Here is a 115,343-nt window from a genome sequence, read left to right as displayed (position 1 = left end):
GTTGGATCGCTGCGGCGTCCCGTCTCCCGGTATGCCTCGACGCGCCTGCCGGTTGTCTGCCGTGTCGGTGGCGTGGAAGCAGCGGAGCGGGCCGCCTGCCTGGGCCGCCCGCTCCGGGAGGCGGTGGTTCAGCTGGTCACTCGGGCATGCAAGGCGTGAGAGCTCGGACGGCCTGGGCGATCGTGTCGAGCCCGGCCGGGGCCGGAGCGGTCACTCCCCAGGCGCCGAGGTCTGCGAGTGCCTCGCCCGCCAGCGCTGCCAGGGAGACAGCGTCGTCGGGTGCTGCCTGCTCCACGGCGGCGATGTACAGGGCGATGATCAGGAGACCGGCGATCTCTCGCGGGCGGCCGAGGGAGCACAGGTGCTTGATGGCCTGCTTTCGTTCCGGCCCGGCAGCACTGCCGGTGTTGGCGTGGGGGCTCGCGAAGGCGTGGAGTAGCAGCTGGCGCCCCAGGTTCCAGCCGTGATGGACAACGCCGGGGTGGAGGTCGGGATGACTGTGCGGGGGGAAGAGTTCCTGGGATGACGGGATATACAGAAGGGGCGTGTCGGTCATGGTGGTCCTCGTCGTCGGAGATGTTCCGGGCCTCATGGCCGGTCGGACGGTCGTGGACGGTATGAGGACCGGGACTTAGCTCAGCAAGGGTTCGTCGGCCTCGGGTCGCGACTCCTGTCGCGCTGGCGGGAGGCGGTCCCCGCAGGCGCACGTCGTTCCGGGCTGGCCTGGGGCTGTGGCTGCGCGGGTCAGGCCTGCCGCTCGTTCCGCCAGGCGGTCCGGCCGGGGTGTCGACCGTTTCAGCAGCTGGCACGTTGGTGCCACGGACAGGCTGCCTGTAGCCGGCTTGCGGCAGGGTGGTGTCGCTTTCCCCGCGCGCGAACTACAGATCGGATCCCTGGATGCTGCTGGACAAGTGCCGCTCTTTTAGCGCGGCGGACGATGCGCGGGCGCTCGGCCTCTACCCGTACTATCCAGGATCCCAGGGGCCGTCGGGGCGCGGCCAGGTGGTCCTGGACGGCGCCGAGGTGTGCATGCTCGGCAGTAACGACTACCGCGCCCTGAGCTCCAACCCTCAGATCATCGGTGCTGCTCAGGACGCGCTCGCGTTGTACGGCACCTCGGCGACCGGGCCGCGGCACAGAAGCGGCAACCTTGACCTGCACGAAGAACTCGAGGCGGACCTGGCCGACTTCTTCGGCTTTGAGGCCGCGCTCGTCTTCTCCACCGGGTACATGGCGAACTTCGGAGTTGTCTCCTGCCTCGCCGGTCGGGACGACATGGTGTTGGTTGACGAGAGGGCGCATGCCTCACTGGTCGACGGCGCTCGTCTGGCCGGCGCAAACGGAGCGCGGGTGCTGTCCTACCGGCACCGGAGTCCTGAAGACCTGGCCGATCATCTGGCAGCGGCCCCGGAGCGCCCGAGCCTTGTCGTCACCGAAGGACTCTTCGCTGATTCGGGCCGTGCTGCCCCCGTGGCCCAGATTGTGGAAGTCTGCGAGCGCTACGGTGCGACGCTTCTCGTCGACGAGTCCCATGGTGTCGGCCTGCTCGGCCGCGGGCGCGGTGTGATCCACGAGTCCGGCATGGCGGGCCGGGCGCCGTTGGTGACGCTCTCGTTCGGGACGTCGCTGGCCTCGCAGGGAGGTGCCGTGCTCGCGGATGCGCGCACGGTGGACTACCTGCGGCACCACTGCCGCCCGCAGTTGTTCGCTGCGGGCCTCAGCCCTGCTGAGACCGCCGCTGCCCACGCGTCGCTGCGGGAGATCATGCGCCAGGCTGACCGGATCCCCGACGCTGTGACGGCCGCGGAACATCTGCGGGCGGCGCTGGAAGCGCTCGGGTTCGACGTGGAGCCCAGCATCGGCCCGATCATTCCGGTGCGCTTCCCCGACGAGCAGGGGATGCTGTCGGCGCAGCGCCTGCTTCTTGACCACGGGATCTATGCGAACGCCGTACTGGCGGCGGCCGGTGCAGGGCACCGGCTGAGAGTCGTGTGCACGGACGCCCACACGCCGGAGGCCCTGGACGCGGTGATCGGCGTCTTCGGACAGTTGCGGGAAAAGCTGATCCCCCAGCGCCGCCAGCCTGACTAGCCGGGACCCCAGATCCGTACACGGCCTCAGGGCCTGGAAGTCCTGGAACGCGCCGGTGCCCTTCCCAGCCGGTGGTCAGGTGGCCGGGAGCTTGCTCACGGCCTTGTCGATGTGACGGTCAACGAGGCCGGGAGCACCGACCAGGATCACGGCCACGTTCCCCTTCCGGACGGCGAGGGTCTTCATGATCTGTGGGCCGGAGGGCAGATTCAGGGTGGTGGCGTAGGCGAACTGCTCGTCCCCCAGCTTGGGCGTGGCGGACTTGGACACCTGCACTTCGATCGGGGTGGTCCCGGAGGTCATGGTGTACGTGGGGCACGCCAGGTAGGCGTCGAACTGCTTGCGGAGCTTGGAGGAGAGCACCGAGGGACGGTCGCTGTGCAGCTCCTCCCCCAGGGTGCTGGTGTCGTACGTGAAACTCACGTCCACCTTGGAGGCGAAGTTGAGGTCGCTGTCGCCCTTCCCCAGCTGCTCCAGGGCTGCACATCCCTGAATGGACACGTCATCGTGCCCGCCCTGTTGCTCGGGGGCCGTGGCCGGGTTCTGGATGTACCCGTACCCGAGGTCGGTGGAGCTGAGCAGCAGTGGGTCCAGCTCACCCACCGCGAGCGGCTTCGGTTCCTGCTTCAACGGTTCTGGTGCTTCGCCGGCCCCGCCGACTGCTCCCCCGCCGGTGCCGCCGCCGCTGCTGCAGCCCGCGACCAGGGCGCAGCATACGGCCGCGGTGGCCGCCCAGCGCCGAGTCTTGAGTGCCGTCGTACGCATCGGTACCTCAACTCCTCCCCGAATACAGGTACATGACACTACTGCCTTCGGATGGGTGACCTCGCACGGGCACCTCTGGAGGTCATGGCCGGGCTGGCCGGAGCTGGTTCCCGCAGTGGCTCGGGCCTGGGCGCGAACCGGGCGTACCCCGGTCTCGAGCCGCTACAGGCCGCGCATCACGGCGACGACCTTGCCCAGGATGGATGCCTGGTTGCCGAGGATCGGCTGGTAGTCGGTGTTGTCCGGGTCCAGCCACACGTCGAAGCCCTCCCGCCGGAGCCTCTTGACCGTGGCTTCGCCATCGAGCATGGCGGCGACGATGGAACCCGGCTCGGCTGTGGGCTGCCGCCGGACGATGACCACGTCGCCGTCGAGAATGTGGCCGTCTCCGGCCATCGAATGTCCGGTCACGGTGAGGGCGAACAGCTCTCCGTGGCCCACCACCTGTCGGGGCAGGGGCAGGATGTCGTCGACCTGCTCGTCGGCGGTGATGGGTGTGCCTGCGGCAATTCGGCCGACGAGCGGCACTTCGGCCAGCGGCGCCGTGGATGTCGCGTGGTGAGTCGGTGCAGCATCTGGGCCGTCGCCAGGCGCCGGGAGTGCGGCGCCGCGGACTGGGGCGTAGGTACGGGGGCGGTGAGCGTCCTTGCTCACGAAGCCCTTGCGCTCGAGCACAAGGAGCTGGTGGGAGACAGACGAGGTGCTCGTCAGGCCCACGGCCTGGCCGATCTCGCGCATCGACGGAGGGTAGCCGCGGTGCGGACGGACTCGGTGATACAGGCCAGGACCTTGCGCTGGCGGTCGGTGAGACCGTCTGCGCCCGTGCGCCCGCCGCCGGGCGGCCGACCCGCGCGTGGCCGGATTGCGCTGGCTTCCATGTGAACCCCCTCCGTAACGTGCTGGGGCCAACGGTAACCCGGCCGACTGACCGAACGCCTGCAAAATTCGAGGTCAGCGCGCTAGGCGGTCTGCAGTTGCGAGCGGCCTCCTCCGCCTTCTGCCTGGCGTGCGCGTGCGTCCTTGACCAGATCCCGCAGTACGTTCGCGACGAGGTCGGGCCGCTCCCCCGGAAGGCTGTGGCCGGCCCCTTCGGCTACGTGGATGCGGGCGTGGGGAAGCTCGGCGGCCAGGCGGCAGGTGTGAACCGGCGGGATGAGCCGGTCCTGAGTGCCCGTGATCAGGTGCACCGGGGTGTTCGTCAGCGCGTCCAGGAGGCCCGCCACGTCGTAGTCGAGGATCGCTCGGTACCACGCGGCCGCGATCTCCAGGGGAGGCCGGGGCTCGGCGGAGGGGCGGAGCGTGTTGCGGAGGTACTGGACGGGGCGGGGGGCGGTTGCGCAGGCGCTCGCTATGGCGCTGCGGGCATTTCCGAGGACCCGGGTGAGTGCCGGTTGGTCGTGCCGTCGCAGGTCCAGGCGGCCGGTGCTGGTACTGGCGAGGAGGACGCCGGCGGTCTGGGTGAGGGCAGTAGGACCAGCCTGCAGCGAGTACATCAGCACGGACATGGCGCCCATCGAGTGTCCGGCGAGGACAACAGGCAGGTCACCAGCGTGTGCGGTGAGCAATGCTGCCAGGTCACGGGCGAGAACGCTGATGTCTGCTGGGGCTCGGCCGTGGGTGGAGGCGCCGTGGCCCCGCTGGTCGTAGGTGATTACGCGGAGGCGGCTGTCGAGTGTGGTCCTCATCAGGACGTCGTTCCAGACCCGGGCGGAAGCCTGCCATCCATGGGCGAGGACGAGGGCGACGTCTGGTTCGTCGATCGGCTCGCGCTGGTAGACGGCCAGGTCTGCGCCGTCTGGTCGGATCAGCCGCTGGGGCTGTGATTGGAGGTGTTGCACCGGCTCACGCCACCGCGAGGGAGAAGTCGATGGTCGGTCCGGTCGCCTGGGCCGGCGCGGCTCCGAGGCCACGCAGGATCTTGAGCATCCGGACGTTGTCCGCGCCCGTCATGACCACCAGGAAGGAGCAGCCCAGGGTGCGGGCTGCTACGCGGGCCTGGGCCGTCAGTGCTGTTCCGAGGCCGCGGCCCTGCCAGCCGTCTTCGATCAGCAGGCCGAGTTCGGCCGCGTGGCTGTCGGTGTCGCGGACCAGATTCATCGTGGCGATGATGTTCTGGGGGCTGTGCTGGGGGTGGGAGACCCAGGAGATGCCTCGGTCGGGGTTGGTGAGGTGGTTCCACTCGGCCTGACGGAGGTTGCGGCGGGCGCTCTGGTACCGGGCAAAGCGAGACGCCAGGGAGCTGCGGTCGTGCAGCTGGTTCACCGCCTCGAAGTCGGCGGGCGTGGCGGGTCTGGTGATGGTCGCGGTCGGTGGGTGCTCGTAGCTCCAGGGCTCGTCTGAGGCTGTGTCTGTGGCGAGCGCGGAGGCGTAGGGGGCGCGGGTGGGCACGGTTGTCCTCGGCTTGTGTGTCGGGGTCAGGGCGGTGGCGCTGAGCACACGTTGCCGGACTGGAGTACCAGCTTCGTGGTGTGCGCAGGGCTACTGACCGGGGTCCGGCACACGGACTTGCCCGTGCGTGCCTCGTGACGGGACGCCGACGCGGGAGCTGCCGTTCACGCCGTGGTCGGCCTCTGGTGCCCCGTACGGTGCCGCGAGCTGCGGCCGCGCTCCGTGGGGGCGGGACATTGGTGCGGGTGGGCCGGATGCGGAGTTTCGCGGCTCCGGCAGATCAAGGGCAGGGATACGCCGTCCCGGCCGCGACCGGCGTCGCGCCGCGCGCAGATGACAGAGCTGCGGCCTCGCCGAGTCTTCGGCGAGGTCGCATAGGAGCTGGATTGCTGTGGCTGGCTTCTGCTACCGCGCGACCCAGCCGCCGAGGTTGTTCGGGCCGGTGGCGGCCGCCCGGGCCAGGGCGTCCGGGGAGCCCAGCAGGGCCTGGGGCAGGTAGTCGGAGTGGACGCCGAGGTGCCACCCGTGTACCTGGACGGCGAGCGCGGCGACGGCGAGGGGGCCGGTGGGCAGCAGCGTCCTGGGGGCGGGGTCGTCTCCGGCGCTGTCTCGGTGCTCGCTCAAGCGAGCCACCAAGGCCTGCTCGAAGACTGGCTGGTCGTCGTCGAGGAGGCAGCGGAGCAGTCGCTGGTCGGGGGTGAGGGGGCCGGCGACGTCCAGCCGACGGGCGGCCTCGGCGCGCTCCGCTGGACCAGGCTTGTTCAGGGTGATCGTCGGCCATCCGCTGGGCAGATGCCCAGCGGACGGCGTCAGGTATTCGGCCAGGGCGTCCATCTGGGCACGGTCTGCAGGGGGCGACACCGAGTCGAACTTCGAGTAGGGCACCCCGCTACGGACTGCGGGCGCGTAGTCGTCCTGCAGCAAGCCGCCGATGACGCGCCGCCACTCCCAGATGAGTCCGCTGATCAGGCACAGCTCGAAGGTCTCAATCCACTGGGTAGCCGTGGGCGCCTCGTTGACGATGTCACGGAAGGCCTTGTCCTCGCTGCTGAGCTGCTCGCCGACGAGCGGGAGGAGAATCTCCTGGTCACCGTCGGGGAAGCACCCCACGCTGAGCAGACCGAGCGAGCACTCCGCGGCCGTGTGCAGGACGTTGCGCAGGGGTGTGTCGAGTGAAGGGTCACTCGCGATGCGGGCCGCAGCGTGGTCCAGGAGCTCGTCGCGCATCTCCGCCAGGTCGCGCAGCTGCATACCGCCGTACTGCATGGAGTGCCAGCGCCCGAACGCACGCCCGCGTATGTCCTCGAGCGCGTGGGCCATCTGCTGGCCGTCGATGACGTGGGGAGTCACTGCCTGCACTGATGCTGTCCTCTCATGATCAATCCGGTTGGACGCGGCACGCTACCAGCGTGGCCTGACACGGCCGTTTTCCACGCGTGCGGCAAGTTGCGGCTCGGGCGTTCCAGCGGCTTGGGAGTCGCCGGACGCACGGCCAGCCCCGGAGCGCTGGCGTCGGCCTGGGAACAGCTCCGTCGCTCGCCGGGAGGTGCCTGTCAGCTCGGGTGGTCGGGCAGCTCGGCGGTGAAGAAGGCCCTTGAGCACATCGCGGATTACGTCCCATTAGGTGGTGGCGGGCATGGTGTGCATCTCGGCTATGGCGTTGCGTAGCCGGGTGACGCACTGGGGGAAGTCGGTGCCGGAGACGAGCAGGTGGCCGCGCCGGAGGAGCGGTCCCGCGCGAGTGTCGGAGCCGTAGCGTTCGAGGCGCGCGTAGGGCGTGATGCCGGACTGCCCGGCCGGGCGGGCGTGGAGTCGGTCGGCTGCGGTTCCCTGGAGGTAGCGGATGGCCGCGGCGCCCAGGGGGGTCTCTTCCGTCTCAGCCGGGAGGCCTCGTGCGTGGATTCCGGTAACCGCGATGAGGTCGATGCCGGTGACCTGCTCGATGAGTTCGGCAACGAGGGGGTCGGTCAGATGGGTGGCGAGGCTGATGACGCGCGCGCCGGTGGAGGTGATCCGAAGCCGGGTCTGTGCGACGCCGGTCTGGTGGCCGGTTGACTCGAGCGCTCGGGTGACGGTGCCCTCGATGGCGGCGGCGCAGACGTCGTCGGCGTCGACGACCACTTCGAGGGGCAGCAGGCTGGGCTCGGCCTCGGGGTCGAAGGTGGCGTGCGAGATCGCCACCAGGCGGCTGTCCAGGGTGTAGGCGGTGGCTTCGATGCCGTCGAGCCATGGCTCGACGATGGTGCCGGTTCCGGACCACGAGGCCGCGGTGGCAGCCGAGAATGCCTCGGCGAGCTGTTCAAGGCTCTCGACGACGCGAGCGGCGTATCGCCGGCGGGGCGCGGCGGGCTTGCAGACCAACGGGAAGCCGAAGGTGTGCGCTCCTTCCAGGGCCTGGTCGAAAGTGTCCGCGTGGATGCCGCCGCTGCTGGGGATCCCCTTGCGGTTCAGGAGTTTGAGCGTGCGGTTTCGCAGGGTGGTGACTGCCAGGGTCTCAGCGGTCGGACCGGGAAGGTCGAATGTTGCCCGGATCGCTGCGGCCGCTCGTACGTGTGTGGGATGGAAGTGCAGGACCCCTGTGATGGGGTGCTCGATGGAGAGCCAGCGTGCGGCCTGCTCTACGATTTCAGGCCTGGCTGTGTTGGCGACCCGTGCTGCGGACACGTACTGCCGCTGCCAGGAGGCGGGATCGTCGTCGATGAGCACCAGGGGTCCGCCCTCGGCCAGGCGCTTCATGGCGTGCTCCCATTCCGCCCGGGGTCCGCTGCCGAGGACGAGGAGGTGCCCTGGCGTTCGAGGGTCCTCGCGGCGGGCCGTGTCGGTGTTCACGGGGGCGCTCCAGTGTGTTCGGCAACGAGTGCAGTCGGCGGTGCGGCCGGGTATTGATCACTCTCCCGATGTGAGCGTGGAGCGGCAACGGGCACGACCTCGTGGTCCCTGGACGTGGTCGCCTTCGTGGGCGCGGTGTCACGTAGCGGGACAGAAGTTGAATTGGTGGTGGCCGCTGGCGGGAAGCGGTCCATGCCATGGGAAGGGTTGGCGTTTTAGCAGGTCAGCGGGCTGTCGGGATGTCGGCCCGCGGGACGGCCCTGTTGCAGTCCCCTGCTGCGCCGGTGGGGGGTCCCTGGGGCGTGTCAGGCGCATCTGTTCGCCTTGAAACGCTGTGACCTGCATTTTTGCAGCTAGGCGGCGTGAACTCCATCTCTGTGCGGCACGGTTGGTGTGCGACAGGAAGAGGTGCTTCCAGGAAAGGGCGGTTCCTCCACAAACTCGGTCTTGACCGGTAGAGATGTGCCTGTCGGGGCCCGTGAGACGGGAAGAAGTCCCGGCAACGTCTACGGGGAGGAACGTCAGTGATCGACTCCGGCTTTCTCGACGCAGCCGACGTCGCCGACAGCGCGGACGACGGGATGACGGCTCACGGGCGGGTGTTCCACGTCCTGCAGACGCTGAACAGCATGGGGCCCGGGCTGCACCCGCTGCGGCGGATCATCGACGAGTCGGGCGTCACGAAGAGCACCGTGCACCGGATCCTGCGCGCCGGCGTGGCGGCGAAGCACCTGATCTACAGGTCGCCCGGCCGGTACGGTGTCGCAACCGACGTCGCCAATCACCGCCCCGACGCCAGCGTGCACCTCAACCTTGCGCACGACAGCGCCCTGGACCGTGAGACCACGGCGCTGCAGCGCCAGACCGCGCAGGTTGCGATGGCCTTCAGCGCTGTGATGATCGACGACACACCCGGCCGGCTGATGGTGGAGCACACCTACGGGCGTCGCAGCGACTTCCAGGCCGCCTTCAACCATGCCGACGTCGATGCCAAGGTGGCCCTGCGGCACGCGCCGCTGACTGCCGACGCTGCGGGCCTGGCGATCCTCTCTCACCTGGACGGGGCCCCGCAGAGCCACCTCATGCGGGAGATCCGGTCCGAGGGCTACGTCATGACGCAGTCTCCCCTGCCGGACTGGAAGATGATCGGCGTGCCCTTGTGGCGCGGGTCCACGGTCTATGGCTCCCTGGCCGTGATGGGGCTGCGCCCGCAGATGGAGCGCAACCGGCGGGAGTACGCCGCGGCGGCTCTGGCCTGCGCTGCGCGTCTGAGTGCCCGCTGCGAACTGGCCAGCGGAGCCATGCGGATGAGTGCCTGACCGCACCACACGGCACTTCAGAATCGGCCGTGGTGCGGCTCGGAGCGTGGAGTGTTCGAACCGACCGGGGCCTCGATTTGAGACGGTCTCTCGTCACCTGGTCAGAGCCGTCGTACGAGGTATAGGCGGCCCGGACCGTCCTGGCCGGATGCCATGGTCAACTGACGGCGCGCAGGTGCCCAGCCTGGCCCTTGGGGGCCATGCCGGGTGCAGGTCATCGCGGCTCTACACGCTGCAGGAGGCTGCCCCGGCGCAGAGCGATTCGACTGTGGTCTCCTCCCCCAGCTCGGTGAGCACCAGGGTGATCCTCGCCAGGCCACGCGCCTGCAGAGGGCGCGGCGTTTCCTCGACGAGGCGGCAGCTCCGCAGGCCGATGAGCGGGTCGGGGTGCCGTATGATCCGGGCCTTGCCGTCGTGGTGGACGAGGTCGGCGCCGGCGCCGAGGACCCATGTCTGCATGTCGTCGAGGTAGGTGTTTCGCAGGGTGGGGCGCAGGTAGACCTCGCGCCGCAGCATGTGGAGTTCGGTGTCCTGGTCGTTGCGTTCCAGGCTGGTGGCGAGCTGGGCCAGCATCGACAGCTGCCAGTCCTGGAAGTCCACGAGGATGGCGGATGCTTCCGGGTGAAGGAGCCCGAAACGCAGGAAGTTGTCCGTGGGCATCGCAGTCGGGTGATGGCGCAGGCCGCGGAAGAGATTGCGATAGGCCCGGTTGGCCATCCTGACTTCCCATCGCTGATCGATGAGGAAGGTGGGCAGTGAAAGGGCTTCCATCATGGCCGCGTAGTCGTAGAGGAACGCATCCATGGATGGGTCCCCATCGTGTTCGCGCCCGCTTACGGGCCGCGTGTCCGCCGGTGGAAGCCGGTCGACAGCGATGAGGAACAGCCGGGCAACCTGGGATTCGGTCATCTCCAGGGCGTCGGCGAGGTGGAAGAGCTTCTCGTCCGTCCACTCCTTGACGACCCCGCGCTCCCAGTTGCCGTAATTCCGGGCGCTCATGTCGAGCCGCTCGGCCACCTCCTCCTGCCTCAGGTTGAGGTATTCACGCCTGCCCTGGATCAACTGCTGAAGACGCTTGGCGCGCATCTCAGCGGCAAGATCGTCGTCCACTGCGTGTGCCCCGATCTTCGTCCCGGCGTTCAACGCGCCTCCCCCTCGGCGTAACGGCTCATTCGGACAACTCCCCACACCGGTGCGGTAGTCCGCTCCTTCCGTGGCGGCAGCATGGGAGCCTCACTATGTCCACCTGCATTACAAAAATGCAAGTAGGTATTCCTTTTCCCGATCTGCTAGGAAAGTTCCGGATTGAACTTTCTTGATTGTGTGATTGGGGAAGCTCTGCCGAGGAAGGGAAGCCAACGACCCGGCCCGATCCTCGACAGGCTGGTTACCGAATCTGCGTGGCGGTTGCCCATTCCCCGGCTGTCCGCCGATGACCGTGGACGTGCAGCCTCCTGGCCGCCGCTGGGGGCGGCGCGCGAGAGGCGGCTGGCACCCGACCCGGCGGACGACCGCCGCGCCGGGTGCCGTGCGCGTCAGCGCGGGGAGATCACCCCCAGTCGGAGTCCCGCGGCTGAATCACCGGGGGGGCAGGAGGCACGGAGGCCTGCGGCTGCACCTCCCCTGTGGCTGCCACGCCCCAGTTGGTGTCGGCCGGCTCAGTGGCCGCGATACCGCTCAGGGCCGCGACCGCGAGAATCGCGAGCAGCACAGCGGTACCCGTTGACCGGATGTTGATGGAAATCAAGGTGATGCTTCCTTCCTCAGCCGGCCCCACCCCCGCAGACGCGGCGGGCAGCGGAGCCCATATCTGCGCCACGGGCCCTGTGGCACACGATCCAGGTTCTATCGAGTGGTTGCCGTGATCAAGCTTCGGGATACTGCGTGCACCTGCAGTTCAGGAAGAGGAAGTCAGGTTTCATGGCAGAACACGAAATATCGAACACCCCGAACACGTCGCGCTTGACCGAGTCGGAGCTTCAGACATACCGCAAGGCTCTGCAGGGCGAGATGCTGCCCGCAGAAGAGCCCGGCCTCGCCTCGCTCGTCGAGCGCGGCATCCTGCTTGCGAACACCCATGAACAGGGAAGGTACGTACCAGCGCCTTCCGGGTACCTGCAGCGCCACCTCACCGCGGCCGTCCTCAAAGTGCTCACCGGAGCCACTGAGGCTCTGGCCGGCATTCCGGCGCACGTGCGCGAACTCGAATCCGAGCAGCAGGTGTACAACCACAGCCCAAGTCCGGTCGGCACGATGCTGCTCGTCACGGTGCCGGAGGTCAACGCAGAGACGATCCGCACCATTCAGGGAGCCGAGTTCGAGATCCTCACTGCGCAGCCGGGCTACCGCAAACCGAAGGTGCTCAAGGGGGCGCTCCCCCGGGACCTGCAGGCAGCCCAGCGCGGGGTGTCCGTACGGACGATCTACCGGACGAGCGGCCGCTCCAACCCCACGCAGCAGGACTGGGTGGCCATGATGACGCGTGCCGGCGCTCAGGTCCGCACCCTCGGTGAAGACTTCCTGCGGCTGGTCATCGTGGACCGCAAGCACGCCTTCTTCGAGGTCTTCGGGGAAGACGGCGCCGTCCAGGAGGCTGCCGCCTGGTACACACAGGACCGCGGCGTGTGCGCGGCCTTCGCGGCTCACTTCCATCACCAGTGGGAGCGAGCCGATCCGTGGGTGCCCGAGGAGGGTGAGGGCGGGGCCAGCCCGGAGGACGGCACTCTGACCACGAAGATGCAGAGGAGCATCCTGCGGGGCATCGTGGCAGGCAAGAGCTACGAAATCATCGGGCATGGCCTTGGGTTCAGTTCCCGTACCGTTACCGCGCAAGTCTCGGCGCTGCGCGACAAGCTGGGCATGAACACCGTGGCGCAGCTCACCCATTGGTGGGCGACGTCTCCCGAACGACTGCTGCCATAGGAAGAACGGCCACGCCGCTGCGAGGCGCTGGGGCGTCCCCCCGCTGCCTCACCAGCCCTGGTGAGGCCTCCCGGGAGAGCCATTCGGGCCGCCCGTGGTCTGAGACGTCCGAATGCCCGGCCCCCCGTACGGGGAGTGCCCAGCAGGCTGCGACTGGACCGGCCCCGGGTATCCGTACGCAGGTGCTGAGCGTCGGTTGGCGAATCCGTCGGCGACGAGCGCGGCGAGCTCGAAGTAGGCCTCGCGGACCTTGGGCCGCATCATGTCCAGGTCTACTTCGCTTCCGGTCGCGAGGTGTTCGTCGAACGGTACGGAGATCACCCCGCGGCAGCGGGCGCTGAAGTGGGCGACGATGTCCTCGACGTTGATCATCTTGCCCTTCTCCCGGACTCCGGAGACCACCGTGAGGCCGTGGCGGACCAGCTCCCCATAGCCGTGGGCGCTGAGCCAGTCGAGGGTCGTGCTCGCGCTGGAGGCGCCGTCAACGGAGGGGGTGGCCACCACGATGAGCTGGTCGGCCAGGTCGAGTACACCCCGCATCGCACTGTAGAGAAGGCCGGTGCCCGAGTCCGTGAGGATGATCGGATATTGCTGGCCGAGGACGTCGATGACGCGGCGGTAGTCCTCGTCGTTGAACGTCGTGGAGACCGCTGGATCGACGTCGTTGGCGATGATCTCCAGTCCCGATGGGGTCTGGGATGTGAAGGGCCGGATGTCCATGTAGGTCCGGAGGGTGGGGATGGCCTGAACCAGGTCTCTGATCGTGGCCTGTGTCTCCCGGCGCACCCGTCGACCGAGCGTGCCGGCGTCGGGGTTCGCGTCGATGGCAAGCACCTTGTCCCTGCGCTCGCTCGCCAGCGTCGATCCCAGAGCGGTGGTCACGGTCGTCTTGCCCACACCGCCCTTGAGGCTGATCACCGCGATCCGGTAGCAGGTGTGGACGGGCGTCTGGATGGCCGCCAGCTTGCGCTGCAGGCCGGTGTCCTCCCGCACCCCGCCGAGGCGGAATCGCGCGCGGGTCCCGGGTCGGGCGCTGCGCGGCTTGGTCCCGGGACCCGGGCGCAGGAGCCGCTCAGACGACAACTCGGTGGCTGCGGAGTACCCCAGCTGCTGGGGAGCTGCGGGGGCGGCGGCCTGGGGTGCGGGAGGCTGGGGCTGGTGTTGTGCGTAGGGGGCCTGCGGGGGTCCCGCGCTCGTGTGTGCAGCGGAGTAGGCCGCAACGCCGTGCTGGGACGGCTGCGGTCCAGGGACGGCCTGGCCGTACTGCGGCGGTGACAGGGGTCCGGCAGAGGTGATGGGTGGAGCTACCGCTGGGGCCAGGTACTGAGGTGCCTGCTGCAGGGGTGGCAGCGGCACGCCGGTGGGTGCCTGCTGGACGGGAGCATGGGCGGAGGGCGGCTCCGCTGCCACACCGTGTACGGGGTGCTCCGGGGCCTCGCCGCGGAGGCTGGAAGCGTCACGACTCGCCACTGGTGGCGGTGTGGGGCCGCTAGACGCTTCGGGGACGGTGTACCACTCGGGTGGTGTGTAGGTCAGCTGGAACGGGCCGGCTTCCGGCGCGTCCTCGTCGAAGTTGTGGAGAGTCAGGGGCGCCGCCAGGCCCGATCCCTCACTTACTGGAGCGCTAAGCATGCTTCCTGACCTCTCTCTTCACCCACGGGCCCGACTTGGCGCGGCTGCCGCGGATCGGGCATCGACGGCTTGTGATCCGGTACCCCCGCCTCGCGCAGGACGGGAAGCCGACCGCTACTCGATCTCCGTCACCTAGCCTTCTCTGTAGCGGCGGTGGGGGGATCCACCCTGCCTGACGTAAGGCTCGAATAGTCGGGGTTCTGTACGGAGATCCCGCTCCAAGGGACAGCAGCTGCCCCCTCGTCCCGCCCCACGCTCCAGCGGTCCGCATCACGGCCGTGAGCGGGCCGGCCCACCCCTCTTGGTCTTCTGAGCCAGCTGGGGGCCGGGGTGGGCTACGGATCGAGGCCGAAGATGAGCGAGACCAGGTCGCGCGCTCAGGGACTGTACGTCAGGGCTCCGACGAGGAAGCCGAGCCCGACGACAGCGAACACCGCGCCCAGTGCAAGGAACAGCCACCAGAAGGCCTGGCCTTCGGCTGGAAGCGTCCAGCGCGTCGGGTCGGCGGCGTCGTAGCGGACCTCCACACGGGCGCCGACAGGAAGGGTCCTGGACATGGGGCGGGCGATGTCCGTCCTGGTCTCCATGGCTCGGCCGTCACCCGAGGTCCAAGCAATGACCGGGTAGTACACGGTGGTCCCTGAGCTGCGGCTGGTGCCTGTAGTTTCCGCGCCCGGAGCGATCCGGGTCAGTTCGAGGCGCTTCACGACCCCCTGAGCACTCATGCCATGGCGAAGCAGGCGCCGAGCCTGGCGGACCTTGAGGAAGGCCACGGCACCGACGACAGACCCGGCGGAGGTGAACAGCAAGGCGAAGAGGCAGAAGGCCTGAGAAGGGGACATGGATCCTCTCGTTCTTGGAGCAGAACCCCACGAGCAAGGTGGCTGCGGTTCCGAGCCTGGCGAAGGGAGCTGCCCGCGACGACGCTCGCGGCCGCGGAGTCCTTCCACCCGCCCGCGTACACAGAGTCAGCAGGACTGGCGCACGGTCGGACATGCTCATACCGCTGCACGGGCTCACACCGTAGCCGTCCCGCGCCCAGTGACGGTGATCATTTCCGGCACACGCCAGTCCAGCAGCCCCGCTGGCCGGTACGGCTCGTGAGTCCGGCCGATCGCCCGAGCCGGCCAGAGCGAGGCGACCTGCTGGCTCAGGCCGCCCCTGGCGGCACCCCGTATGTCAGAAGTATCCGTTCCGCACCTTCCGTTGGGTGCGCTGCGCGAGAGTCCAGGTGCCGCCGTTCACGACGATCTATCGACAATCGCCAAAATCGGGGCGTGAAGGTTTTGCGTCCGAGACGCTACGGAATGCAGTGACATTTGATCGAATTCCACGCGTTTAGTCCCATGCCACGCACCTGTGATTACGAACCGTGACAGGAAGAGCCTCTTCCAGGAAGGGGGTTTTCCTGGCCAACGCCTGATGCGCCAGGTAGAGATCATGCGATAGACCACCAGCACCAACTGCCCCGGCTGACGTGCTGATTCGGCACTACCCGGGAGGACCAGTGGACACTCGTATCGACACGACCGGCGCCCGCGCCAACCGGGACCGCACGTTCGCGGTCCTCAACGCGCTCCTGAACCTGGGCCCCGGCATCCACAAGTTCCGAACGATCGCCGCGCGCACCGGACTGGGCGATGCGGCGGTCCACCGGCGCCTGGACCAGCTCGTCGACGCCGGCCTTGCCACGCGGTCGCGGCGTGGCTACTACGAACTCCGCGAGACGACGACCGCCATCTCCAGGGCCTCGGGGCTGCTGCACCCGAGCGCGACGCCCTTGCTGGACGCCCAGCAACTCCTGGACGCACTGCACCACCGCACCGACCAGGTGGTGCTTCTTCACACCTACTCCCCCGTGACAGGCGAACGCCTGTGCATCGGAGCCGCCGGCGCGACGAGCCTTCCCTTCCGCCGCGAGCTCGCAATGGCCTCCGGCGCGGTGGACGAACTGCGCCAGGCGCCTCTCGACCTGGACGCCCCGGGGCTGGTCATGCTGGCCAACCTCGTGGCCAGCGACGCGCCGGTGCGGGAGGACCTGCGCCGAATCCGGGCGATGCAGATGGCGCACTCGTCCTCGTCGATTCCCGGCTGGTCCCTGGTATCGGTGGCCCTGAGGCGGCTTCCGGGTGCTCCTGCCATTCCCGGCGCCGAGCCTGGCGTTGTCGCATCCGTGAGCGTCCTGGCCCCGGAGCACTCGCACGGTGCTCACCTCGTGGCCTACGGCCGGCTCATGCACAACATCGTCCGCGCGGCGACCGATTCCTCGGTCGTCATCTCGCGGCACGCTGCTGTACCTGTTCGCGCCGCATGAGGACGCGCCCTCACCACGACTCAACGGGCGGGAGACAGCATGCCGGTGGACAGGCCTGCAGCCGCGGCCTCCACCGGACTCATGTGCCGCACGAATCAGCCGCACGGAGCCTCTGGCCAGGCTCTCCTCGGGAGGAGATGCCCATGACCTAGCACTCCCCCGCTCGGCCGCTGGCGACCCACGCCACTGCGGCCCGGCCCTGGGCCTGATGCGGTGTGCCACCACCGCATCAGCAGGCCTCTCGTCATCGCTCGACCTGCCAGTCGAACGAGTCCCGGCCCCTCGCAGAAGAGGGTCCGGGCGAAATCACTCCAACCTCGGAGCACGAGCCCCCGCCAAGGGGCTTCGACGTTCCATCATCACGGGGAACGGATCGCCTTCATGATGCAGCAGCGCGCTGCCGCTTGTCACTCGCCTCTGCCCAATTGTCCAGACTTGGCCCCCGTCCGTCGGGCTGTCGCGCGCACGGGCCAGTTCGGCACATCGACCCAGCAGCGCCACAGCGGACCCCGCCGGTCGTTCCGCCCGGTTGCCGAGGTCACTGGGAGCGCGGCATGACCACGAATGCCAGCGCCACGAGGCAGCGCCGCAGCCCTTCGATCGCACCGCAGCCCAGGCACGAGCAGAACACGTATAGGGACGTACGCAGCGACCTGGACGCGCCACAGCCACGCCTCCGTCTCACCCGTGCCCTTCCCTCGTCCCAGGAACGCACCGGACTGCTTGCCGCTCTCCCGCCCCTCTCTCCTCGCATGCACAAGCTCCTGGTCCACGGCGACCAGGACTCGGCCTACTCCCCCAACAATCGCCAGCGCGGCGGCAAGAACACCGCGTCCTCCGACCACGCCTGGGCCATGACCCGCGCACTGGCCGCTGACGCCGTACGCGTCGGTTGGGACCGCGCCAGCTTCGTCCAGGTCCTCGTCGACGGCCCGTACAAGGCCGGCCACCACGCCCGGAGCATCCAACACCGCCGCGGCTACGACAGGGCCGCCGAGTGGGTCCGGAGGGCCTGGGAAGGCGCTCGCGAGCACGTACAGTCCACCGACCGTATCTGCTCCCGGCAGAGCTTCCACGCCGCCCTCGCCGCCTTCCGCGGCCGCGTGGAACGAACCCCGTGGAAGGGCATCGCCGGCAAGACCGACCTCCGTAACCTCATCGCCCGCATGGAGATCTGCACACGATCCGGCGGCTGGGACCACACGGTCTCAGAACGCGAGCTCGCCGAGCGGATGGGATGCAGCCGAACCACCGCCCGCAACAGCAATCAGCGGCTCCTGGACGCACGGCTGCTGCGTCAGCTCGACCACGGCTCCGCAACCGAGGGTGCACGGTGGATGCTGATCTCACACGTTGCTGCTTCGTCTCACGCCTGGACCACCCCTCAGGGGCCGAAGGCTGGGGGGGTCATGAGTGGTCCAACGGTGATACCCGAAGCGACTGCGGCGGACATCAACTCGCACGCTGCGGCCAAACTCATGCACCTCGACGCCTTCGCCCACTACGGACTGGGAGGAAGTGGACTTGCCGTCATCGCTGCCCTCGCCGAGAAGGAAGGGCAGACCGTCCAAGACCTGCAGGGCACTGCCTCCGTCTCCCGACCCACTGCCTACCGCCAACTCAACAAGCTCACCGAGCTGGGGCTCGTCCTCCGGGAGGGCGAGGTCTACACCCTGTCCCCGGACGCTATCGAAGGCATCGGTACCCCCTCTCCTGTTGCACCAGGGCCTGTGGGCAGTTGGGCGGAGGTGGCGGCCCGCCTGGGCACGGCCGGCACATCCGAGCGCCGGCGCCAAGGGCACGAGGTGCAGCGAATGAGCTGGGCCCGCGAGCAGCAGCGCCTCGCTGAGCTACGACGTACGTCCCGCCGAGGACACCCGCATCCCGCTGAAGCACAGCCCGAGTACCTCCGTGCTGATGGTGTCGTCGTCGACCCTTCGACTGGCGAGGTAATGGACGGCCTGTACGTGGCATCGGACGGGAGGTGGGTTCTCCATCATGCGTAGCCGTTCATGTGTCCGTGGGTGACGATGTAGCGGTCGCGGCCAGGTGGACCCGTCAGTTGGGGCACGTGATGAGTTGTAGAACCAGCGTCGGGACGGTCGAGCGGCCTGGCGTCTCGCATTGACGGCATGCGGAACCGGCGCCGGAGCAACCTGAGCACCGCGTAAGGACCCTGTGGCACGTGATTCCCTTACGTAGGTGCCACTCCAGCTGCTGACGACCCCACGGAAACGCCTGAGCAGCCGTCTAAGCGCCTAACTCCGCAAGAAGATCCGATCACACCAGCCTCCAGGCGCTAGCCCCTCTCGCGGGAGATTCCGCAAAACCGCAGGTCAGCGGCTTGCGATGGCTTCCGTTATGCCCCGTTTGCCTCGTTCGTGCGTGCCGCTTGTGCTCTGCTGGGTCGCACGCAGAAGTTCACACACGGTGCCAGTACGCCCAGTTGAGTGACCGCCAGGCGAGTACGCCTCCGGTCACAAGGGCCTGGCGCATAGGGATCAGGCACACCCCACAGCGAGGCAACCGAGGCACCGGGGAGCCAGCCTTGCCGCCGGCGGGACGGCTTGTTGCCGCCTGGTGGAAGCTCATCGGGCTCCTGAATCCCACTGCCTCTCAACTGCGCAGTCCGTCAGACTTCGAGTGGAAGCAGTCCGAGCTCTCCGGTCGGCCTTGCGCGTGACATGGCCGGACACCGAGGGCACTGACCGAATCAAGGGGGACAGTGAATCTCTGGTGCGACTGCGCGTTGGCGCCGGCTAGACCTGGCGCTGCAGGAAGCCGATGGAAAGGGCCAGCGAGTTCACTCCGGTTGGTCTGGTCAATGGAGACGGGGGAGAGGCTGCCGTGAGCCCTTGACGGGCAGAGGGCAAGCGGGTTCGCAGGATGCAACCCAAATGCAACGAGCTGGCCAGCTTGCCGCCGAGGCATCGAGAGTCGCGGAGACTTGCTCCATCACGAGTGAACGCATCAGTCGACCCGTCCGCGGAGGCCAGACCGATCATTGCTCTGAAGCACAGGTAGGGTCGGAGGCGGGGCTGCCCTCCGCGTCTTGGAGCAAAGAATCGAACGCAATGCGCCTTGTGATCACGCTCTCCGGGCCCTCTTACGCCGGACGTCACCGGCCGGAGCCAGCATCCCATGGGCTGCCAGTTTCGCACTTCAACTGGAGGGCGCACTCACCTGCCTACTTCGGCCACGCGATGCCGGTGCGCGCTGGGGAGCCGCGCACTACTGTGCGGTTGGACCCTCCCTAGGAAGACCCCTCGGCTCGCTGGGCGGCTCGGTCTACACGTTTGACCAGCCTGCCGACTGACGAATCCACGCCGGGTATGCCACGGTCGGACTGGGTACTCCCAACGCATGCTCTGGCTTTCTCGCAGCAGTGTCCGCGAAGGCGTCCATGGAGCAGCAGCGGTTCCGCTAGACCGTAGACACTCTTCATCCAGACGCGCCAGCGGCCCTGCCAGTTGGCACATTTCGTCTGAGTGACACTGCTACAAGGGCTCTCCACTCGCCATCCCGGCTTACGGCCCGCCCGGCAGTAGCGGATCCACCAGCCTGCTCAAGCAGCCCCAATTCGGGATCTGGTTCACCTGCATCGGCCATCCACAGGTGATCAACTTGGTCATCGCGCCTCAGGTCGAAGCCGAGGTGAGAGCCTTCGATCGCCGCTCACCAGGCGACTGTAGATCGCGCTCACCTAGCCTTCTTTCGCTCCAATTGACATCAAGATGTCACCGGCCGGTTCGACGCGAGATGCGCAGGCGATGCTACTGTTATTGCAGGTCAGAGGCACCTTTTGAACTTCAGAGCGAGTAAAAGACTAGTCAAGCACTAGGCTATCTAACGTCTAGTGCGCTAGACCCCGTGCACTACGGTTCGCTAGGGCCGATGGCTGACTTCCACGGCTGTCGTGTCGTTTCCGAGCGGGATCTCAGGCTCGATTCGCCTGCCCCCGAGACGTGACACGCGGTGCGACCTTCCACCTCCTACCGCGTGCAGCTTGACGCAACGTGTACTCTCCTCCCTTGTGGTTGACCCTGCGTCTGCTCGCGCCTGCAGCTCGGCGATCAGGTGTCTCATGCGGCGTGCACAATAGATCCTCGCGTGATCTGGTGCGGGCCGTTGATAACACGTCACGTCTCATGAGAAGAGGAGGATTCGGAGATGGCAACGACGACACTTGAGATCGCGGACATTGGTCCGGCCTGGAACGCCTTGCAGCGTCGGCTCGCTGCTGGGCCGTCAACTGCACGCCCTCGCAAGCGTTTGGTCATCATTAACGGCAAGGGGGGTGTGGGGAAGTCGAGTCTGGCTGCCGCTCTCGCCGTCACTTGCGCGGCTATCGGGCGTAAGGTTGCCCTCGTCGAGCTGGATCCGCAGGGGAACAACGCGGAGGATCTCGGTTTCCTTGGCACCGACTTCTTCGACAACGGCCAGGCGCAGGTTGACGCGATCCTCAACGGCAAGCGCCTGGTACCGACCGGCGAGGTGCGCGAGAACCTGTACGTGATTCCCGGCGGCGATCTTCTGGAAGAGATCGTCGAGGAGCTGTACATCCAGAAGCGGGCCTACCGCGACAACGAGGACCCCCTCGCCAGGGACGCATGGATGGGCATGTACGCAGCTGCCCTCGAAGACCTCGACGACGAGTTCGATCTGGTCATCCTGGACGTCGCCCCCGGGTATGAGACTCTCCAGCTACAGGCGCTCACTGCGGGGGACATGGTGATAATCCCCGCCAAGAGTGACCCCAGCTCTCGCAAGGGCCTTAGGACCGTGGCCCGGCGTATGCTGCGGGCGAGGGTACATAACCCCTCCATCACTCTCCTTGGCGTTGCACTCTTCGGCGTCAACTCCAGCGCGAAGAAGGTCCTCGGGAACATTCGCGAGTTCTTCGAAGGTGATCTTCGGGGCATCGCAGAGGTATTCTCAACTGCGATTCGGCACGTAGAAGCGGCTGCGGTTGCTTGCCGGACTAACGGGCTGGTTCCGCAAGAACTGGCCACGCGGACAGACCGCGGCGTCGACCCTTCCGTCATGCAATCCGTGACCAACCTGGCGAAGGACTACCGCTCGCTCGCCATGGAGGTTCTGTCGGCGATGACCAAGGCGAATAACACCGGAGGTGCGCAGCAGTGACTGCACAGCAGGAGAGCAACAAGCGGGGAGGGCTCCCGGAGGACGACGCTGACCTCGCTGCCCTCGCTTCGAGTGCATTGGGTGCGTCGCGTAGCGGGACTGCAGCGGCTACCGCTGGGCCTCCGGCGCCGGCCGGTGCCGCACCCCCGCCCCCTGCTGCTCGACCCGCTCCCACACCGGCTGCGGCACCCCCGCAGCCGCGCACGGCCGAACCTGCGCCGACACCCACAGCACGCGCCGAGGCAGCGACCACGGATCCGACAGCGGCCGACGATCGTTTCACGCAGGTGACCTCAGTCGTCGAAGTGAGCGTTGTGGAACGCTTCCACGCGTACCAGCTGGACCAGAAGGTCAGGACTGGGTCCGAGCCGTCCAACACTGTGGTCGTCTTCCAGGCCATCAACGCGGCCGTCCGGACCAACCGGCTGGCGGAGCTCAATGAGGCCCCGGCGGACGACCCTGAGGACTTCCTCGCGATCCACGCCCCTGGTCGGCGCACCTCGCGAGAGCGCCGCAAGACGGACCAGCTCTCGTGGCGACCGACCTTCGGGCAGCTCGAAAAGCTCGATGGCGTGTGGCCGGCCTACTTCAAGGATCGGTCCCAATTCGTCAACGCGGTCCTCGATGACTTCCTGCCTGCAGCCAAGCGGGCAAGACGACCCAAGAGCTAGGCAGCCCGGTCTCGGCTTGCCGAACTGCTCGCGGATCAACGGCGCAGTCCAGCGCCGCTGCACTCCACGGCTAGCGACGGCAACAGCGGCCCGAGGCTGGGATCCCCCAATGGACGTGAGCTCGCAGGGATGTCCCCCTCCCCGATCGTTCGGGAGGGGGACATCGCTGCCTACGAGCTCACGCGGAGCACCCAGGCGGGTAGAGCTCCGTCTCTCGACCCGGCAACGAGGAGAGTGCTGTAGCGGCTCGCTCGGTAGTTGGCGGGGGACGGACTGGGGCACAGCGTGCGCTGGGCAGACCTGGGTGCGCGCCGTATACTGGAGCTCACGTTGTTACTCAAGCGCGAACGCCCCGCCGGTTGCCGGCGGGGCGTTCTTTGTTCTGGTCTAGGCGACCCGCAGATCGGGGCTGCCCTCAGCCGGGGGGACCGTCTGGTACTCGGGCAGGTTGAGGCCGACGAGCCGGCCGGCCTTCATGTCCAGAAGGGCCTGCCGCCAACCAGCCTCCATGGCCTCCGAGCTCTCATACTTGGCTGCGAGGGGATGGAGACAGTAGGTGTTGCCCTTCTTACCAACCCCGCCAGGTGCGCGCAGGACGATGTTCAGCTCGACGAGCTGCTCCAACATGGTGCTCACCGTCGACGGGACGACCTTGTACTCGATGGCCATCTGTTTCTGAGGAACAGGTAGGGCGCCCCCGAACTCGCTCCGGTAGACCAGGTAGTGGAGGAACTTGACCGCGGCGGCGCCGATGGGAAGGGCCCAGATCCGTTCGCTCACGAGCGGGGAGAGGACGGGGATTGCCATCAGTCGGTATCTCCTCGATCACGTCGTAGTTCTCTTCGGTTGGGTATCACCCGGCAACGTCTCGTTTCGTCGGGCGGGTGTCGAGGTCTGGGAAGTCGAAGGTCTCCTGGTGCGAAAGGTTGCCAGGGCCGATCCGGTACGGGAAGCCGTCGGGGTCGTTGTCGTGATCTGCGGCGATCTGCTCCAGAACATCCCGTTGGGCGTCGCTATTACCCGAGAACCAGAGGCGCACGTTGAGCTGGATGCGTCCATATCCTGCGGTCTCCAGCCAGCCATATTCGCACAGCGACTTGACTGCTCGGTTGACGGTTGGGCGGGTGATCGGCTTGCCACCAGGTTGCTTGCTGACCTCCTCGTTGAGAGCGTCGGTGATCTCCTGCTGAGTGAAGGAGGCTACGCCCGTTCCGCGCTTCTGGCCGCTGGCAACGTACAGGAACACGGCAACTTGGGACCTGGTGATGCGGTTGGCGATGATCAGCTGGGCGAGCTTCGAGGTGAACCAGTTGCTTGCGAGGCTGTAGCCGTCGCCGCCCGCCATGTCGTGGGTGGTGGTGGGCTGGTCCTCGTAGTCGATACGGATCTGCTTCACCTTGCGTGGCGACCGACTGCTGGCCCTCCTGGGTGCCGGCGTCGCGATGCTCGAGACCTGGCCCATCTTGATGGCCAGCGTCGCCATGACGTCCTCAAGGAGAAAGTCATCGCTACTCGACGGCTCGGTGGGGGTGTCCACGGGCCGACGCGGTCGACGCGTCGGCGGTTCAGGCGTCACTTGTACCTCCTTGTTACTCAAGCGCGCCTGAGCTTAGCTCAGGACTTCGGCTCAGCCGAAGTTTTGGGGCCGGTTCGCGTGTTGATTTTCGCTCGTCCAAAACTTCGGTTGAGCCGAAGTCCTGGACAGGTCGAGCTGGTCCGGCACCGCCGTCTGAGCACTCCGGCTCGATGACTTCGACTCATCAAAATTCTGCGAGGATCTCGAGGCCGTAACTTCGAATGAGCCGAAGTTTCTGTAGCGCCAGAGCGCACACACTGCGTCAAGCTGTCTGCGTCTACCGGGATGCTGGCGGTGAGGGTGCGCACGTTTGACCTGCAGGTTCCCGATCCGTGTGATGGGCGTTCAAAACTTGTCCTCAGCCGAAGTCTTGCGCGAAGTGTGCTGAGCGCGTTAACACTTCGGACCCCCAAGTGTGTCGGCCAGGCCATGCGCGACCTCGGAAAACCGCAGGTCAGAGGGCTGCGGCGGTTCGCGTCTCTTATAAAAGAGGCGCGCGGAATCGAGGGCCTGGGGCCCTCACCCCCTTGGGGCCGTGCAGTCTTCCTCACCAAACCTGAGCTTCCAGCCCCGAAAACAGGGCGTCTCTGCACACGAGGTGAGTCGCCTGGCGAGGTGGCGCCCTACTTCCCGCGGACCCTGCCCAATTCGCTGCTGTCAGTGGCCGGGGAGGCACGGACACGCTAAGTGCAGAAGCTGGGCCCCACGAACCCCCTTCTCTCGTGCAATAGCTATACAACCCTCAAGTGCCTCGGCGTGCTGTGCCGTCTCGGCGCATTGATGCACCCAGCAGGCACCCACCGGATCACTCCACGACTGTGCAGCCGGCGTCCTCGTACAGGGCGGGGAGGCCGCGTCCACGCTTCATGGCCATCATGCCCACTGAGGGCGCCCTGCGCCCGAGGGGTGCGCGTCCGACCGTTAGGGAGGTAAGCGCAGGGCGTGATGGGGGGCGGGTCCAGGGCGCCAAAGCGCCTGGCGCTGGGGGTCTGGGGGGCGAGTAGGCCCCCGGTAGGGGGTGTAGGGGGCGACGCCCCCTACCGGGGTCGGGGGCTGGCCCCCGGGGTGCGGGTCCAGGGGCCGCTTGCCCCTGGCGGGGTCCAGGGGCAGCGCCCCTGGGATATCCACGACCTTGAGCTGGCCGACTGCCAAGACCAAGGTGGAGACAGACGTCTGCATTGACCTGCCCGTCTTCGACGCGAGTCCTGACTCTCGCTATGACAGGCAACGACCTCATCGCTTTCCCGCAGCGGGGGACCACTTCCAACTTTGCCAGCCTTCCGCTCCCGCTCCGCGGAACGGATTTGCTCAAGTCCGTTCTGGACCCTCGGCACCTCAAACCATCGGCTCTGGTAGCGCAGAAAGGATTACGCACGACCTCTGATCGTCCTGCGCTGCCCATGGAATGTGGGGAGCGGTGGAGTGAATCAGTACGGACGGATCGCGGAGCAGCACTGGCGGGAGCACCGGCCTCAGAGTGTTGCCGGTCTCGCCGATCCTGAGGAGTTCTTCACCGAGCTCGGTGTGGACGTCCAGCTCGAGGTACAGGCTCGCTGGTCAGGCGAGCGTGTGGCGGTGCCGCCGGCGTCGCTGAGGGAGTCCTACCTGGAGCGGGTGGGGCGACTCCAGCAGTCGCGACTGGAGGTGGAGGGGGAGGTCCTTCGCGAGCTCGTGCTCCTGCCGGCCGAGGACGACGAGGACCTGGGCGACGACCCGTTCCTGTCTCCCGAGGAGGCGGCTGAGGAGCAGTGGCGCGAGTTCCACCTGCTGGAGCTGATCGGTGGCCGGAGCCGGGCTGCAGACTTCACCGCTGAGGAGCGTCAGCGGCTTCGGGCGGGGGCGGTGCCTCGCCTCTTGCAGTTGGCAGGCCTGTCGGATGAGGTTCTGCGCGCCGAGGGGCTGCTGTAGTGGCGGCCGACCAGGGCGCGTTCCGCCCCGAGAGCCAGAACGACCTTGCTCCCGCTGCGCCGATGGCCCGCCTGGAGGCGAACCTTGTTGCCCTGCGGGTCCTGCGGGTGCTCCAGGCCGAGGACCGGGCGGCGACCGAGGATGAGCGCCGCACGCTCGCGCGGTGGTCGTCGTGGGGGGCGCTGCCCAACGTCTTCGACCCGTCCAAGGAGCGCACCAAGAGCCGCCGTGCCCAGTACGAGGCGGCTCAGGCTGAGCTGCTGGAGCTCCTGAGCGAGGCGGAGTACGCCCAGGCCAGGCGGACGACTCTGAACGCCCACTACACCGACGCGGCGTTCGTGCAGATCGTCTGGCGGGCGTTGCAGGCTCTCGGCTTTAAGAGCGGGCGCGTACTGGAGCCCGGCAGCGGGGTCGGCGTATTCATCGGCATGGCTCCCGACGGCGCCGAGATGACGGGCGTCGAGCTGGACTCCGTGACCGCGGCCATCAGCCAGGCCCTGTACCCGCAGGCGCGGATCCGCAACGAGGGCTTCGAGAAGACCCGGATCAAGCCGGGGGAGTACGACGCGGCCGTCGGCAACGTCCCCTTCCACGCCGCGCGGCTGACGGACCCCCGCCACAACCCGGGGAACTTCCCCATGCACGACCACTTCATCATCAAGGCCCTGGAGGCCGTGCGGGTCGGGGGACTGACGGCGATCATCACGTCCACCGGCACCATGGACAAGTCCTCGAAGGCCGCCCGCGCGGAGATGGCCGAGCTCGCGGACCTGGTTTGCGCGATCCGGTTGCCCAACGGGGCGCACGCCGCGGCCGCCGGCACCGACGTCGCCACGGACCTGCTCGTGTTCCGGCGCAAGGCCCCCTCCCACAAGAAGCAGGGCGCGGCCTTCGCCAAGACCCAGGAGCAGACCGTCGACGGCAAGTCGATGGACGTCAACGCCTACTTCCTGGCCCACCCGCAGAACGTGCTCGGGACGCTGCAGCCGGGCCGGGCCCGGGGCGGCAAGCACCGGCCGGAGGTCGCAGCCAGCGGGGGTGACACAGCTGCAGCGCTGGAGCGGGCCCTCAGCAGGGAGATCGCGGCCGCGGTTGAGGCCGGCCTCGTCATGACGGACAACCCGGTCCGGCGCGAGGAAGAGGTAAGAGGGCCCGACGCCTACGAGCTGTTCGGCAAGGACGCCGAGCGCTTCGACGGTCGGATCGTCCCGCTGCCGGACGGTTCCTTCTGGTCGGCCCGCATCCAGGACAGCGAGCCCCACGCCTGCCCCAAGACCCAGGCAGAGGAACTCACGGCGCTGCTGGAGATCCGCGACGCTGTTTCCGCTCTGCTCGATGCCGAGACCACCCCCGACACCGACGAGGGCTGGCTGACGTTCCTCCGCTCTCAGCTCAACGTGCACTACGACGCGTACGTCGGTAGGTACGGGCCGGTCAGCCGCTTCACCCGCCAGGAACGCACGCGCAAGCCCACCTGGGAAGACCTGCCCGAAGAGCTGTCCGAGCAGCTCATGGACGCCGCCCTCGACGTTTCCGGGCGCCTGGGGTCAAACCAGCAGGCCGTCATCGACAACCTCGGCGACGGTGTCCAGGCCGACGACGACCTTGAGGTCCTGCTCAAGTGGGACCCCGAGAAGGCTCCCGCCACCCTGCGCGAGCCGCTGGCCGAACTGCGCCGCGTACGCGACGAGCTCAAGGACACCGGCAAGCTCAGGGTGTGGGCGCAGGTGCCGCCGAAGCAGGGCGGCTTCGCCGACGACCCGCACTCCGCCCTCGTCTACGCCCTGGAGGAGTTCGACGAGGAGACCGGCACCGCGCGGAAGATGGAAATCTTCACCCAGCGCGTGGCCGCACCCCGCCAGATTCCTGAGCGGGCCGACACCCCGGGCGAAGCCGCGGCGATCAGCCTCGACCTGCACGGTGAGATCCGCCTCGACGTCGTCGCACGCCTTCTCGACCTCGAAGGCCCCGACCAGGCCCGCTACGCGCTGGGCACCACCGTCTTCGAGGAACCGCACACCCGGCGGCTCGTCCTTGCCGCCGACTACCTCTCGGGCAACGTCCGCACCAAGCTGATCCTGGCCAGGGACGCCGCCGACATCGACCCCCGCTTCCAGGTCAACGTCGACGAGCTCACCCGCGTGCAGCCCGCCGACATCCCGCCCCATGAGATCCGCGTCAAGCTCGGCGCCCCCTGGGTCGACGCGGTCTACGTCCAGGAGTTCCTGCGCGACACCCTGCGCGACGAGTCGATCAAGGTCGAGCGGGCTGCCGGGTCCACGTGGACGCTGTCCAGCAGCCGCGAGAAGACCGTGATGACCACCAAGGTGTGGGGCACCGAGGAGATGAACGCGGTCCAGATCGCGACCGCCCTGCTCAACCAGCGCCCCATACGCATCGTCCCGAACTTCCCCGAAGAGGCCACCCGCGCGGAGAAGGCCAAGCTCCGGGCCGAGGCGATGACCGCGACCACCATCGCGAACAAGCAGGCCGGCAGGCTCAACGACGCATTCCGCGCCTGGCTGTGGAAGGACCCCGAGCGCGCCGAGTCCCTCGCCTCGCTCTACAACCAGCGCTTCAACTCGATCGTCCTGCGCAACTACGACGACGTCCCCGAGATGTCGTTCCCCGGCCTGTCGACGGCGTTCACACCCCGCCAGCACCAGCGCGCCGCGGTGGCCCGGATCCTGAACGAGCCGGCGGCTCTGCTCGCCCACGAGGTCGGAGCCGGCAAGACGCTCGAGATGTCCATGGGCGCGATGGAGCTGCGGCGCCTCGGTCTGGCACGCAAGCCCGCGATCGTCGTGCCCAACCACATGGCCGAGCAGTGGACCCGCGAATTTCTCCAGGCCTACCCGGGCGCGAAGGTCCTCACCGCGTCCACCAAGGACCTGTCCACCCGGCGCAAGCGGAAGCGGTTCGCGGCCAAGGCCGCCACCGGCGACTGGGACGCGGTCATCATGACCTACGGCGTGATGCGGGCCATCCCGCTGTCCGCCGGCGAACACCAGAACTACATCGACAGCCAGCTGGCCAAGTTCGAGGAGGACCTGCAAAAGCGGCGCGCCAAGCTCATAGCCGCGGGCGAGGACCCCGAGAAAGACGACACCGTCAAGGAGGTCGAGGGCAAGAAGCTCGTCCGGGAGCAGGCGCTCAAGCAGCGCATGCGCTCGATCGCGGACTCCGGCCTGTCCTGGGAGCAGCTCGGAATCGACTACCTGTTCGTCGACGAGATCCACAACTTCAAGAACCTGTACAACCCCTCGAACAACGCCGGGCTGTCGATCGCCGGGTCGATCCGGGCGACCGACCTCCACATGAAGCTCGAGTACATGCGGCGTCACTTCAAGACGAACCGCGTGATCACCGGGGCGTCGGCCACCCCGGTCGTCAACTCCATCGCCGAGGCGTACGTGTGGATGAAGCTCCTGCGTCCCGACATCCTCGAAGACGAGGAGCTGGACAACTTCGACGACTGGGTCGCCAACCACGCCGAAGTCGACACCAAGATCGAGATCGCGCCCGAGGGCGGCCTGCAGACGAAGTCCCGCTTCGCCCGGTTCACGAACATGCCGGAGCTGCTGACGGCCTGGTGGGTGCCCACCGACGTCAAGACGGCCGAGGACCTGGGCCTGCCCACACCGGAGGTCGTCGGCGGCGGTCCGCAGATGGTGCACTGCCCGCCCACCAGCGTCCACGCCGAGATCGCCGAAGTGGCCAAGGAGCGGGCGTCGCTCATTCGCTCCCGCGCGGTGGACCCGAGCGAGGACAACATGCTCAAGCTCGCGTCCTGGATGCGGCAGGGCGCGCTCGACCCGCGGCTGATCGGCTACGCGCTCGAACCCGACGAGGTCACGAAGATCTCCATCGCCGCCGACAAGATCGCCGAGCTGTACCACCAGCACAAGGACGACGTCTACCAGGGGCCCGACGACGAGGTGCCCGACGAGCTGCCGGGCAGCCTTCAGCTGGTTTTCGCCGACCTCGGCACCCCCTCGAAGGAGGCCCTCAAGCAGGGCAAGTGGACGGTCTATGACGGCCTGTTCATGGAACTGGCGGCCCGCGGCGTGCCCACCGACGGCATCCGCTTCATGCAGGAAGCCAAGAGCGACCGTGAGAAGGCCGCGATCTTCCGCGACTGCCGCAACGGCAAGGTGTCCGTGCTGATCGGCAGCACCGAGACCATGGGAACCGGAACCAACGTCCAGCGGCGCGCCATCGCCGTGCACCACCTGGACTGCCCGTGGCGGCCCGTCGACCTCCATCAGCGCAACGGCCGCGTCGTCCGGCAGAAGAACTTGAACTACCACCTCGGCCGGCCCGTCCACGTCTACAACTACGTCACCGAGAACTCCTTCGACGCCTACGTGTGGCAGCTCGTGCTGGGCAAGGCCAAGTTCATCCAGCAGCTGATGAGCGGCAAGATCACCGACCGCACCATCGAAGACATCGCCATGGACGACCTCGAGCACATGCTCGAAGCCGTCAGCATCGGCGCCGGCGACCCGCGCCTGATGGCCGTCGGCACCCTCACCAACGAGATCCTCGGCATGGAGGCCGACAAGCACGCCCACAACGCCGCCCAGGAAGGTCTGCGGTACACCATCCGCACCCAGACCCAGCTCGCCGAGCAGCTCGAAATGAACATCGGCCTGCTCACCTCCATCATCGGCGACGGCACCACGCCCGGCACGCGGCGCTCCACCCGCGACAAGAACTTCCACATCACCGTGGACGGCCGCACTTACACCAAGCGCAAGGAGGCAGCCTCCGCACTGGCCTACGCCCTGACCGGCGCCATGGACGAGCTGAAGGGCAAGCCCCACCACCTGCCCATCGAAGTCGCCGTCCTCGGCGGTGTGCCCGTCTTCGCCCGGCTGGACTTCTTCGACCTGAAGCTCAACTTCGGCGTCGGCAAGGACGTCGACGTCGACCCCAGGAAGCTGCGCAGCGAACCCGGATCCGTCTCCGGCACCCTGCAGTCACTCGAACACCGCCTCGCGCACCTCGAAGACGACCTGGCCCTGGCCAGGAACGCCCGCGCCGACGCCCTCAGCGAGATCGAGAACGCCGAAGCCCACCTCGGCGGCGAGTTCCACGACGATGACAACCTCGCCCAGGCCAAGGCGGAGCTGGCCGAGCTGATGGCCGCACTCGAATCCGAGGCACCCTCCAAGGGATCGGGCCCCGAAGGTGCCGTGCCCAGCTACGCCACGGCCGGCGCCGACGGCGCGGCCGTGGGATCCAGCGGGGGAGGAGGCGGCTCCAGCCGCCGCTCCCGCCGAAGCACAGGCGGGGGAGGCGGTACCTCCGACGCAGCGGACGGCACCGACGGCGAACAGGAGGAGCAGGAGACCTTCCCGCACTACACCGACCGGCTCGGCACCTTCATCGCCGAGCGCCTGCTCGCCGAGGCGCTCACGGCAGTGCTCCAGACCCACCCCGGCCTGGCCACCACATCCGGCGGCCGCAAACTGGCAGCCGCGGTCGAGCGCCTGGAAGATGAGAGCCGCGAGATGCGCCAGCAGCGCCTGGCCGGCAGGCCGCTGACACCGGCCGCCGCGATCGTGGCGCCGCACCTTTGGCGGCAGACCATCGCCCAGGCAACCACCGCGCTCGGCCGTAACCCGGCCGCGACCGACCTCAAGCGGCTGGACCGACTCGCCGCACTCCACGAACAGCGCTGGAACGCCACGCTCGCCAGCACCGAAGCGCTGGCCCGCTGGGAGGACTCCACAGAACCCCAGACCGACCCGGGCGGCGCCGACGACGGACGCGAGTACGTCCGGCTCGACGACCTCTCCCTGGACGGGAAGTACCTGCTCAACAACGAGCCACTGGCAGCCCACGCTCTCCTGCGCCGTCTCATGGACGCCAGCCCCGCCGTCCTGTCCGCTCACAGCCAGGGCCGCCTCCTCCTCACCCGGCTCCGGGACGGCGGGCGCTGGGAAGCCGTCTCCAACGACGCCCGCGCCACCGGCCTCGCCCGCCGCACCGCGACACCCGGCGCCGAGACAACCCTCCCGCAGGCACCCGCCGAGCACGCGCAGGAGGCTGTCGCAGAGCAGCCCGTGTCCACCGGGCCGCAGCCCGTCGTGGCTCCGAAGACCACCACACCCGACCCGACGCCGCCGTCGCCCCAGCCGGCGCCGCCGGCGCCGTTTCCCAACCAGCGGGAGTGGACCCGGGCGCTCCACCTGGTCGAAGCGGCCGAGATCACCCTGAAGTCGGCGTCCCACAAGATCTGGGACCTGTACAACGTCCCTGCCGCCTTCAACCGCCTGCGCCACAACCTGTATGCCGCGATCGCCGCGCACGAGGACCGCGGCTTCCACGATGCCGAAGCAGCCCTGACCGCCTCACTGGAAGAAGCCGAGCGGCTGCTGCGCACGCTCAAGGGCCGCGACCGCACGACCATGCACGAGCCGCTGCAGGCCTTCGCCACCCTGACTCGGGACTTCCTCGGCCGGCACCGCGCCACCCTGTCCCGAAGGGACGTCGAAGACGACATCGCGCACCGTATCGATGCCCAGTCCAGGGCCGAGACGGAGAAGTTCATCCGGGAGTGGGCGGCCAACAACCAGCCGCTCATCGAGGCATTGGACCGCGGGGACGAAGAGACCTTCCGCGCCCTGGTCGCGAAGGCCTCCGCCGAGGAGAACACCCCCACGCCCGAACCCACATCCGTGCCGACTCCCGCCCCCGCGCCAGAGCCCCCGGCGGCCTACCCGCAGCCTGCAGACACCTGGGCTTTCGGGGACGTTCGCCCCGATCCCTACGGCACCAGCGCATTCGACACCCCTCAGTCATCCGCGCATCGCCTGCACGACCGCTACGAGAGCTGGTCGCAGGAGAACGCCCAGAACACCACCGAGGCGCTCCACAACGCCCTGGCGGACTTCCATTCGGACTGGGCTGCGGTCCAGGAGGTGCCTGACGAGGACTGGGCCGGCCAGCTCATGGCGTACACCCGCGCCGAGCGAGCCACCTATCGTCTGGCCGCCCACCCTGACCTCGACGGGTGGGCGGCGGGGAAGCTGCGCTACCTGGCCCGGAGCGCGGCCACGCACACCGAACGCCTGGCGCACACCCCGCCCGCAGACATGGCACAGGAGCCGCTCGAGACCATGGCCGAGGGCCACGAGCCCTACGCCACCGCCGAGGAGATCGCAGCCGTCCTGACCGCGATGGAGAACGCGGTCCGGCGGCCGAACAACCTGGACGGCACGGCGAAGGCCGGCCCGTCACTGAACCAGGCACTGCTCGCTGCCGCCCGCACACCCCAGACCGTGGCCGCGCACCTGATGGCTATGAACGGTCTGGTCCGTGCCACCCGAACGGCAACGGGCACACTGCCCACCTACGTTGGGCGGCTCGCCGCGACGCTGCAGGCCGATCCCGACCTCGCCGAGACCGCGTGCACGGCCGGTCCCCGCCCCGTCACGGTGGCCTACCGCGACCTGCCTCCGGCGCCCCCGTTCGCTACGGCCGACGGAGCCCAGGACACACCGGGCCTCGAAGCGGCTCACGCGTCGATCGTCAGCTGGGCGCAGCGGGTCGCCGAAGCAGCGCGGCCGCACAGGTCCGCCCGGGAGCGGCAGCTCGCCCAGCTGTCCCAGGCGGTCCAACGCCTTCCCCTCCAGTCCCCCACTGGGCAGATCGATGCCGCCTGGCCTCACCTTCTGGCGGCGGTCGCCGCTCTGTCCGAGCAGGTGAGCAAGGAGTGGAACGACGAGGGGTGGAGCCCCGTCGCCAGGCAGGATCTCCCCGCCCTGGGCACTGCGGCGACGGACCTGGCCCGGCGCCTGCACGCGACCCTGATCGAATCCGACGGCCAGCTCGACGACGAGCTCGCCGCCCTCACGGCCGAAGCCCTCGCTGACCGGCAGCTGCTGGCCGCCATGGGCATTCCCGCATCCCCGCTCACCGCGCACGCCGCGGTCCCGTTCGCTCCTGCCCTGGTCGACTGGCTGCGCGAGCGCGCCGAGGTGATGTCCCCGCTGCTGCGCCACGCGCTGACCGCGGACACCACCGGCACCGGCTGGGTCGGTTCCTTCGGGCGCCTTGCCCACGCCCTCGCCCAGCGGGCCACCGGCGAAGCCCCGGCCCGCGCGGGCGGACGGCTTCCCCTCCCTGGCCGGTGGCAGCACCACGCCGCCGACGTCCACGAACTGCTCGACCGTGCCGCCGCCGACGACCGCCTCCCCGCCTGGGTGGTCAGCAACAACCCCGACAAGGTCCGCAGCACTATCCGGGACCGGGTGGGCGACCTCGTCTTCCAGGTGGTGGAGAACAGGCCCGACGACGCCTTCGCCCACGCCTACTTCGACGCGCCCGACGCCAGCGAAGTCCTGGTCGCCCACGTGACCGCCCAGACCGCCCAGACGGCACGGCTGGCCATGCTGCCCGACCCGGCGACGCTGTACGCGGTCCGGCGCGGCACCGACCTGCTCGTTGTCCGCGGAGCCGACCTCGAAGAGGTTCTGGGCAAGGGACACACCCTGCACATCCCGCAGGACGGCGCGGACGGATGGACCCTGGGAACTCCGGAGCGCAAGAACGGCGGCACCATCGCCGCGCTGCCGATCCAGGACGAAGCTGGCCGCTTCACGGCCGCCGCGGACGGTCTCACCCCCGACGCCGCGCAGGCGCTCCTCCACGACAACCAGCAGGACTGGCCTGGGCTCCTCACACTCGAGGCGCCCCTGCAGGCCGCCCTCGTGGCCCACGCTGCCACCGCACCCGCAGACACCGGCCAGCCCGTGCCGGCCGCGGGCGGCCGGGTGGGCACAGTTGGCGAGCCGGATGCGGGGGAGCGACCGGCAGACGTCCCCGCCACCGGGCCGGACACCCCCGGCACCGCCGAGAGCGCCGACACGGCGCGGGTCCTTGCGGACGGCTCCCTCGACCAGGCCCACCCCGACGTCGCCGGCGAACTCCAGGCGCTCACCGAGCAGGCCCTCGCCGACGACGAGCTGATGGCGACGGTGCGGTACACCTCCTCCGAGGCGGGCGTCCTGCCGTACGCGCCGGCCCTGTGGCTGTGGCTGCAGGACCGCGAGGACGCCATGTCGCCGCAGCTGCGTGACCTGCTGTCCAGCAACGTCACACCCGTCGCGCTGGTCGGCGACTTCGGCGCCCTGTGGGAGCGGCTGCTCGACGCCGCACCGCCCACCGGCAGCGCCCCTGATCCTCTGCCCGAGGCGGGCATCCCGGTGCCGGACGCATGGGCCCAGTGGCCGGGCGAGGTGGCGGCGCTGGCCGATGCTGCCAGCAGCGACATCGACCTGAGGATGCGGCTCGCGCCCGGCCGCGATGAGAACCCGGACGATCTCATCGCTGTCTGGACCGAGCATCACGCCGGGCGGCACGCCCAGGACACCTGGCCCGCCACGATGCTCGCGCAGTACTTCGACGAGAACCCCGCCCCCAGCGACATGCTGCACGAGTACCTGCGCACGGAGCTCGCCGCGCGTCTTGCCGCAGCCGAGCCTTCCATCGCGCCCGGCACACCGACTGCGGCCGCCATCCCCGCGGCGGCACTGGCCGCTTGGCGCCTGGCCGATCCGCAGGGCATGGGCGAGAGCGAAGAGCCCTACCCCGACCAGGCAGCCGCCCGTGAAGGGACCCTGGCGCTCATCGCGGCCCTGGGGGAGTGGACCCGCACCTGGAGCGGCGGCCAGTACCGGGTTGAGAAGGCGATCAAGGAGATCGCCGACCGGGCGGCAACCAGCCTGTGGGCCGACGCCCTCACCGGCCAGATCGGCACGCACGCCGAAACGGCGCAGCTGACCCGGCAAGTCGCCGACCTTGCCAGCGAGTTCCTCCTCCAGCTCGAGGAGGACACCCGCAACCACACCACCGTCTTCCGGCTGGCCGACGCGGCCTACGACTACGCCGCCCGGATGCACGCCACGACCGTGGCCCTGGGAGACGGAACCTGGTCGGCGGGCAGCGAAGCCGGCGAGCAGCAGCGGGCCCGTGAGCTCGCCCAGTCCATCGACCGGCAGATGCCTGCCTCGCAGCTGCTGCGCCGCACCGGCGCCGACACGTGGGACGCGGCGGCCACCTACACCGCGTCCGAGATATACGCGCTGGCCATGAGGGCCGGCACTGCCGCGCCGGAATGGGAGACAGGCGGCCTCACCCTCGGCCTGGGCGACGATGAGCGGCTCGCCCTGGAGCCGGTCGGTGAGAGCGCGTCGATGGCCCTGGACCGTCGCATCCCCTTCCGTCCGACACTGCAGGAACTCGCCGAGGCTATCGACGGTGCAGTCAGCGGACCGCTGACCACCGAAGCTGAGGTCGACGCTGCCGAAACGGCGCTGGAAGCACTCCGCACCGCCACGCTGTCGCACCTTCGGGACCACTTCCCCGACCGGCAGCAGTTCCAGGCGGTCGAGGAGCGGCTCGCCGGAATCGGCAGCGGCTACTACGGCTGGCAGGAACAGGCCGTGAACGCCGACCGCCTTGCCGACGCCGCCCGCCAGGTGCGGCGGGAGCTGGAGGACAACCTCGGCCGGCCCAGCTCCCGCCACGCTGCCGTACCCGCTCACCACGCGCTGACGCTGCTCGCGAATGCAGCCGACGACCTCAGCGGGAAACTCCTGCCGAACCTTCCCCTGGCCCGGTCCGGCATGCAGTACGCCGAGGACGGGTTCCTGCGCGATCAGCAGCAGATCACCGCACTCGCCTACCTGCTGCAGCACCTGCCTCACCCCGACGCCGCACCCGTCGAGCAAACCCGCCAGCTCGTGGAGGCACTGCGCATTCGCGATGGCCACCACGGAGTCGGCGAGTTCGCCGGTGAGCTGCACCGGCACAACCTTGTCGCCGACGCGGCCAAGGCCCTCGCCGAGGCCAGCAGCGGGAGCCGGACGGAGTGGGCGCAGAGTCTGCACGATGCCGCCCGACACCACACCGACCGGATTGCCCGCCACCTGGCATGGGCGAAGGCCGAAGGGCAGCAGGCTCCCTCGCGCGTCCCGCGGCGGTCGGCGGCCGCCCCGCAGGCTCCCACGACTGCCGCCTACCCGCAGGCGGACGCCGCGCAGGGCGAACTCCTCGACCTTGTCCGCCAGGTGGTCGCCGGGGACGACGAGCCGCACCGCATCGGTCTGGCGCCCGTGGTTCTGGCGGCCCTGCTCGATGCCCAGGACCGCGGTGTCGTCTACAGCGACCACGTCGCTCTGCTGGCCTTCGCTGAGGAACTCCGCGACTCCGTGGAGTTCCGGCGCCGCCGCGGCGGCGGCAGCGAGACACTGGCGGGGGCAGCGCACGTCGCCCACCGCCACGCGGCGATCCTGGCCGAGGCCGCCCGCGACGCCGAGCCGGCCCTGCACCTGGCCCTGCTGGAACTGCAGCGGCGAGCCCAGTCGGATCCGCAGCTGATGGTGCACGCCGAACCCGGCGCCGAGCCCGCACAGGCTCAGCGAGCCTTCCGCGCTTGGCTCGACGGTTCCGCCTGGCAGGAAGGCCTGACTGACGATCAACTCGCACTGCTTCAGGCAGTGATCGCCCGCACCGGCCCCGCGGTGGGCGACGGCCCGCTCGCGGTCATGTGGGAGCAGGTCCGCGCGGCACGGCCCAGCGCCATCGCCGCGGCCTTGGCCGCCGAGTTCCCCCAGGGCACGGTCCGCAAGTCGATCACCGCCTTCCGCAACCGCCGGGCGCCGCTCATGACCCAGGTGGCACTGGTACTCGCCCTGCCTGCCGTACGGGAGCACCTGTCGAGCCCCCACCTGGACGAGCTCGGCGCCGTTGTGCTGCGCCAGGCGGCAGCGTTCTTGCACGACGACGAGATCCGGCAGCGCTCCCGTGCGTACCGAGGCTCCCTGACCTTGGCCCGCGCCACCCGTCACCTGGCCGAACATGCCCGCCGTTCCGACCTGCCCGCCAGCGACCAGGCGGCCATCGCAGACCTGCACACCTCGGCGCAGAGCATCGCCGCCGACTGGGTGGCCTCAGCCGCCGACCCCGACGCCCGGGCCCGACTGTTCCTCGGAGGTGAGGGTGTGCCGCTGTGCCCGCCCTCCCCCTCCACCGCGCCCGCCGACACGGTCACCGAGGCCGAACGCGTGATCGCCCGCGCCCTGGACCGGGGGATGGAACCCGCCGCCTGGGGCGGTGGCGGCTACCAGCTCCAGAGCCGCATCGACGGAACCACCTCGGTCCTCCTGACCCGTGGGCGCATGGACGACGACAGCTGGCGCAGCCGGCGCATAGAACAGCTGACGTCTCTTGGCTGGTCGGTTCAGGCAACCCAGGAGGAGGACTACCGCGGCCCCGCGCGCGCCCAATCCCTCCACTTGGTGGTCGAACTTCCTCGCGGCACGCAGGCCGAACAGTGGCTGCTCGCCAGGGAAGTCCGCAGCATCCTCGACGTCGCCCGACGCCGCGTGGATCCCACCCGCACCTTCCGCGTGGAGCCCGCCACCGAGCGGCACTTCCCCGGCGGCAGCACCACCACGGCGGTGGTCGTACGTGGCCGGGAGGACTACCTGCAGCGCGCTGGCTACGTCACCGACCGCTTGGACGGCGTGGGACTGGTCGTATCCCGTCCGGCGGGGGCCGTTCCCATCGGCCCGGAATCACCCGCTGCGGCGGCCCGCCCGGCCTCCGTCCGGCTGCACACCGTGGCCGCAGCGATCCGCCCCCTCCACGCGCAACTCACCGACCTGCTGGCGCTTGTCCACGACCGCCACCCCGGTCTCTTCGACATCGAGGAGCTCCGGGGCATGTGGGCCGAACTTGCAGCAGTGGACGCGGCACATCCTCTGGAGACCAACCCGCCGGGGATCCTCGACAGCTCGGACCGTCGCGGGGCCGTCAACGCCACCCGGATCCACCACGTGCTCACCTGGCTGCAGACCGGCTACGTCGGGCAGGCCAGGAACGCCGACCAGCAGATCGCCGACCTGTACGGCCCCGGCCGATTCATCCAGGCCCGAGCGGCCACCCTTCGCCAGCTGCTCCACGACTACGCCAGTGGCCGCACCGAGTCCGCACGTCACGAATTCACCCGCACCCGGCCAGACCCTGACGGTCAGCGCGTCTGGGCCCGCTACCAGGAGCTCGTCCAAACCCCCAGCGAGGCCACCCCGCTGGCCGAAGGCCCCGAAGGGGCAGTCGCCCGCGTTGCCAGCACGACACCCACCACTCCCGGCACCGGGCAGAGCTCCGGGCGGACCGGCGAGGGACCGGCACAGGACGTCGGCCCCGGCGCTCCGACGGCCGGCGGGAACGGCGGGAGCGACCACACACCCCCACCCGCGCCGGGAGGCAACGACGAGCCGGAGCAGCCTCTGGAGGAGTCCACTCCCAGGCCCGTTCCGGAAGTTGACGAGGCAGCTGCCGGGGTGGCGTTCACCAGGCGGCGCCAGATCAGCGCGCCGCGGCGCGCCCTCAGCGACGCGGTCCGAAGCCTGACCGGGACCGGCTACTTCCGGCAACGCAGCGATGACACAGGTGTGGAGGCCGAGCTGCGGGAGGCCTTCGCGGCCTACTCCAGCGCGTCGCTGGACCAGCCGCACGGCTTGCACGACGCGATCGAACGACTCACTGCCGCACTAGCGGCGGTGAACGACGCGTGGCCGCGAACGGATCTGCCCCAGGACGCTGCCCAGGCCTTGAGCGCAGCCATGAGCACGGGAGAGGAGCTGCGGGGCCGGTGGCGCGCCACCGCCACATCCCCATCCTGGGAGGCCCTCTTCGGCGGCACACCCCGCCCCACCCTCGCCCAGCAGGACACATCGACCGCGCCGTCTCCAGGAGAAAGCCCGTCCCCAGCTCCGATGAAGCCGCCCGCTGTGCAGGGCGCAACCGCGCTGCCCGGTATCCACCTGGCGGAGGTGCACGCTGCCATCAAGGCGAGCGTCGCTACATGGGGCGCAAACGGACAGCAGGGTACTGGTGTTGTTGACGGGCTCGTCTCCTTCGTCCGGCACATGGAAGACCCCGCCCGGTGGCGTGCATGGCGTGACGAGCTTGTCGGCTTCGGACGCGGGATCTGGCTCAACGGAACCCGCCTCCCGGAAGGCCTGCGCGAGCTGGACCGGCTCGACCCGGCACCCGGGGGCATCAAGATCAGCACGAAGGGAACCCACCAGCGGCCCGCCGTGCAGGGCCTCATCCGGTGGGAGGAGGTCCCCGCGTGGGTCGAACTCGGCCTCACCGAAAGCCGCCGCGAAGAGCTCCTGGCCGCCAGCGCTGCTCTGGAGAGCACCCAGGCGGACACCCCCGACCACCGGGATGTGAAGCAGCGTCTGGAGAGGGCCGTCGACGCGGTCTGGGATGCCGCAGAAGCCGCCGCTGCCCCGAACGCATCCGCCCTCGCGGCATCTTGGACCCGCTACATCGCCGGGACCGAGCAGGAACCGGACTCGCTGTTCGACCTGCCGGCGGACGAGCCGGACAGTGGCGCCTACCGCGACGCAGAGCAGTGGACGAGCTCCACCGACGACGTCATCACCGCATCCTGGGCCGCGGTCGCCCACCCGCAGTGGCTCACAACTGTCCAGGGACAGGCTCTGACCGAGGCCGTCACCGCCTTCCGTGCTGCGATCTATCCGCCCGACTCCGCCTACACCAGCCTCCTGCTCGGCCAGGCGGTCAACGCCCCGGGACTCGCCAAGTCACTCCCGGCGCAGCTCCAGCCTGCCTTCCAGGAGTTCGCAGCGGCAGCCACACAGCACGCGGACCGGGTTGCCGCCACCGTGTGGGGCGAGCAGTGGCGCAGCGTATTCCCCGGCACTCGGGAGCTCTGGCACGACGACCCCTTCCTCCTGCCGCGCATGGGCTACCCCGACCCCCGAAACCTCGCTCCGACTTCCTCCACTGAGCCGCTCGACGCGTCCGAGGCCGGCGACGCCGGGGACTTCGAGGCGGCCCACAGCCCTGATGGCCGTCGCGTCTACGACGTCGGCGGCGCGCCCGGCTTCCGGGTCGTGGAGGAGCCCGGGATCTGGCACGGCCCGGCCTATACCCTGCACAGTCCCAATGGGCATGTCGTTGCCACTCTCGTTCAGCAAGGCACCGGCTGGAGCACAGCCATGGGCGCCCATCTGCCCCACGAGACGACGAACCCCGTCACCATGCTGCCGCCGCAGCCCTATGGCTCCGGCAACTTCCGGGCCGCAGTCCGCAACGCGCTGCGTGTCTGGGCCGTCGACGGCGGACAGCCCCACCCGTGGCCTGCCGCCTATCCCGACCGGAGGCACCTCTCGCAGGCCTTCGCCGACCTCGAGCCGCTCCCCAACGCACTGCGCATCGCAGGCCGCCGTATTTGGCCTCTGACCTTCGAGAAGCAGCCGGCGCTCGCACGCGTGCTTGCCGGGCTGGAGCAGCTCGCGGCCCACGAGCGGACCCGCCTGGGTGACGATCAGATCCTCTCCAAGGCCGATGTCCTCGAGGAGCTGCGCCCCGCCGTCTTCGAACTGCGTACTCAGCTCGAAGACGGCGGGCTGAGCGCGTCCGACCTCTATGGCCTGGTCACCGAGCTGGCCGCCCGCGCCTTCGAGATGCCCGCACGCCTGCGGGCTACCACCACGGCAGAACCCGTGCAGCCAGCCGGACTCGCCCCGTCGGCCCAGCAGACGCCCCAGGAGGACGCGGCTGTCGAGGCACATGTGCGAAACCAGGAACCCGAGGCTGACGCCCCCGTGCTGAGCTCTGACGAGACAGTGTCGCCCGCGCCGGACGAGACGCAGGCTCCGATCGCTGAAGGCGCGGAGTGGGCCCCGGAGTTTTCGGTGCCCGCCACGGTCACCCAGTTGTGGAACACGGCCAAGGCCCGCGGCTGGGCCATGACCCGCAAGACGGACGGCACCGGGTACAGCCAGAACCTCATCGTGGAGATCGGAGCCCAGACTGCCCGCGGCCGGTGGGCCTTCACCCTGCGCTGGGGCATCCGCAGCGGACGGTTCTCCGCAGACAAGATGCGCTCCCACGCCCTGTGGGCGGACGGCCGCGCAGGCAAGCGCGGTGGCACGGTGCACCCCACCGTCACCGACGTCCTGAACATCATGGACCGCCACCCCGCCCTGCCGGCTTCGCCCGCAGATACCCCTGAGCCTGCAGCCGTGGCAGCGGCCGAGCCGGAAACCGTGCAGACTGCGGACTCGCTGGACCAGGGGACCGAACCGGCTGCAGGGCCGGGCGCGCCCGAGCCTGCGCTGGCGGCCAGCGAGGCCGCTGGCCAGGAGACAGAGCCTGCGGCGGACAGCGAGAACATCCCGTACGACGCGTTCGAGATCCGGAGCATGCCCGGCTACTGGTGGCGTATGGACCCGCGCCGGGAGTACGACTCCTACTCCGACATAGGGCGGGACACCACCGAACGCATCACCGTGGGCATGCGCGGGGAGGTGATCGGATACGGTCACAGCCCGTTCGGGGACAAGGTCAACTGGACCATCTCCGTCGGCGGGAAGTACCAGCCGGGCACGCGGACCGCGTCCGGCAGCGCCGAACGCATCGCTGAACGCCACCAAGCCCTGGAACAGGCCAAGCAGCAGACGGGTGCACGACCGCCCGAGGCGGTCTGGATCTGGCACGAGTCCGCCTCCGGCGGCCGCACCCACGTCTACGGCGTCCAGGCCTCGGACAGTGATGTCCTGGCCGAGCTGCGCGCACACAACTTCCAGGAAGCGCCTTCTCGCGGCGCCTACGTCCAGAACAAGAACGTCACCCCTGAGCAGCGCGTCTTCAAGACCGGTCAGTTCGTCCGCAGCATGCTCGCGTACAACCGCAGCATCGCCGTGCACTACACCCAGGAAGGTGCGTCGGCGGACACCTCCCTGCCCGAGCTCGGCCAGGAACAGCGCGGCGAACTGGACCGGATCAGCAGGCCGCGCGACGGCGGCCGAGACTGGAGCCCGATCGAGTTCCAGCCCGGTGACCAGGTTCTTCTCTCCGGCAACGCTTCCTGGTGGCACACCGTCACCAACGTGCATTCGGAGAAGATCGCCACGGAGGCACAGACCGTCCGCTACCGCGATGTCCTTGCGCGGCGGCGCGGCCACGAGCTGATCACCACCGCCGACCCCGTCGGCGAGACCACTACGGCTCGGCCGGGCACCCGGTCTCTTGGCGATGCCGCCCCCGAGTTCCTGGATGCCGAAGCCGCCCGGCTGGACCTCCCCCTCGCTGACGAGGCACACCGGCCCTTCGTCGAGGCCCGCCGCGCGAAGATCACCCAGGTACGCGAGAGCCGGTCCGGCGAGCTGGCCCGGATCGAGAAGCAGCGAGCCAGGCTCCAGGCCCTGCTGACCAACGAGACCGAGCTCAAGCGCCTCAACGGCAAGGTCCTGTCCAATGAATGGGGTGAGCCGCTCGGCGCAGTCCTCAGTATTGGCAAGTTCGGCGAGCCGATTGGGCGAGACGACAAGCGGTTCAAGTGGGTGACCTTCGACCTGGATGGCGTCCCGGTCACCGTCCTGGAACGCAAGGGCGACGCCCAGGAGCGCGCCATCAAGCGCGAGGACCGCCTACACCAGAAGGCGCCGGCCGGCTGGCGGCGCGGCACGTGGACCCAGATCTCCGCCGGGGCGACGATCCGCCTGCCCGAAGCGCAGGGTAAGGCCCTGACCGCCGGGACATGGACGCTGCCGCTCACCGTGGACCGCGTGGCGCGGCTCGCCGACGGGTCCGTGATCATCGACGGCACCCGGGACAGTGCCCCAGTCACCTACCAGCTGAGTGCAGCCATCGCCATGGCAGGCCCGCTTCGGGAGGCCGTTGGCGAGCTGGCGCTGCGGCCTGAGACCACCGTCGCACGAGCGGCACGCCCCGCCCTGCTTGCCGCCTTCGACGGCCTCTCGGTCCCCATCGTCGGGCACCCGGCCGTGCGTGCCGCATTCACCGCGGTCCAAGCCGCCAGAGAGGCGATCGACGGCCGCCCCACGCCTTTCCCGAAGCTCCAGGAGCAGGCCTCTACAGCCCACCAGGCCCTGATGGCACTGGCCGAAGCAGCGCAGCTCGATGATCTCGAAGACATTGCCGGGAACGCTCGCGCGTCGGCGGAAATCGTGGAGCACTGGTCCGGCCAGCTCGAGGACGTCGAGGCAGCAGCATCTCGCCTGACGGCACCCACCGTGGCGGCGACCTCGCCCGAACCTCAGCCCACGAGTCAGCTTCCGGCCCCGGGACCGGCCACGGAGCAGAGTGTTACGGACGCGGGCGCAGAGGCTGCGAAGGCGGCCACGCCAGGGCGCCCGTGGACGCAGATGACCCCCGGTGACTTCGACAGCGGGTCTGCCCCTGCCCCAGAGCCCAACCCCGTTCCCGCGGGCCAGTTGCAGATCGACAGCCAGGCGACCACCGGCCAGGACAGCTCTTCGGCCGGGGCGCCCGCCGCGGTGTCGGACTACGACGCCCTGCTGCTTGGTGGACGCGCCCGGGCCGAGGAGCTCGCCGCCCGGGCCACGCTCGGAGAGCCCGAGTCCGACGGCGTGCGCACGACCACGCCCGTCCTTCTGGCAGGCGAGCGCATCGGCACCATCTCTACGCGCACGAACGGCGGCTACGTCGCCACCGGCATCGACGGCTCCTCCCGCGGCGAGCCGTTCGAGACGACCGCCGCCGCCTTGGCCGCAGTCGTCGCGGACTACGACCGGTGGGTAGCAGGCCGAGACGAGAGCGAAGCGCGTAGGAAGGACCTCGCGGAGTTCGGGCAGCCGCAGCCCACCCCGCCCGGCGAGCTCCCGGCGGACGCCTCCCCGCTGCCCGACCTGCCCGGCTACCACCAGGTCATCGGCCAGCAGCACACCGTGGTCTACGGCCCGGACAACCTCGCGGTGGGGACGGTCGAAAACCGTTCTCACGGCAAGGGCAAGCACGAGACCACCTTCGGCACGCAGCGCATCAACGGGCGCGACAGCGTCGCGGCCTCCGTGGAGCACCTCGTCGAGGTGCACAAGGCGCTCACCGGTCCGCCCGAGAACTTCGAGTACAGGGGTGTGTGGATCGAGCATCACCCCGATGGCACCCGGGTCTGGGGAGTCGGACAGGACGACCGCGCCCTGGTCTTCGCCCTGGAGGTCGCCGGCGGGCCGCGGGGCTTCAACCGGAAGAACGTTGACAGGTCCGACTACCGGTCCGGCATGTACTGCCACACCCTCCCGTCCAACTGGGGTCCCGACCTTCGGTCCCAGAAGGTCGAAGCACTGCGGACGCTTGCGTCAAGCCACGGCCGGGAGCTGCCCGTCTTCGAGAGCCAGGCCGCCCGCGAGGTCGCCACCGGCACCCAGCCCGCAGTGCAGGAGCCGGTCAACGCTGGGCTGCAGCTCACACCGATCCCGCCCATCGAACCCGGCGAGCCCTTCACCCAGACCCGAGAGGTCCTGGGGCTACTGGGCGAGATCAAGAACGAGTACAACCGCACCCTTCGCCACAACCCGGCATGGCAGCGACTGGCTTCGACGAGCCCGGACGGCCGCGCTGACGCCCGGCGCTTCGAAGCAGCCGTCGAGTCGGTGCGCGACGAAGGCGTGTTCTCCGTGGCACAGCCGTCAACCGTGGCCGTGGTCGTGGAACTGGTGCGCGCCGCCACGGCCGTAGAGACGCACATGGACGGCGAGAGCCCGGCCGCCCTTCACCGCGGGGTAGCAGAAATCGGACGCCTCGCGATGCTGCTTGCCCAGCGGACGACGGCGACCGCACTCCAGCCGGAGACATGGCCGACGGTGTTCAAGACCCCGATCGCCGACGACACCGTACTGGGCGACTACCAGCGTGTCCGCGCCATGGCCAAGCTCCTGTGGTGGTCTGTGGACGGATCAGGCTTCCAGAGCGTCGAAGGCAGCAGCGTCGCCCGCGCACTCACCGCACTTCAGCGGCATCTGCTCAACGAGATGCCGGATGGCGTCGCCGACGTGGCAGAGGCCGCCCGGAGGCTGGACACGCTCCTGGCAGCCGCCTCCACCCTGCAAGGGGAGCTGCAGACCTACCCCTTCCACTCGCACGCCGATGTCGAGAAGGCCATCGCGGGCATTGCCGCGGCGGCGCGCCCCGTCTTCATGAAAACCCTCTCCACTACCACCGCCTCCCAGCTGGCATCACCTCAACCGGCACCCGCGGCACCGGAGCCGACACCCGAGGCCGACACGGTTGACCGATCGCCGGATGACGACGTTCAGGATGCCGGAGTCGACGCACAGGGCCGGCCGCGCACCTACGAGCGCGTGCCTCTCGCCACCGGTGGCTGGGAGGTCTTCCAGTACCAGGCCTCCGGCGGATCCTCACTCTGCACGCTGACACCGGACAGCGACGGCTTCCGTGCTCACCACGGAGACGTCGAAGGAAGAGGAACCACCTGGAAGGAAGCAGTCTCGAACTACGCCGATGCCGCACGCGAAGCTCGCGAGAGCCAGCGCCAAGCTGCGGCCCCGATCGCGTCGGCCGAGGTCGACACCGCTGACCCGTCCCCGGCCGACGAGGCTTCGGCGGCACCCGCGCCTGCTGCCCCTGCCGCACCGGCAACGCCCCTGAGCGTGCCCGTCGCCGACACCGAGGCCCAGGCAAAGTGGGAGGAGGCCAACCCCCGGCCCTCGGCGCGGCTGACCGTCACGCGCGAGCGGACGCACGTCCTGGTCACCGGGACGGTGCCCGGCGACGAGGACGCCCAGCTGCGCGAGTGGCTGAAGTCCAAGCACTTCTCCTTCGTGCCGGAGACGAACGACGGGCGATGGGACTCCAACAAGGACGACTGGCGCCGGCCCCACCCCAAGGCGGCGGTCTTCGCTTCTAACCTTGAGAAGCAGGCCAAGGCCTTCATCGCGACGCTGGACGAGCCGTGGCTGCAGATCCGCAACCGCATCGGGCAGGCGCTGACCCCTGAACTGCGGGCCGAGTACGAGCAGAAGGCACGCGATCGCGAGAGCTACCCGCTGACCGGGCAGCAGCGCGCGATCATCGACGCGGCACAAGACGGCCTCAACGTCGCCGTGCAGGCTCTCGCCGGTACCGGCAAGACCAGCACCATGGTCGCCCTGGCCCGCCGGATGCCGAACCGGCGCATCACCTACCTCGCCTTCAACGCCGCCAACGCCGCTGACGCGAGGCTGAAGTTCGCCGGCCTGCGGCACGTCAGTGTCTCCACGGCGCATTCCCTGGCCGCCCGGGACCTCATGGTCACCGACCTGGCCGCCAAGGTGGCCGAAGGCCAGCAGGACGGCGGGATCGGGACCAACGCGAACGAGGCCTGGGCCACCTTCCTCGGGGTGCAGCCCGCTCCCGCAGCGGACCGCGGGGACGACCTGGCGGCCGAGGACATCGTCGTCCTCGTCAAGGAAACGATCAAGAACTTCCGCAACAGCGACTCCGCCACCATCGACCTCATCCACGTCCCTGACCCCGACCACCCGCTGGTGGACCAGGCGGCCAGGCCCCAGAACCTGCGGCGCGCGGTCCTCGAACACGCACGGGACGCCTGGCAGGACAAGATCAACCCCGCCTCACGAGAGCTGAACTTCCACCACGACGACTACCTGAAGATCTGGGCCCTGTCCCGGCCGAAGATCCACGCCGACACGATCGTGTTCGACGAGGCCCAGGACATCAACCCGGCCCTGCGCAAGGTCGTCTTCGACAACATGCGCCCCGCATCGGGGCCGCCCGCCCAGGTCGTCATCGTCGGCGACCCCAACCAGTCGATCTACGCCTTCCGCGGCGCCGAAAACGCTCTGGAAGACTGGCCCGCCGACACCGAACTGCCCCTCAACAAGTCCTGGCGGTTCGGCCCCGAAGTCGCCGACATCGCCAACATCTTCCTCAAGCTGCTCTGCGCCCCGTACCTCATGGAGGGCAACGACGGCACCAGCACGGCCATCGGTCCGATCGAAAGCCCCGAGGCAGTGCTGGGACGCAGCAACGCCGGCGTGGTCTCCGCCGTGCTGGCCGCGCTGGAAGCGGGCCGCAAGGTCCACATGGTCGGCGGCGGCGACGAACTGAAGCGGATGGCCGAAGGAGCCAAGGAGCTCCAGGAGAAGGGCCGGACCCGCAAGCACCCCGAACTCGTTCCCTTCCGCTCGTGGAAGCAGGTGCGGCAGTACGTCGACAAGCACGACAGCGCCAAGCAGCTTGAGGTCTTCGTACGGCTCGTCGACGAGCATGGCGCCGACACGCTCATAGAGATGGTCGGCAAGCTCACCGAGGACGCCTCCGAAGCCGACCTCATCGTGGCCACCGCCCACAAGTCCAAGGGCCTGGAGTGGGGGCTCGTCCAGGTCGGCACTGACTTCCGCGGCCCCAAGACCAGCACCGAGCCCGGACAGCCGACCGTCCTGCCCTCGGACGAGGAACTGCGCCTGGCCTACGTCACCGCCACCCGCGGCATGCGAGAGCTCGACCTGGGCTCGCTCGCCTACATCGAAGAACTGCGCGCCCTGGCAGACGAGGTCTACGCCGCCCGCATGGGGGTAGCACCGCAGTCTGCACCGGCCACGCCCCAGGCGCCTGCTGCCCCAGTCCCCGCCGCCACGCTGGCCCCGTCCCAGGCCCAGGCCAGCGACGCCGGGACCCCGGCCGGTGCTCCTCCGGCCCGGGACGCCTTCCGGGTCCTCAAGGCCGTGGAAGCCCAGAAGCTGGCCGCCGCGGACGGCACGCTGTGGTGGGGAGGCCGGGGAGCCGGCCGCGAGAAGGCACTCACGAAGCCGATCCTCGTCCGCATTGAGATCGGGCCGCGCGGCGTTGTAGACGTGAAGGACGCGGCCACGGGCAAGCACGTGGCCACCATTCGCACGGGAACGCCGTTCTTCGCCGCACCGGCGACGTCCGGCCCGCCGCAGAACAGCGGCACCTCTCAGGAGGCCCAGGTTCCGGCGAGCTCCCCTGCGGCGGAGCAGCCCGACAGTGAGCCCGTAACCGTGTCGGCGCCGGTTGCCCCGATGTTCAAGGTCGAAGCCCGGCCTGCCTCCGGCGGCCGCCGCTGGGCCGTCCTCGACGCTGCCACCCGCGAAGTGGTGTGGGTCCGCAAGGACGGCCAGGCACTGGAGTGCGTCTACGAAATCAGGGCCGACGCCGAGAACATGCGGGACGCCCTGGCCCTGGCCCCGGAACTGCGGATCGACGCCCCCGACAACCACCCGGAAGCAGCCGAAGACCACCGCCCCGGCGAGGTTCTCCCTCCCACCCTCGGCCAGGTCATCGCCAAGGTGGCCCACACCCACAGCCAGTGGGTCAAGGTCGAACTGCGCGACGCCACCCAGCGGATCGTCACACTGTGGAACCCCGCCGGAGCCGACCTCGTTCAGGTCGGCCAGAGCGTGTACGCCTCTGGAACCCTGGGCGAGCCGGCCGCCTTCAATGGGCGCCTCGAAACGCCTGTCGAAGGCGGCACCGTCGAGGGCCAGGAGGCCGCCAACGCCCGCCTCCACCGGGAGACGGTTGCCCCCGGCGCCCCTGCGGCCACCCCAAGCAGTGCGCCCGCAACAGCCACTCCGGCGCGGTCGGCAGAGAAGGCAGCGCAAGAACTCGATGTACCTGCTGACCTCCTGGCCAGGCTCCGCAAGCTGACCTACGCCCAGCGCTCGAACCGGTGGGCACCCGAAGACCTACAGCCTCAAGCAGACCGCCGCGTCGAGATCCTGCTGGGGACCGGGGAGTGGGTTCAGGTCGCCGCCTGCGGCCCGCACAACATTCGTGACAGTCGCGGCGGCTTCCACGGCCTTGAAAAGGTGCTGGCCTGGCGCGACGGAACGCAGCTGGCGACCCTGCTGGATCCGCCAAAGCAGCCGAACGCCGATGTCCAGAACACAGACATGCAGAGCGCGGCGCCGAGCACACCCGTCCAGCCGGTTCCGAGGCCGCCGCTCATCTCCCGGCCGGTGCAGAGCATGCTGGCCGAAGAGCTGGAGGAACGGGCTGACGCCCTCGATACGTGGCTCGACACACACGCCGCCGACGGAGACACCGGCCTGAGCGTCCGCGCTGTCCAGCAGCGCGACGAGATCCGGGCCGAACTCGCGCAGCGCCGAAACCAGGAAGCCGACGCCGCCAAGGCCGGCAACTGGGACGCCTTCAGCGACGAGCTCGCCAGCCTCACCCTCGAACCGGTCGACCTGATCGGTACACACGAGGTTCTGCGCGATGGCACCCTGCTGGGCACGGTGACGGTCGACGCCGACGGATACCGCTTCCTCACCGCTGGCGCCCGCACCGCTGACGGAACCCTCCACGACAGCCCCGAAGGCGCTGCCGTAGCCCTCGCCCGGCACCTTGCCAGGGAGACCCCGGCGCCCCACCAGGCACCGGACCGGCCGGCGAGGAAGCCCCAGAAGGCCCCGACCGGACCAGCACCACGGTTCCTCGTCACGGCCGAGGACGGCCCGGACGCAAGCCCCAACATGCTGTTGAAGGCACACCTTCGCAGCGTGCGCGTCGACCCGAAGGCCCCCGACCAGCTCGGGCAGCGCAAGCTGATCGAGAAATGCCACAAGCACGGCGCCGAGCACGCAGGAACACACCTCAGCGACGGGGGCCGGCTCGCCATCCTCACGATCGGCTCCGGGCACTACGAAGTGCGCGCCCCCGACCGTCTCACCGAGGTCGGCGGGCCCTGGGGCAGCAAGATCCGCAGTCGCGAGCGCGCGAACGAGATCGCAGCCGCCTTGGAGAGCATCCGCGACGAGCAGGGCCGCCCCTTCCCCTGGGACCGACCGCACGTTGTATCGCGCGCACTGAACTTCCGCGATCAGGATGGCAACGACCTGGTCAGCGCCATACTCCAAGCGCTCGTCCGGCGCGGCCTCGACGAGATGGACGGACGGTACGCACAGGCCTACCAGAAGCGGACGGGGCAGCGGGTGGAAGCCCCCAGCCTTCCCGCACCCGCCGAGACCGCGTCCAGCCCCGCCGAGCGAGACCCGGCCATGCCCGCGGACGACGCCTTCTACCGCACGATCGTCAAGAAGATCGGCGAAGTCTCCGGGCCCGACGGATCCTTCTGGTGGAAGGGAGAGGTCAACAACCCACACCAGGGCACCGGGCCACGTACCAACCTGGTCCCCCTGGAGACCGCGATACGCGTACGCGTCGAGGAGTCCGACGACGAGAAGGGCGCCAGCATCGGATGGTTCAAGGTGCTGGACGCCGACACCGGCGAACACCTGGTCAATGTCCGATCCACCAGCCATGTGCTCGTTGCCGCACCGCGGGATCTTGCCGATGAGGACCGGCGCCGCAGCGCCGTGCAGCGCTTCAGCAGCGTGGGTCAAGTACGCACCCACTTCGTGGGGCCGGCGACCATCAAGGGCATCACCGGGGCACGTCGCAGCGAGCTGCGCAGGCTGGCCAAGGCCAGGGAACTCGTCGAACTCACCGCCGACGGACAATTCGCGATCCGCCGCAGCGGCGAGAACTACGAGGTGATCCCGGTCGGCAGCGGGCTCGGCTTCACCGGCGTGCTGCCCGATCTCTACCTCTCCGCCCGCGTACGCGACGACCTGGCTGTCACACCCCAGCCGCTGGAATCGCTGCCGACCCTGGAGCAAGCCCGTGCCTTCGCCGAGAGGATCAGTGGTCTCACCGACAGCGCCGGCAGCACGATCGACTGGAGCGACCCCGCCCTCGCCCAGCAGCTGACCAGTGCAGGCATCGTCCACATGGGCCACCAGCTGCTGCGTGAGCGGGCACTGTTCGACCGTGAACACGGGCGCGCCGGCTCAGCCTGCGACGCCATGTGGAAGCTCTTCGAGCCACGGACCGACCGAGCGGCCGAGCCCGACAGCGACCATCGGTGGGCCGACCAGCTGACCGTGGGGGACTGGGCCTGGCTCTCCATCAACGACGAGCGCAAGCCCCGCGAGATCAACGCCAGCTCGGAGACCGACTACGGCACCGTCACGATCACGCTGGACGACGGTACCTGGCACGTCCCGCGGAACCTGCCTGTCGAGCACCCGGGGGACGCGATCGTTCTGGACTCCGGGGAGCAGCCGGCCGGCATGCGCCTGGACCGGGCCTGGGTCGGCGACGGCGACGTCATCGAGTTCGACGTGAACGGCAGCCTCACGCCTGCTGCCCCCGAAGGGCCCGCAGGGGATCCGCCCGCGGGAATGACCCGTGTCCGGGGGCGGGTGAAGGTGACGCACCAGCACCCCCACGGGGGAGGGGAACGGGTATACCTCCTCGACCCCACCCTGGTGACCGGCGGGGCCGTCAGCCCCGCACCGACCAAGGTTCTGGCCACCGCGTTCGAACTGCCCGAGAGCGTCTACCTCCTGTCTGCTCGCGCCGCCCTCGCACCGCAGCCCGCGAGCTCGGCCACCCCCGTCGCGCGGCCCCTGCCCAGTCCCGTGCCCGTGGCCCAGAGGCCCGACGTCGCCGAGGCACCGGATACGGCGCTCGACACGGCACCGAATGAGCTGGCCGAGCTGGAGGACGGCGAGGCCTTGAGGCTGAACCTGATCGCCGCGCTGGACGACGCGAACGCGCCCTCGACCCCGACCGAACTCACCACTGTCGACGACATGCCGCTGTACGTCGGCGTCATGACCAGCCCGACCAACGGCAGGGTCCTGCAGTTCGGATTCGACCCGCAGGCACCGCGAGCCGCCGCGCAGTTCACACGCTCCGAGCTCGAGGGAGCCACAGGAGAGCAGGTCTTGAACGCCATCCTGGCCCGCCGGCCCGGCCTCGCGCCCCCCGAGCCCGGACCGGTCGCCACGGACCGTATGAGGGAGGACTTCCTCCAGCTCATGGATAACCCCAGGGCGCCCCACGGACCCACCCTGCACGGAACCATGAGCGGCGCTCTCCCCCTGTACCTGGCGGTCACGCCTCACGCCGAGCACGGTCAGGTTCTGCTCTTCGGGTTCGATCCCAACGGCCCGGCCGCTGCCCAGTTCACACGGGCTGAGCTGAACGACGCGTCCAACGAGAAGGTCCTGATGGCTGTTCAGCGCTTCGGCACAGCACACATCCAGAGCGCACTGCAGGCACGCGACATCCTTCACCGGCTCAAGGCGGGGGCCGCGGCCCGCCAGGCAGGCGCCCCCACGGCTTCTGCTGTCACCTCCCACAACGAACCTGCGCCCCGCGCCTACATGCGCCACACCACGACCGCAGGGAGGTCCGTGCGCTGAAGCCTTCGGTCCACGCTGAGGGACGGCACCTGAGGAATACGAGCGTTGCCTCCCGCCTGCCGGGAGGCAACGCGGTCCCCAGCCTCTGCCGCCAGCCCGGCTTCGTAGCGTCGGAGCGAAATCTGCCCAGCTCGGGATGCCGGCGGTTCGGCCGCCACCCGCGACCATCGACGAGGTGACGACTTGGCCACTGAATCCGAGGAGGGCTACGCCCGCGATCCTGCCGAGCCGTGGGAGCAGACCGACGGTGTCCCCTCGGCCCTCGGGGACGTTCCCACCGGGTGGGGGCAGCACGATCTGCCCTCGGCACTGTCGGACCCAGCCGAGGCGCCCAACGTACGGGGGCCCGCATACGCGACGGGTTGGACGGCCTGGGACGAGCCTCCGGGGGCCTTTCAGTTCCCGTCGGCGTGGTCTGCCAGCGACGCCCCATCCGCCTTCGCTGAACCCGTGACGACCCCAGCGGAGCCGGACATCGTTGCGGCCGACGAGGCGGGTAGGCCGGCGGGGACGGAGCCGGATCCCGCCCCGGGTACAGCCTGGGCAGGAGCTGAGGCTCCTTCTGCTTTCGCGGCCGATCAACCGGCGGGGACCTGGGCAGTGCAGGATGTCCCTTCCGCCATGGATGTTCCGGATCCCGTGGTCTCGACCGGCTCGCCGTGGGAGATACCGGAGACGATCCCTTCGGCGCTGAGCGCTCCGGACGGTGAGGGCCGACCCGCGTGGGCGGCGGATGACGCCCCGTCCGCGCTGCCCCCCATCGCTGGCGGCCGCGACACCGCCCCGGAAGTTGTCGCGCCAGCGTGGGAGACCGTGGATGTCACGCCCGCGCTCGGCTCGACCGCCTTCACCACGAGCGATGTCCCTTCCGCACTGGAAGAAGCCGCCGGAGCGTGGGCGGCGGACGCCGCGCCCAGCGCCTTCCCCGCGGGCGATACTTCGGGCGGCGCGCGGTGGGACACCCAGGGCGACGTCCCGTCGGCCCTGGATTCGACGCCGGATGAAGCCGAGCCTCGACCCGGCAACCCTCCTTCGACACGCCACCCCGACCGTGGGGACATGCCGGTGCCGCCGGCAACGGGCTGGGCCACCGAGGATGCTCCGTCGGCCTTCGCCGAACAGGTAGCACCGGGGTGGACCTTCGCCGACGAGGTGCCCTCGGCCCTGGAGAGCCCCGCGCCGGCCGACAGTTTGCTTCCAGAGGAAGGCACTGCCCAGGAAGCCCCGCCCCACACCAGTGCTCCGTGGGCGGAGGAAGCACCGTCAGCTCTCCCCGCGATTCCAGCCGGGTGGTCGGAATCGGACGCTGTCCCATCGGCATTCAGTCTGCCCGGCGACGACCTTCCTTCGCCGATCCCGGTAGACGCCGAGCGCACGCCCCCACGGTGGGCGACGGGACCAGCGGATGCCCCTGGGAAGACCCAGGACTGGAGCGCGGCCGCCACGGCCGTCTCCCCCCGGCGGGACAGCCGCCGGTCCCCGGCCGAGCGCAGCAGGCGACCGGGCGCTGAGGACGCCGATGCACGAGGAGACCCAGGCCTGGACGTGCCGAACACTGCCGGAGGAGAGCACACTCACCCGGTCATTCGGGAGCCTGATGCCGGCTCCGCCGAGGTGGCTTTCTCCGACCCGGGCGCGGTCGAGGTGTGGGACGGCGAAGGCGGCGGCAGCCCAGAGATATGGGAGGCCGTCCGGGTTGCCGACTACATGACGGACCTTCAGGCTGACATCAACGTCCGCGTCGAGACCGAGCTCCGTGCCGAGACCGGGATGGATGCGGAGAACCAGGAGCGGCTCGAGCTTGCCAAGGTCCACGCGAGCATCGTCGTGCCTTCGCTCGGTTGGTCGCGTCAGCTCGCCGACGTCATGCGGCTCGCTGCCGATGGTCGGCTCATCGTGGACAGCGACGGCCTCTTCCGGCAGCGAACAGAAGGGAGCGGGGCTGGCCGGCGGGTGAGTAACTCGCGAGTGCGGCTCCTCCTGAAGAGTTCCTTCTTGAGCCTGCCTGCAGGTGAGTCCTCTGCGGGCGCGGTTCGACCCACAGTTCAGGGCGAGCAAGCCCTGTTCCTTGCGGACTTGTACCCCGAAGGCCTCCACGCGGATGACACGACGGCCTACGAGGCGCGGTTGAAGGCGTCACGTCGGCACTGGCGTAGCAGCGAAGAGAACAAGGACGCGGCCCGAAGGCTGCCCCCGCTGGAGCGGTGGGCGATGAAGTGGCCCGAGGATCGTCAGCCGCAGCGCCTCTCAGAGTCGGAACACGCCGACGCGGTCTACGCGCTCGCCGTCTTTGCCTACAGAGACCTCGATGCGGTGGTGACACGGCTGTGGAAGCCCGGCGTCAAGGCGGGCGACCTGGTTGCGATCGGCAACCGACTGACCGCAGCCCAGCAGAAGCTGGGCCAGGACGACCGTGGCGGAGCCGCCGCGGACCTCAGGGCTGCCCGCGCGCTCGCAGAGCGGTACGCCGCCTCGATCGAGGGTGACCCTCGGGCAGAGGAGGCGAACACGTGGACCCGCCGCCTCCATGAGCGAATCGACCAGTACCTCGCGCACTGGCCCGGCGCAGATGCCCCCACGCAGTCGCCCGGCAGGGAAGCGGCGGAAGTACTGCAACCCGTCGCGATGGCGACTCGGCGCGGAGTTCCGCCGACCCATACAGCGGAGGGAGCACCGCTCACCTCTCCACAGGAGAACGTCACCCGCCCTCCTACCTCGGAGGGCGCCAAGCCGATACGAGATGGACAGCCTGAAGTGTCCGATGCCGATTCGCAGTTGGCCACGAGCCCGCCGGCACCCTCTGCGTCGCCGCAGGCCAGCGAGCCTCCCCGTACTGCGGCAGTGCCCTCGACTGCGAAGACGGCTGCCTCGGGCGATGGTGCCATCAGCGCCCAGGACACATCGCGGCTGCTTCAGGTGGAGTGGACGCTCGACCTCGGACCCACGCCGCCTCCGATGGGTGACGAAGAGCGGGCAACAGCCATAGCCATGAGGGCGAGTCTTCCGGCCGACGGCCTCGTGGATCTCCTCGCAGCGGCCTACGACGACCAGGCGTACTCGGAGTGGAAGCGCCGCTACCTCATGAGCCGGAGCGCGGGAGCCACGCAGGTCGGCGCCACCGAGGTCAGGTACGAGCACTATGCGAACCACCTGGAGGCGACCGTCGGGGACGTCTCGGTCACCGTGGCCTGGCCCCGGGTGCGAGCCTGGGTACGTGAGATCGCCACCCCCGAGGTGGTCGGCTTCCTGACCAAGGCGAAGGCCGTCAGCAGGCGCTTCCCGCAAAACCGCCAGGGGGAGGAGCGGTGGCAGGCGATGGGGGAGCTTGCCCTCGCCCGGACCTTGCGTGAACGCGTGGAGGCGGCGAAGCGGCAAGTCCTTGATCACGCGATCGGATACCTGGCGTCGCGGAGCATTCCTGCCACCGCGAGGCGCAGCCGTCCCACTGCCGCGTCGGCCGGCGGCCTGGGGCTGTTTGACGCGGACGGACCGTTCGCGCTGCCGCCGATGGGTGAGCTGAGTCAGGACTTCGACCGGATCATCGCACTCCTCCCGGATCCCGGGCAGGAAGCTCCGAAGAGATTTGCGCCGCTCTCCGAGTTGACTCCTGGCATGGTGATCGAGCTCGACGACAGCCCCATCGTGATCGCCGAGATCGACTCCCACCCAGGCCGCGTCGACATCATCGGCGAGCACCGGGGACCCGTCCGGCCCCACCGGGTCAAGCACTCCCTGGACCTTTCTGCGGAGTCTGACCCCGCACTGCAACTGGCCGAGCTGCCGCCCTCTCTGGCTCCGCTGATCGGGCCCGTACCGCTCCGTGAGGGTGGCACCGGCCGCGGGCCCCTGGTCGCCGGGCACCCCGATGCCAACATTCCGATCCGTCCCGGGGCCGGCCGGTCGGCTCCCCAACTTCCCGCGGGTCCGCCTCTGCCCCGCCTTGACGTCTTCGTCTGGGACGAGGAGCGGCGCCGCTCCCACGGCAAGGCCATCGCCCTGCGCGCCGGCGGCATGCCGCCCGTGTCCGCGGCCCGCCGACAGATGGACCCTGACGACCCGTTCACGCAGTTCGTCGACAATCTTGAGCACCAGCTGATGCAGCTGAGCGACCGGGCTGCCGAGCACGCCGTCGTCGAGCGGGCCGCGGCTGAGATCCGAGAGGGAGTCACCGACCTCGCCGCACGCGCCCGGGCCTACAGCGCCGAGAGGCTGCGCCAGGCCGAGCAGAACCCGGCCCGGCTCCTGCAGATCACCATGGAACCCTCCCTGAGCGGACCGTTCCGGCGCCTTGCCATGAACACGGTGATGGCCGCGATCGACCGAGCCGAAGCGGCGGTTTCAGAGGCGGGACAGCAAGCCCGGGTGCGCGCGGCCTTGGAGGCCGTTGTCTGCACCCGTCCACCGCGCGAACCGCGAGGGGACACTCAGGCGGACTTCGGCGATGCGCTGGTTCCCTTCACCTCCATGGACGAGCGGACCTCCGCAACCGTCGCCGAGCTCCTGGCGACACCTGCGCAGTGGGAGCACTTCAACCTCATGGCGGCGGAGGTGCACGCACTCACGAACCGGGCGGCGGCGGTCGGCGAGGAGCCGGCCGCGCGCTTCGCGACCGTGGACGAAGTACGCCTCCACCTGTCTTCCGTGGCAAACGAGGAGATCAGTGGAGACAGCGGGCCTCAGCGCGAACGCGCGCAGAACCGGTCCAGGCGTGCTGCGCGCCTTGCCGCTGACCCGAGTCTGGAGCTCGCGCCGTCCGGGCGCCTGGCCCTGCACGGTTCACCGAGGGACGGCTGGCATGTCGTGGCCCCGGGATCAGGCGCGGACGTCGTGCCGTGGCCGGTCAGGACCCGCAAACACGCGCTGGCCTTCGCGGACCTGATGGACCGGCTGACAGACGACTCTGGTGAGGCCCACCCGTGGGATGCCGACGACTTCCCCGGGCACAGCGGCTCGCAAGTGCACGGCGTCAGCCTGCTCTACGACTGGGTGACCAGCTCGCCGTCACACACCGCCTACAGTTTCCGGGACCGTCTTAAGGGCCTCCGCCAGCGGTCAGCCTCGGCCGGATGGATGGAGGATCTCGCCCTCCACCGGTTCAGCGACTACGGGTTCATCCACCCGGCCGCTCCGGACCAGCTGAGCCCGGGCGACGAGATCATGTTCGCGTTCGACCAGGACGAGCTGACCTACGCCTCCGCCGTCGCCGGGTACTTTCCGCCTCCGTACATGCGCAATCGCGCGATCGGCACCGCAGCCGTCGGTGCCGACGGCAGCCTGATCCCGGGCCACTGGTGGCCCGAAGGCCGCCCTGACGAGGTGCAGAAGCTGGACCTACCGGTGCGGCTGCGGGAGGGGGTGCGCCGCGCGCGCACGGGTGAGTACCAGCTCCACGAAGGCATCACCGCCCACCTTCCTGCAAGCGAGCAGCGAGCCGACACTTCACCGGTGGCCATCGGACAAGCCGCCCCACAGCCGTGGGTGCAGGAGGCCCCGGCCGCGTTTGCTCAGGCGCCGACCGGCCTGTCGTGGGTACAGCCCGAGGGCGTGCCCTCCGACCTCGGCGCAGCACAGTCCCCCGGCGAGTCCGCCGACAGCTCCGCTCAAGCCACGCCTGGCACGGGGCAAGCATCGGCCCCGGTCGCTGCCGAGGGCCCGAGAGAAGGTTCCGACGCCGAGCGGAGGCCTGCGGAACCTGGGCAAGGTCAGGCTGAGGCGTCAGAAGAGCCTGCCGTCCCAGGAGCCGTCCGGCAGCGGGGCAGCATGGAGGTAGCTCTCCCGAAGCTCAAGAAGGCACAACGCACCGCCCTGGAGGAGGTGGCGCGCGGCCTCGTCAGTCGCTTCGGGGGTCTCTTCATGAAGCAGACCCACGCGGTGCGGCGGGAAGCAGCACGATCTCAGAATGCCGTGGCCGACCTGCTCGAGATGGGGCTGGTGGAGGCGGACGGGCGGCAGGTCCAGCTCACGTCTCGTGGCGACGCCTGGTTCGCACACAACGGTGTTGAACGCCCGGCTGGCTCGGAGGAGTCGTGGGCAGCAGGCGAGACACCGTACCTCGCCGCCGCGGGGAGTATCGAGCAGTCGCAGCTTCTGCTGGCGCCGGCGTCGATTGACTACAGCCAGGCGTCCCCGGCGCAGGTCACCTTCGAGCCGGACTGGCCGCATCCACCGTCCCCGGCCCCCTTTCCGGACAACTGGTACAAGACCTCTCCCGACGAGGGCGCCATCTCCGCTGCCCGACGACAGGCTCGGCGTGCCCAGGAACGATTCGCCCACTCCACGGCCCGGGACGTAGCAGCACTGGCGATGGCCGACGACGAGCAGCGGTGGATCTGGACTCGTGCCAGGCCCCTTGCGCAGTTCGATGAGAACGCCGCCGCAGCTCTGGAGCGCCTCACTGACCCCGCGACCTTCGCCTACTCGACCCAGGCCCTCCTGAACCTTCGCGCGGTTTTGGAGGGAGTGGGCCGCGGCGCCACAGAGGACTACCTCCAGCGCATCCTGTCGGCGGGCAGCGATCCGGCCGCCATGGACAAGGCGTGGCGTACTGACCTCGGCGTCGCGACAGACCCGACGTACACCACGCACGTGCGCGCTGTCGTCATCAACTACCTCATGCAGACGGCCGCACATGCGGAAGCCGCCGGCCTGGATGCCGTGGCAGTCATCGACGTCCTGGAGGACGCGGGCGGCTGGGATGGTCACCTGCCTCAGTTCGGTAGGTCGCAGTCAGGGTTTCCGCACTTCCCGGCTGCTGAAGCCGTTGTGCAGTCAGCACAATTCGTGGCGAGCGCGGCGCGAGAGCAGCTGATGGGCGCGTCCGAAACAGTTCAGGCCTGGATCGAGCAGCAGAGGAACGCGGAAGATGTCGAGCCGCGAAACCCCGGTGGTCTACCCGCAGCCGGGCGGGAAGGCGTGGTGACCGTGCCGCCGGGGCATGGGGGCCAGGCGGCGCCCACCGCTGGGACCTCGGCGGTCCACCTCGGGGACCCAGACCAGGCGGAGACGCCCGAGCCTGTCCTGGAGGCGCTCCAGGTGAACGGCCCGGGCGATCGCGCGGACACGATGCCTCCGGTGGCCGCGACAGGCGATGGCGCAGCCGAACCGGGCGAGCCGAACCGCGGAGCCTCCGCCGCCAAGAAGGACGGCGAGCAGGCATCGGACAGCGCGCGTCTTGGAGGCGCAGCGACTTCTGAAGGAGAAAGAGCTGACTCACAGACCGGGCCAGGCCCCTCACTGGAGGCCGACCCGCAGCCCGCTTCCGAAGAGTCCTCGCGGGAGGCAAGGCCGGGCGGCGACGCGGCGGCGACACAGGAAGGAGCCAATGCCGAACGCTGGCCCGGCGCGGCATACGCGTATGCCCGCGAGGCCACGCACGACTGGCGCCGCTTGGTGGACGCCATGGCGGCGCTCGATGAGAGCCACCGGACATGGCCGCGCACCAGCCGGAGCCACGTCGAGCTGACCAACGTCAAGTCAGCCGTCTCCCGGATCGATGGACAGATGCCCGCCGTTCCCGCCGTCCTGCCGGAGGTTGCCCACCAGCTTCGTGAGCTGGACGGGATGCTCGACGTAGTCCGAGATGACCTCGCGCGCTCAGGAGACGAGGAACTGAGGCGCCGGCTGACCCCTCTGCTGAGCGCTGTGACCGAGGCTCATGGGCAGACCCACGACAGGACCCAGGCATCGGCACGGCAGCTCACCCGCAACACGGCCGGCACCTGGTTGCATCCGTGGGTTACGGAACTCCCCGAGGGGACACGGGCGAACCATGAAGTCCGGCTTGCCCACACTGCGGAGCGCCCGGGCCGCATTCTGCACGCCGACGGCACCCTCCTGCAGCACATCGGCGCCGGGGAGGAATCGGTCGCACGACCCGCCCGAGCAGCGGGAATCGTTGACGCTCCACGCGGCACTGGCGCCTGGCAGGTGGTCCGCTTTGAAGACGGCACCCACGAGGTCGTTCACCCCGCCCTGCTCCACCCTGCCGACCAGGATCCCTATCCGCTCCAGGACGGGATCGACCTGACGGCTGAAGCCTGGGCGTTGCGGTGGCAGGCCTTCGACCGGGCCGAAGCCGCCGGCGCAACGGCAGCGGTCCTGGGGGCGTTCTTCGTTGTGCCCGGCGACCGGATTCGGGTCCCCGGCCGGAAGGGCGAGCGAACCGTGACGAGCGTCGAACACGGCGCCCGACGTCGCAGCGGCCGCAAGCAGGTTGCTGGCACCGCGTTGATGCACCATGGCGCTGGCACGGTCAGGACCGTTGAGTACATGGCTACGGACCCCTATGCCGCGATGCCGTTGGCGCTCCCCGAGGTGCATCCCGGTCTCGCTGCCAACCCATTCTTCGATCCCTCCGAGGTGATCCTCACCCAGGACCCCATCCCGGCCGACAGCTTCCACAAGTTCTCTTACACCTGGTCGGCTACCGTCGCCGGCGGCCACGAGGGCACGTACTCCATCACGGGAGACTGCCAGGGCAAGGTCAGAAACGGCATCCCAGACCACAAGACCTACCGCGTCCACTACGCCCACGGATTCGCCGACGGCCAGCACGAGGAGGCACAGGTCTGGGCACTTGGGTTGGCCACCACTCTGAAAGGGGCGGCCGAGTACATCTCCGCGCACTGGACACGGTCGCAGACAGGCGACCACCGCGCAGAGGCGCAGCAGGACGACTACGCCTCCGGCCTGTGGCTTCTGCCCGATGTGGGCGAGGGCGAGTACCTCGTGTACCGGCCTGACAGGTCCTGGGAGCTCACCAGCCGTGAAGGCAACGTCTACGACATCCGCTACGAGGGCACGACTCGTGCGGGCAACCTCGAGGTACGCCACGAGGGGGAACTCGTAGGTGTCACCACCGAGCGTTACGAGAAGAAGTGGCCGCAGATGCTGGCTCTCGTCCGCGACCACTCCGCCCCGCAGCCCGAGACGCCCACCGCCGCTGTTCCTTCCGCCGAAGTCCTGGCGGATGCCCCCGAACGGGACGTCAGCCCAGACGCGGATGTCGATCAGGCAGCGACTGGTGGGCACATCAGCTCGGCTGATGAGGTTGCAAGGCCGGACGTAGCCGTAGCCGGTGCAGAGGAGCCTGATGCTCTCTTCGATCTGGTGGCGACTGAGGGAGAGCGGGTCGGAGAAGGGATACAAACCGCTGCGCAGGTCAGGCCCGCGGGCCCTGTTGTCGGTCCGATGGCGCAGACGGCTGAGACGGCCGCCCGTGCCGACCTGGGGATCGCCCCCCTGGAGGGAGAGGGCGTCGATGAGCACAGCGATCGGTTCGACGGCAACAGCCGCCCACCCGCCGATTCCGACCCCGGCCCTCTCCAGCAGGCACAACTCACAGGGGACCTCGAACCAGGGCATGGCGACCTGCAGGAGCAACCGGGCGCCAAGCCTGCCAACCCCACCGAACGGGAGGATGTCCCACTGCCCCGTGCTGGACGCAGCCTGCAGGAAGCTCCTGTCACCTCGCACGAAGAGGGCGTGACGCCGCCTCAGGGCGGACGTTCCCACCAGTCACGGTCCGAAGCCGAAGTCGCCGCAGGAACGCTGCGCGCTGAGCCGAGCCCTGAGGCGACCCGTGATCTTGAGACGGCGGGGCAAGACTCCTCGCGGGAGTCGGCCGTGCCAGCAGGTGATGAGGATCGGGAGCGCCCCGTCGAGGAACCTGTAGGAATGGCCAAGTCCTCAACAGGCCATGCCTCCCAGAATGACAGCGCCGAGAGGCCAGCAACGGTGCCGACGGAAGCGGAGGTGGCTGAGCATGCAGACGCCGATGCCGTCGACAGGAAATCGTCTCCGCGGCAGCCTCCTGGCGCAGCCGGGGCGTACGCGGATCCGTCGGCCTACGAGGTAGCCCACGAGGCACTCCTCGCTGTCCTTGACCAGCACGAGGACTGGCTCACCGAAGATGCCGCCGCAGCAGCAGCGGCAGACGCGCTGGTCACCACCAGCGGCGTGGCACCCCCCGCACTGGCGGCGCTCTTGGCCCTCGACGCCTCGGCTCGCACCGCGGAGGGGCGCGGCGACACGCATGCTGCCTTCGCCGAGCAGCTCCGGCACCACGTCCGGTGCACTCAGCTGACCATGGCCAAGATCGTCGTGGGCCAGGCGACCCGGACCACAGACCTCGCTCGCCTTCGCGACCTGCACGTCGTCGCCTTCGAGGGTCAGTTCATCGGCTTCCGGCAGACCACTGACGCCGGGGAGATGGAGGTCGGGCAGTACTTCGGGCACCGCGCCGACCAGATCAACCAGCAGACCACGGCAGCCGCGGACACCGCGGAGCTGGGAGCAGAGACGCCAGAGGAGGACGTCACTGTGGATGAGGGCGACGAAGTGGGGCTGCCCGCAATCGAGCTGCCCGACGGAGCCGGGGTGTTCTTCAGCCACGCCGAAGGAGCACCGCAGCTTCACGCGCGCGCGGTCGAGCTGGTCCGCTCCCCGCCAGGTACGAGCGGCGAACTCGCCTACCTTGACGGCCGACCCGTCTACGTGATGGTGACCGAACAGGCTGGTGCAGCAGAACCCGCGCTCGGGGCGCTCCTGCTCGGCCAGAGCACGGGCAATGACGCACGCACCGTGCACATCACCGCCGCAGAACTCGCGGCGGTCGAGCCCGCACGGCTCATGGCTGCCGTCACCGCCTGGATGGCTGCCGACGACGCGGGCGCCCGGCCACTGCTGGACTACGAGCAGGGCCCCGGGGGTGCTCCGGAGACGCCCGGGCCGGTGACCGCGACCCCAGAAGCACAGCCGACCTTGGCCAGCCGCGCCCCGGATGCCGCACCGGCAGCCGCCAACGCCGCTGCGGAGCCGGAGCGTGCCCAGTCTCCGGCCGACAACCTGATGCCCGCAGCCGAATCCCTGCCTCTGCCCCGGGAAGGTGCAGCGCCGATGACGACTCCTCAGCCTGGCCCTGAGACGTCCGAACTGCCACAGCCGGCGGCCCCCGCAGCTGGCCGGACTCCGACGGTCGAAAGGCCGGTCGTACAGCCAGCCGAGGGTGACGAGCAGAGGCCCATCACCGTCCCGCAGGCTCCTGCGACCGCCGCCCCGGCGATGCCCGCGGCGCGGCAGGAGGAGCTGGGAGCCGCAGACCGCCTTGCCGGACTCGCCCGCCAGGCGCTCGCGTCCCTGGGCTCCAGCCGGGAGGTCACGGCCACGATGGCGGCACCCGACCACGTGCTCGTAACTGTGGAGGCAACCGGCGACACCAGCCGAGACCAGTACCTCACCGAAGGCCTGCAGCAAGCCCTGAACACCGCGATCACCGGCCAGCCGGACCGGAGCCTGGACCGGCTTCGAGTCGATGTACAACATGCACGCACGGGCCAGACCCTCCTGCCCGCGAACGGCCCCGCCCCCACCCCTGCCAACGAGGCTGTACCGCGCGCACGGCTGATCGCCGTCAATGCGGAAGCCGCGCGGATCTTCGCCTCACGCCTTCGGACGGATGCGAACGCCGAACTCGCCCGGACCTACCTGCACGAGGGCGACGCAGCTGCGGGCATCCAGGGCCGCCAGATTCCTCCTGAGGTTCAGGAGCAGTGGGGTGTGGGCTACGCGCCGTCGGACCGAAGCGCTGGCCGGTGGGACGTATTGGCGCAGGAGCTGCAGCGCGCCGGATTCTCCGAGGACGAACTCGTGCAGTCCGGGTTGGCCAAGCGCTCGAGCAAGGGCACCCTCTACGACGCGTTCGCCGACCGAATCATGTTCCCGATCCACGACCAGGTGGGGGAGATCGTCGGCTTCGGCGGCCGTCGCATCGACCGACCCGGCGAGTCCGGCAGCCAGGCCCAGGAACGCGGCGGCCCGAAATACCTCAACACCCGGGAGACCGCGATCTTCCGTAAGGGTGAGCTGGTGTTCGGCCTGTATCACCCGGCCCAGGCGGAGGCACGCCAGGCCAGCATCGGACCGCGGGTCGGCCTGGAGGGCTACCTGGACGTCATCGCCATGGCGCGAGCCGGGGAGGCCCGTCCGCTGGAGCAGCGGCCCGTCGCCGGTGCGCCCATGGGCACCGCCCTGACCAAGGACCAGCTGACCGCGCTGCGCGGAATCCAGGATGGAACTCCCCGCACGCACGTGATGTTCAGCGACAACGACCCCTCGGGACAGCGTGCCCTCCTCAACAGCTGGGACCTCCTGCTGACGACGCCCGGAACGACCGAGGTCACGCGTGCCGAAGACGTAAAAGACGCTGCTGACCTGTGGGAGACGGGTGTGACGTCCGGCGCCGGCGGAGCACAGCAGGTCCTCCACGCACTGGACCAACGGCAGCCCCTGCTGGACGCGGCCGTCGAAGCCCAGCTGATCGACTTCGCCGACGCCGCGGAACGCGCCAACCACACCTTCGACTCAGGCGCATTCAACTCACGCAGTCGAGCGGCCGCCACCCACGCGGCCCGCCTCATCCACGCGGAGGCCCAGCACCGCGCTCCGCAGGACGCCCAAGAGCTCCAGCAGGCGGCCCTCACCTGGGCAAAGCGGCTCCACCAGAACTGGAAGCTGCCCGGACACCTGGTCGCCACCGCCGTCCTGCTCGGCCCCGGCAACCACGACGACGACCACCACAACGCCGTCTACGAGCAGGCACTCGACCTCCTGGCCGCCGACCCCGACGGCTACTTCGCCGATGACCAGCACGTACGGTCACGGAACTCCGCCATCCTCGCCGACGAACACCAGCCCACCGCGTCGGCAGCCCCCGGCACGTCTCCCACGGCCGGAGCAACCGGTACCGGCCTTTGGCCTGCCGGCACCAACCGGCCTGGCGCCCAAGCACCCGCTACCGCCACCCAGGCCGGCGAGCCCGCAGCCTTCACCATGAGCCTCCCCGGACCCGGACCCTCCGCCACCCTTACCGAGATCACCGACCGCACCGCCGCCGCCTATGGCCTCCACGTGGCCGTATACGACCGCCTCGGCCAGCACGCGATCGAAGACGAGAGCCCCGGGCAGCTCGCCAAGCCGCTTCCCCTCGGCAGCCTGTACGGGATTCCCCTGGCCACGTCGGGCGCCGACCAGCGGACCGAAGACCCCAGCATCGTGGTGTGGCTCGGCACTGACTCCCTGCGCCTGTCCTACCGCCGTTTCACGGCCATGACCCCGGCTGAGTTCCTTGCCGCCGTCGAATGGCGCGCCGCAGCAGCGGCCGGTGGCATCGGCGCGCCGCTGAGCCGCACCTGGCGCGATGCCGTGCGCACGATCCTGCCCCGCTCGCTCCCGCACACCCCAAACACCGACGAGTTCGCCGCGCTCCTCGACACCGTCGCCGCATCGGCCGAAGGCCGCACCGAGGAGACACGACGCCGCGGCCGCCAGGCAGTAGAGCTCTACACCGCCGGGCACCCGGACCTGGCCGTGGACCACCTGGCGGCCGCCGACCACATCTGGGTGCTGCGCAACGACGGCGGCTGGGTGCAGGAAACCGCAGCTGCCCAACCCAGCTGGAACGACGTCAGCGAGCGCCTCGCCCAGGAAGCGAGCGTCCTCAGCCAGCTCGGCCAGGAAGCGGCCGCCCACCCCGCCAGCGACCCGACGGCGGCCGAACTGCCGATCGCAGCCGACCTCACCGTCGCTCACCACAGCGCACACGAAGCCATGGCCGTCCTGCGCCCCTACTCCATCGGCCTGCCCGGCACGGTGTACGAACGGATCACCGACCTCGTCGCACAGATGGACTCCAGCGTGCCGGCGGTCCGCAGGCTGCGCGGACCTGACGGCGAGCGGCTGATGGGCCGGGCCAGGAGCAGCCTGGTGCGGGCTCTGCAGGGACTGGCGACCGTGGCGGGCAAGATCCGCCTGAGCGGTCTGGCAGACCGGCTCGAACGCGCCGTGGCTCGCCTGAGAGGACAGGAAGGCCGGCCTCAATCTGAGAGGGCCGTCCGCGCCGATCGCCGACTGCAGGACCTGAGCCACACCGAGCGTGACCTGGAGCGCCGCATGGCCGCTCCCGGGACCACGATGCAGGAGATCGGCGAGCTGCAGGAGCAGTGGATCATCAACCGGGCCCGGTGGCGAGCACGGTACGAACAGATCGCCGGCCAGCCGCCCACCACCGACTTCCTGCCCAGCAACGGTCTCATCGCAGGTGCACCCCCCATTCCTAACCCGGTCACCGGCCACGACCTGTTGGTCACCCGCCTCCGCAACCGAGTCGCCGAGGAACGCGACATCGACCCCCATACCGGTGAGATGAGCGACCCCTGGAACCCCACCGCAGACCTGCTCACCGGAGTGGCCTGGGCCTACCAGCAACGTCTGATCGGCAGCATCCCCACGGGCCCCGACCCGGAAGGCCCCGTACTCCCTGACCAGCTTCGACAAGCAGCTCTCATCGTCACTGCCCGCCGGGAGGCCTCCCCCCTGACACTTCGGCGCGCCATGGCGATCTCGGCAGAGCGCGCCGACCGCCTCCTCGACCGCCTGGAAGCACAGCAGATCCTCGGCCCCTACCGGCCGGACGCAACACGAACCGTCCTGGCCCAGAGCAGCGACATCGACGCCCTACTGGCCCGACCGCCCCACCCACGCGCCCCTGCACCCCGTCCTCCCGCGGCTGTGCCGCCGCCAACCACACCCATGGAGGCCGAGGGAGTATCCGAGACAGACCTCAACGGCCGCAGGGCAGAAATCGAAGAGGTCGTCACCAAGTTCCTTGCCGAGCAAGCAGCGCGAACCACCGGGCAGCCAGACGACCAGGGCGACCAGGCGGCCACTGCGAGCCGTGTTCGTACGGCAACGCGCCACGAGGCTCAAGCCAACGCGCTCACCACCAGGCAGACGACCCAGCTCACCCCGAGCCAGTTCTGACGCGGAGATCCGATGACAACGCCAGCACCTCTCCAGACCACGCCAGACATGCTCCGTCTCACGCTCCGCCAAGGAGCCACCGCGGCGGAGACCGAAGCCGAGTTCGAACGGTACGCCCGCCTGCAAAACCTTGGAATCGGCCTCCGCCGTGCCCGGGCTCTCGACAACGCCAACGAGCCGCCCCAGGCCGGACCCCGAGACCTGGCCGGCCTCGCAACCGCGATGGCCGGTGCCCACGCGGCGCAGGCATACTTCTTCCACCAGCCCGGATGGAGCACCCTCAATCAGATCCACCAGCGTGCCTCCGAGGCCCTGCGCGACCTCAACACGCAGGCGGAGCGCACCCCGCAAGCAGCCGTGCAGGCTGCTCGCATCACCTCGCTCGCCGCGAGCCTGATCGCCCGCCACGCAGCCCAGATCCAGGCGTACCTAGACACGTGGAATCAGTCGAACACCCCCGGCGCCGAGGCCATGCGCTACCTGACCCGCGCCGCGGAAGAGCATGCTGCCCGGGCGTCCGGCATCGACGAGGGCCAGAGCCTCGATACCCCCCGACTGCTTATAGCCCATGCCCACAAGCTCAACCGCGAGCTCCAGCGCGCGGAAGCCGCCCGGCCGGGACCACCGACCGACCCCAACCTAGACGACCCCGACGACCCCGCCCTGGACAGCGCCCTCAGCCTCGGTGCCCTGTATGACCGTGGCCTGGCCGAGGCGGCCAAGCTCGGCGACGCCCTGAGTGACCTCAGCACCCGCGCGCGACGTGTCGGGCAGCGGGCAGTCCTCGACGTCCGCCTCCACGGCATGATCGAGTCCTTGCAGATCCGCAGCTACGAGATGATCTCCGTGATCGCCCGAAGGCTGATGAACCGCTACGACGACCTGGGATGGCAGGACGACGGCCGCCGCACCATCGCAGCGACCATCTTCCACTACGCAGAGCAGCGCCTCGAACGCATCCGCGGGGCTATCGCGCCGGACCAGCAGCGCGAGTTCGGACACTACGAAGTCGACCCTCCGGACCGCTACCTGGACGCTGTCTTCGACGAGAACCGCACCGTCATCAACGAGCTCAAGTCCAAGTTCCTCCGCACCGAAGACCGCAGCGACCTGCAGATTCGGTTCCTCCTCGTTCAGCGGACCCTGGCAGCCGACGCCGGCGACATGGAGTGGGGCACCCAGCCGTTCTTCCCGCCCAAGGAGTACGTCGCCGGCGTGCGAGCAGACGACCCCGTCGAGGCCCGTCGCGAGCTCATCGATGCCCTGCGACGGCGGGTCGAACGCGACCCCTATCACCGCGACGCCAGCTTCCTCAACCAGGTCAAGGACCGCCTCGCCAAGGAGATCGCAGGACCCGACGAACTCACCCCGGAGGCGGCCCAGACCACCATCACGCCCACGCAGCTCCGGGCCGCCGCACTCCACCTGGTCGAAGGCGGAACAGCAGTCTCACCCCTCGCGCTGAGCAGCACCGCCGAGCTGAACCTCACGCACCCGCAGGCCGAGCGGGTCCTCCACGAACTCAAGAACCTCAACGTCGTCGGACCTCCCAACGGACTTGAGCCCCGCCAGCTGCTCGCGAAGACCCCGGCTCAACTGCCCTCAGCTCTCGCAGCACCCCGCCCTGGTCCGGCCGGGGTCCCCCCGCAGGCGCCCACACCCGCGCCGGGGCCCGAGCAAGCCCCAGCAGCCGTATCCCAGCCCGCCGTTGTCATCCAGGTCACTGACGAACAGCTGAGGATGGCCGCGCTCTCGGCAGCCGCCAACCGGCTCGCGTCTGCCGAGCTCTTCGTGAACACCCTGGCCGTGACACCTGATCAGGGTCAGGCCCTGATGGTTGCCCTCCAGGAACGCAAGCTTCTCGTCCAGGCCGCCGACGGCGCCTGGGAACCCACGTACAAGCAGGAAGGAGTCGATGCTGCGCTAGCGAACACACCCCAGGCCGCTGAGCCACAGCGTGCCGAAGCCGGACAGCAGGCGCCGACGACCCTGCCCCGTCGAGACCGGAGGGTAGAGCGGCCACACCCCGGCAATCTCGCCACCTCTCGCGAAGCCATTCCCCGGGCCCTGTCGGACGAGGACCTGAACCGGCTGCTCGAAGGCAGCCAGGACAAGATCCTCCAAGCGAGCCGAGCTCTCACAGACGGAGTGCAGTCCCGAGCTGCTGCTCACAGCCCGCAGGAACCCGTCGCCAGCAAGAACCAGAGGGTCGACGAAGCCCAGCAGAACGCGCAGCAGACCCAACACACAATCAGCACCGGAGTCCGCTGACGCCGGGGTCGACGCATTTCAAGAGAGGAAGTCATGGAGAGCCAAGAGCAAACTGACAGACTGCGGGTACTTCGAGAGCAGGAGGAGGAGCGCCGCAAGCAGAGGGTCGTCGCCCAGGTGCGGCGCGACTCTCAGGAGCGGCAGTCCCAGGACGAGGCTCGCGCGACAACCTCGCCTCACTCCCTTGATCAACACTACGCAGAGCTGCCCAGGTACTCGCACCACGGCATTCGATAGGCAGCCGGCGGTACCCAGCAGCCTGGGTATGCCGCCTGCGCTACATCGGAGCGCCCGCCCATGGTGTCTCGAAAGCAGGAGGGTGATGGGCGGGCGCGGGCCCCCGGCAATGAGCGTGGTGCTGGCGGACTGCATCCGGTCCTGGAAGGCGGGGTCGCATCCGGCCCCGCAATGCCGCTCACGGGTCCGGCACCGGGCCACCGTCGGTGCCCGCAGCGAGCGAGCCTGACGCGGGTGTTGTGCGCTGCGCACGCCGGCGAAGGCGGTGTAGTCGTCGCGGCTGGCGCCGAAGACGTTGCAGTGCCAGGCGGCGGTGGCCTGGTCCCATTCTCGATGGCCGACGGAGAGCCGTTCCCAGTCGATCAGGAACGTCCCGGCCGCAGTGGCCATGGTGTTGCCTGGCCCGGCGTCGCCGTGGATGACACAGCTGGGGGTCGGCCAGTCCAGAACGAGCCACCGCTCGCGGAGCTCGGAGGCGTAAGCCGTCAGCCAGTCCCTCTCCTCGAGGGTGGCGTGAGCGGCCGCGATCTGGGCGGGGAAGCGCGCGAAAGGGTCGTGTGAGGGAAGGCGCAAGGCGGTGGGCGCCGGGAGGTGATGGAGGACCCGGAGCATCCGGGCGACGCCGGCGGAGTTTGCCGGGCCGCCGGGGCCGAGGTCGGTCCAGAAGGTCACGGGGCGCCCGGCGGCCAACACGGGTTCTGGGCGGCGGGGCAAGGGGACAGGGACGCCGTTGCCGTAGAGCCAGTACGTGCCGCGGATCTCGTTTCGGGCGCTGTTCGCGGTACCCGGCTGGTGGACGCGGGCGACGACGCCGCAGGGCAGGCGCCAGACGCCGTTGTCGAGGGCGCGGATCAGCTGCGCCTGCGCGGCGTCGAAGCCCGCGCGGAGGCATGCCTCCCGGAGGGCGGGGAGGGTCTCCTTGCTGCTGCGCGTGACGGTGATCATCAGGTGTGCCTCCCTGATCATGTGGTCGACAGAGTTCTGAAGGGGCGGGCGGTGCCTCGTCTACGGACGGGAGGCATGGACGATCTGACGAGCGGTGAAGAACATCTCGGCGCCGTGGGCACGGGCGGGGAAGCGCTCGACGACGCGGTGGTGCACGTGCTGCCGGTAGGCCAGCGCGGTCAGACCCCCGAAGACCGCCATGTCGAGCTGCTGCTGCGAGGCGAAGCAGGCCAACGCCTCCTCCTTGGTGGCCAGGAGGTCGGCGGTGCCGACGAAGAAGAGATTCGGCTCGAAGTTGCGGCTGTAGGGGGAGCGGAAGTGGATCAGATCGGCGGCCTCACGCATCGCGACGGTGCTGGCCTCCTCACCGGTGATGGCGTGGTCGAGGTGCTGGTCGTCGGGGTAGTGGGTGTAGACGACGTCGGGGCGCTCGGTCGCGAAGGCCTCGAACAGGGATGCATTGATGGCGCCGCGGTGGTCGGTGAACCGGGTGTCGGGGATCTGGGAGAAGGTGTAGCCGCCGATGCCGAGGATCTTCGCGGCGGCCAGGCACTCGTCGCGTCGCGCAGCTCCGTCGTCCTTCTCCACGGTCCCGGCGCTCAGGCAGTGGACACGAACTCGGTCGCCGACGAGGACGTGGTCGCGGATGCGCATGCCCATGGCGAGCTCGGCGTCGTCGGGGTGGGCGACGACGACCAGAACGGACCGGGGGGTGGTCAAGGGGACTCCTCGTTGAGGGTGATCTGCAGAGCGCTGTGCAGACGGCGGCCGTCGAGGCCCTGCCAGCGGAAGGGCTCATGCTCGTGGCGGGGCCAGCACAGGTAGTGGAGGTTGCCGACAGCATCCGCCGGTCCGGGCCCGTACCGGTAGGCGATCTTGGAGGTCTGGCCGCCGTCGAGGTGGAACACCGACGCCGGGTCGTGGCCGGCCCGCTCGCACAGCTCGGCCGTCTCCTGGACGGTGACGCCCTGGAAAGCGGGAGCGAGGGGCGCGCCATCCAGAACCGTCAGGGCCAGATGCCGACCGTCGAGGGCGAGCAGAGTGCGGGCGTAGCGGGCATCAGGGCGGAAAGGACTCGTGCCGAGACTCTCGTCCCACGCCGCGGTGTGTCCGGCAGCAGCGTCGGCGACCGACGGTCCCAGGGACAGGGCGCTGACGATGTTGGCGGTGGAGAGGGTGTCGATGGCCGTCACGTGGACGGGCGCGCCCTGGACGAGGTGAGCGGGCCAAGGCCGATGGGCGCGCAGGACGTAGGCGCCGGCGAACAGGTCTGCGCCGCCGCCGGGGTGCAGGGCGGTGATCCGCGCCCCGGTGGGAGTGGGGGAGACGGCGCAGTCGAGGACAGCCAGATCGCGGGGCGTGGTGTTGGCGGCCGCGTCCACGTCGCGGCGAAAGCCCGTGCGGGGGTCGTCGCGATAGCGGATACGGCAGTTCGCCGCCCCGAACACGGTGAGGTGGCCAGACGGGGCCGGGCGCGGCGGGGGTTCCTTGGATCCGGTCCAGGTGTGCGGGTGGCCAGCGACGGTGAGGCTGCCAGTGGCGGCCAGGGTGCGTACTACCGGGCGGCCCTGGTGGACGAGGAGGGAGGGTTTGGTGACGGTAGGCAGGCTGGCGGCGTGGTAGTCGCGGACAGCGAGGTCGAGGCAGGGTTCGACGGGCTGGTAGGCGGGGTCGTCGGAGATGTAGGCGAAGGCGCCGGAGACCGCGGCTACGACGGGGCCAGTGACGAGGCTGCGCAGGTGGAAGCCGCCCGGGGAGGAGACGGTCCGGCACCCGGCGCGATCGAGGTCGACGGTGAGGGTGTAGGCGTTGGTGAGGCAGCCGTCGCCGAGTTCGATCGGGCGGGCAGTGAGGACGACGCCAGGTGCGAGGTGGCGGGTCCAGGCCGGGGTGGGGCGGGAGAACGGGCTCTGATCGCGGGCCAGCGCCTGGACGCTGGACGCGTGGATGCCGCGGGCGCTCAGTTCGGCGAGCGGGTCCAGATCCGGATGAGCGCCGGGCGGGGCGAAGGGGACGTTCATGCCGTCACCGGCCCGGCGGCGAAGTCCAGCAGGCTGGGGACGGTGAACGGCCCGGCATCCAGCAGACGACGCAGGCTGCGGCGCAGCCGGTCGACGGTTGCAGGTGGGGCGGTCGCCGGGTAGGGGACGGTACGGGCCTCCAGCCGGTACAGCAGCACGCCCGCGGCCACCATCGCGAGAAGGTCGTCGTCGCGCCAGGGACGGCCAGGGCCGGGGAGACTGTAGGCGTCGAGGAACTCGGCGGCGAGGGGGCGCAGGAGCGCGGGCCGGGAGACGTGGTGCAGGACCAGGTGGGCGAGGAGGTAGCCGAGGTCGAAGAGCGGCGTGCCCGTGTGCACGTTGTCGAGGTCGACAAACGCAGTGCGCCCGCCGTGGAGGCTCAGGTTCTTCGGGCAGGTGTCGCCGAGGATCAGCTGCCGTCCCGGCAGGGCGTCCAGGCGGCGGCACGCCTCGTCGAGGGCACGGTGGTCTCCGGTGCGTAGGCAGTAGCCGTAGGCGTGTTCGGCACGGAAGAGGTCGTCGCCGTCGCCGTCGCGCAGGGGCGGCAGGCTGGCGGTGGCGTGGTGGATGCGGGTCAGGGCAGTGCCCAGGCGCGTGCACTCCTCCGTGGTGGCAGCGTGCTGGTCGAGGTGCTCGCGCCAGGTGCGGCCGTCGGGGAAGACGTCGGCCATCACCATGGCGTGCGCTTCGGGTATGAACGCCAGGACCCTCGGGAACAGGTCGGGAAGCAGGCCGTGGTGAAGCGTCAGGGCCCGGTGCTCGACAGCGATCAGCGCCGGATCGGTGGCGATGTGCGCGATCCGGGCGAAGCGGCGGCCGCGGACCTTGACGATGACGTTGCCCGCCTCGCCGTGGACGCGGAAGACGTGGCTGACGTTGCCGTCGGTGCATGCCTCGACGCGGGTGGGGCGGCCGATGTGACGGCGACACGCGGCAAGGACCTGGTGCAGGTGCGGGCCGAGGATCGCTCCCAGGTCGGGCTCGATGCGGTCGGTGGCGAGTGGGGTGGTCATCGCGCGGCTCCCAGGGCGGCGAGGGCGTGTCCGGCCCGCGCGGACGGGGCGGCGGCGGGGCGGAAGTCGAGAACGACGGGGGCGGTGGGCTGGCCGTCATCGGTCCAGCGGCGAGACATTGACAGGTAGGCGCCGGCCATCAGGCGGGCCGGACGCCGGTGGTCGGCCAGGTCGGACGTCAGCTCCGCGCGGGGGATGCGGCCGGCCAGGTGGGAGAAGAACTCGGTGACGGCGCAGGTGCGTGCCGAGCGCTGGGTCGGCAGCACCGCGCTGTCGCCGCCGCCCTGAACGAGGTCGGTGAAGCCGAGCGCGCGGTGCCGTTCCCAGCCCAGTCCCAGGCGGTCGTTACGGAAGATGTGGAGCTCGATGTGGTCGGCGCCGCCCGCCGTCCGCCGGTCGATCCCGTCCTCGTCGCCGTGAAGGGTCTGCAGGACGTGAAGGTGCAGGGCCTGGAAGGGCCCTTGCTGGATGATGTGGGTCTCCTGCCCGATCCGGCCGTTGCCCTTGTAGAGGCCACCGGGTACCGGGTGGAGGTTCCCGCGCTGGGAGAAGGTGGTGTGGGCGAGGCTGTGGCTGCCGAGCGCCAACACCCGGCCACGACTGCGGTAGGCGACGTTGAGGAACACGTCGACCTCGCCGAAGCCGGTGGTGAGCCGGTGCAGGTCCTGCTCGGTGTACGGGTTCCGGTCGGCGAAGCCGGGGAGCAGCCGGGCGTGGTCGGCGACGGTGAGCTGGGCGAGGAAGTCGGCGGGGCGGGTGCACGCGGCGTGGACCTCGATCTCGTCGATCTCTTTTCCCGGGCGCTCGCCTGCGGCCAGCCACCACGGAACGGTGTCGAAGTGGTGGTAGCCGGAGTGCGAGGCCTTGCCGTAGCCGCGGTCGAAGCTGTGGTAGCCGAGGTCGACGAGTTCGTCCGGCAGCCGCCACTGGCCGTCGCCGTGGCTGGACTGGACGGAGGTGACCGGGCAGTTCGTGGCCTGGGCGACCTCGGCGATCAGTTCCCGGACCCGGCGGAACGCGGGGTGCCAGCGGCGCTGGCTGAGCACGCTGACCACCATCCGCGGATCGCGCCGCCGCGCCGCTCGGTAAGCGTCCAGCAGGGTGTCGAAGTCGTCGGCGATCGACTGCGCGGCCGCGGGGTCGGTGGACGCGTCTGGGTGCACGGTCAGCGGCTTGTCGAGCAGCACGGGCAGGCCCCGCTCCATTGCCCACAGGGCGTACGGCAGATGGACGGACGGCTCGGTCGCCACGACGACCGCGCCGATCCGCTCCCGCTCCACAACGCCCTCCAGCACGTGGCGCACCGCGCCTGGCAGAGCCTGCCGGGAGGCAGGGAACGGCTGGACGGGGACGACGGGCATTCGCCGCGGCCGGCCGGGCGTGCCGTACTCGATCCTGGCGGCTGCCATGTCGGGCAGGTCGATGCCGGTGACGGTGCCCGCGAGGCGCGCGTCCTGCGCGGCGGCCAGCGCGGGCAGGTGGTTGAGGCGGGTGTGTGGGCCGACACCGACGACCAGCACGTTGATGGCAGCGCTCACCGGCTGGCCGCCCCGCTTCCGGCACCGGCGCCGAGCAGCGGCAGGACTCCCTCGCCGACTTCGTACGCCTCTTCCAGGTGGGGGAACCCGGACAGGATGAACTCCTCGATGCCGAGCTTCGCGTACTCGGTGATCCGGTCGGCGACCTCGCGGTGCGAGCCGACAAGCGCGGTGCCCGCGCCTCCGCGCAGCAGCCCCACCCCCGCCCACACATTCGGCCACACCTCGAGATCGGAGGTCCGGCCGCTGTCGCGGAAGGCGGCGTGCAGGCTGCTCTGCCGGGCCTGCCCGGTGGACTGGCTGCTGGCCAGAGTGGCCTGTACCCGGCTGACGTGCTCCGGGTCGATCCCGGTCAGCAGACGCTCGGCGGCGGCCCACGCCTGCTCGCTCGTGTCGCGGGCGACGACGTGGAACCGGATTCCGAACTGCGGTGCGCTGCGCCCGGCGTCGGCGGCCAGCGTACGGATGCGGTCCAGCTTGGCGGCGACGTCGGCGGGCGGTTCGCCCCAGGTGAGGTAGACGTCCGCGTGCCGGCCGGCGACCGGGGCGGCCTCGGCGGAGGAGCCGCCGAAGTACACGCCCGGCAGCGGGTCAGGGGGCGAGAAGACGGTGGCTCCGCGTACGTCGTAGTGCGCACCGGTGAAGTCGAACGGCTTGCCGGACAGAGCGCCGCGCAGGACGGTGAGCCACTCATCGGTGCGCGTGTAGCGGGCGGCCTTGCCGAAGTGGTCGCCGAAGCGGGCCTGCTCGGCCACATCGCCGCCGGTGACGACGTTCAGCAGTAGCCGGCCCCCGGTCTGCTGCTGGAACGTCGCGGCCATCTGCGCGGCGAGCGTCGGGGATATCGAGTCAGGGCGCTGCGCGACCAGGAACTTCAGGCGCTCGGTGGACTGCGCGAGGGCGGCGCAGGTGATCCACGGGTCCTCGTTGAACGTGCCGGCGGGGGTGAGGATCGCGTCGAAGCCCATGTGCTCAGCGGCCTGCGCGATCTGGGTGAGGTAGCGCAGGGCGGGGGCGCGGTGCCGGTCGGCGCCGGGGCCGGCTGCATTGGTCGTGTCGTGGCTGGGCCCGTGGGTGCCTCGCATCCCAGTAGTCAGGGTGCGGCCGTCGCTGGCGGTGGGCAGGAACCAGTGGAATTTCATGGGTGGACTCCAGAGGGTCAGTCGGAGGTGAAGTCGCCGGCGGCGCGGGCGCGCAGTCGGGTCAGGACCTGTTCGGGGATCTTGACGACGCCGGCCGCCCGGGCGGCGGCGGCGAGGACGCGAGCCTGTTCGCCTGGCAGACGCCAGGTGTCACCGTCGGCGATGCTGGCAGCGCGCAGCTGCTCCACCAGGCGTGTGTTCGCGGCGGCGGCCTTGTGGCCGGGGCCGGTGAAGTCGGGGTCGAGCGCGATGAAGGCATAGCCGGTGGTGTAGGCGTCCTTCACGTCGCTGCCCATGGGGAAGCCAAAGAGGGAGCCGGTCAGAGCTTGTAGGAGCAGGGAGAGGGCGAAGCCGCGGTAGTCGCCGAACACGACGGCGGAGACGGCTTCGTCTGGGTCGGTGGTGGGCTCTCCCTGGGCGTCGACGAAGCAGCGGGGAGGCAGCGGGAGGCCGGAGCGCCGGTGTTCCCACAGCACACCCATGGGTGCCAGGGTGGTGCCCATGTCCGCGGCGAGGGGATGGTCGAGGGTCGGCAGAGCGAAGGAGAGGGGGTTGACGCCGACTACCGGGGTTCGGCCGCCTGCGGCGACGGCATCGGCACGGGAGGTGTTCGTGGCGATCCCGATCAGTCCGTGCTGGGCGAACGCCTCAGTCCACTCGGCGAGGATGCCGTACCGCTGTGTGTTGATCATCCCGACAAGGCCAGCCCCGAAGCGACTGGCCCGCTCTACCGCCACGCGGACGGCGAAGTCAGCGCTGAGCGGGCCGATCTCGCGATGCGCGTCGATGATCGCGAACACACCGCGTTCTCGGACCACCTCGGGCTGGGCCTGGCGCTCGGGGAAGAACCGCGACTCGAAGGCGAACTTCGCAACCCCGTGTGACGGGCTGCCCCGCAGTTCCCCGGTCAGGTAGTGGCGCACCACCCGACCGGACTCCTCTTCGGGAAGGCCAGCGGCGGTGCACACGTCGGCCATGAGCGTCTCGAGGTCTTCGATGGGCACCTCTACGCCCGGCGGGCCTGCATCGGGTAGTGCCGTGTCGCGGACGTGTTCCTGATGGGCGGGTTCGGACATGGTTCTCCCTAGGGTCAGAGGTGAGAACAGCACCTGTGGCTCGTCGTTGAAGGTCAGCGGGTGGTACGGAAGGTGTGCCAGCGCTGCGCCGCCGCAGGTGCCGGGATGGTGGCGATCACGTGGCCGGGGCATGGCTCGACGGCGGTGCGCAGCGGTGCGGGGGCGGCACTGCATGCAGCATGTAAGGGCCGCCCCCGCAGGCCGCATTGGAGGGCTATGCCCCACTCCTCGCGCTTCGGGGGTGAGAGCTTCGGCGCACCGTGGAGGCGGCGCACCGAGACGGACCCTCCGGCGGCTGCCCTCACGGATCTGGCGCCGCCGGAGGAGGAGCGGTGGGTCAGTTGACGGCCCGCACCATGCGGTCTACGACCGAGTGCCCGCGGTCGATCAGCACCTGGTCCTGCTTCGCCAGGCCGGTGGCGAGGTAGGAGACGCCCAGCCGGGTGGTGAGGAGAATCAGGGCACGGTCCTCGTGGGGCGACAGGTCGCGCCCGTATCCGGCGAGGAAGGCACGGCGAAGGTCGGGTCGGTCGGGCCACATGGCGCCGCACAGCCACACGAGGTCCTCGACGGGGATCCCGGGGGCGGCCTCTTCGAAGTCGATGATGCTGTGGAGGCCGGCTGCCTGGTCCCAGAGCCAGTTGCGGGGGGAGTAGTCGCCGTGCCGAAACGCGTGCGGCAGGTGCTGGACGTGGCCGACCAGGTCGGTGGACACCTGGGTGACGAGGTCGCGCGCTGCAGGGGAGAGCTGGTCGCCGATCCGATCCAGGCATGTGGCGGCCTCGCCGGCCTGGGCGGTGATCGCGGCCATGATGTTCTCGCGATCGATGACGGAGATGGCGGTCGGGCTGTCGTGCCAGCGGCGCAGGAGCTTCCCAGCCAGCTGGTGCACTCGCTGCTCTTCGGCCTTCGCCAGCTCCAGCCCGCGTACGACATCGCCGGTCAGAGCGGTCAGGATGACGGCTGGCAGCCTGTCGTTGGCGGCGATGACCTGGGGGGCTTCGTCTGCGGTCAGCGCGCGGGTGGCGTGCTCGCAGCCCCTGATCTCGCGGCCGAACTTGTCGGGGGAGGGGTACAGCTTGACGAAGGCCGCCGTGGAGCCGGTGGCTACCTTCCAGATCCGGGAGTCCCCGCGCGGCCAGGAGGCGTCGGAAACCGTGGCTGTGGCCAGGCCCGGCAGATGATTCGCGGCCCACTGCTGGAGGTCCGATGGGAGGGGGGTGTTGGCCTTCATGGAGTGTTCCTTCTCGGGGACGTGATGGAGGAGGGGCGGCGAAGGCGCCGAGGCCCGGGGCGGGGTGCTGGACGTCGAGGGCGGGCTTCGTGCCCTGCGTCCGGCGTCGGAAGCGCGCTCGAGGGCCGTACGGCCTGGCGTGCTCACGGGGCCGCTGCCGGTTGTGTGAGGGGACTGGACTCCTGGTGCAGGCGTTCGATGAGTTCCTTCGCCTGCTGTTCTTCGGTCCAAGGGGTGAGCGCGGCTGCGACATCCTGGAGGTAGATGCGGGCCCTGGCGGAGTCCACGCGGGACAGCAGGCCCAGGGATCGTTCGGCGTAGTCGACTGCGCGGTCGAGGTCGCGGGCCTGGCACGCTGCCGTTGCCGCGATAGCCAGGCGCAGGCCTACGGCGCGCGCCGCGCTGGTGTCGCAGAGGCTGTCCGCCTGGTCGTTCCAGGTCAAGGAGACGCTGGGCTTGCGCAGGTCACGAAAGATCTCGCTGGCATCCGCGGCGAGGCGCCCGGGGGTGACGTAGGCAAGCCATTCCGGGTCTCGGGTAGTGGTGTTGATCTTGTCCAGCCAGGATTCGGCTCGGCTGAGTGCCGTCGCCGCTCCTGTCCCGTCCTCGAGTCGGCCCAGCGCCCGTGCCTCGGCGAGCTTGGCGAACGCCAAGACACGCCGGGAAGCGTGATGCCTACCCTGGTGAAAGGCGCCCTGTGCCATGTCGAGGGCTTCGTCGGGCGCTCCTTCCAAGAGGGTGTGCAGGGCCATGGTGGTGAGGACGTAGGTGCCCATCTCCACGTCTCCGCCGGCCCGGGCGAGCCGAAGGGCCTGGACGAGGTGCTGCTGTGCGGCCGCGCTGTCACCGCTGTCGAACGCGGCCCAGCCGAGGACCCGTCCCAGCTCCGCGGTGACGGAGAACAACTCGCGACCGACCCGCTCGCTGTGACTGCCCGCCAGGAGTGGCAAGGCGAGATCGCGCAGGCACTGGGCTGCCGAGCTCATTCGCCAGTTGGCCCCGCCGAACTGAGCATCCCACTGACGGGCCTGCTCGGCGGCGCTGCGGAGCTCGGCGAGATCCGCCAGTCCAATGTGACGGCCCTCGGCACTGGCGCACCACACGACACGGTCCGAGGGAACGGCGAGCCACCGGGTGACCGGAACGCCATACCCACTGACGGCGAACCGCCCTGCAGGATGCCCCGACGAAGACCAGTGCGCCTGGGCGCTGGCGATGGCCTCCACCCGGTCGCGGGGAAAGTCCCATCCCACGGCCCCGTTGTCAGGCACAGCACCCATACCGATCTCCTCCACCGTGACGGTCCGGCCGATCCGCTCGGTGAACGCGCGGGCGATGAGCTGAGGCACGGGCTCCTGCGGGATCGAGCCTGCCGTCCACCGGGCCACACTGCTGTGGTTGTAGGACGTCTTCAAGCCCTGCTGCTCCGCGAGCTGGTTGACGCGGAACGCGAGGCCCTTGTGGCTGATCCCGTGCGTGGTCAGAAGCACAGCGAGAGCTCTGTTCGGCATTTTCGGCCGACGGCCGGTCATCAAGCCTCCTTCGGGGATCCGCGCCCGCACGGAGAAGTCCGGGCGGCGCTGCGGGGCCGTCCAGCGCGCACGGTTCTCACGTGCGGCCGCTGGAAGGCCGTGGTGGACAAGGTCAGAAGTACTCGGGCAGCCAGGGCTCGGTCTCGGAAGTGGCACCCACCAGCCGCGCGACATCGGCGGGAGCACCGCCGACGCCGTCGAGCAGCGCCGATGTGGCGGAGCGGTATCCGCCCGCGTACCAGACGGCGAACTGCTGCTCCGTGAGTGCGAGCTGGGTCCTGGGACTGGAGGTGGGGGTGAGCTCGCCGTGTCCTCCGCTGATGTGGAGCGTGAACGCTTGGTCGCCGGTAGAGCTGGCGACGGTGAGCGAGAGGGCGATGTCCAGGTCGCCCGGCCAACCGCGCAGCTGTACCGCCTTGGTCAGGTCGAGGACGCGCAACATCCAGGGATGCCAGGAGGTGGCGGCAGCGGCTCCGGCCCGGTGCAGGCGGTGGAGGAGAGGCGTCGGCGGAAGGGCGGTGCGCTGGAACATGACTGTGGGGATGCGGCTGCTGTGCCGGCCGAGGAAGCACAGCATCGCGGAGGCGGCGTCCGAGCTGTCGGCCCAGAAGTCGTGGACCACCAGTTGCCGGCCGTCGACGGGGTGCCGGTCGAAGCCGAGGGTCAGCAGGCCATCGGGTGCATGCCCCGGCAGGGCGAACTCATAGTGTGTGAGATCGGGGTGGACGTCCTGCTGCCAGACCGGCCACCACTGCGGCCGGAGCCACGGCCCGTTCCACCGCGCCGCGAACTCTGCCTGCCGCACGCCCGTGTGGCCCTCCGGGATGTGCGTGATCTTGAACCCGATGTCGGCGAAGCTGCGCCCCAGCTGGTCGGAGGGGACCTCCCAGGAGAAGACCGGAGCTGGCGCGGCCCAGCCCATGCGCCGCCCGTACCCGGTGGACGCGGTCCAGGCCGTGGCCAGGACCGCGCCCTGGTCCTGCAGGGACCGCGTTCGCTCGTCGAGCAGGAGCGACCACAGGTGCGAACCGCGTTCTTCCGGAGCGATGCATCCGCCTGCCAGACATGCGCTCGGGACGTGCTTGCCGCCGAAGTACTGGGGAACGGGCAGGCCCAGGCCTCCGCCGATGACCCGGCCGTCGCGTAGGGCGACTCGGATGTCCGCGTGCTCCCGCAGGCGGGAGATGTCGCCTACCGGCTGCCCGTAGCTCCGCCGGGCGAGGAGGTCGTACTCGTGCCAGAGACCGTCGTCGGCCTCCACTACCTCCAGGGAGGTCTCCTCCGGCATGCGCTGCTCTCTTTCAGTAGGAGGTGGTGTCGCGGACGGCGGTGGCGTCCACGGGGACCAGGAACGTGCGGGTGAAGGTGAGAACCTGCTCGTCTCGCTGGTTGAAGGCGGTGGTCTGGCAGGTCACGACGCCCTGGTCACGGCGGCGTTTGGACGGCCGTGCGGCAAGGACCTTGGTCTCGGCACGCAGGGTGTCACCGACGTGGACGGGGCTGGTGAAGCGCACGTCGTCGAGGGCGAGGTTGGCAGAGGTCAGGCCGCTCGTGGAGCGCACCGTGGCGCCGACCACGATCCCGAGCGTCGTGATGCCGCATACCAGCAGTTGCTCGCGGCCGGTCCGCTCGCAGTACTCGGCGTCGGAGTGGACGGGGGCGGGGTTGCCGGTCAGCGCCAGGACCATGGAGCGGTCCATGTCCGACACAGTCCGGGCCGGCCGGTGCTCGATGACCTCGCCGACCGTGAACTCCTCCAGCCCGCGGCCGACGAGCTCGCGCACTCGACTATCTCCGACGGGCCTGTACCCCTGGGGGATGCTATTCATCGGCTGCCTCCTGGGGAGTGGACGGCTGGGGGGTCCTGGCGGTGCGGGCGAGTAGGGCGCGGGCGGCCGCGACCAGGGGCGGGCCTACCATGTGGCCGCCGGCGCGCGTCATGTCGCCTCCGGCCTCGTCGGCGGCAGCCACGATCGCGCGAGCCTCGGCGACCTCGGTGGCGGTGGGGCGGAATGCCTCGCGGATGACGGGCAGCTGGTCGGGGTGGACAGCGCCCTTGCCCGCGTATCCCAGGACCCGGGCATTCTCGGCATCCGCGCGCAGGCCATCGGTGTCGTTCAGCTCGAAGTACGGCGAGTCGATCGCAGGGATTCCGGCCGCTGCGGCGCCGGCCGCCAGGGCGGAGCGCGCCCACCACAGCGCCTTGGTGTTGGTGCCGCACCCGGTGGCGGCTGCGTAGTCGGCCGCGCCGAAGACCACGCCCTGCAGCCTCGGCGTCGCGAGAACGGCGTCGAGCTGGAGGATCGCACGCGGTGTCTCGATCAGGGCCCACAGGCTCAGCCTCCGCCGTTCGGCGTCCAGGGCCTGGGACACGAGGTCGATGTCGCGGGCGGATTCCACCTTCGGCACGAGCACCACGGCGTCACACATGCTGGAGTCGGCGATGGCGGCCAGGTCCTTCAGCCCGTACATCGTGCCCGGCGAGTTGATCCGCAGGCCGGTCACAACTCCTCCGTCCTGGTCGCGGGCCGTGAGGTAGGCCAGGGCCGCCTCGCGGGCAGCGTCCTTGGACTCGGCACGGACGGAGTCCTCCAGGTCGAGCAGGGCGACGTCCGGGCAGGCGCGCAGGGCACTGTCGAACCGGCCGGCCCTCGGCGGCGTGATCAGCCATGTACCGGCCGCGGCGAAGGAAGTGCTCACTGCGGTCCCCCGGCGTTGTAGTGGTCCTCGACCAGCTGCGCGAGCGCGCCGATGGTCGTGACGGACGCCAGCCGGTCCTCTCCGATCTCCGTCCCGTGACGCTCCCCGAGGAGCATGTTCAGCTCGACGATGGCCAGTGAGTCCACCCCGGCGTCCTCCAGGCGGGCTTCGGTCCCCAGGTTGTCCGGGTCGAGCTGCAGGTGGTTGACGAGGATGTCCCTCAGGTCCTGGTTCACCGTGCGGCCTCCAAACGGTCAGGGGTATTCGGGTGGCCAGCCACGCACTCCAGGCGGGGCCAGACGAGAGTGGTGGCCCCCCAGGTCAGTCCCGCGCCGAAGGCGGCGAGCAGAACCCGGTGGCCTTCGCGGAGTCCGCCCCCCGCAGCCGCCCTGGCGAGGGTGAGCGGGATGGACGCCACGCTGGTGTTGCCGAGCTCCTCGATGCTCTCCAGCACGTGACGGCGGTCGACTCCCAGGCGTTGGGCGACGGCGGTAGTGATCCGGGCGTTCGCCTGGTGGGGGACGAGACGGTCGATGTCCCCTGGACTCCAGCCCGCGGCCGATGTCGCCTGCTCGGAGACCTGCACGAGGTGGGTGATGGCGTGCTGGAAGACCTCTCTGCCCCGCATCCGCATGAACCGCCCGTGCGGGATGACGAGAGCGTCCGCGTGCTGCCCATCCGCGCCCAGCACAATTGGCCCGAGCGCACCCGGCTCGTCCGCTCGGCCACGCCGCAGGACGACCGCCGCAGCGCCGTCTCCGAACAGCGGCGCCGTCGCGGGGTCGCTCGGGTCGGTCGTGTGTGACAGGCGGTCCGCCGCGATGACCAGCACCCGCTGAGCCGAGCCTGTGCAGATGAACCCGTGTGCGACCTGGAGGGCGTACAGCAGGCCGGTGCACGCGGCGGCGACGTCGAAGGCCGCGACGCCTGTCAGGCCGAGCCGGGCAGCGACTGTGGGGGCGGTAGCGGGCATCAGGTGGTCGGGGGTCGCGGTTGCCACGATCACGGCCTCAACAGGCTGGCCCCCCGACGATTCCAGTGCTGCTGCCCCGGCCCCGACGGCGAGGTCCGCTGTCGACGTGCCCGTACCGCAACGGAGCCGGCTGCTGATACCGGTGCGCTGCATGATCCAGTCCTCGGACACCCCGATCTGCCCGCCGATCTCGTCGTTGGACACCGCGCGGTCAGGCAGGGCCGTGCCCACTCCGCAGAGGACCGCGGGGACAGCGAAGTGAGGAAGACGGGTCATGACGCACCCGCCAGGGCGCGTACGACGTCGTCGATCAGGTCTTCCTGGCCCGCCACGACCTGGCGGCGGCCCAGCTCGGCAAAGACCTCGATGGGGTCGACGCCTGCCGCCGCGGCCGCGGACAGGACCCGGGGCTTGAATCCCGAGAAGACGCCGGCGAGCCCGGACATCAGCGCGAGGGAGTCGATCGACGGGGGTATCGCCATGAGTCGGTCGTGTGCCGTGTCAGCAGCGTGCAGCAGGGAGGTCAGGTCGATACCGGTCGGGTGTCCCATCCGGTGCAGGACCGCGACGAGGACCTCGAGTTGCGTGTTCCCGGCCCCCGCTCCGAAACCGCGCGCGCACGCGTCGATCACGCGGGCGCCGGCCTCGACCGCGGCGACGGAGTTGGCCACGGCCATGGCCAGGTTGTTGTGCCCGTGGAAGATCACCGGCACGTCGCCCACCTCATCGACGATGCGCCTGATGCGCTCGGCGACATCGGCGGGGAGGTAGTGGCCGGCGGAGTCCATGATGCCGACGGCCTGGGCGCCGTAGGACACAGCCCGCCCGCACTCCTTCGCGAGCCTCTCGGGGTTGGCCATGTGGCTCATCAGCAGCACGGCCTGCGCCTCGAGGCCAAGCTCGCGGACGAGACCGAGGTGCCGGGCGGTGACGTTGGCTTCCGTGCAGTGGGCGGCGACGCGCACGATGTCGGCTCCATGCCCAGCGGCGCGGCGGATGTCCCGGCCAGTTCCCCACCCGGGCACCATGAAGACGCCCATCCGGGTGGCGCCCGACAGCGCCTCGCGGACGGTCACGAGCATCTCGTCGTCGCCCAGTCGCGCCTGTCCGATCTGCAGGGAGGAGGCGCCCAGACCGTTTCCGTGACCGACCTCGACGACCGGAACACCGGCACTGCTCGCGGCCGCGGCGTACGAACGCAGCTGGTCGGCGTCGAGCTGATGGCGCACCGCGTGCTGCCCGTCCCTCAGCGTCGGGTCGTGGATGGTCACCTGGGGCTCTTCAGATTCCATGGTCCCTCACGCCCTTCGGCTGCTGGCGTAGCGCTCCGCCAAGGTGACGGCGGCGGCGTTGATGATCTCGACGTTTCCGGCGTACGCAGGAAGGCGCCCCCCGCGGGCGGCAACCGTCACCGTGGCCGTGATCCGGTCGTCCGCCACACCCACCGCGCTGACCTCGTAGCCAGGAGCGAACTCCCGAACGGCGCAGGCAGCGGACTCCACGCCGGCGATCAGGGCGCTGCTGTCGATCTCGTCGGCGAGGACAGTGATCTGCGCACGGAACGCGGGCGCCGGCAAGGCAGGGCTGATGGTGGCCAGCACCTTCGTGGTGCTGGCATCTGTCAGTCGGCGTACGGCGTACCCGGTTGTGGAGATGTACTCGTCCAGGTTGTTGCGGGTGGCAGGGCCGACGCTGGCAGAAGCCACGGTCGTGACCACTTCCACGTAGTTGACGGTGCTGTGCTTAGCCACCACGTTCAGCACGGGCAGGACGGCCTGTCCTCCACAGCTCACCAGACTCAGGTGCCGCTGGGTCTCGGCGCGGAAGCCGTTCACGGTGGGTGCGACCATCGTGCCGCCGCTGCTGGGTGTGAGATCGATGAGCATGACGTTCGCCGAGGCGAGCTCCGCCCAGTGCGCAGGATGAGCCTCCGCGGAACTCGCATCGAAGACGATGTCGACGTGCGCGTCCAGCACGGCCTGGATGCCGCTGGTGGAGATCGCGCAACCCATCCGGGCCGCCTGCCTCAGCCCGCTGCTGCCCTCCCGCCCAGCGACCAGCGGTGCGTCCAGCGAGGCGGATCCGAGCAGGCGTTGGGCCAGGTCGATGCCCAGCATCCCGGCACCGAGGACGGCCGTACGCAGCTTGGGAGCCGCGCCCGAGGCTTCCCGGATGATGGTTGGGCTGGGCGCGGGGCGTGCGAGATCAAGAGGCATGGAGCACCGCCTCCGGGAAGCGCGGTGACGAGAGCACCACCGTCTGACCGGGCCGGAGAGAGAGGCTGGCGTGTACGGCGCCGGCCAGGACGACATCCCCGGCTCGCAGCCCCACCCCGAACGAATGCAGCCGACGGACCAGCCAGAGCAGCGAGCGGACCGGGTCACCCAGGACCGCCCTGCCGTACCCGGACGCAGCGACGGCGCCGTCCACGCTGAGCGTCAAGAGCTCGTCCGCCAGGTTCGCGGGCACACCGGGGACAGCCCGCCCCAGGACGATCCGCGCGCAGCCCGCGTTGTCCGCAACGCTGTCCGCGAGAGTCAGTCCCGCGACGCCGTAACGGCTGTCGATCACCTCCAGAGCGAGTAGCGACTCACCCACGGCGTCGCGGACTTCCTGCTCGTTCACGTCTTCGCCGCGCACGTCGGTCGCGAGGCGGAAGGCGATCTCCCCCTCAACTCGCGGCGCCAGGAGGTCGTCGACGGGCAGGTCCTGGCCCTCGGCGATGACCATCCGGTCCAGGAGCAGTCCCGAGTCCGGCTGGTCGATCCCGAACTGAGCCTGCATGGCCTCAGAGGTGAGACCGACCTTGTGCCCGATGACCCGCGCGCCGTGCCGGACACACTCAGCGGCTCCGAGCCACTGCACGAGGTAGGCATCGTCCAGCGCGACACCGGGGCGGCGGCCACTCAGGAGTGCGGAGGGCTGCCGATCGAGTTCCGCCTTGTTCAGGCGCCGGGCTTCCTGCTGTACCCATTGCGGGCCATACGAGTCCGCGGGCTGCAGGTTCGGGCCGCAGGGTTCCAGCAGGGCCCTCAGGATCCTTGAGTCCCTTTTCACTTTCATGAAGGGTGCGCCACCTTCCAGTTGATCGCGTGTAGCGTTGACTGCCGCAATCCCACCGCCTGTCACCGCTGGGAGGCAGGGCTTGCAAGGGGGTCCACAGATTGCGTGGGGGCGTGCGTGTGAACACTCCCGTGTGCACGCGTTCGGGCCAGCCAGTTCCCGGTTCGTCGTGGCTTCGCGTCACGTGGGTGTGGCGCCCGGTTTCAGCCCACCCCCTGGTGCGGCAGCCGCTGAACCCACGGGCGAACAGAGCGCCCACCCGCGTCGTGGGGATGCTCAACACAGGAAGCCTTCATCCCAGGCGCGGGCTACCAGGTGGGGAGTCGTCTTGGCACCGAAGGCCGACTTCAGGGCTCGCACGTCCGCCTTTACGACTTCGACCGAGACTCCGATGGCCTTCCCGATTGCCGCCTGGGGATCACCGAACGCGGCGAAGCCCAGCACTGCACGCTGGCGTGGGCTTACACCTGCTGTCATCGCGCGGGCCGTCCCTCTGCTCAGCTCTCCCCGTAGGTAGAGGTCTTGGACCAGGGCGGTCGTGGACCGGGCGGCCGTGAGCTGGCGTGCGGTGGCTGTGTGTGATTTGACGGTGTCGACGCTCAGGTAGAGCCGTGCGGCAACCCCTGCTGTGGTGAGGCCTGCGGCGTAGAGCTTCCCGATGTTCACCTGACGCGGGTGCAGCGCCGGTTGCAACTCTGCTTCCGCTGGGGGAGACAGGCTGGGGAGTCGCTCGGTTCGGACCCACTGGTCCAGGAGAGCCATGATGGTGGCGCGCTGCTCAAGAAGGACTGCACCGCCACGGTGGTGGGCAGGTCGCGGAACTTCAGTCCACCCACCAACCTTCACCTGTCGCGCGGCAACGGCGGCTGACCAGCTCAGGCATCTGATTCGCGGGCGTCCGTCCTGCCGGGCTGCGAAGTCGCTGGTCCACATGGATGCGAGCCGAGTGACGTCTCTTTCCCCGGGGGCCGTGAAGGCGTTCTCCAGAATCAGGGCGGGGGCTGTGCTTGCGCAGCGCAGGGTGAACGCGCCCACGAGCCGAGGAACAGGTGCCGTGCGCCACATTCCGACGGCCAACCGGCCGCGCTGCGTGGAGCCCCGTTGCGAGGTCACGACGATGCGGCGGAGTCGTGGGCCGGCACAGACCTGGCGCCCGCGCTTCAGCTGGTACCGCACTCGGTCACCGATCAAGGCATCCACGGCAGAGATGTCGGGAGCCGTCAGCTGTCTCATTGCGAACATCGCCGTCCTTGGGCAGCAGCAGGGGGAGCGGAGGCAGCAAGCGCGGCCAGCAGCTCGGGGCCGAAATGGGGGTCCTCCCACTCCTCGAAATCGGAAGGAGCAGCTCCCGGATCACGCAGTAGGGGCCGCATTCGTGCTGCGTCCCCATGCCCGAGCTCGGCCGCGGAGGCGATGAGGAAGCCGCGCCATTCGCGCGCACCGTCCCCACCAAAGGCGCTGGGTCCCAAACGGTGCGCGAGAACGGCGTACCGAAACCAGGCGCCAGGATGGTCCTCCTTCACCGCCTGGCCCAGCCAGCTCTCCGCAGGACGGAGCTCGCCGCGCATCAGCGCTTTGGATCCGAGCAGGAACATGGAGTTTGCGAGCTCGCGGCGCTCCAGTGCCGCCCGGCTTGTCGGCGGGCCCTCACCCCAGTCACCGCGGGGCCGGTCCCAGTAGTCGCTGTCGCCCTTGAGCTGCTCCAGTAGTTCGATCAGGCTCCCCACACGGGGTAGGTCTGACCTGCTCATCGGCTTCCTGCCCTACGTGCGCTGCGCAGGGCAAGGGCTACCACCTCGCCGCGTGGTGTGACCGGCCACAACGGAGCGGTCGGCCACTGGTCTCGCAGCTCCGCGATTACGGCCCGAGGCAGGCCTTCGCCCCCGAGGGAGTGCTTCGCCATCTCCTCGCGGACCTGTGTGACTACGTAGACCGTGCCTGTACCCGGCCGCAGGAGGCAGCGCGCATGGGCGATGAAGGCCGGCAGGTCAAGGTACTGGAGCACGAATCGGCAGCAGATGACGTCCACGGCCCCTGACTGGAGCCCTATGGGCCGGACCGGCATACCGAAGTCGTGGTTCTCGAATGACAGCAGTGGATGCGAGAGCGATTCACGAGCTACCGCCACGGCTGCTTCGGACCAGTCGTAGCCGGTGCTCCGCAGTCTTCCTTGCAGCGCCATGGCACCGGACATGGAGCCCCTGCCGCATCCCACATCGATCGCCGTACTGGCAGTCTCGTGCTGGCCGTGCGCGGCGAACCCGCGCCACTCCGGCTCGCGGAGCACGAAGGTGTCCACGGCAAGGTCCGTGAGGTACAGAGCGTCCCAGAACCGGCGCTGAGAATCGATTGCCTGAGCGGATCGTTGCCTGGTCACTGTGCTGCGCTCTCGGCCTGCAGGCTCTGACCGGCCTCCGCGGGGTCGGCCAGGCCAAGAGCCACGGCAGCGCCCAGGAGACGCAGCTCGGCCTCCCAGCCCGAGGCTGGGCCGAACCCGAGGCGCTGCTGGGCGTGCCGCAACAGGCTCTGAAGCTCCGTAGCAGGCACGCAGGCCCGGCGGCCAATGTCTCCCAGATCGGAGCTCGGCGTCGTCGCCCACGTTCGTACCGCGGCCTCCTGTTCACTGGTCAGCGCCCGAACGGGCTCCAGGGCGCCAGGAGACCTGAGCTCGCCGACGCTCAGGGCGAGCAAGGCCACGCTGCGCAGCGGCATGTCGTGCCTTCTGCGGGTGAGGGCCAGAGCCTGGCCGAGGGAGGAAATGCTGGTGTGAAGCCGTGCGGCGACCTCGCCGGCCGAGCCACCTGCCAGCAGCCCCTGCATGCCAGCCCGCTCGGTGGGTCCCGTCAGGATGGGCGTGCCTGGCCGTGTCATCGTGCCGCCCCCCGCACGCTCTCCCACTGCGCAACGCCGACCAGGCCATGGGCTAGTGCCGCACCCACGAGGGTGATCTCCGACCCGGCGGGGTCGAGAGCGAATGCGCGGTGGACATCGTGGAGGATCCCGGCGAGCTTGACCGGCGTGATGTCGGGCTTGACCGCCGGGAGCGCGTAACCGGTGTGCTCAACCCAGACACGGAGGGCCTTGATCGTCCGTTCGTCGAGCTGCCGGTAGAGGTGGAAGGCCTCCAGCGCCGGCCGTTCGAGTTGGTGGGTGGCGACCGCCCCGAGGGCGATGCAGCGCAGCGGCATCAGGTGCCGTGCCCGTACCCGCTGGAGCAGTTCGCTCAGCGAGTCCGCTCTCGGCACGAAGGTCTCGACCTCGTCGCGTGGCGTGGCTCCGAGCAGGGCCTGGAATACCTCTTCCTCGACGTGTCCTACCAACAACATCTCGCTCACGCCGCTGCCCCCCATGAGGTGCCCGTCCAGGCGCCGGAGCGGTCCAGGGCAAGGGCGGCCCGGACCAGGCCGGCGTGGCTGAAGGCCTGCGGGAAGTTCCCCAACTGCCGTCCGCCGGTCGCGGAGGGCTGGAACTCCTCCGCCAACAGACCCAGCCCTCCTGCAACCCCCGCGAGCCCGTCGAAGATGACGGCGGCCTCCTTCCCTCGGCCGACCATGGCCAGCACCTCGACGAGCCAGAAGCTGCAGAGGAGGAATCGCCCCTCGTGGCCGGGCAGACCGTCCGCGCTCCGGTCGCCGGGGGTGCGATAGCGCAGCATGAACCCCCGGTCGTCGGCGAGCTCGTCCATCAAGGCCTCGAGCGTCCCCACCATGCGCGGGTCACTCGCCTCGATGAACCCGACCAGCGGGAGCCGCAGCAGGGCGGCGTCCAGGTCTGACGCGTCGTACGACTGCGTGAAGGAACCCTGCTCGCTGTCGAACCCGTGGGTGAGGACGTCCGTGCGGATCAGGTCGGCAACGGCGCGCAGCCTTCCCGCCTCGCGTGGATCGTGGAGCTCGGGGACGACTCCGGATCCGGCCAATTCGGAGGCGCGGTCAATGGCTACCCAGGCCATGACCTTCGAGTAGGTGTGATGCTTCAGCCCGCCCCGGCTCTCCCACAGTCCGGAGTCCGGCTCGGTCCACCGGGTCTCCGCCACTCGCGCCAGCTCCATCACCAACCGGGCGGACTCGGGTGTCCACCCGACCTTGGATGCGATCCGCACGAGGGCGTGCGCGATGGACCCGTACACGTCGAGCTGGAACTGGTCGATGGCCGCGTTGCCGCGCCGGACCGGCCGGGAGCCCTCGTATCCGGCCAGGTGTTCGATGACCCGCTCCGGAAGCTCCCGCTCTCCGCGGACGCCGCACATGATCTGCACGCTGGCCACGTTGTCGCCGATCGTCTCGAGAGCGAACCGCCGCCACGCCTCCAGGCCTTCCCTCGCACCGCCAGCGACGAGGGCATCGAGGGTGATCTCGGCATCGCGCCACCAGTGATGCTGGTAGTCCCAGTTCCTCACACCTCCGAGGTCCTCCGGCAGGGACGTGGTGGCAGCGGCGATGTAGGCCCCGGTCGGCGCGTACCGAAGTCCGTCCAGGGTCAGCATCGACCTCCTGACCAGCTCCGCGTACCTGCCGTCGTACAACACGTTGCCGGCGACCCACCTGCGTCCGCGGTCTCGGGTCGCCTTCCGGCGGCCGTCCGGCGCCATGGGACGAGGCAGGTCCGGGCCGAGCGTCATCACGAATGCGGTGATGCGGCCGTACACAGTTCCCCGCAGCGCTCCGTCGCCCGGGTCCTTCACCAGATGGGCCAGGCCTTGTGCCGCGAGGAAGAGCACCTGGTCTCCGTCGTGGAAGCGCCATCGCACCCACCGGTGAGCCGTACCGACCTGTGTCACCTCGGGGACCGTGCGGCCGTCGTGGAACCGGGGGCGGAACTCGAAGTCCATGGCAATCTGCCCCTGCAGCCGGACCTCACGGAACAGCCGCCCAGGCGCGTTGGACCCGGGGCGGGTGGGCGGCATGTAGTCGAGGACGGTGGCCTTGCCCTTCGCCGAGCGCCACACCGTCTCCAGGATCATGGTGTCCGGCAGGTAGCGGCGGCTCTCGACGGTGCACGCGCCGTGGGGACGGATACGCCAGAGCCCGTTGTCCTCGCTGCCCAGCGCCCTGGCGAACACCAGATCGGAGTCCGGCCGGTCACCGCCCGGCATGTAGCTCACGGCACCCGACGCATCGAGGAGCGCGGAGGTCTGGGCGTTGGACAGGAAGGCGAAGTCCTCGATCGCCGGCGAGTGCGTGCTGTTCACAGGAACGGTCCTCGAAATTGGGCACGGCTGGACCGCCGTGCGGAGGGAGAGCAGTAATCCGGGGCTGGCGGGCGCGGTCGGGGTCGCCCCCCGACGGTGTGAAAGCCGCCTCGGCGTCGCGCCCGTGGCACCGGGGCGGGGCGGCCGTGGGGGTGCAGCGTCGTGGGAGCCGGTTCCGTGCGGCGGCGTCAGGTCAACCACACGGGACCGCGGTCTAGGGGCTGCCCGGCGGCCGCGCGAGCTGATCGGCAACCAGAAGCCGGGCCCGGTGCCGGGCCAACCACACGGTGAGCGTTTCCGCCGCCTGGTTCCGGTAGACAAGCGAGGTGCCGGGTGTCGAGAGGTCGGCGGCCGAGCGGACCACGAGGAGCTGCACCCGTCCGTCCTCGATGTCGCCGCGCAGCCGCGCGAAGCCGGGCCGCTGTTCCAGAGCCCAGCCGCTGGTCGCCACGTCGTGTTGACGTACGGCTACATGTCGGCAGTAGGGTGCGCTCGCGATCTCCAGCCGCTGGTGGTCAGCCCACGGGGGGCGCTCGCTGTCCAGGTGGAGGTAGGTGGCCGCCACCGTGTGCCGGGCCAGGAGTTCCCGGGTGATCCGCACCGTGTGCTCCAGGGCCCGGATGTACGTGCTTGCGGGGTCAAGGGGGTTGGCCGGCGTGATCTCGTCCAGCCACTGCCGAGCTCCGTCGACCGCCTGGGTTACCTCCGGCGTGAGGAGCGGGAGGACCGCGTCGACGGAGTACAGCACGGTCGCCAGCTGACGGCGCAGCTCCACCGCACGCCGCGCCCGAAGGTGGGCCTCGCTGTCCTCCGGCCCGCCAGCACGAGGCCGGGGCGACGCCGGTCGCGCGGTCACGGGCAGTCCGCACTCTTGATAGGCGAACTGCCGCACGCCTCCTGCGGCCCGCATGGACTTGTGGTGCGGCCGGCGCCGGTGTCCTCTGGTCATCGCGCGCTCCGCACACCGTGCTCCGTCGACTCGGCATGAACGGTGGCGCCGACCGCGCCCCGGAAGTCGGAGGTGCCCGCCTGGCCGCCCGCGCGAGCCCCGTGGCTGAATGCCGCCATCCGCCCCGCACTACCGGCCCTGGCCACGACCGCGTCACTGGCCTGGTCATGGTCCTGCGGCTCATCGGCGACGGGCGCCGGAAGAAGGAGCCTCGCGGGAAGGTGGAGGACGGCACGGACGCCGCCTTGCTGATGGGGGTCGAGCCACGCCTGAAAGCCGCTGCGACGGGCGAGGACACCCACCGCGGCCAGGCCCAGCTGAGCACCGAGCGACGTGAGTAACACCCGCTGCTGCCCAGGCAGTACCGCGGCCGCGTGGGCGTACCCGCCCGGATCCCGCATCGGGCCGACGCTGTCGACGACGATGTTGATGGCGCCCTGCACAGGCATGCTCCACACCGCCACGGTGCTTGCCGGGCTCGAGTGCCGGCAGCCGTTGTCCACGAGCGCGCCCAAAGCGACGACGACCGGCTCAACCGCCGGACCCTTGACGAGGCCGTTGCTCTTGTTGGTGACCTTGACTCGCGTGTAGTCCTGAACACGGGACTGCGCACCGATCAGGACTTCCATGAGGGGGGCATCCGGGCGGCGGCTGCTCACTTCCCGCCCCGCCAGGACCCCGATGATCTGCATCCGCTGGACCAGCAGCATCACACCGTGATCGACGGCGAAGGCGTGCTGGAGGACTTCCTCGTCACCGGCCCTCCGCAGCAGCTGCACCATCGCGCTCTGCTGCACCGCGGCCTGGGCCGCCAGCGGGGCGAAGAGGGCCTGGATCTGCGCGTTGGCCGACGCCTCGGTCCGGCCCCTGAAGTCGGTGACGAAGTCTGCACTGTGCCGCAGTGCCGCCTGCAGGGAGCGGCCGAAGTCTGTGGTGGCCAGGTGCGGGTGGCGTAAGGCTCCAGCTTGTGCCGGGTTGCCGGAAGGGGCCGCGGTGAGGGAGGGCAGGCGGACGGTGGCGAAGTGGGCCACCTCCTGGTCTCGGGACTCGATCTGCCGACCGAGGGCCGCGTTCTGCTCCCGGCTCTGCTGGAGGTCGGTGTTGGCCCGGATCGCGGCCCGCCGAAAGTGCCAGGCGGTCATGGACGCGACAGCTGCACCGGCAGGCGCCACGGCCAGAATCACGTCGGTCAGGACTGCCATGTCAGCTCCTCACAGATGTTGAAGGGGAAATCGCGGGACCTGGACTCACGCTCAGCTGGACGTGGGGATCAGCGTGCCGTTGAGGCAGCGCCGCCGGTCCACCAGCGCGGGTGCAGCACCGTCCGTACCGGCGGGGGTCGATGCGCTACCGCCCGTGCTGCGGGTGGTGACCGAAGCTGTCACTTCCGGGAGCCCGGGGCGAGAGCTGTCGGCATCACCCACGGTGCCGTGGATCGCTGCGCACTGGTACGCCGAACCGTGGCCACTTCTTCGCCACTTCAGCGAGGCACGACGTTGAACAGTGCCCGAGTTAAGTGCTTTGCCCTTCCCGTTGAAGGGGCGATTGGACGAAGCCGAGGTGGAAGTGGCGAAGAAGTGGCCACGGTTCGGCGTATCGATGCCACCGCAGTTCCGTCACGGTGGAGAAAGGTCAAACCCGGTCACGCCGCAGGGCGTCTCGATGGCGAGGAGGCGAGAGTGCCCCCGACAGCTGAGCTGGTCCATGACCGCAGCCTCGGAGAGTTGTTGAACCACCGCGACGTCGTGCTTGAAGGCCGTCCGGCCCCGCAACGCATTGCTCGCGTCGTACTCGCTGACATGCTGGGTGAGGCCCGGGCCGACGACGCGAAGCTCGTTGCCAGTGAGCTCATCGCCAACGCGATCAAGCACGCCGGCGGCGCGGTCCTCATCCGGATCGAGGTCTACGAGCTCGGGTCGGCGCTGGGAGTCGTCGACCGAGACCCTGACACCGAGGCTCTCCCCGCGAGCCCCTCAAACTCGTCCACCAAGTCGACAGCCGTGGCCATGAGCGGAAGGGGCCTGTTCCTCGTCCACAACCTCAGCAGTACATGGTCGGTCGAACAGACCGAGAACGGAAAGATCGTCATCGCCGTGCTAACTCCGGCAGGGTCACGCTGATGACTGCTTTCGACACCACGAAACGCCACCTGGGGCAAGGCCTCTTCGCTCATCCGCTCGGTGTCAACTGCGGAGCCATCGGCGTGGCCGAAGAGCCTGGACAAGCAGAGGCACGCGACGGGCGATTCCTGAATGGCCTCCGCCGCGCCGTCGAGCTCGGAGCCAACTTGCTCGACACGGCCGACTGCTACGGCGCCGGCCATGCCGAGCGCATGCTGGGACGCCTCCTGCGCGAACACCCAGACCAGGGGCTTCTCACCAGCAGCAAGGTCGGGCACCTTCGCGGCTCCGCACCACACGCCTACGCCGACCGGCACATCCATCACCAGTTCCAGCAGACTCTGGAGAACCTCTACGCCGAGGAACTCGACCTCTACACGCTCGACTCCTGGGACTTCGGACCACAGGACCGCTATCTCGGAAGCGCGATCGACCAGATGCACACCTTGCGTGAGCTAGGGGCCGTGCGGGCCATCGGTCTGCGCGGCCCGCACGTCCCCTACGGCGCTACGCCCGAGGAGCGAGACGCCAGCGCCGCACGGTTCCTGTACCTCTTCCAGATTGTCAAGCCGAACATCGTCTGGACCCGCTTCAACGCTCTTACGCCGGTGATCACCCTGGAGGGCGAGGATCTGTTCGCCTTCACAGCCCGCCTCGGAGTCGGCCTCGTTCTCGCCGCGCCCCTGGCCCACGGCGTGCTCGCCGGGCGGGCCCCACGAATCACCACGCCGAACTTGGGCGCCTCCGGCCTGCCGCCAGGCAACAGGGGCCTTACTCCCGACAGAGTCGCGAGAGTCACCGCCGGGATGGAGGCCCTGCGCGTCCACTTCGGCGATGAGCAGGGGACCCTGACCCGGTTGGCCCTGCTCTCCTGCCTGCAGAGAGCCGACCACTGCGCAGCCGTCGTCGGCTTCACCAGTAAGGCTCAAGTCGAAGAGAGCTTCGGATGCCTATCCGGCCCCGCTCTCACGGCTACTGAGCTTCAGGTGATCGACGCGGCCTACGCCGATCTCCGCGCCGACATAGAAGAGCAGCCGCGGCGGAGAGTGCCTCACGCCGCCCGTACTTGACGGGCGCCGGCATCCCGCAGCGGATGGGGAGGGAGACCGACCGACGCCCCCGGCCTCCCTGCTGGCACCGCGTCCGAAGGCTCGTGATCATCGGCTCCCCGGGCTGGTCTGGGAGGGCACTTCAGGGTGCAGGGGGACCGAGCGGACTGTCCGCCACCGGTATGTCCTGTCCTGACGGCGCAGCTCGACGAGCTCCACCGATGTGACGTCCAGGGTGACGGGCGGCATCGAGCGCAGCTGTGCCACGGCCTCAACGACGGGCGCAGCCGGCCGTGCCTGGTTGTTGTAGGCGATTCCCAGATGCGGACGGAAGGCATGTGTCGGTCCGCCTCCGGGAATACCGATCCGCTCGCCGACAGCGGTGAGCACGGCGTGGAGGTGGACCAGGGGGCGCCAGGGCGTGAGGCTGAACCGGACGGCGCCGCGTGAGCCTGCCAGCGGGTGGGCCTGGAGACGAAACGCTCCGACGGGCAGGTTCTGGGTCAAGTCGAGGAGTCGCGCAACCTGGTCAGCAGATATCTGGTCGGTGCGGCCGACTCGAAGCATGGTCACATGCAGCCCGTCCTGCGGGACGGGGTCCATCCCGAGGTGAAGGAGAGCCTTCTGGCAGTGCTCCGCCAGGCCGAGGAGTTCGGTGGCCCCGGTGAAGGTCAGCATCCAGTAGTACGAGCGCTGCTGGTCCGACCATCCAGGCCGGTCCCAATGGTCGCCCATGCGTTCGACATCCTGGAAGGCGTGCCAGTCGTGTCCGACGATCGCGTCCGGGTCGTCGAGATCCGCAGGCGGCTCACAGGGAAAGGCGCTGGGATCGGTCTCCAGCTCGGGCGTCACAGGGCTCCTCGTTAGTCAGGGGGCGATCTGGGCGGGCTGACCCTCGGCAAACGGTCCTGCCTGGGGTTGTGCTCGCCAGCTCCGCAGCTCATCGGCATAGTCCCCCACAACGGGCTCGTCATGCCATTGCTCGGCGCCCACGTACAGCTCCATCGCCCTCTCCCAGACCGATTTGATCGGACGGCCGATGCCGGCTCTCAGCGCTCTGCTGCCCAGGACCATGGCGTGCTCGACCTCAGGAGAGCCCTGCTTCAGCAGGGCGGACGCCACGTCCAAGCCGACTAAGGCGCGACTCCAATCGGAGGGGGAGTGCTCGACCAGGTCCTCGATCTCCTCGGCGTGCGCCACGACCTCGGCCGTGTCGCCCAGCGAGAGACGCGTCGTGATGGCGTTGGCTAGCGTCCGGGGCATCGAGTAAGGCTCGAAGCTGATGCACGAGGTCAGGCCGTCGGGAAGCGAGAACTGCTGATCGGACAGGCTGAGTGCCTGTCCGATGGCTGCCTCGGCACTGCCGCGGTCCCCGAGGCGCGCGAGCGCCCGGGAACGGCCGTTGACGAGAAGCCGGATGGCCTGCGGGTTGTCCGGATCCAGCGCGATCCCCGCGGAGGCCGCATCGTCGGCCTCCGCGTACCGCTTCTGGTAGTACAGGCCGAGCGAACGGGTACCCGTCGCCCACATCTGCATCGAGACCTCGCCGATCTCACGGGCCAGCGACTCCGCCTCCGTGCAGTAGGCGTTGACCACCTCGAACCGCGCGCCGGCGTTGACGGCCATGTACCCCAGAAGCCCAGCGGCCTGGCAGGCGAGTCGGAAGAGTTCCGCGCGCACGCGCGGGGGCTGCTGGCCGCCGAGGACTCCGTGCAGCATCTCCCGGATGACTCGCGCCTCGCCGGCCAGCTGGTGCGGTCCGAGCGCCTCGTACCGGCTCACGATGCTGGCGATCGACTGGGTCACCATCATGAGGACGGGGTCATCGGCGTTGGAGCTGGTCAGCCTGTGCGTCTGCGCGACAACTGCCAGCGGGTCGTCGAACTCAGGGGCCTGGGCAGGAGGAGCCGCCGCGCCGGAGCTGAAGGCGATGGAGGGCCGGGAGACAGGTTCAACCTGCTCGAACAATCGCTCGGGCGACATGTTGAACATGTGCCGAAGGACGAGGTACGCGTCGCGGCGGGGGGTTCCCTTGAACGTCCCCTTGCGGCCCATCCACCGGTCGAAGGAACTGCGGGAGACATCCGCCCGCGCGAGACGGGGATCGTTCTCCCGTTCGGCCGCCCGTCTCGCTGCCTCGCTGAAGTGAATGCAGAACTTCTCGTACGAGTCCCAGTGCCTCTCCTGCACGAGGAGAGTGAAGCGTGTGGTGGCCATGCCTCCTCCTTCAAGGCTGGGTTCCGGATGAGCGGATCGCGCGCGGCGGCGAAGGACTGCCTGGACGCCAGACGCGCGGGATCAGCCCTTCTGCCCGAAGGCGAGCAGGGGTACGTCATAGAGGTCGGGATTGCGGGGGCGGGTCACCGCGGGGGAGGTCCATTCCTCAATCACGAGTTCGGCGACGAACTGGACGGTCGCCCCCAGCAGGTGGCTCGTCCGCCCGTCAGCGGAGTCCGCCTTGACGCCGGCGGAGACATGGATGTGCGGCGCCACGCGGTCGTTCTCGGTGTCCCAGGCGAGAGTTCCGCTACCGAGGACCTCCAAGGTCTCGACCTCGATCTCCTCCCAGAGCGGGCGCTCCGGGTGCTTGAGGGGCTCGCAGGCTCCTACCAGCCGGGCGTGGCTGAAGCCCCCGATGAACGTGACGTAGCCGGCGCGAATACCGGATTCGCGGCAGAAGGCGGCCAGCGCCTCGAAAAAGTCCTCGCCGTGGTCGAACGCCACGGCGAACTTTCGGCCGATGGTGATCTCGGTGGCGCGCATAGGAATCCGATCGTGAGTCGTCAAGGTCAGCGGTGGGCCGCGAAGGCGGCCTGGACCGAGGCATGGTCTGCACCGGAGCGCAGGAGAGCGAACAGCAGAAGCCGAGCCTTGCGCGGCTCCAGTCGGCCGCCGTTGATCAGACCCCGGCCGAGGAGGTCGATCTCCGAGCCGGGCCCGAAGTCGTAGGTGTGGGTGAGGACACTTCCGGCGCCGGTGCGGGAGGTCAGCACGACGGGGACGCGGGCGGCGAGGTCGCCCAGCCGTTGCGCCCATGTCCGCGGGACGTGGCCGGCGCCGAAGGCCGCGACGACGAGCCCGTCGAGCCGGGCCGCGGCCTCGTCGAGGAGGAGGCCCTCGCTGCCGAGAGTGGCCTCGATCACCTCGACGGAAGCAGGGCGCGCCACGGGCAGGTCGATGTGCGCCTGGCGCGGCAGCGTGAAGTGGATCCGGGGCCGGCCTTCCACCAGATGTCCGACCGGTCCTGCGCCGGGCGAGGTGAAAGCGGAGGTGCTGGTGCTGTGGGTCTTCTGGACGTGGCGGGCCGCGTGGAGCTCATCGGCGAACGCGACGAGAACACCCATGCCGCGGGCTTCGGGACAGGCCGCGGCGCGCACGGCGGCGAGGACGTTGGCCGGCCCATCGGCACCCGCCATCTGCGCATTGCGCATGGCGCCCGTGATGACGACCGGCGCGTCCCCGGTGTACAGCAGGTCCAGGAGGTAGGCCGTCTCCTCCAGGGTGTCGGTGCCCTGCGTGATCACGAACCCCGCGGTGTCCGAGGAGCGCTTGTTGAGCAGTTCGGCGACGGCGGCGATGTCCTCCACCTCAAGCCATGCCCCCGGGATCTTCCGGAAGTCCACCAGTTCCAGGGCGGCTTCCGCGGCGAGTTCAGGCACCGCGGCGACGAGATCCTCGGCGGTCAGCCTTGGCGCGACTCCACGTCCCGTCGTGTCGGCCGCCATGGCGATGGTGCCACCGAGCGAGAGCACCAGAACACGCGGGAGCGGGGCCTGGGATGTGGGGTCCACGGCGATCGCCTTTCACAGAAGAGGATCAAGAACAGGTCAGGGTCAGCGTCGTGCCTCTCACCGGTCGGGGGCAAGGGATCCGAAGAAGTGGAACACCTCGTCCAAGGCCTCGACACTGAGGTGCCGACTCCGGGGACGCACGATGCTCGCCGTCCCACACTTCCTCAGCTCGCGGCACCGTACGACCAGCCAGGTCCAGTCGATCTCCAGGTATCCGGCCAGAGCACGCAACCGGGTCTGCGGATCGGGCCCCCGCATCACACTGTGCGCCTGCGCTTCGCCCGCTGCTTCGCGGTATCCCCGGAGCGCGGGGCGCTGAGTGACCGTGTCCACGGCCCAGATGGCTTCGGTTCGCGTCCAGTTGGCGACCACTGCCCGCTGCTCGGGAATCAGTGCGAACCCGTCCATCTCCGAGTACTCCGGGTCGGGAAGAACGTCGACGCGGATTCCTTGCAGTTCCATCAGGGCGATCGCCAGGAGCAGCAGGATCCTCTCGTACCGGTCGCTCCGGCTGACCTCGCTCTCCGGGATGCAGAAGGCACGGGACATCGGTGCGGCGCCCTCGGCGTAGCGCGATGACAGAGCTCTGAGGTAGTCGATCTTGTGCTGGAACCACAGCCACGCGGCGGCCTGTTCACCCGTCTGTTCGCGTGTCCAGAAGACCGGGGGCTCCGTCAGCCCATCGAGCCGGCGGATGATGTGCTGCGCACAGAAGCTCGAGCCCAGCCACTGCGTTCCTGCCGTGCTGAGGTCGGGCATCGCCATGCGGCTGGGAGCTGACCGCGGAAGGGCGAGGTAGGTGTCCAGGGCGTGCTGCTCCTGAGCCAGCGCGGAGTCGTCTGCAAGCAGTCCGTCGTCGAACTGGACGAGCGACCAGAGCAGACCGTAGGTGAGATCGTCCAGGACGTGCGCGGCCGGCAGCTCGATCGTGCTGCGACCTGGAGCCGTGGCGCGGGCACGCCGGGCGTTCGCGGCGTCGATCACGAAGAGCTGCGGGGTGTTCTCCCGCTCGTCCACTCCGATGAGGAACCCGCGCCTGGCCGACCGCAGGAAGCGGTCGAGAGCGCCGGTACTGGTGACGTCGATCTGAGCGATGGAGCCAGAGCGCGTGGCGGGGCGGAAGGCTACGGCGGAAGCCGTCCCGTCCAGCGCCTGCCTACCCACCATCTCCCACGAACCGGGTAGCTCACCCGAGGGCATGAACAGACGGCTTGTGGACCAGTTGTCCGTGATCTTGAGCGAGGCGCTGAGTCCGTCTCGATCACGCGGCGAGGCCTGAAGGTGAATGGTCTCCGGGGCGGGGCTGAAGAGGTCCTCCGAAGGGACACCGAAGAGCCGCTCCAGGATCAGGGCCGTGTCCGGTCGCGGCACGCCCTGCCAGTCCCCCTTCGCCCACCGGTCGAAGCTACGTCGCGGCACCGTAATGGTGGCCAACCTGGGCGCGTTGACTTCCTTGGCGAGGTCGCGGGCCGCTTGTTCGAAGCGTAAACAGAACGTGCTCCACCGGTCCCACCTGCGCTCCATGAGCAGGACGCGGAACAGGGTGGGGCGGGGCATCGACACAGCCCTCCTCGGACAACGGCGAGACGAGCACCGGCCACCGCAGCCAGCTGGCATATTCCACCAGGCGCGACAGGGGCACCACGGATCGTGACCTCGGTCAGGATGCTCCTCCTGGTGTGTTCCGCGCAACACAACCCAGAAAATTTCTCCATAGAATTGGTTGTTGGAGCGGGGGCCACGCGCCACACTGGCCACCATGTCCGATGCAGAGGTCCCCTGGTCGCTTCCGCACAGAGAAGTGGGCAGCCGGCTCGAGGAGTTGCGGGAGCGCCGCGGCCTGACCCAGAGCGCCGTCGTAGACCTTCTGGGCAGGCGCGATATCCGGACCAACGTCTCCTCCCTCAGCAAGCTCGAGAACGGAAGACTGAAGAGGCTCCCGAGCGGCCTCGTCGAAGCCCTGCTCGACCTGTACGAGACCGAGTCCGAGACGCGGCGGTATGTGCTCGGCCTGCTCAGCGTGGACACCACCCCAGCCGGCCGCCGACGCCGACCACCTCTCTGGCGACGCCACGCCGCACTGCTGGGGCCGATGAAGTTCGAGCCCTACCTCCAGCTGGAGCGCAAGGCGGCCAAGCTCCGCAACCACCAGCAACGTCTCGTGCCAGGACTTCTCCAGACCAGGGGCATGGCCCAGCGCACCATCGAGACCATGCGCCCCGAGCTGAGCGCCCCAGACGTCCGCGGCCTGGTCGACGTCCGTATGGACCGCCAGCGGCAGGTCCTCGGCGGAGGCGTCCTGCACGAGTTCCAGGCCCTGCTCGACGAGGAAGTCCTCCGCCGCCAGGTGGGTGATGAAGCGGTACGCCGAGATCAGCTCCAGCACCTGCTTGACCTGACGGAGCAGGGAAAGGTGGCCATCCGCGTACTGCCCGACAGCATCGGCATCCACCCAGGCCTCGCTGGCCCGTTCGTACTGATGGGGTTCGACGACGCGGACCAGGACGTCGTCTGGTGCGAACTCGCAAGACGATCCGTCTATTTCGACCAATCCGAGGACGTGGCCTACTACGACGGAGTATTTGCGGACCTATGGGAGCGGGCCCTGAGCCCCGCCGACACGCGTGCACTGATCAAGAAGATGACCTAGGAGAGTCAGCTAGTGAGTAAGAGCAAGCCCACCCCGGCCGAGCTGGACCTTTCGGACGTCGAGTGGGTGGTGTCCTCGTACAGCGGTGGCGGGGGCGACTGCGTCAGGATCGGCGAGAAGGACGGCTTCGTGCTGGTCGGCGACACGAAGAACCCGGACCGCCCCCCGCACATCTACACCCCGAGCGAAGCCCGCGCGTGGCTGCAGGGGGCCAAGGCCGGCGAGTTCGACTTCCTGCTCGACCTGTGACACGAGCGGAGCTCGGGTAGTCCGCATGGGCCGACCTTGTCCAAGGTCGGCCCATGGCGTTTGCTGCGGCTGTCGGCCAGTTGGTTCCGACGCCTGGGCACTACCGGGGCGGGCACTCCTATGGCGTGAACCCATCCTCGGCCGCCGGATTCCCGCTGATCCTAGGACTGGGGCGTCCTAGCTAGGTCGCGGTGCTCGATGGCAATGGCGTACGCGTCCTCAATGTTCAGCTCGGCCAACCTCGTGCCGATGTGCCGCGCGATGACCACAGCGCGGCGGCGGCCACCGAAGCAACCGACGGCGATCGTCAGATGCGCCAACTCCGTGTCGTCCATCAGCATGTGCGTACCGACCGCGGTCTGCACGGCCAGGCTGCGCGCGACCGCGCTGGCGAGGACCCGCTCGTAGACCGCCTCGTCGAGTCCCGTAAGGCCCTTCAGTTCCGGGTCGTCGGAGACCGGAAGCATCCTGCGGACATCAAGCGTGATGTCGGCCTCTGGAACAGTGAGCAGGGTGTCGTTCTCATCCTTCTCGCCCACGTGCCCGTAGCCGAAGCTGATGATTCTAATGGTTTTGATCATGATTGACATTGATCTTCCGAAGTAGTGGAGGGTCTTCGCCGGATGCCCGAGCTCCAGGCGCGCGATCCCGGCGGCGGGGCTAACCCTGGGCTAACCCGTCCGGCGGGTCGCGAGAGGCATGACGGCGCAGTGTGGCTCTACGGAGCGGCTACGTGACCAGTGGGACACCGATGGCCTTATGGACTTGGGAAGTTGACAGACACCCGGCCCTCAGCGGCTATCGGCTATCGGCTATCGGCTGCCGCAGCGGTCCAGCCCAGCTCAGCGAGGCGGGGCAACGGTGCGGGCATGTGCTTACCTTCAGCCCTTCTGGGTGTAGGCGTTTCGGCGGTGGCTGATGGCACGGATGCGTATCGGATCACCGAGCTCGTACACCAGGCGCCAGGAACCGCAGCGGGAGCGGCGGCCGTCGAGGTGGACCAAGGCGGTGCTGTGGCGGCCGGTGGGGTCAGCGTCGATCTCGGCCAGGTGCTGGCGGATACGGGCGTGCTCGCGGGCGTCGGCGCGCTCCAGACGATGGAGCGCTCTGGTGGCGGCACGGCTGAGGATCAGGGACATGGCGGGGCTTCCTTCCTGAGACGGGCTGGCGGCCGATCAGGCGTCCTCGGCGGGTTCATGTCCTGCGGGCCAGGGGATCGCCCACCCGCAGGACTTTCTGATTACGCACTTCGAACAGACGGCTGCTCTCCGAAGTCCATCCTTGGTGGGCCTGTTGGCGAGGGTCGGGCCATTGGATGCGGCGAATAGCTTCTGGTTGGCGGGCTCGGAGCAAGCCGCCACCCCGTGGTCGGTGGTCGGCAGGCGGCGGACACGGCCGGCGCTGGTGCGGTTGGCGACGGCCTCAGCGCTGGAGAACAACGTCGGATCGGCCGACTTCTGTCTCTCGGTCAGGCCCATGCTGGCGGGTCCTTTCAGGACGCGGCGGGGTTGGCCGGGCGGCCGTGGCCGTCATCGGCGTGCGGTCCGATGGCGACCATGACGGCCCGGCGTCAGCGCCAGGTGGGGCTGGCGGTGCCCCAACGCTCGATCCGGTCTCTTGCCGCACCGCCGAGACTGCCGATCACAAGCGCGGCCATGGCGCCGACGAAGAACGCCCACAGGAAGCGGTCGTGGGGGGTGCCGTCAGCGCCGACGCCCGGCAGGTCGGCCAGGTGCTGGTAGGCCCACCACGCCACCTCGGCTCCGGTGGCGAGCTTTCGACGGGGTCAGCGGTGTTGATGGGGTCTTGGCTGGCCAGCTGGAGGGTGTCGGTGTGCGATTCGTGGCATGGGCACCGCGGGTTTCCCGGGCCGGTGGCACCGACGGTGCGGCTTCCTCCGCAATCCGGGCACGATCCGTCAGCCCCGGGGTCCAGGCCCCAGACCTTTTCGCACTTGGTGCAGGGGGCGGCGTCCACGTGGTCGTCGGTGTGTGGGAGCGGCACCGCGATCAGTTCTGCGCCGGTCGCCTTGCAGGCCGCGTTCGGGCAGGTGATGACGTACATGTTGTCCTCCGGTCGGTAGTCGTCGTCGGGGCGGGCGGGCATCGCGGTGAGGTCCAAGGGGGTTTTGTCCTCTCTGAATGCGCGAAGACCGCCCTCGTGATGAGGGCGGTCTTCGCGTTGCTGTGCTCAGGCCGGCGGCGAGGCCGCGGCGCGGGTGGTGGGTCAGCCCTTGGCCTCCCACATGTAGGACAGGACGATCAGGATGCCGAGGATGAGGGCTGCTTCGCGGGCGCCCACGCCGTTGGAGAACATCGGCGCCGTGCCCTGGAGGGATTCCTCGTCGTCGGGTGCGTCGCCGCCGTGGAAGCGGTCGCGGTGGGTTTTGCGGTGGGTTTTGAATTCGTCGCTGTCGAGCCAGCCCGAGGTCGTCTTGCAGGTCCCGCACCTGTACTTCTTCGCCATGCGTCCCCCCGGTTCAAGTGGCTGTGGGTGCCTGGGGGTTGACGGTACAGGGCGAGGCTGGGGGAGCGGTCAAGGGCATGCGGGGCTGGTAGGGCGTCTGGTAGGCGGTAGGGGTTGGTAGGTCGGTAGGGGGACGGGTGGGGGTCGGGGGCGGGGGAGTGGGTGGGGTGGTGCTGCTCCCCCGCCGGTGGTGTGCGGGTGGGTGGTGGACGGGGGTGGGTGCGGGGGTGGGTTAGGCCACCTCTTCCTCGCCCGTCTCGGGGGTGGTGACGAGGGAGAGGAGGTGGTGGGTGGGGGCCGGTTCGGGGGTAGTGCGAGTGAGGTCCGGGACCAGGCGGGCGGGCAGCTGGGGGGTGTGGCCGATGCTCTTGGTGAGGTCGTCGAAGTGGACTCCCCATTCGTTGAGCTTCTTCTGCTGGCCGTCCTTATCGTCGGTGTAGAACGACATCTGCTTGCGGACCGTGATACCCAACTCCCCCGTGATCACGGTGGCCAGGCGCTCCTTGGTCCAGTCCCCCGGTATCGACAGGCCTTTGGTGAGGCGCAGGGCAGCGAGGATGTCGACGACTCGGGCGCCTCTCCCCCGGACCGGTCCGTGTCCGGCCTCCCCTGCCGCGACTTCGGTTTCGATGGCGTCGAGGATGACCTTCTTGGTGCGGGCTACGCGCTGCTCGACGGTTTCGACGGGCTGCCCGGGTGCCGGCTGCTCCGCGTCTTGCTCCTCGCCCTCCTCTCCCTCCTCGCCCTGGTCCTCGTCGTCTTCTTCGTCGTCCGCGTCTTCGTCGTGCTCGGCGATGGCGGGCTCTTCGTGGGGGGCGGCGGCGAATCCAGCCACCAGATAGACGAGGAGGAGGAGCCACCACAGGACGGGGGCGCGGCCGGTGGCGAGGAGGAAGGCGACCAGACCGAAGCCGAGGGCGGCGAGGCGGGCCCCGGTGGATCCCTGGTCTGCGGCGGCCGGTTTGGCGGGGGGCTTCTTGCGGCCTTTGCGCTTCTTGCCGGTGCCGGCGGGTTCCTTGTCTTCCGTCTTGGCCTTGGTCTTGGGCTTGGTGCGGATGGGTTCGCAGCGGACCCATCTGCCGAGGAGGTGGCCGAGCCAAAACGGGGCGAGGAGGAGGCCGCGCATGTAGGCGCGGGGGCTGGGGAACAGGTCGCGGATTTGTACGTCCATGGTCAGCCGAGCCGGTTGATCAGGCTGGACAGGATGTTGGTGAGCAGGGTCGGGGGCAGGGCCCAGATTGCTCCGGCTGCGGTGAACAGACCGCTCATGAGGACTCCGGCCCAGGCTCCCCCGGCCGGTTTCATGGGGATGACCATGATCAGGACGGTGCAGATCAGGGCGATGCCCGCGATCTTGACGTCTCCGAGTCCGGCTCCGGTGAGTCCGTCGGCGAGGGCGCCGCCGGTGGTGCCGCCGACGTCGGGGACGATCGTCCACATCTGTCCGGCGGACACGCAGGCGGACGCGAACAGGAATGCGATGCCGAAGGCTTTCCGCCAGGACTTGATCTTGGCGTCGCCTTTCCCCTTTACGCCGAAGATGAGGTAGACGAGGAGGGCGATGGCGACGGATCCGGCGCCGAGGCTGCCGAGGAGTTTGCCTCCGGTACCGAGAGCGGCGGGGGCAGCGAGGGTGTGCAGTTCGTACACCACGGGGTGGCTCCTTACAGGGCGGCGTAGAAGGCAGTCGTCAGGAACAGGGCGGACGTCGGGGTGCGCGCGAGCATCCCGAACGGGGACCACCACGGGCCGAGGCCCTCGTGGCGGTTGGCGCGGCGGTCGATGTACCACCAGGAGGTGCTGGTGAATCCGATGCCGGCGGCGATGGGCAGCAGCAGGTGCGGGTCCACGCCGGTTTTGGCGGCGGCGTCGATGATCACGGCCGCGGGGATCATGTAGGCGAGCTGGGCTGTGCCGAGTGTGAGTCCGGCGCGGCCGAGGATCCCGCCGGGGAGCTTCTTCACCTTCCCCAGGAGGGACCAGGCGAAGGGCATGACGCCGACCGCGAGGAAGCCGCCGATGGTCGCGGCCGGGTTAATGCCGAGGGCGGCGAGGTACGGCTCCAGGTGGCCGTCGACGTTCCAGTACCAGACCCCCGTGACGGGTATCGCGTACATGGCGGCGAAGCGGCGGCGGCCCTGGATGTCGGCGAGTTCCTTGAGTTCGAGGAACTGGTTCCAGATGGCGCGGGCTCCGGTTGCTGGCGGGGGCTCCTCCTTGTCCTTCTTCTCCTTCTTCCCCTTCTTCTTGCCGTCCTTGTCGTACTTGCCGGTGTGGTCGTGGTCGCGTTCGCATTCGCGACCACAGGGACGCTGGCAGGCGTCGCGGATGGGGCAGGGGCAGCAGCATCCGGGGGTGGGCGGGTAGGGCGGCGGTGGCGGGGCGCCGGCCCCGGCCGGGGCCGCTACCGGCGCGGGCGCCGGGGTCGGGTCGGGCGCCGGGGTCGGGTCGGGCATGGGGCGGACGTGGGTGTCGTCAGCGATTTCGTCGTGGGTGAGGATCCGCGGCTGGCTGATGGTGCTCACCCGGGGGGCGGCGGTCGGCTCTTCGTCGTGGATGACGGTGCCGGGTATGACGTCGGCCGGGTCGGGCTGCTGCTCGTTCTCGGGCGTCTGGGGCGGGATGAGGACCCCGGTCAGGACGGTCGGTTCGGTGTCCGGGTCGGCGTCGTCGGCGTCTTCGTCAACGGCGGCCGGGGTTTCGTCGGCGGGGCTGGCGGGGGCCGGGTCGGTGTCGGTCGGGCGGTACAGCTCGACCTCGGCGACGGTGGTCCGGGTGGTCAGGCCCAGCCAGTCGGCGACGGTCATCGCGTCCGTGTCGGCGGTGGCCGTGGGGGCTTCCGGCTGGGGGGCGGGCGGGGCCTGTACTCGGTGCCATTCGATCGGCTCCTCGCTCCCCCGCTCCCCTTCCTGCTGGGGCTCCAGCACGTCGGTAGGGGCTTCTACCGCCCCACTACCAGCCGATTTGTGGTGATCTGTCGGGGCGGTCACGCTGTCCCTCCCCAGTCCATGGCGCGGGGCGAGAACTCACCGACGGCGATTAGCAGGGACTTGCGGACGGCCCGCTCGGCGTCGGTCAGAGCCGCGAGCCGGTGCGGTACATCGGGGAGTTCGGGGCCGACCGGATTGTTCCTGGGCGGAAGCCGGGTCAGGGTGTCCGGGCCCGGATCGACAGGCCCGGAGCGATGGAGTACGCGGAGAAAACGCGGAATGTACTGCATGGTGGTGGTGCCCTCCTGGTCTGTACTGACTGGGGAGTGACAGCGCTCGGGGCCCCTGCTCCCTGGCAGTTGCGGGGGGCCCCGAGCGGCTAGCGGGAGCAGCCGGCGACGCGGTGCGTGGCGGGCTGATGGCAGGCGCGGCGTGGCGCGGGCCGGGTGGTCTGGATGATCCGGCCGGTGACGTCGTTCACGGGGGCTGCCTCTGTGGGTGGGAGATTCTCAGATCCCGCCCGTGGCCGTACTGGTGTGCGGGTAGATGCGGGTCGGGATCTCGCTGCGGATCGAGGGCGGCCGTGGTCCGGCCGCCACCTGGGTGGGATGCGATGCGTTTGGCAGCCATCCCCTTCAGTGGTCACGTGTTGTAGTTGCCTGGGTCGCTCTCCTGGGTGTCGCTGTCGCTGTCCTCGGTGCTGTCCTTCTCGGCGTGCTTGGCGGCCTTGGCGATGACGCCGGCCCTGTCCTTGCCGATGTGGAACTCGCGGGCGAGGCGGCGGACGCTGATCGGTCCCTTAAGGGCGTGGGCGAGGGTCACGAGTTCGTCGTCGGACAGGTGCGCCAGAGAGCGGCTGTCCTCGTCCTTGCTGTCCTTGGAGTCCTCGTCGTCGGCGCGGCGTCTCTTGGGGTCGCCGTCCTCGTCCTTGGTGTCCTCGGCGTTGCCGTCCTCGTGGGGGTCCCCCTGCCCCTGGCCGGTGGCCGCGGTACGTCCCTGGGGGGTGTCCCCGGTACGCCCCTCGGCCTGTCCTTCGCCCTGTCCCTGACTGTCCTTTGGCTGGTCAGTGGCGTCCTCGGGGTTCGGGGTACGCGGGTCAGGGACGGAGGGCTTCGGGGTGTCGTCTGTCCCTGCAGGGCGTCCCTGGGGGGCGTCCCCCAGGTTCTGCCCCTGCCCCTGGAGGGTGTCCTTGTCCCCCAGGGACGTCCTCGGGCCCCGTCCCTGGGGACGGTGTCCCTGGTGTCCCTCGGGGGTGTCCCTGTCCTTGGCGTCCTCGGAGTCCTTCTGTACCTCGGGGGCGGAGTCCTCGGGGGCGGTGTCCCTGGGGACTGTGTCCTCGGTGTCCTTCGCGGGGGACGCGGGGACGCCGGGTCGCACGTGGCGGAAGCGTTCGGACTTCGGGGCCTTCCATCGCCACCACCGTCCGTACTGCTCGCGGAGCTTGTCGGCGTGCTCCTGCCGCTTACTCTCCGTGTCGAGGGCTTCCTGGTAGGAGGTGATCTCCCAGAGGACCATCCGCCGCCACAGAGCGAAGGTGGAGGGGAAGGCGAGGAACCAGCGGGAGGCACGGATCTTGTCCATGCGCTTGCCGGTGACGGCTCCGATGAAGGAGGCGTAAGCGTGGGCAGCGACCTCGGAGAGGACGACCCACATCATCGGCAGCACGGCATGCGCGATACGGGCTGCCGTCAGTTCTTCCGGGGTCTGGACGTGGGCCGCAGTGATGTTCAGGTAGCAGGTGGTGAGTGTCCCGGCCCAGGGCACGAACCTCACCCACACCAACGGCATCTTCTTCCGGATCAGAAAAAGGTTCGCTCCTGTGAATGCCGGAATGCCGATGTCAATCGCAGTGGGGAGGATCCATCCGTCGGGGAGGATCCAGAAGCCGCCACCGAAGCCCCACTCAGCGCCCTTGGCCGCGAGGGTGTCGAAGGAGGAGTAGAGGCCCAGGGTGCCGACAGCACCGGAGAAGAGGATCACCACGAGGAAGGCGACCATCTCGCCCGAAGAGAGCGGCGGTACCTCGCCGTCGTCCCCAGCCATGATGCGGGGCTTGGTCTTGGCCTTGGCCTCCCACTCGGTCCGCAGCGTGGCGGCCTGCTCGGCATCGGTGCCAGCGCGCTTGAGGAGCGCCTCGGCGTCGACCGCGATGAGCTTCGCCCGGCGCTCGGCCTCGGCAAGGATCTCCACAGCCCGGTCCCGGCTCTCGGACAGGACCGTCTCGGCGGTCTCACGTCGCCGGGCAACAGCCTCGCGGGCGTCGTCCAGGATCTGCTCGGCTTCCTCGCGGGCCTGGACGCGGAGCTGGTCGGCGGTGTCCCGGGCCGCCTTGAGAGAGGCGGTCACCTGTGCTTCGGTGCGGGCCGTGGCATCGGTGTGCGCGGCGGTGGCGATGTCGGCGGCCTTGCCCTCGGCGAGGCTGACGATCCTGGCGGCGACCGCGTCAGCCTCGGCCTTGACACGGGCGGCCTTGGATTCCGCCTCGCGGCGGAACTCGTCTGCTTCGGCTCGGATCTTCGCAGCGTCCTCCTCGGCCTGGCGGAGGATGTCGGCCGCGTCCTGATGTGCCGTCTGCTGCTCGCTGCCCGCATCCGGCTGAGCGCCGATGGCGGGCTCGGCGTTGGGCGTCGTGACGGAGACTGCCTTGGACGCGGTCACCTTGGGCCGCTGGCGCCGGCTCCTGCTGCTCACGTGCTCGTTTCCTTCCAGGGTGGCAATTGGGGGTGTGGCGGTTGGCCGGTCAGTCGTGGCCGTCGCGGTGGCCGGTGATCTGCCCCGTTGGTCCCGGCGTTGCTGCCGGGCGGGGTGTCGGTGCCGGGTACCGCGGCGACTACGAGCGGCCGGGGTCAGGGGGCGGTCGGAGGGCACAGGTAGGGCCGAGGCAGCGTCGGCGTTCGGCGACGCGGCCTCGGCCCGACTTCGATCAGGCGGCCACGACCGGCCGCGCCGCGCACAGGCGTCGGCCCAGCGATCGGCGCTCAGTCGTAAATGCGCTCCCAGACCGAGCGCTCGGGGGATTCCTGGGCCGAGGCGCAGGCGGTCCGGTGGGCGCAGTGGCCGTCTTCCGTCGATTTCTCGCAGGGAGTGGCTGGGGGATGAGCGACGACGTTGGGGCAGCGCTCCCAGTGGCGCCCGGTGCGCCCAGGCTCGTCGTGTTCGTTGCAACCGGCGGGCCATCGGTTGGCCACCAGGCCGTACCCCTCGCAGAGCCGACACTCCAGCGACGCCTGGGAGAGGGCCATCCTGTGACGGAGCGAGGCCGCCCTCTGGAGCCAGTTGGCGCGTTGTACGGCGCCCTGCTGGAAGGCGAGGGTTGCGGCGTGTTCGGCCGCGCGAGCATGGGCGAATAGATCAGCTGCTGTACGAGGCTGCGGTGCCGTGAGCTGCACGGGCGGGTCGCCGGTCCTGGCGGTCTGGGGGCTGCCACCGTTGGTGTTCTGCATGTGCTGGGTGCCTTCCGTACGGGCCCGGCCTCTGCGGTGCAGAGGCCGGGCAGCGGCGATGAAACGGTGACGGTCAGGTGCGGCGCTTGCCCAGGTCACGCAGGATTCCGACCCGGCCGGCGGCAGCCTTGGCTTCGCCGCGTACGTCGGAGGTCTTCTCGCGGGTGACCTTGGCCTTGTCGGGCTTTCGGGGGGTGCCGTTGGCGAAGTAGCTGTCGAGGAAGCTCATCGGCTGGACCTCCGTCCGAGCCAGCCGCTGCGCTTGGAGGTGTCGCGGCCGGTGATGCGGAAGTCTTCACCGCGGTTCGCGGCGTCGCGGACGGTCTTGTCGGGCCTGCCGAAGGTGTTCCTGTTGCCGGTAGAGCCGTGTGACGCCCAGTTGGCGAAGGAGAAGCGGGACGGCATCAGCAGGCTCCCCGCTGCGTAAGGCGGCGTGTCTGCGCCTGTGCGGCGGCGGTGTCCTTCTGGGCTCGTTCGACGCGGGCCTGCTGCTTGGCCAGGCGCTGCTGGTAGGCGTTCACGGGCGGACTGCCTTGACCGCGAAGCTGCATTCAGTGCCGAAGGGGCAGGCGGCACAGACCGCCATCGCGGCTCGGTGTTCCGCGCTGGCGGAATCGGCCGCCGGGAGTCGAGAGCCGAAGAGGTCGATGTTCTCGGGGGTCGCGGAACACGCGTTGTGCGCGCTGCGAGGGGGGTGGCTCCCGTCGATGGCGAGAGTGGCGCGGCTGGACTGGGACGTGAGGTGGTTCCGGGTCATGGGACGGCTCACCGCGAGGCCGTGCTGGCGGCGGGCGTGGATGCCAAGGATCCGCGCCCTGATCTCGGCGGCGCGAGCGCGCTGCTGGCTGGTGAGCTGGCGGGCGGGGGCGAGTTCCTCGTCGGACGGCCGGTCGTAGGCAGCGAATGTATCGGTGGTGCCGGGCGTACTGTTGTGCATGTTCCGTACTCCTCAGGTCGTGTGAGGTTCTGGGACACAGCCCCAGCCGTCCGGCGGGGGCGGAGGGGAGAGCCTTCCGGCCAGCGCTGCAATCGCTGGACTCGGAGGGCTCTCCTGCCTTCACGGTCTTGGCTTTCGAGTGGGACCGCGGGCGCCAGGCCGTCTAGAGCTGTGTGTGGTGCGTCAGGCGCTGGCGTTGCGCGCCCTGTTGCGAGCGGCACGGCGCTTCATCGCGCGGCGCTCGTCCTCGCTGAGACCGCCCCAGACGCCGGAGTCCTGGCCGGACTCGAGCGCCCACTGCAGGCACTGCTCCATGACGGGGCAGCGGCGGACAGCCTTGGCCTCCTCGATCTGCAGCAACGCAGGACCGGTGTCGCCGATCGGGAAGAACAGCTCAGGGTCTTCCTCGCACACGGAGTTGTGACGCCAATCCATGCGAATCTCCTTGGTCGGGTTGAGCAGGTCGGATGTCCACGGGCAGCACTGCGGTGCGCGCTGGGACTATCCGTGTTGTGTCGGGACCGTTGGTCCGGAGGCACATGGCAGGTGTGCCGTGCGCTCCCTGCCGTCGCCGTGCCAGCCGCGCTAGGAGCGCGATGTGGACGGCGGCGTCCAGGCAGCACAGGGGCTGCGGTGAAGCTGGGTGGGACAGCATCGGCTGCCCCGACTGCCAGTTGACGCCCTGGCCAGCGCGCCATCGTCACGCTCTGGTGTAGCGGGCGGCCGCTCCGGTGGTCCGTGGAGCCGGTGCGATTGGCGTACCGCCGGGCGATTGGTTCCCGGTCGCTGTCCGGGGGCGGTCATGCCGCCACGTGCGCTGAATGCCGTTGTACGCGGCTCCTTCCAGAGCGGTTGCCCATCCCACCTTCCGGCATGTGCCGGGCTGCCTGCCAAGGCGCGGGGGAGAGGACGCTTCCGTCGGCGGGCTACAGACCGGGAGGCCTGCAACTGCCGGACGTGAGCACGCCTCGCCGTCATGCAGCGCTGTCCACTGTTCAGTTGAGAAGTAGCGCGGCCTTCCCCGCTCGACCGCTGTCGCGGCGTCTTGAGGGACCTTGATCCGTCCGGGACTGGGCCTAGCCAGCCGCTATGGCGCACGCAGTCCTGCATGCAGCTCCAGAGTTGAGCGGTCTGCCGGCGGCTTGGGCGCTGCCGATAACCGATCTAGACTGAAGCAACATAATCAACTTAAGTGCTTCAGTTGGGATGGCGCAAGAGGTTCTTCGAACGGGTGCGGCTTGAGCCGCTGGGTGCAGGGGGGCGGGCCGCCTACGATGACGCCTATGAGCGACGAGACGGAGCAGCCGGTTACGCGCGTGACCAGGGCGATCGAAGCCCGGATTGTGACCCGCGAGCTCGCGGCGAAGAGCCAACTGCCGACCATCCGTCAGCTCCAGGAAGAGCTCGGAGTCGCGTACAACACGGTCCAGGCTGGGCTGCGCGACCTCCGCGACAGGGGGATCATCTACTCCCACAAGGGCAAGGGGTCGTTCGTCGCTGAGGACGCTCTCAACCTGCTTTCGAGGTCGTCCTCCGGCCGCGGGCTCGAAGAGCGCGTTGAGTTCCTGGAGAGAGCTCTGGCTACGGTGCTCGAGCGCCTCGACCGTCTCGACGAAGGTGCTGGACGCTGAGTGACGAGCTGCCTGGTAGCAAACCCTGGTGGCTCTGGTAGGCGACCTCGATGGCGCCGCGCATGTGATGCTCCCTCACTGGCAGAGCTAGCTCCTGTGTTCGAAGCATCCTGAAGAGGAAGATCGCGAAACAAGGTCCGCTGGTGTACCCACCATGGATACACTCGCGCGGAACCCGGTCATCCGCAGGCGTGGAGGGGTCGATGAGTGATCAGCGTGAGGGCCGGCTTCCGGAGCGTCTCCTCGGGATGCCGGAGTTCATCCAGGCCTGCAAGGAACACGATTTCGCTGCCGTGTTCTCCCTCGTCAAGAGCCGCGCCGGCATCTACCCAGCCCAGATCGCCAGGTTGTGCGAGCTGACGCCCAGCCGCGTCGGCGAGATCACGGACCGTAAACGGAGACTGACTCAGTTGGCGGTCATCGAACGGATCGCGGACGGACTGCGCATCCCCGGAGGGATGCTCAGGCTCGCCGCACGCCCATGGGAGACATCGCAGCCACCCGCGGCGCCGAGGAGGAACGATTCCTCCAACGTTCCGACAGGCACCAGCGCCGAGCAACTCGCCCTCGATGACGAAGCACGAGCTTTCAGGCGGCAGCTGGACGCGGCGAGAAGCGCCTGTCAACGGCCATTCAGTTCGGCTCTGATCCACTTCTTGTGGTCCGATCGCGGAGCGTCACGGTGCTCAGTCCGCGAGGAGGATCTGTCGGCGGAGCAGGTTGAATCCCGCCCGG

General features: G+C 69.5%; 71 protein-coding genes and 3 pseudogenes. 17 read left to right on the top strand and 57 right to left on the bottom strand.

The annotated features are described in order from the left end of the window. Window positions 1–136: 136 nt before the first annotated feature. Entirely contained in the window at window positions 137–556 is a 420-nt protein-coding gene (locus ACFWP3_RS09930) for a hypothetical protein (RefSeq protein WP_384218245.1), read from the bottom strand. 341 nt (window positions 557–897) lie between these two features. On the opposite strand from ACFWP3_RS09930, the gene ACFWP3_RS09925 reads away from it, so the two are divergent. After that, window positions 898–2,091 carry an aminotransferase class I/II-fold pyridoxal phosphate-dependent enzyme gene (locus tag ACFWP3_RS09925; protein WP_384218243.1) on the top strand — a complete coding sequence of 398 codons (1,194 nt, stop codon included), beginning with the start codon at window positions 898–900 and terminating at the stop codon, window positions 2,089–2,091. 75 nt (window positions 2,092–2,166) lie between these two features. Here ACFWP3_RS09925 and ACFWP3_RS09920 read toward each other — a convergent pair whose 3' ends face one another. The 6 genes and pseudogenes from ACFWP3_RS09920 to ACFWP3_RS09895 form a co-directional block, all read right to left on the bottom strand. Then, window positions 2,167–2,856, bottom strand: a complete 690-nt coding sequence (locus ACFWP3_RS09920) for a hypothetical protein (RefSeq protein WP_384218240.1) — start codon at window positions 2,854–2,856, stop codon at window positions 2,167–2,169. 162 nt (window positions 2,857–3,018) lie between these two features. Then, window positions 3,019–3,734, bottom strand: a pseudogene (gene lexA, locus ACFWP3_RS09915) (transcriptional repressor LexA). An 81-nt stretch (window positions 3,735–3,815) separates the two neighbouring features. Further along, the gene (locus tag ACFWP3_RS09910; protein WP_384218250.1) at window positions 3,816–4,616 is read right to left on the bottom strand and encodes an alpha/beta fold hydrolase; all 801 of its coding nucleotides are present in this window, start codon (window positions 4,614–4,616) and stop codon (window positions 3,816–3,818) included. An 82-nt stretch (window positions 4,617–4,698) separates the two neighbouring features. Beyond that, a complete protein-coding gene (locus ACFWP3_RS09905) occupies window positions 4,699–5,244 on the bottom strand; it encodes a GNAT family N-acetyltransferase (RefSeq protein ID WP_384218238.1) in 546 nt (181 codons plus the stop codon). Between the two features lie 405 nt (window positions 5,245–5,649). Continuing rightward, a complete protein-coding gene (locus ACFWP3_RS09900) occupies window positions 5,650–6,603 on the bottom strand; it encodes an immunity 49 family protein (protein ID WP_384218235.1) in 954 nt (317 codons plus the stop codon). Window positions 6,604–6,864: 261 nt separating this feature from the next. Further along, the gene (locus ACFWP3_RS09895; RefSeq protein ID WP_384218233.1) at window positions 6,865–8,073 is read right to left on the bottom strand and encodes a hypothetical protein; all 1,209 of its coding nucleotides are present in this window, start codon (window positions 8,071–8,073) and stop codon (window positions 6,865–6,867) included. 524 nt (window positions 8,074–8,597) lie between these two features. Here ACFWP3_RS09895 and ACFWP3_RS09890 point away from each other — a divergent pair. Then, window positions 8,598–9,392 carry a helix-turn-helix domain-containing protein gene (locus ACFWP3_RS09890; protein ID WP_384218231.1) on the top strand — a complete coding sequence of 265 codons (795 nt, stop codon included), beginning with the start codon at window positions 8,598–8,600 and terminating at the stop codon, window positions 9,390–9,392. A 225-nt stretch (window positions 9,393–9,617) separates the two neighbouring features. On the opposite strand, the gene ACFWP3_RS09885 is transcribed toward ACFWP3_RS09890, so the two are convergent. Together ACFWP3_RS09885 and ACFWP3_RS09880 are read right to left on the bottom strand one after the other, a co-directional pair. Continuing rightward, entirely contained in the window at window positions 9,618–10,502 is an 885-nt protein-coding gene (locus ACFWP3_RS09885; RefSeq protein WP_384218228.1) for a helix-turn-helix domain-containing protein, read from the bottom strand. Between the two features lie 439 nt (window positions 10,503–10,941). Further along, complete coding sequence (locus ACFWP3_RS09880; protein ID WP_384218226.1) at window positions 10,942–11,139, bottom strand: hypothetical protein; 198 nt, start codon at window positions 11,137–11,139, stop codon at window positions 10,942–10,944. Window positions 11,140–11,312: 173 nt separating this feature from the next. Here ACFWP3_RS09880 and ACFWP3_RS09875 point away from each other — a divergent pair, with 173 nt between their 5' ends. Beyond that, entirely contained in the window at window positions 11,313–12,314 is a 1,002-nt protein-coding gene (locus ACFWP3_RS09875) for a LuxR C-terminal-related transcriptional regulator (protein ID WP_384218223.1), read from the top strand. A gap of 48 nt (window positions 12,315–12,362) precedes the next feature. Here ACFWP3_RS09875 and ACFWP3_RS09870 read toward each other — a convergent pair. Both ACFWP3_RS09870 and ACFWP3_RS09865 read right to left on the bottom strand, forming a co-directional pair. Beyond that, window positions 12,363–13,871: pseudogene (locus ACFWP3_RS09870) on the bottom strand (AAA family ATPase); the annotation flags it as partial. A 452-nt stretch (window positions 13,872–14,323) separates the two neighbouring features. Then, window positions 14,324–14,788: a DUF3592 domain-containing protein gene (locus ACFWP3_RS09865; RefSeq protein ID WP_384218221.1), complete on the bottom strand. Its 465-nt coding sequence runs from the start codon at window positions 14,786–14,788 to the stop codon at window positions 14,324–14,326. A 665-nt stretch (window positions 14,789–15,453) separates the two neighbouring features. On the opposite strand from ACFWP3_RS09865, the gene ACFWP3_RS09860 reads away from it, so the two are divergent. From ACFWP3_RS09860 to ACFWP3_RS09845, 4 genes are all read left to right on the top strand, one after another. Further along, window positions 15,454–16,260, top strand: a complete 807-nt coding sequence (locus tag ACFWP3_RS09860; RefSeq protein ID WP_384218218.1) for a helix-turn-helix domain-containing protein — start codon at window positions 15,454–15,456, stop codon at window positions 16,258–16,260. A 752-nt stretch (window positions 16,261–17,012) separates the two neighbouring features. Next, window positions 17,013–18,266, top strand: coding sequence for a helix-turn-helix domain-containing protein (locus tag ACFWP3_RS09855; protein ID WP_384218216.1), 1,254 nt, complete (start codon window positions 17,013–17,015; stop codon window positions 18,264–18,266). Window positions 18,267–20,430: 2,164 nt separating this feature from the next. Next, the gene (locus ACFWP3_RS09850; RefSeq protein WP_384218213.1) at window positions 20,431–21,405 is read left to right on the top strand and encodes a ParA family protein; all 975 of its coding nucleotides are present in this window, start codon (window positions 20,431–20,433) and stop codon (window positions 21,403–21,405) included. Window positions 21,406–21,710: 305 nt separating this feature from the next. After that, entirely contained in the window at window positions 21,711–22,076 is a 366-nt protein-coding gene (locus ACFWP3_RS09845; protein ID WP_384218211.1) for a hypothetical protein, read from the top strand. A gap of 387 nt (window positions 22,077–22,463) precedes the next feature. Here the strand turns inward: ACFWP3_RS09845 and ACFWP3_RS09840 are convergent, their stop codons facing one another. Further along, window positions 22,464–22,883, bottom strand: coding sequence for a hypothetical protein (locus ACFWP3_RS09840; RefSeq protein WP_384218208.1), 420 nt, complete (start codon window positions 22,881–22,883; stop codon window positions 22,464–22,466). A 46-nt stretch (window positions 22,884–22,929) separates the two neighbouring features. Continuing rightward, window positions 22,930–23,613 carry a helix-turn-helix domain-containing protein gene (locus ACFWP3_RS09835; RefSeq protein WP_384218206.1) on the bottom strand — a complete coding sequence of 228 codons (684 nt, stop codon included), beginning with the start codon at window positions 23,611–23,613 and terminating at the stop codon, window positions 22,930–22,932. A gap of 1,461 nt (window positions 23,614–25,074) precedes the next feature. Between ACFWP3_RS09835 and ACFWP3_RS09830 the strand changes: the two genes are divergently transcribed. The 4 genes from ACFWP3_RS09830 (at window position 25,075) to ACFWP3_RS09815 (ending at window position 69,728) form a co-directional block, all read left to right on the top strand. Next, entirely contained in the window at window positions 25,075–25,560 is a 486-nt protein-coding gene (locus tag ACFWP3_RS09830; protein ID WP_384218203.1) for a hypothetical protein, read from the top strand. Next, a complete protein-coding gene (locus ACFWP3_RS09825; RefSeq protein ID WP_384218201.1) occupies window positions 25,560–52,640 on the top strand; it encodes a UvrD-helicase domain-containing protein in 27,081 nt (9,026 codons plus the stop codon). The genes ACFWP3_RS09830 and ACFWP3_RS09825 overlap by 1 nt, the downstream gene beginning before the upstream one ends. A gap of 1,545 nt (window positions 52,641–54,185) precedes the next feature. Then, on the top strand, window positions 54,186–67,457 hold the full coding sequence (locus ACFWP3_RS09820; RefSeq protein ID WP_384218199.1) for a toprim domain-containing protein: 13,272 nt from the start codon (window positions 54,186–54,188) through the stop codon (window positions 67,455–67,457). A 48-nt stretch (window positions 67,458–67,505) separates the two neighbouring features. Further along, window positions 67,506–69,728, top strand: a complete 2,223-nt coding sequence (locus ACFWP3_RS09815) for a hypothetical protein (protein ID WP_384218197.1) — start codon at window positions 67,506–67,508, stop codon at window positions 69,726–69,728. A gap of 18 nt (window positions 69,729–69,746) precedes the next feature. On the opposite strand, the gene ACFWP3_RS09810 is transcribed toward ACFWP3_RS09815, so the two are convergent. The 25 genes from ACFWP3_RS09810 to ACFWP3_RS09690 all read right to left on the bottom strand — a co-directional run bounded on the left by ACFWP3_RS09810 (window position 69,747) and on the right by ACFWP3_RS09690 (window position 94,544). After that, window positions 69,747–70,910: a phosphotransferase family protein gene (locus ACFWP3_RS09810; protein ID WP_384218195.1), complete on the bottom strand. Its 1,164-nt coding sequence runs from the start codon at window positions 70,908–70,910 to the stop codon at window positions 69,747–69,749. Between the two features lie 60 nt (window positions 70,911–70,970). Next, a complete protein-coding gene (locus ACFWP3_RS09805; RefSeq protein WP_384218193.1) occupies window positions 70,971–71,630 on the bottom strand; it encodes a PIG-L deacetylase family protein in 660 nt (219 codons plus the stop codon). After that, window positions 71,627–72,931, bottom strand: coding sequence for a hypothetical protein (locus tag ACFWP3_RS09800; protein WP_384218190.1), 1,305 nt, complete (start codon window positions 72,929–72,931; stop codon window positions 71,627–71,629). Before ACFWP3_RS09800 ends, ACFWP3_RS09805 begins: the two co-directional genes overlap by 4 nt. Further along, window positions 72,928–73,944, bottom strand: coding sequence for a phosphotransferase (locus ACFWP3_RS09795; protein ID WP_384218188.1), 1,017 nt, complete (start codon window positions 73,942–73,944; stop codon window positions 72,928–72,930). Before ACFWP3_RS09795 ends, ACFWP3_RS09800 begins: the two co-directional genes overlap by 4 nt. Next, window positions 73,941–75,482, bottom strand: a complete 1,542-nt coding sequence (locus ACFWP3_RS09790; RefSeq protein WP_384218185.1) for a Gfo/Idh/MocA family protein — start codon at window positions 75,480–75,482, stop codon at window positions 73,941–73,943. Before ACFWP3_RS09790 ends, ACFWP3_RS09795 begins: the two co-directional genes overlap by 4 nt. Continuing rightward, window positions 75,479–76,624, bottom strand: coding sequence for an LLM class flavin-dependent oxidoreductase (locus ACFWP3_RS09785; protein WP_384218183.1), 1,146 nt, complete (start codon window positions 76,622–76,624; stop codon window positions 75,479–75,481). Before ACFWP3_RS09785 ends, ACFWP3_RS09790 begins: the two co-directional genes overlap by 4 nt. 17 nt (window positions 76,625–76,641) lie before the next feature. Next, a complete protein-coding gene (locus ACFWP3_RS09780; RefSeq protein ID WP_384218181.1) occupies window positions 76,642–77,700 on the bottom strand; it encodes an Ldh family oxidoreductase in 1,059 nt (352 codons plus the stop codon). Between the two features lie 337 nt (window positions 77,701–78,037). Continuing rightward, a complete protein-coding gene (locus tag ACFWP3_RS09775) occupies window positions 78,038–78,934 on the bottom strand; it encodes an aminoglycoside phosphotransferase family protein (protein ID WP_384218178.1) in 897 nt (298 codons plus the stop codon). Window positions 78,935–79,077: 143 nt separating this feature from the next. After that, window positions 79,078–80,466 (bottom strand): sporulation associated protein, encoded by a 1,389-nt coding sequence (locus ACFWP3_RS09770; protein WP_384218176.1) that lies wholly within the window; start codon window positions 80,464–80,466, stop codon window positions 79,078–79,080. Window positions 80,467–80,578: 112 nt separating this feature from the next. Continuing rightward, window positions 80,579–81,754: an enhanced intracellular survival protein Eis gene (gene eis, locus ACFWP3_RS09765; protein WP_384218175.1), complete on the bottom strand. Its 1,176-nt coding sequence runs from the start codon at window positions 81,752–81,754 to the stop codon at window positions 80,579–80,581. Window positions 81,755–81,767: 13 nt separating this feature from the next. Continuing rightward, window positions 81,768–82,250, bottom strand: a complete 483-nt coding sequence (locus ACFWP3_RS09760; protein WP_384218172.1) for a MaoC family dehydratase — start codon at window positions 82,248–82,250, stop codon at window positions 81,768–81,770. A 37-nt stretch (window positions 82,251–82,287) separates the two neighbouring features. Next, the gene (locus ACFWP3_RS09755; RefSeq protein ID WP_384218170.1) at window positions 82,288–83,166 is read right to left on the bottom strand and encodes an HpcH/HpaI aldolase/citrate lyase family protein; all 879 of its coding nucleotides are present in this window, start codon (window positions 83,164–83,166) and stop codon (window positions 82,288–82,290) included. Continuing rightward, on the bottom strand, window positions 83,163–83,402 hold the full coding sequence (locus ACFWP3_RS09750; protein ID WP_384218168.1) for an acyl carrier protein: 240 nt from the start codon (window positions 83,400–83,402) through the stop codon (window positions 83,163–83,165). Before ACFWP3_RS09750 ends, ACFWP3_RS09755 begins: the two co-directional genes overlap by 4 nt. Continuing rightward, a complete protein-coding gene (locus tag ACFWP3_RS09745; protein WP_384218166.1) occupies window positions 83,399–84,415 on the bottom strand; it encodes a beta-ketoacyl-ACP synthase 3 in 1,017 nt (338 codons plus the stop codon). Before ACFWP3_RS09745 ends, ACFWP3_RS09750 begins: the two co-directional genes overlap by 4 nt. After that, a complete protein-coding gene (dmpG, locus tag ACFWP3_RS09740; RefSeq protein ID WP_384218163.1) occupies window positions 84,412–85,431 on the bottom strand; it encodes a 4-hydroxy-2-oxovalerate aldolase in 1,020 nt (339 codons plus the stop codon). The genes ACFWP3_RS09745 and dmpG overlap by 4 nt, the downstream gene beginning before the upstream one ends. A gap of 6 nt (window positions 85,432–85,437) precedes the next feature. Then, window positions 85,438–86,355, bottom strand: coding sequence for an acetaldehyde dehydrogenase (locus ACFWP3_RS09735; RefSeq protein ID WP_384218161.1), 918 nt, complete (start codon window positions 86,353–86,355; stop codon window positions 85,438–85,440). Continuing rightward, window positions 86,345–87,202 (bottom strand): 2-keto-4-pentenoate hydratase, encoded by an 858-nt coding sequence (locus ACFWP3_RS09730; RefSeq protein WP_384218159.1) that lies wholly within the window; start codon window positions 87,200–87,202, stop codon window positions 86,345–86,347. Before ACFWP3_RS09730 ends, ACFWP3_RS09735 begins: the two co-directional genes overlap by 11 nt. Window positions 87,203–87,478: 276 nt before the next feature. After that, window positions 87,479–87,868 carry a hypothetical protein gene (locus ACFWP3_RS09725; protein WP_384218157.1) on the bottom strand — a complete coding sequence of 130 codons (390 nt, stop codon included), beginning with the start codon at window positions 87,866–87,868 and terminating at the stop codon, window positions 87,479–87,481. Between the two features lie 563 nt (window positions 87,869–88,431). Then, on the bottom strand, window positions 88,432–88,929 hold the full coding sequence (locus ACFWP3_RS09720; protein WP_384218155.1) for a hypothetical protein: 498 nt from the start codon (window positions 88,927–88,929) through the stop codon (window positions 88,432–88,434). Window positions 88,930–88,949: 20 nt separating this feature from the next. Continuing rightward, window positions 88,950–89,501 carry a class I SAM-dependent methyltransferase gene (locus ACFWP3_RS09715; protein ID WP_384218152.1) on the bottom strand — a complete coding sequence of 184 codons (552 nt, stop codon included), beginning with the start codon at window positions 89,499–89,501 and terminating at the stop codon, window positions 88,950–88,952. A gap of 74 nt (window positions 89,502–89,575) precedes the next feature. Then, entirely contained in the window at window positions 89,576–90,022 is a 447-nt protein-coding gene (locus tag ACFWP3_RS09710; protein ID WP_384218150.1) for a hypothetical protein, read from the bottom strand. A gap of 47 nt (window positions 90,023–90,069) precedes the next feature. After that, window positions 90,070–90,537: a hypothetical protein gene (locus ACFWP3_RS09705; RefSeq protein WP_384218148.1), complete on the bottom strand. Its 468-nt coding sequence runs from the start codon at window positions 90,535–90,537 to the stop codon at window positions 90,070–90,072. After that, window positions 90,534–92,393 (bottom strand): glycoside hydrolase family 15 protein, encoded by a 1,860-nt coding sequence (locus ACFWP3_RS09700; protein WP_384218145.1) that lies wholly within the window; start codon window positions 92,391–92,393, stop codon window positions 90,534–90,536. The genes ACFWP3_RS09705 and ACFWP3_RS09700 overlap by 4 nt, the downstream gene beginning before the upstream one ends. Before the next feature lie 214 nt (window positions 92,394–92,607). Further along, the gene (locus ACFWP3_RS09695) at window positions 92,608–93,342 is read right to left on the bottom strand and encodes a hypothetical protein (RefSeq protein WP_384218143.1); all 735 of its coding nucleotides are present in this window, start codon (window positions 93,340–93,342) and stop codon (window positions 92,608–92,610) included. Next, window positions 93,339–94,544, bottom strand: a complete 1,206-nt coding sequence (locus tag ACFWP3_RS09690) for a hypothetical protein (RefSeq protein ID WP_384218141.1) — start codon at window positions 94,542–94,544, stop codon at window positions 93,339–93,341. Before ACFWP3_RS09690 ends, ACFWP3_RS09695 begins: the two co-directional genes overlap by 4 nt. A 477-nt stretch (window positions 94,545–95,021) precedes the next feature. Here ACFWP3_RS09690 and ACFWP3_RS09685 point away from each other — a divergent pair, with 477 nt between their 5' ends. Next, on the top strand, window positions 95,022–95,462 hold the full coding sequence (locus ACFWP3_RS09685; protein WP_384218139.1) for an ATP-binding protein: 441 nt from the start codon (window positions 95,022–95,024) through the stop codon (window positions 95,460–95,462). Next, window positions 95,462–96,532 (top strand): aldo/keto reductase, encoded by a 1,071-nt coding sequence (locus ACFWP3_RS09680; RefSeq protein ID WP_384218137.1) that lies wholly within the window; start codon window positions 95,462–95,464, stop codon window positions 96,530–96,532. The genes ACFWP3_RS09685 and ACFWP3_RS09680 overlap by 1 nt, the downstream gene beginning before the upstream one ends. Window positions 96,533–96,619: 87 nt before the next feature. On the opposite strand, the gene ACFWP3_RS09675 is transcribed toward ACFWP3_RS09680, so the two are convergent. The 5 genes from ACFWP3_RS09675 to ACFWP3_RS09655 form a co-directional block, all read right to left on the bottom strand. Further along, window positions 96,620–97,363 (bottom strand): 2'-5' RNA ligase family protein, encoded by a 744-nt coding sequence (locus tag ACFWP3_RS09675; RefSeq protein WP_384218135.1) that lies wholly within the window; start codon window positions 97,361–97,363, stop codon window positions 96,620–96,622. Between the two features lie 15 nt (window positions 97,364–97,378). Next, on the bottom strand, window positions 97,379–98,728 hold the full coding sequence (locus ACFWP3_RS09670; protein ID WP_384218134.1) for a hypothetical protein: 1,350 nt from the start codon (window positions 98,726–98,728) through the stop codon (window positions 97,379–97,381). 81 nt (window positions 98,729–98,809) lie between these two features. Beyond that, the gene (locus tag ACFWP3_RS09665; protein WP_384218132.1) at window positions 98,810–99,274 is read right to left on the bottom strand and encodes a PPC domain-containing DNA-binding protein; all 465 of its coding nucleotides are present in this window, start codon (window positions 99,272–99,274) and stop codon (window positions 98,810–98,812) included. A gap of 26 nt (window positions 99,275–99,300) precedes the next feature. Beyond that, entirely contained in the window at window positions 99,301–100,302 is a 1,002-nt protein-coding gene (locus ACFWP3_RS09660; RefSeq protein ID WP_384218130.1) for an asparaginase, read from the bottom strand. 57 nt (window positions 100,303–100,359) lie between these two features. After that, window positions 100,360–101,859: a transcriptional regulator, XRE family protein gene (locus ACFWP3_RS09655; protein WP_384218128.1), complete on the bottom strand. Its 1,500-nt coding sequence runs from the start codon at window positions 101,857–101,859 to the stop codon at window positions 100,360–100,362. A 202-nt stretch (window positions 101,860–102,061) separates the two neighbouring features. Here ACFWP3_RS09655 and ACFWP3_RS09650 point away from each other — a divergent pair, with 202 nt between their 5' ends. Together ACFWP3_RS09650 and ACFWP3_RS09645 are read left to right on the top strand one after the other, a co-directional pair. Beyond that, the gene (locus ACFWP3_RS09650) at window positions 102,062–102,952 is read left to right on the top strand and encodes a helix-turn-helix domain-containing protein (protein WP_384218126.1); all 891 of its coding nucleotides are present in this window, start codon (window positions 102,062–102,064) and stop codon (window positions 102,950–102,952) included. A gap of 12 nt (window positions 102,953–102,964) precedes the next feature. Beyond that, a complete protein-coding gene (locus ACFWP3_RS09645) occupies window positions 102,965–103,201 on the top strand; it encodes a DUF397 domain-containing protein (protein WP_383044337.1) in 237 nt (78 codons plus the stop codon). A 161-nt stretch (window positions 103,202–103,362) separates the two neighbouring features. Here ACFWP3_RS09645 and ACFWP3_RS09640 read toward each other — a convergent pair whose 3' ends face one another. From ACFWP3_RS09640 to ACFWP3_RS09575, 14 genes are all read right to left on the bottom strand, one after another. Continuing rightward, the gene (locus tag ACFWP3_RS09640; RefSeq protein ID WP_384218122.1) at window positions 103,363–103,782 is read right to left on the bottom strand and encodes a hypothetical protein; all 420 of its coding nucleotides are present in this window, start codon (window positions 103,780–103,782) and stop codon (window positions 103,363–103,365) included. A 300-nt stretch (window positions 103,783–104,082) separates the two neighbouring features. After that, complete coding sequence (locus ACFWP3_RS09635) at window positions 104,083–104,340, bottom strand: type II toxin-antitoxin system RelE/ParE family toxin (RefSeq protein ID WP_384218120.1); 258 nt, start codon at window positions 104,338–104,340, stop codon at window positions 104,083–104,085. Window positions 104,341–104,771: 431 nt separating this feature from the next. Beyond that, window positions 104,772–104,957: a hypothetical protein gene (locus ACFWP3_RS09630; protein ID WP_384218118.1), complete on the bottom strand. Its 186-nt coding sequence runs from the start codon at window positions 104,955–104,957 to the stop codon at window positions 104,772–104,774. Between the two features lie 470 nt (window positions 104,958–105,427). Further along, window positions 105,428–105,667 carry a hypothetical protein gene (locus tag ACFWP3_RS09625; protein WP_384218117.1) on the bottom strand — a complete coding sequence of 80 codons (240 nt, stop codon included), beginning with the start codon at window positions 105,665–105,667 and terminating at the stop codon, window positions 105,428–105,430. Window positions 105,668–105,899: 232 nt separating this feature from the next. Continuing rightward, complete coding sequence (locus tag ACFWP3_RS09620; RefSeq protein WP_384218114.1) at window positions 105,900–106,838, bottom strand: hypothetical protein; 939 nt, start codon at window positions 106,836–106,838, stop codon at window positions 105,900–105,902. A 2-nt stretch (window positions 106,839–106,840) separates the two neighbouring features. Beyond that, window positions 106,841–107,320: a hypothetical protein gene (locus ACFWP3_RS09615; RefSeq protein ID WP_384218112.1), complete on the bottom strand. Its 480-nt coding sequence runs from the start codon at window positions 107,318–107,320 to the stop codon at window positions 106,841–106,843. Between the two features lie 11 nt (window positions 107,321–107,331). Next, window positions 107,332–108,594 carry a hypothetical protein gene (locus ACFWP3_RS09610; protein WP_384218110.1) on the bottom strand — a complete coding sequence of 421 codons (1,263 nt, stop codon included), beginning with the start codon at window positions 108,592–108,594 and terminating at the stop codon, window positions 107,332–107,334. Window positions 108,595–108,653: 59 nt separating this feature from the next. Continuing rightward, a complete protein-coding gene (locus ACFWP3_RS09605; protein WP_384218108.1) occupies window positions 108,654–108,887 on the bottom strand; it encodes a hypothetical protein in 234 nt (77 codons plus the stop codon). 352 nt (window positions 108,888–109,239) lie between these two features. Beyond that, window positions 109,240–111,288: a DUF2637 domain-containing protein gene (locus ACFWP3_RS09600; RefSeq protein WP_384218105.1), complete on the bottom strand. Its 2,049-nt coding sequence runs from the start codon at window positions 111,286–111,288 to the stop codon at window positions 109,240–109,242. Between the two features lie 287 nt (window positions 111,289–111,575). Further along, window positions 111,576–112,040, bottom strand: coding sequence for a hypothetical protein (locus ACFWP3_RS09595; RefSeq protein ID WP_384218103.1), 465 nt, complete (start codon window positions 112,038–112,040; stop codon window positions 111,576–111,578). A 73-nt stretch (window positions 112,041–112,113) separates the two neighbouring features. Further along, window positions 112,114–112,269, bottom strand: a complete 156-nt coding sequence (locus ACFWP3_RS09590; RefSeq protein WP_384218102.1) for a hypothetical protein — start codon at window positions 112,267–112,269, stop codon at window positions 112,114–112,116. Further along, the gene (locus ACFWP3_RS09585; RefSeq protein WP_384218099.1) at window positions 112,266–112,445 is read right to left on the bottom strand and encodes a hypothetical protein; all 180 of its coding nucleotides are present in this window, start codon (window positions 112,443–112,445) and stop codon (window positions 112,266–112,268) included. The genes ACFWP3_RS09590 and ACFWP3_RS09585 overlap by 4 nt, the downstream gene beginning before the upstream one ends. A gap of 112 nt (window positions 112,446–112,557) precedes the next feature. Next, window positions 112,558–112,977: a hypothetical protein gene (locus ACFWP3_RS09580; protein WP_384218097.1), complete on the bottom strand. Its 420-nt coding sequence runs from the start codon at window positions 112,975–112,977 to the stop codon at window positions 112,558–112,560. 183 nt (window positions 112,978–113,160) lie between these two features. Beyond that, window positions 113,161–113,412, bottom strand: a complete 252-nt coding sequence (locus ACFWP3_RS09575; protein WP_384218095.1) for a WhiB family transcriptional regulator — start codon at window positions 113,410–113,412, stop codon at window positions 113,161–113,163. An 848-nt stretch (window positions 113,413–114,260) separates the two neighbouring features. Here ACFWP3_RS09575 and ACFWP3_RS09570 point away from each other — a divergent pair. Next, a complete protein-coding gene (locus ACFWP3_RS09570; protein WP_384218092.1) occupies window positions 114,261–114,608 on the top strand; it encodes a GntR family transcriptional regulator in 348 nt (115 codons plus the stop codon). Between the two features lie 203 nt (window positions 114,609–114,811). Next, window positions 114,812–115,343, top strand: a pseudogene (locus ACFWP3_RS09565) (hypothetical protein); the annotation flags it as partial.

The organism is Streptomyces sp. NPDC058525, assembly GCF_042719495.1.
Taxonomy (GTDB): Bacteria; Actinomycetota; Actinomycetes; order Streptomycetales; family Streptomycetaceae; genus Streptomyces.
The sequence above is the reverse complement of the archived record's forward strand: the minus strand, read 5'-3'. Positions and strand labels throughout refer to the sequence as shown.

What these genes read in the sequence shown, in the direction of transcription:
- ACFWP3_RS09930 (WP_384218245.1), bottom strand. Translation starts at nt 556, where the DNA reads ATGACCGACACGCCCCTTCTGTATATCCCGTCATCCCAGGAACTCTTC.
- ACFWP3_RS09925 (WP_384218243.1), top strand. Translation starts at nt 898, where the DNA reads ATGCTGCTGGACAAGTGCCGCTCTTTTAGCGCGGCGGACGATGCGCGG.
- ACFWP3_RS09920 (WP_384218240.1), bottom strand. Translation starts at nt 2,856, where the DNA reads ATGCGTACGACGGCACTCAAGACTCGGCGCTGGGCGGCCACCGCGGCC.
- ACFWP3_RS09875 (WP_384218223.1), top strand. Translation starts at nt 11,313, where the DNA reads ATGGCAGAACACGAAATATCGAACACCCCGAACACGTCGCGCTTGACC.
- ACFWP3_RS09865 (WP_384218221.1), bottom strand. Translation starts at nt 14,788, where the DNA reads ATGTCCCCTTCTCAGGCCTTCTGCCTCTTCGCCTTGCTGTTCACCTCC.
- ACFWP3_RS09855 (WP_384218216.1), top strand. Translation starts at nt 17,013, where the DNA reads ATGCACAAGCTCCTGGTCCACGGCGACCAGGACTCGGCCTACTCCCCC.
- ACFWP3_RS09850 (WP_384218213.1), top strand. Translation starts at nt 20,431, where the DNA reads ATGGCAACGACGACACTTGAGATCGCGGACATTGGTCCGGCCTGGAAC.
- ACFWP3_RS09840 (WP_384218208.1), bottom strand. Translation starts at nt 22,883, where the DNA reads ATGGCAATCCCCGTCCTCTCCCCGCTCGTGAGCGAACGGATCTGGGCC.
- ACFWP3_RS09815 (WP_384218197.1), top strand. Translation starts at nt 67,506, where the DNA reads ATGCTCCGTCTCACGCTCCGCCAAGGAGCCACCGCGGCGGAGACCGAA.
- ACFWP3_RS09810 (WP_384218195.1), bottom strand. Translation starts at nt 70,910, where the DNA reads ATGATCACCGTCACGCGCAGCAGCAAGGAGACCCTCCCCGCCCTCCGG.
- ACFWP3_RS09800 (WP_384218190.1), bottom strand. Translation starts at nt 72,931, where the DNA reads ATGAACGTCCCCTTCGCCCCGCCCGGCGCTCATCCGGATCTGGACCCG.
- ACFWP3_RS09795 (WP_384218188.1), bottom strand. Translation starts at nt 73,944, where the DNA reads ATGACCACCCCACTCGCCACCGACCGCATCGAGCCCGACCTGGGAGCG.
- ACFWP3_RS09785 (WP_384218183.1), bottom strand. Translation starts at nt 76,624, where the DNA reads ATGAAATTCCACTGGTTCCTGCCCACCGCCAGCGACGGCCGCACCCTG.
- ACFWP3_RS09780 (WP_384218181.1), bottom strand. Translation starts at nt 77,700, where the DNA reads ATGTCCGAACCCGCCCATCAGGAACACGTCCGCGACACGGCACTACCC.
- ACFWP3_RS09775 (WP_384218178.1), bottom strand. Translation starts at nt 78,934, where the DNA reads ATGAAGGCCAACACCCCCCTCCCATCGGACCTCCAGCAGTGGGCCGCG.
- ACFWP3_RS09770 (WP_384218176.1), bottom strand. Translation starts at nt 80,466, where the DNA reads ATGACCGGCCGTCGGCCGAAAATGCCGAACAGAGCTCTCGCTGTGCTT.
- eis (WP_384218175.1), bottom strand. Translation starts at nt 81,754, where the DNA reads ATGCCGGAGGAGACCTCCCTGGAGGTAGTGGAGGCCGACGACGGTCTC.
- ACFWP3_RS09745 (WP_384218166.1), bottom strand. Translation starts at nt 84,415, where the DNA reads ATGACCCGTCTTCCTCACTTCGCTGTCCCCGCGGTCCTCTGCGGAGTG.
- dmpG (WP_384218163.1), bottom strand. Translation starts at nt 85,431, where the DNA reads ATGGAATCTGAAGAGCCCCAGGTGACCATCCACGACCCGACGCTGAGG.
- ACFWP3_RS09735 (WP_384218161.1), bottom strand. Translation starts at nt 86,355, where the DNA reads ATGCCTCTTGATCTCGCACGCCCCGCGCCCAGCCCAACCATCATCCGG.
- ACFWP3_RS09730 (WP_384218159.1), bottom strand. Translation starts at nt 87,202, where the DNA reads ATGAAAGTGAAAAGGGACTCAAGGATCCTGAGGGCCCTGCTGGAACCC.
- ACFWP3_RS09710 (WP_384218150.1), bottom strand. Translation starts at nt 90,022, where the DNA reads ATGCAGGGGCTGCTGGCAGGTGGCTCGGCCGGCGAGGTCGCCGCACGG.
- ACFWP3_RS09695 (WP_384218143.1), bottom strand. Translation starts at nt 93,342, where the DNA reads ATGACCAGAGGACACCGGCGCCGGCCGCACCACAAGTCCATGCGGGCC.
- ACFWP3_RS09690 (WP_384218141.1), bottom strand. Translation starts at nt 94,544, where the DNA reads ATGGCAGTCCTGACCGACGTGATTCTGGCCGTGGCGCCTGCCGGTGCA.
- ACFWP3_RS09680 (WP_384218137.1), top strand. Translation starts at nt 95,462, where the DNA reads ATGACTGCTTTCGACACCACGAAACGCCACCTGGGGCAAGGCCTCTTC.
- ACFWP3_RS09670 (WP_384218134.1), bottom strand. Translation starts at nt 98,728, where the DNA reads ATGGCCACCACACGCTTCACTCTCCTCGTGCAGGAGAGGCACTGGGAC.
- ACFWP3_RS09665 (WP_384218132.1), bottom strand. Translation starts at nt 99,274, where the DNA reads ATGCGCGCCACCGAGATCACCATCGGCCGAAAGTTCGCCGTGGCGTTC.
- ACFWP3_RS09655 (WP_384218128.1), bottom strand. Translation starts at nt 101,859, where the DNA reads ATGCCCCGCCCCACCCTGTTCCGCGTCCTGCTCATGGAGCGCAGGTGG.
- ACFWP3_RS09650 (WP_384218126.1), top strand. Translation starts at nt 102,062, where the DNA reads ATGTCCGATGCAGAGGTCCCCTGGTCGCTTCCGCACAGAGAAGTGGGC.
- ACFWP3_RS09640 (WP_384218122.1), bottom strand. Translation starts at nt 103,782, where the DNA reads ATGATCAAAACCATTAGAATCATCAGCTTCGGCTACGGGCACGTGGGC.
- ACFWP3_RS09635 (WP_384218120.1), bottom strand. Translation starts at nt 104,340, where the DNA reads ATGTCCCTGATCCTCAGCCGTGCCGCCACCAGAGCGCTCCATCGTCTG.
- ACFWP3_RS09625 (WP_384218117.1), bottom strand. Translation starts at nt 105,667, where the DNA reads ATGGCGAAGAAGTACAGGTGCGGGACCTGCAAGACGACCTCGGGCTGG.
- ACFWP3_RS09620 (WP_384218114.1), bottom strand. Translation starts at nt 106,838, where the DNA reads ATGGACGTACAAATCCGCGACCTGTTCCCCAGCCCCCGCGCCTACATG.
- ACFWP3_RS09605 (WP_384218108.1), bottom strand. Translation starts at nt 108,887, where the DNA reads ATGCAGTACATTCCGCGTTTTCTCCGCGTACTCCATCGCTCCGGGCCT.
- ACFWP3_RS09595 (WP_384218103.1), bottom strand. Translation starts at nt 112,040, where the DNA reads ATGCAGAACACCAACGGTGGCAGCCCCCAGACCGCCAGGACCGGCGAC.
- ACFWP3_RS09590 (WP_384218102.1), bottom strand. Translation starts at nt 112,269, where the DNA reads ATGAGCTTCCTCGACAGCTACTTCGCCAACGGCACCCCCCGAAAGCCC.
- ACFWP3_RS09585 (WP_384218099.1), bottom strand. Translation starts at nt 112,445, where the DNA reads ATGCCGTCCCGCTTCTCCTTCGCCAACTGGGCGTCACACGGCTCTACC.
- ACFWP3_RS09580 (WP_384218097.1), bottom strand. Translation starts at nt 112,977, where the DNA reads ATGCACAACAGTACGCCCGGCACCACCGATACATTCGCTGCCTACGAC.
- ACFWP3_RS09575 (WP_384218095.1), bottom strand. Translation starts at nt 113,412, where the DNA reads ATGGATTGGCGTCACAACTCCGTGTGCGAGGAAGACCCTGAGCTGTTC.
- ACFWP3_RS09570 (WP_384218092.1), top strand. Translation starts at nt 114,261, where the DNA reads ATGAGCGACGAGACGGAGCAGCCGGTTACGCGCGTGACCAGGGCGATC.